This is a genomic window from Flavobacterium sp. GW821-FHT12A05 (assembly GCF_058807735.1).
The window spans coordinates 115,344-230,686 of sequence record NZ_JBXAQY010000009.1 but is presented as its reverse complement, the minus strand read 5'-3'; the positions used below and the strand labels follow the sequence as shown (position 1 = coordinate 230,686).

Genomic DNA, 115,343 nt, shown 5'->3' with positions numbered 1-115,343 from the left:
CGATATAAGCTCTGGACAATACAATTAATAATGTCAGAATGAGCAAAATTGCAAACCCAAGAATGAACGGAAATAAACTGATCTCAATCCTGAATGCAAAGTTTTCAAGCCATTTTGTTAATAGATAATATATCGGGAACAAAGCAATTAGAAACCCAATTATACAATACCAAACATATTGTTTAGATAACTCTTTCAGCAAAGTATTGGTTTCAGCACCCAGCGTTTTCCTGATCGCGATTTCTTTCATTCGTCTTTGTATAGAATAGGATGCGAGTGCAAATAAACCAAATAATGCAATTAGAATTACTATTATGTTAAGCAATGAAAACAAGTTCTTCTGTTTTACGTATGATTCGTATGTTCTCGCATATTGTTTGTCTACAAAATCGTATTTAAAAGGATATTCTTTGTCAACATTTACTGTCCAGAATTTCTGAATATCTGCAATGGTATTTTCAATCTTCTGCGATTTTAATTTTACATAAACGACATTCATGTTTTCCGCCAAATGCAGCGTTTCCATATGAAAAAAGGTCATTGGAGGAACTTTGACTTCGGGACTCAATAAATTGAAATCTTTTACAACGCCAACAATTTTTAATTTTTGATTTCTAATCAGAATTTCTTCTCCAATTGGCGTTTTCATATTCATTAACTTTACCGCTGTTTCATTAATCATAACAGAGTTTAAGGTATCGGATGCAAGTTTTTTGTCTAACCCTCTGCCTTTTGCCATTTTGATTTTCATCATCTCAAGCATTCCAAAATCTATTCCAACATGTTTTGCTTTAAAAAGCACATCATGATATAAAAGCGGCGCCAGCGAATTGTCTGCACCATCAAATGAGATAAGCCCGGTTGAAACGTTTTCAACACCTTCGATTTTGCTTAGCTCTTGTTTTATTGTATTGTATTTGTTGAAAATGTTTTTGCCAGCGTTTTCTCCTTCGTAATAAGAAGACGGTAGATTTAAGTCTATAGCAATCAGCTGATCTCCTTTAAAACCAAGATCTTTATCATTTAAATATTTTACCTGCTCATGTACAATGTTTGAACCAATAATAAAGAATGCTGCAATTGCAAATTGAAAAATCAGCATTCCGTTGCGCAGCCAAATACCATTTTTGCTTCTTGTAAAGTTGCCTTTTAAGACCTTTAACATTTCAAAATTAGAAACATAAACTGCTGGAAATATTCCTGCGGCCAAAATAGTAAAGACAAAAATTAGAATGAGCTGCAAATAAAACTGGCTTCCAATAATCATTAAATTTTTGTTTAAAAAATTATTGTAATATGGCAGAGTCAATTCTACAATTACTAAAGCAAGCAAGATTGAAAATAAACTAAGTAAGGTTGTTTCAAATATAAACTGAAATATAATATCGCTTTTTGATGCTCCGGCAATTTTGCGGACTCCCACTTCCTTAGCGCGTTTTATAGCATTGGCTGTGGCTAAATTTATATAATTTACTATCGATAAAATGACAATCAAAATTGACAGCCCCATCATAATTAACAAAAACTGATAACTGCCTCGGCCTTCAGGATAGCCATCTGTGATAGAATGTAATCTGGCTTTTGAAAGAGGTTCCATAAAAATGGCAAAATGTCCCACTTTCTTTTCCATTTCAGCAGGAGTAAAGCCAGCTTGTTTGCTTTCTTTTACAATGACTTCATCATAATAGGCTTTTTCAAGCATACTTCGTGTTTGCTCTACTTTTGATGGGTCTTTTAATTTCAAAAGTATTTTTATGGCAAATAGATTTCTGCTTTTATCCGGATCAACCAGATCTTTCATTTGGTTTACAACAACATTTGGAGCAATCGAAGATTTACCGGGAATATGATATACGGCACGAACTACAAACAAATTATCAAGACAATTAATTTGCTTGCCAATTGGGTTTTCATTACCAAAAACACGTTTGGCAAGATCATCGGAAATAGCAATACTTGTTCCGTCTTTTAATGCGCTGATGCCATTTCCCTGCGTAATCTTAAAAGGAAATAGAGAAAAGAAATCACTTTCGACATTGATTATTTTATCAACGAATTCTTTCTTACCCTTATAAATTATTTTGCTTTTTTGATACCAGGCATCCGCAAAAGTTATGTTTTCTACATTAGAATCTCTTTCTAAGTATGCTTTTAATCGTACCGGATGATCAGTGCCAACAGGAGTATCAGTTAATTGAACCAAAACCTGATAAACATTATCCTTCTCAGGATTCCACTTATTATAACTCTGTTCATCGTTCCAGTAAAGCAGGGCAAAAATAAGCCCTGCAATTCCTACTGATAATCCTAAAATATTTAATGATGAAAAAAGTTTATTGTGCTTTAACTGGTAAATAAAGGTATTGATATAGTTTAGTATCATAGTTTTGGTGGTGGGTTAGTTATAGACATCAAATTTTGTATGTCTATTCATATTTTAGGTATTTCAAGACATCAACTTTTGTTGCCTGATAAGCTCTGGTAAGTACCACTAATAGGGTTAACGTTAGTAAAGCAATAAACCCAACTAAAAACGGAATGATAGAAATCGTAATTCTGTAAGCAAAATTCTCCAGCCATTTGTTTAATAAAAAATAGGCAGGAAGCAGGGCTATCAAAAATCCGATTACGCTGAAAAGAACATATTGTTTGCAGAGTTCTTTTAATAACACATTAGTTTCTGCTCCCAGAGTTTTTCGAATTGCAATTTCTTTCATGCGTCTTTCGATAGAATAAGAAGCCAAAGCAAACAACCCGAAAAGCGCAATTACAATAACCACAATATTCAATAAAGAGAAAAGATTTTTTTGTTTTACATAACTGCTGTATGATCTTTTGTATTCTTTATCAACAAAGTCATATAAAAACGGATAATCCGGATCTACCTTTTTTATCCAAAGATTTTCAATACCCGCTATGGTTTGCTGCATGGTTTTAGGATCGGCTGTAACGTAAATATTGTTCAAATTTGCTGTAAACCAAGGCACAGTTTTAAAATGAAAAAAAGACATTGGAGGTATTGGTTCTCCGGGATTTCCTAGATTAAAATCTTTTACAACTCCAACAATAATAGCATCTTGTCCGTTCCAATTTATTTTTTGACCTATCGGATTTTTTTCATTTATTAATTTTAGAGCCGTTTCATTAATTAACATTGAAGAAACGGTATCCTGCGCAAATTTCGGATTTAAATAGCGTCCTTTTACGATTTTGATTTTCATCATTTCCAGCAATCCAAAATCGATTGGCATATTACTTCCGTCCACATTTTGGTCTTTATAATGATAAGAAATTACAGATCTTGCTCCGTTTCCTAAAACAAAGCCGCCAGCCGAAACCTGTTGAACTCCTTTTATATGCTGTAATTGGTTTTTAATAATAGTGTATCGTTCAAAACGGTCTTTATGGGTTATTCCTTCGCCATAGATATTTCGGTATGAAATATTTAGGATTTGTTTGCCGCTAAAACCCAAATCTTTTGAATTCATAAGTTCTATTTGCTCATACACAATATAAGATCCAACAATAAAGAAAGCCGCCACGGCAAATTGAAAAATAAGCATGCCGTTTCTAAGCCAGACCCCGCTTTTGCTTCTTCCAAAATTTCCTTTTAATACTTTTAGCGATTCAAAATTAGAAACATAAACTGCCGGAAATATCCCTGCCAATATTACGGTTGCAACAAATATACCCGCAAGCTGCAAGTAGAACTGACTGCTTTGCAATACGAGATTTTTTTCTAAAAAAGCATTGTAGTAAGGCAGAGAAAGCTCCACAATAACAAGCGATATTAAAATAGAAAGCAATGAAATTATCGCAGTTTCAAAAATAAATTGTTTGACAATAGCAGCTTTTGAAGCCCCAATAATTTTGCGAACCCCAACTTCTTTGGCTCTCTTTACTGCATTGGCCGTAGCCGAGTTGACGTAATTTACAATGGATAAGATTAGAATTAAAATAGACAATCCAACCATGATAAGTAGAAATTGATAATTACCTTTTCCTTCTACCAAGCCGCCAGTTTTGGTATGCAGACGAATAGACGACAACGATTCCAGGCATGGTTTTACTTCGCCGTATTTCTTAATAAAATCTTCCGTTGTAATACCTTGAAGTTTCGCATAACGAGCGGTCATATTTTCAAAGTACATTTTTTGAAGATTTTGAGTCACTCGTTTTTGTCCATCCGGATTTTTTAATTTTAATAACAGAACAAATTGAAAATTCCCCCAGGCTTGGTTGTTTCCATTTACTCTTTCATCCATAAAATTAACCACGCAGGACGGGTTGTAAGCTGATTTTTTATCGAGTTTATAAACACCTCTTACGATTAGGTTTTTACCCTGCAGTACAACTTGTCTGCCCAAAGCAGTTTCGTTCCCGAAAAGCTGCATAGCCAAATCCTTAGATAAACAAATACTGTTTACATCTGGTAACGCAGTTTTTGAATTTCCTTCAATAAATGGAAAGGGAAAATACTCAAAGAAGTTTTTTTGCGCCACAATTATTTTGTTTGACTGCACTTTTTTATTGTTAAAACGGATAATATCATTGTCGTAATCACCGCTTAAATAGCAATAAGATTCTACTTCAGGACTTACCTCTTTTATGGCCGCTCCAATTGGTCCCGAACTTGAAGACCAATACGTTGTCGCGTCCATTTGGTTAGCTAGTAAAAAGATATTGTCTTTATTGGGGTTCCATTGGTCGTAACTATGTTCGTCGTTCCAATATAAAATCGCAAAAATTAAACCTGCGATTCCGATACTCAAACCTAAAACATTCAAAGCTGTAAAAAGCTTGTTGTTTTTGATGTGGTATATAAATATGTTGATCCAGTTTTTTAGCATTTTACTCGTATTTTAAATATTTTAATATATCTACTTTTGTTGCCTGATATGTTTTTGACAACACTACGATTAGGGTTAAAGAAAGCAAAACCACAAAACCAATAAGAAATGGATAAATGCGGATTTCAATTCTAAAAACAAAATCTTCCAGCCATTTGCTTAATAAATAATAAGCAGGAAACACGGCAATCAGGAATCCGATAACACAAAAAAGAATGTACTGTTTAGAGAGTTCTTTTAACAAAGTATTGGTTTCGGCTCCCAGCGTTTTTTTAATTGCAATTTCCTTCATTCTGCTTTGTATTGAATACGAAGCCAAAGCAAAAAGTCCGAAAAGGGCAATAAGAATCACGATAATGTTTAATAGCGAAAACAAGTTTTTCTGATTGATATATTCCTTATAATTTCGGGCGTAAGCATTGTCTACAAAATCATATTTAAAAGGATAATCAGACGTTATATTTTTTTTCCAGAAATTTTCTAAACTTGGAAGCGTGTTTTTTAGCTCATTCGGATTTACTTTTACAAAAATGCGATTGACATTCAGATTCATCCAGTCGATAGTTTTGAGATGAAAAAATATCATAGGCGGAATTTCAGCTTTTGGTCCCCAGAGATTAAAATCTTTTACAATTCCAATTATTTTGAGTTTATGATCGTTCCAGTTTACAATTTTGCCAATCGGATTTTTTTCGTTCATTAACTTAACCGCCGTTTCATTTATCTGGACATTAGCAATAGTATCCGATGAAATTTGCTTGTCAAAATAACGTCCCTGAGTCAGCTTGATCTTTAACATTTCGAGCATTCCAAAATCAATGGCCATATTCTGCCCCTGAATATTTTTGTCATGATAAGTAAAAGTTGACGAACTGCCGCCTCCGCCAAAAGAAAACGCTCCAGTGCTTACCTGCGAAACACCTTTAATTTTCGAAATTTCCTGTTTTAAAGTTTCATATCGTGTAAATAATCCTGCCAGAGCTTTTGGGTCATTGGCATTAATTTCTGGTTTTCGATATCGGATTTCTAATACCTGATCGCCTTTAAAACCTAAATCTCTCTCGTTTAAAAACTCCACCTGTTTATACACGATGTAAGATCCGATGATAAAAAATGAAGCAATAGAAAATTGCAAAACAAGCATTCCGTTTCGTAACCAGATTCCGTTTTTACTTCTTGCAAAATTTCCTTTCAATACTTTTAAAGTCTCAAAATTCGAAATGTAAACAGCAGGAAATATTCCGGCTGTCATTACCGTAAGAACAAAAATGATGAGTAACTCAGAATAAAAAGAAGCGCCATTAATAGTTAGTTGTTTCTCTAAAAAATTATTGTAAAAAGGCAGTGATAACTCTACAATTACTAAGGATAATAAAATAGAAAACGAAGTGATAATGAAGGTTTCAAAAATAAACTGAAATACAATGTTACTTTTCGAAGCTCCCAGAATTTTTCTTACGCCTACTTCTTTTGCTCTTTTAATAGCGTTTGCCGTTGCCAGATTGATGTAATTAAAAAGCGATAAAACTAAAATCAAAACAGATAATCCTACCATAATCATCAAAAACTGATAATTGCCTTTTCCTTCAGCAAGTCCGTCAATTCGAGAATGCAAACGGGCATCTTTTAAAGGTTCTAAAAATATTTTCATATTATCGGCACCATTTTTTTTCTCCCATTCTGCAATAGTCAATCCTTCTTGTTTGGCCCAGCGAGCCGTACGATTTTGATAAAGAAGATTTTCCATTTTGGCAATCACTTTATCTTTATCGGCAGGATTTTTTAATTTTAGAAATAATCCATTATTAAAATTTCCCCATTCATCTTTTTCTGTTGGTAATCGCTCGTCGATAAGATTGGTAACTGCTTCCGGAGCCAAAGACGATTTCCCGGGAATAACATAAACTCCCGTTACGATTAATTTTTTGTCATAATACGTAATCGTTCTGCCTAATGCATCAATGGTTCCAAATAAGTTTAGCGCCGTTTGTTTTGAAATAGCAATACAGGTTTTATCTCTTAAAGCCGTTTTTACATTTCCTTTAATAAAATGAAAAGGAAACATTTCAAAAAAGGTCTTTTGAGAATCAATAATTTTAAAAATGCCTTTTTTGTCTTTGTACTGAAGGACTTTTTCGGCATACCAGGTATCGAGATAACAGTAACTTTCTATTTCTTTAAAATCGGTTTTAAAATAAGCTTCAAAATTAGATACATTCGTTGCCCAAATATTAGTTGGACTTACCTGACTTAGAGATTGAAAAACAACTTCTTTATTGGGATTCCAGTCGTTATAAGTCTGTTCATCATTATAATATAAAATGGCAAAAATTAAACCTGCGATTCCAATACTCAAACCCAAAACATTCAAAGCAGTAAAAAACTTATTGTTTTTGATGTGGTAAATAAATATGTTAATCCAGTTTTGTAACATGATTTAATTTTTTGCAGTTACTAAAACGTCAACATTTTTATGATTTAATTTTTCCGAAAGAATCATTCCGTCTTTCATTAAAATTGTTTTCTGCGAAAATGAAGCGTCATATTCAGAATGCGTCACCATTAAAATGGTAGCACCGCTGGCATGAAGATCTGTTAATAATTCCATTACTTCATTACCATTTTTACTGTCCAGATTTCCTGTAGGTTCATCGGCAAGGATAATTTTTGGACTAGTAATTAATGCCCTTGCAACGGCAACACGCTGCTGTTGTCCGCCTGATAGCTGCTGCGGAAAATGTTTTAAACGATGAGAAATACCTAATATGCCGGCAATTTCTTCAACCTTTCTCTTTCTTTCAAAAGAATGATATTTATTGTATAGCAATGGTAACTGAATATTATCATAAACAGATAATTCGTCAATTAAATTAAAATTCTGAAAAATAAACCCAATGTTCTGCTTTCGGGCTTTCGATTTTAAGTTTTCCTTTAAGCCAACCATTTCCTGGCCTAAAAGTTCATAACTTCCATCTGAAGCACTGTCTAATAATCCGATGATATTTAGCAAAGTCGATTTTCCGCTTCCGGATGGTCCCATGATCGATACAAAATCGCCTTCATTTATGGTTAATGAAATCTCGCTCAAAGCTTTGGTTTCTACTTCTTCGGTTCTAAAAATTTTTGAAAGATTTTTGATGTTAATCATAATTGATTTTTTTAAAATTTGATTGATGTTCGTTTTTTGATCTTCAGAAGTAAAAGAAACAGAGCCGAAAATTAAGATAATTAATAATGCGGCGGATAGCTATTTATTTTGTTATTTTTACCTCAAAAAGACTTTAAGAATTAATTGATTTACAAGTAGAAATGTGATTTTCGTGCCATAAAATTAAATTTTGTAACTGCTTAATTTTTAAAATTTTATTTTTTCGAATAAAAATAGAATGTCCATAATTGGACACTTTTTGTCCAAAACTGAACAATAATGAAAAAGACGAACGCTTCAATTTTAATCATAGACGATCAGGAAGATATTCTTTTTGCATCAAAAGTATACCTGAAAAAGTATTTTGAGAACATTCATACCCTTAATAATCCAAAAAAAATAGTAGAATTACTGTCTCAAAATAGTATTGATGTCGTTTTGCTCGACATGAATTACCGTATAGGTTTTGAAGATGGGAGAGAAGGTTTATATTTATTAAAAGAAATAAAAACACTTTCACCAAAAACGGTTGTGATTTTAATGACGGCTTTTGGAAAAGTAGAAACCGCAGTTGAAGGACTAAAATCTGGCGCTTTTGATTATATCCTGAAGCCTTGGGAAAACAAAAAATTGTTAGAATCTGTAAAACAAGCAGTAGACAAATCTCGTAAAGAACAAAAAAAGGACAAAGAGATTGAAAACGAAAATGATTTTTTTGCGGGAACTTCTGAGATTATAAAAAAAGCTTATTCGCTGGCTGATAAAGTGGCAAAAACCGATGCCAATGTTTTGATTTTGGGAGAAAACGGAACCGGAAAATTTGTTTTGGCGCATCATATTTACAAACAGTCCGAAAGAAAAAACAATCCGTTTATTGCCGTTGATTTAGGTTCTTTAAATTCGAATATTTTCGAAAGCGAATTGTTTGGTTATGCAAAAGGTGCATTTACCGATGCGAAAGTAGACACACCGGGACGTTTTGAAATGGCGCAGAACGGAACTATTTTTCTTGATGAAATAGGAAATGTGCCGCTGCATTTGCAATCTAAATTATTACAGGTTATTCAAACCAAAACCGTAACAAGATTAGGCGAAACAAAAGCAAGACCTTTAAACGTGCGAATCATTACGGCAACAAACTTGAATTTAAAACTGGAAGTTGCTGATAAAAATTTCAGGGAAGATTTGTATTACCGAATCAATACAATGGAAATTGTGCTGCCACCATTGCGCGAACGAATTGAAGATAAAATTCCGCTGGCAGAATATCTTCTGGAAAAAATGATTGAAAAATACGGAAGAAGTGAAATTACTTTCGACAAAAAAGTACTGGAACAAATAGAAAAACATGCATGGAACGGAAACATCCGCGAAATGGAAAATAAAATTGAACGCGCTGTTATTCTTTGCGAAAATGATAAAATCACGGTTTCAGATCTGGATTTAGAAACCATAACACCTTATGATGAAAACCCGGATGATATTCAGCTTTCGTCTGTAGAAAAAGCAACGATCGAAAAAGCACTCCTTAAGCACAGCAATAATATCAGTAAAACAGCCGAAGAGCTGGGCTTGTCCAGAGGTTCTTTGTACAGACGTTTAGAGAAATATAATATTAACATCAATTAGTATGTTTAAAACACTGCAAACCTATAAACTGCTTTTTTTTAGATTACTTGCCATTGTTGCAGGAATTGAATTTTCGATTTATTTCTTTAAAATCGGATTGCTTTTTACTGGTGTTTTTGGCCTTTTTATTGTTTTTCTGCTCATTCGCGAAATGTTTTTTTATGTGCGGAATTTTATTTTGCTGTATGATAAAACCATCGCATCGATTTTGCAGAACGATTTTACATCAGATTTTACAAAACACAAAATCAATAAAAGTTATGCCGATTTGTTTCAGCTTTACGACACTTTAAAAAGCAGACAGAACGAACAAATCTCAAAAGATATTATTTACCGTTCTATTTTAAATAATATCGAAAGCGGGATTATCATTTTGCAAAAACAAGATCAGGATTGGGATATATTTTTAATGAACGATTATTTTTCGAATCATTTTAATGTGCCTAAAGTTTCGAAATGGAAATATCTTAAAAATCAACTGCCATCGCTTTGCGAAATTATTGAAGCCGATGACTTTCATGAAATAAAAACGGCGGTAGAAATTAGTATAAACGAACAAAATAACCAGACTTTTGTTCTTCAAGCCTCAAGAACCGAGATTTTTGAGCGCGATTATTTTATTGTTTTACTCGATTCGATTCAAAATGTGGTCGAAAAGAAAGAGAAAGATGCCTGGGTTAATTTAATGAAAGTCATTTCGCATGAGCTTTTAAATTCGATAACGCCAATTCGTTCTATCTGCCAGAACCTGCAGGATTTGGTAGAGCAGGATTCTTTGTCGTCAGAAGATTTAGATGATATTAAACACAGCGTTGAAACGATGCTGAGAAGAAGTGATCATTTGCAGAAATTTGTAGAAGGTTATAGAAAACTAGCAATGCTGCCTTCTCCTAAAAAAGAAAAAATAGAATTGCAGGTTTTAGTCGATGATTGTCTTCAAATCATGAATCCGTTATTTAAAAAAGAGGAGATTGAAGTTGTAAATTCTATTTTGTTGAAACGATTGATTTATGTCGATGCACAGCAAATAGAGCAGGTTTTAATAAATCTGTTAACGAATTCGATTAATGCTTTAAAAAATACGAGTCCGAAACAAATTTTAATTTCGGCGGAAGCCAAAGAAAATAGAACTTATATTAAAATTACCGACACCGGAAATGGAGTTGAAAAAGAAATCGAAAGCAAAATTTTCCTTCCCTTTTTCACAACCCGAAACGAAGGCGCCGGAATTGGTTTAACGCTTTCTAAAAACATAATCGAAGCGCACGGCGGTTATATTTCGTTTAAAACAGAAGATGATAAAACTACTTTTGAGATTTGTCTGGTTGAAGGATAAAGTTTTTTGATGTTGATTTTAGTAAAGATATTTCTTATATATTAGCCAAATAAATACTTTTTGTTAGGAGATAAGAAAAGTAGATTAACAGCCAAAAACAAATTAACCACCATTTAAGAGCCACACAAACAGGATGAGGAACAGACTTTTACTCGCATTTTTATTTTTTACCGTTTTTTCATTTGGACAAAAAACAACTTTTAAAATTAAATATTCTGAACAACTAGCCGTTTTTACTTTTTTACAGAATCTTTCTGAAAATTATCCCGATAATGTTTTTAAAACCGAATTTCAGAAATCAAAATACAATACGGATACATACAAAAACATAATTTCAAAATTTGATAAATTAATTCTGGACTACAGCTGCAGGTTTGAAGAGTTTCCTTATGGCTCAAAAAAAACAATGCAGACTGAAGATATTTTGAAAAAAAATCTAATTGAAACTACTGATTTAATAAGTTTCAAAAATCGTTCAGTAGGGATTATTCCAAGTAAAACTTTGATTGATTTAGCCGAAAGTATTTCAGAGTTCACGCCAATTTACAATGAACTGATTTATAATCCGAACAAAGAAAAATTTGAAAAACAATTAGAAGAAATTACAAAGTATTCCAATGAACATCATATAGAAAACTTCTTTAATACCGGATTGATATTTTATAATTCAAGCTGGGATAATGCAATTCCTTTTGAAATTGCTTTTTATCCGCTGCCTAATTCCAAAGGGTTTACAGCACAGGCATTTTGCAATAATGCCATAAGTGCCATACAAACTGATCTCAAATCATACAAGGACTTGTTTAGTGTTATGATGCACGAGATTTATCACATTATTTATGATGAACAATCGCTGGAAGTAAAAACAGCAATTGATACCTATTTTAAAGAAAGTAAATCTAATTCCAGTAATTATGCTTATCAATTAATGAATGAAGTTCTGGCCACAGATCTGGGAAATGGTTACGTATATGAACAACTAGATGGAAAACCGGATACTTACGATTGGTACAATAGAAAATATATAAACCTTATGGCTAAGCAGATTTATCCAATGGTTAAAGAATATATTGAGCAGAAGAAACCAATAGATAAAAGTTTTATTGAGAATTACATCAGGCTTTACGAAGAGAATTTTCCAAACTGGATAAATGATCTTGATAATATTATGACGTATAGATATGTACTTTCAGAAAATGAAGAAGATTTTAGGGCAATAGGCAGAATGTTTCGTTATCGTTCCAGAACACAGTACGATTCTGAAATTACAGGAAATAGCATCGAAAAAATGAAAGAAACACCATTAACAAAAGTGGTAATCATTTCTAAAAATAATGCCGAAAAACTAAAATTGCTTAAAAGTAAATTTAAGGAATTAAGTAAATGGCAGTTTAAAGCTGATAAGGAATTTGCAGACAAAATTCTTCTGGATGACAAAAGCCAATTGATTATCATAAATCAGAAAAAATCAACTCTAGAATCTCTAATCAAATCAATAATATGAAAAAAACAAAAAGTTTTTTATTAGCAGTAGTTTGTGTTTGTTTATCATCAACAGTTTTTGCTCAATTAACGTCTCCAAAAATTGATTTATTGATGGAAGATGCTTTAGCCAAATTTAAAGTGGCCGGTGCATCAATTGCCGTGGTTAAAGACGGAAAAATAATTCACTTAAAAGGATATGGGGTTAGTTCTATTGAGACTAAAAAAGCCGTAAATGAAAATACAAATTTTCAAATTGCCTCAAACACTAAAGCATTTACAACGGCTGCGCTTTCTATTTTAGAAGATGAAGGAAAAATAAAATGGACAGATAAAGTAAAAGATTATCTGCCTGAATTTAAAATGTATAACGATTATGTAACCGAAAATTTTAACATACAGGATTTATTAACGCATCGCAGCGGATTAGGTTTGGGCGTGGGCGATTTGATGTTTTTTCCTGATGGTTCTAATTTTACCATTAAAGATGTTCTGACGAGTTTTCAGCACTTTAAACCAGTGTCGGCTTTTCGAACCAAATTTGATTATGATAATTTACTTTATATCGTAGCAGGAGAATTAATTGCAAGAGTGAGCGGTATGAGTTATGAAGAATTTGTACAAAAAAGAATCGTTGATCCTTTGCAAATGAACAATACTTTTGTGGGAAGCCGTTTGATAAAGGACAAATCTAATTTTGCAGTTTCACATTCATCGGAATCCGGAACGATAAAAACAATTGATGGTTTTGGAGATCAAATGAATGCTGCTGCGGGCGGCATCTTTTCTAATGCCGAAGATATGGCGAAATGGATGATAGTTCGGTTGAATAAAGGCCAATACGGACCAGATTTAAAAACGACGCTTTTTTCTTTGAAAAACCATAATGAAATGTGGAGAATACATACTGTTCAGGAATCACATGAAGATCCTAGATATAATTTCCATTTTAATGGCTATGGTCTAGGCTGGCAAATCTCTGATGAAAAAGGGAATTTAAAAGTTTCGCATACAGGAGGTTTACCAGGAATGCTTTCAATTGTAGCAATGTATCCGGATCTCAATTTAGGAATTGTAATTTTAACGAATACTGAAAATGGAGGCGGAGGACTTTTTTCAGCGGTTAGTAATACGATTTCCGACAGTTATTTAGGTTTAGACGATTTTGGCTGGACAGATAAATTAGTGGGATGGATGAATGAGGACAGAAATGCAGGTGATGATGTGACCAAAAAAGTTTGGGAAAAAGTAAAACAGTCAAAAAACATTAAAATAAAGAATGAAGATTTTATAGGTGTTTATGCCGACAAATGGTTTGGCGAAATTGAAGTGTTCGAAAAGAACAAACAATTATGGTTTAAATCGTATCGTTCGCCTAAATTAAATGGGCCAATGGCTTTTTACAATGCTAATACATTTGCCATAAAATGGGAATATCAAGCCATGAATTGCGATGCATTGACGATGTTTTCTCTCGATGAAAACGGCAAAGCCCAATCTATTAAAATGAAAGGTATCTCGCCAAACATTGATTTTAGTTTTGATTTTCAGGATTTAGATTTAATAAGAGTAAAATAAATTTGAATAATTTGGTGAATCGATAGAAAACAAAAGCTCTAAAGTCATACGATTTTGGAGCTTTTTTTACTATTTAATGTGTTTATGCCTTCTTCTTTTTCTTGATTATTTTATCTGCTGCATAACAAAGAACGACAAATATTAGAAAATGTACTAAATAAGATTTAGGTTCGCTATTTCCGTTAACTACAGAAAAAACACGATTCCATCTTACCTTATTTATGCCTTTTCCGTCTTTATTCCAGCTAAACCAAATAAAGACAGGTTTGCCTATTACGTGATCAAAAGGAACATATCCCCAAAATCTGGCATCCAAAGAATTCTGACGATTGTCTCCCATCATCCAGTAATAATCTTGTTTAAAAGTATAAGTGTTGCTTACTTTTCCGTTTATTACAATCTCATTGTCATTAATTTTTAGCGTATTATGTTCATATTCTTCTATAATGCGTTTATAAAACGGAAGCGTTTTTAAATCCAGTTTTATAGTCTGCCCTTTTTTAGGAATATAAATTGGTCCATAATTGTCGATATTCCATCCTAAAGAAGCAACATGAGGAAAAACATCTTCATTTTGTCCTTTTGGCGCTAAATGTTTTGTAACGCTTTTTACAACAGGATTATAAGTCATTAATTTAGCTTCTTCATCGGTTAAAGTCAAAAAGTATTGTCCTTTGTCTGTCAATGCAAAATTTCCGTCGTTATATTTTAAGCCTTCTCTCGCACCATACGTATTTACAAGAGCATCTTGGCTGATCGCCTGACCTTGCGTATCGATAAGGAAATTATATTGCGCTTTTGCACTTCCAGGCAATTTAGATATTTTTCCGTTGATGTAAATATCTCCATTACGAATTTCTAGAGTATCTCCCGGCATTCCGACACATCGTTTTACCAGATTTGTTTTTTTATCAATTGGTTTGTAATAGTTTCGATCCGGATGAAAATTATCCATATCACGCAAAGTATCTGCGGGTTGATTAAAAACTACAATTTCATTTCGCTCAATTTTTTCTATGGCAGGAAATCTAAAATAAGGCAGCTGCAGTTTGTTTAACCATGAGGTTTGTTTCTTTGTAACATCATCATTAAATAAATATGATTTTACGCCGGTAAGAGGAATAGAATCATGAACCATAGGCAAAGCAACCGAAGTCATAGGAGTTCTTGCACCATAATTAAGCTTGCTTACAAATAAAAAATCTCCAATTAACAGTGTCTTTTCTAATGATGAAGAAGGAATGGTAAAAGGCTGTATAACATAAGTATGAACCAATGTCGCAATAATAACTGCAAATAAAAGAGAACTTACGGTATCTTCTGTTTTTGTTTTGGGTTGTAAATCCCTGTTCTCAATATAAATTAGGTTTTCTGATCTGTAATTTAAAAAAGTAATATAAAATCCTAATGTTAGTAAAACCAATGCAGTGTCTTGTCTGGAGTTTTTCCCAAAACTTCTTATAGTTTCGATCCAAACCACCGGAATCATTAAAAGATTAATAATAGGGATAAAAAGCAAAATTACCCACCAGCGCGGACGATTTATAATTTTCATTAAAACAACTAAGTTATAAATCGGGATAAATGATTCTAGAGGTTTTCTTCCTGCTTTTTTATAAAGTTTCCAAGTCGAAATTCCGTGAACAATCATCAGGATTAAAATAAAAAAAAGCCATTCTGTTACATTCATATTTTTGATTTTTATAGGGTTTTTTACAAATTATAGTATAATTGATGTAGTAGAATTTGTGTTTTGATATAGAATAAGTAGTGATTTACTTAATTTGTTACATGTGCATAAAAAAACTCCTTAATTGCTTAAGGAGTTTTTTGGAGATTTTTACAAAACCGATGATTACATCAAATGGTTATTTGTACTTTTTCGTTATCGGATTATTTTTAGAAATGCACTGTAAACATTGTCTTTAAGAGAAGTTCTCATATAATATAAGTCTTCGTCTTTGGTGCTTAAGTCGAATTTAATTAAACCCGCATCGCAATAATAAAATATAGTATCATCAACCGGAAATTCAATATTTGAAATAGGCTGCGTTGTTAATTTTATTTCGAATGCAATTTCGCCATTTGTTATATCCAGCTGAAAAAGTTTTCCTTTTTTGGTATATCCCCAAATATTATCACTGTCTTCTGTTATGTATTCGACATTATCACCTGGAAAATCTCTTTTCCAAATTTGAGTTCCAGTTTTTGAATCTACAGCATATATAGAAGAAACGGTTTCGCCTTGTGCAGCAAAATATAATTTTTTGTCTTTGCTAAAAATGCGTTCCTTGACATTATATTGATTTTCGTCTAATTTAAATTGCCATAAAACATCAAGTTTATCCGGAGTTAAAGCAAAAAGCATGTTTTTTTCATTTGCTATAAAAATATTTTCGCCATCAGTTACAGGTTTACTCTGCATGCCTTCTTCAAAAGTTTTTTGAGTCAGCACTTTTCCTGTATTGGCATCAAAACTATACAAGTTAGATGCACTTGGAGCAAAAACTTTATTATTGAAAAAAAGTACCGGAATATCATTAATTGGAGTATCCAGTTTGTAAGTCCATGCTAAACTGCCATCTTTGGTATCAAGAGCATAAAGATTACTGCTTCCGTTTTGGTTTTGAGCCGTTATATACAGCTTTCCGTTGCTAACAATTGGAACCTGATCTTTTAAAACAATTTGATCGGTAATATTACCTAATCTTGATTTCCAGAATATCGTACCGCTTTGATTGTCTACTGCGTAAATTTCGCCATTAATAAACGGAACATAAACAACACCATTAGAAATCGTTACTTTATTGGCACACATTTCAGTATAAGAATCGGTGGCTTTTACAGTCCAGCCAATTTGTTCCGATTCTAAATCGTATGAAAAAAGAGCACCGTCGTAATCGTAAATTAAAATTGATGCTTCGTCTAACGGCACTTTTTTAAGCGCACTTATCGCTTTATTCGTCACCATTTCGCTGGGCGGTAAAGCTTTATTATTTGTATTAGTAACTTTTAATGCGGCTGGTGCTTGTCCAAACGTATTGATAACAGCAAATACAAATAAAAGAGTTATTAGTTTTGTTTTCATTTTTAAGATTTGGGTTTGATGATTTGGTTTTCTTATCAGCAAAAAAACTGCCAAACAAATCAATATCAACGTCAAATATAGTTAAAAATTGTTAGGAGATTTAGAAGTTGCACGGCCGCACGAATATCTATTGTAATGATTTTTTACTTAGTATAGATTCTATCGAATTACTGATTTCTTCTAAATTATTTTGTTTATTATTCGTCATTAAAATAATAGTCGAGTTGAGGTTGCTTATTAATAAAGCCTGATAATTAAAAGCAGCCCCGTCGTGTATATGGCTGGTTACTTTTCCGTTTTCTATAGTTCCGCCTCCAAGACCCGTTTGATTATCTTTAGAAAATGGTTCAAAAAGTTCTCGTGTCGATTCGGGATTAATAATTTTAAAAGAGTTAATGGCTTGCGACCATTTATAAAAATCCTTTAAGTTTAGAGCCGTCCAGCCAGAAATATTATATTTAAGAATATCCTGTTTTCCTTTACTGTTAAACGATTTAGCAAAAAGAGGTTCTTTTTCGTCTGGATCTACAACAGCATTTTTTATGCCTATAGGTTTTAGTATTTTATTGATAACAAACGAATTGAAACTCATATTTGTGATTTTTTCAATAATACGTCTTTGTAAAAACACATTGTTGTTATTGTAATCGTACTTCGTTCCCGGTTCGAAGTCAAGTGCCGAAGTTTTTTGCAGATGTGCCATATTATCTGAATCCTGATTGACTTCATTCCACTTTATTTGAGGAAGTCCGCTTGTATATTGAAGCAGATTGATAATTTTAATTTTATTAGCCCAAGACGGAAGTTCAGGAAGAAATTTAGAAACAGGATCATTAAGTTTAAGTTTTCCCTGTTCTTTCAGTATCATAATTCCCACCGCATTAAATTCTTTAGCAATAGAACCAATATGAAAACGATAATCTGTATTTAATTGAATGGTGTTGCTGGTATCCGCTTTTCCAAAAGCTTTTTCGTAGATTATTTTACCTTTTTCAGCAATTAAAATATTTCCGTTAAAGGTTTTTGATTGAAGTGCTTTTTGAAATAAAGAGTCCAGTTTTGTTGCTGCTTTATTTGCCTGCCCGTAAAAATTACAACAGGTTGTGAATGCAATAGCAAAAGCTGCAATTTTAATTTTTTTAATGATGTTATTCATTTTGTGAATTTTGATAAATATATAAAAAAAACTATGATAGCGTGGATTTGCAATCCGTGTGTGTAACAGTGATATATTTTTATTGATTCTCAAAAGCGAAAAAAAATCTTTGCGGGCACGGATTGCAAATCCGCGCTATCGGACGGATCGGAGTGACACTGAAAAATGAAGACATAAAAAAACTCCTTAATTTCTTAAGGAGTTTCTTGGTGGGCGATGAGGGGTTCGAACCCCCGACCCCCTCGGTGTAAACGAGGTGCTCTGAACCAGCTGAGCTAATCGCCCTATTTTACTAGGTTGCTATCGTTTGTGATTGCGAGTGCAAATATACGCTTGTTTTTGAGTTCTGCAAAGAAAATCGAAGAAAAAATAAAACTTTTTTTAAAATAAATCATATCTCGCTGTTTATGAATTTGTTAAAAAATGGTTTTTTTTAAACTTTTTTCTGAGTTGAGCATTGTCATTAGTCCAAAGGCAATTCGGCAACAACAAAAGTGCTTCCGCCAACATAGATAAAATCATTTTTTGAGGCATTTTGTTTGGCTTTCGCGAAAGCGCTCTCAACCGAATCGTACTTTTCTCCAATTAAATCGAAGCTTTTTGCTGCGTTTTGCAATGTTTCAGTCGGTAAACCGCGTGAAGAATTTGGACTGCAGAAATAATATTGGGCTTCTTTTGGGAAAAGCGGCAGAATAGAATCTAAATCTTTATCGTTTACAACTCCTAAAACAATATGCAGTTTTTCGAATTTTTCATTTTGAAGCTGATTCATCACAACCGATAATCCGTGTTTGTTATGTGCCGTATCGCAGACAATTTTTGGGTTTTCGCCCAGTTGCTGCCATCTTCCTTGTAACCCCGTATTTTTAACTGTATTCAATAATCCTGATTTTAGGCTTTCTTCAGAAATTTTGAAATCAGTTGTTTCGTTTATGATTTTAATAGTCTGCTGAACGGTCTTTTTATTGTGAAACTGATAATCGCCAATTAAGTCTGACGGAAAAACTTCTGAAATTAAATCAGAGGCAAAATAAATCGGCGCTTGGTTTGCCTCGGCTTTAGCCAAAAATACAGGCTGTGTTTCTGGAGTATATTCGCCAATTACAACCGGAACATTGGGTTTGATAATTCCTGCTTTTTCGCCCGCAATGGCTTCTAGCGTATTTCCTAAAAACTGAGTGTGGTCTAAACCAATATTAGTAATTACCGAAACCAAAGGCGTAATAATATTCGTTGCATCTAAGCGTCCGCCCAAACCAACTTCAATAATTGCGATATCTGTTTTTTCTGCTGCAAAATAATCAAAAGCCAATCCAACCGACATTTCGAAGAAACTCATATCATTGGCTTCAAAGAAATCTTTATGTTTTGCGACGAACTCACAAACAAAATCTTCTGAGATTTCCTGACCGTTTATTTTGATTCTTTCCCTAAAATCTTTTAAGTGCGGCGACGTGTACAAACCCACTTTATAACCCGCTTCCTGCAAAACCGAAGCCAGCATGTGCGATGTTGATCCTTTTCCGTTCGTTCCGGCAACGTGAATAGTTCGTAAACCTTTCTCCGGATTGCCAAGATGTTCTGCCAGTAACTTGATGTTTGTCAGGTCTTCTTTGTATGCCGAAGCACCCTGAAGCTGATACATTGGTAATTGATTAAACATCCAGTTTGTTGTTTCCTGATAGTTCATTTTATTTGGATAAAATAGTTGCTAATTGAAATAATTTCCAGTTTTTTTAGTTTAATATTACAATGAAAATTATCTTTATTGCAAAATTGAAATATTTTTTAGAATTAATTATTAAAAACCAGAATTAAAATATGTTTAGCTACATTCAATTACAAGCTGATACTATCGCAAACGCATCAAACGTAGTGATCGAAAAAATTGCACCAGAAACCGAAATCTCTGTTTTAGGCTTTATCTTAAAAGGAGGTTTTTTCCTTATACCAATCGCACTTTTATTGTTTTATACGATTTATGTAATTTTTGAGCGTTACTTATATATTAAAAAAGCCTCAAGAATCGATTCCAGATTAATACAAGATGTAGGAGATAAACTAAACGCAGGAAATATCGAATTAGCCAGAACTATTGTAGAAAGAAACGATACGGCTGTTGGGAATATTTTAAAAGAAGGTGTTTTGATTATTGGAAGACCAATTGCTGAAATCGAATCGAACATGGACCGTGCTGCCGATATTGAAATTGGTGAAATGGAAAGACGTTTAGGCCATTTAGGACTTATCGCTGGTATTGCGCCAACTCTTGGTTTTATTGGGACAATTTCTGGGGTAATTAAAATTTTCTACAGTATTTCGGTTACAGAAAATATTAGTATTGGGAACATCTCTGGAGGTTTATACGAAAAAATGATCAGTTCTGGTTCAGGACTTATCGTGGGAATTATTGCTTATAGCGCTTACCACTTACTGAACGGAAAAATTGATGATTTTGCTTTAAAAATTCAGAAACAGATATTAGAATTTGTAAACATAATTCAAAGATCATAAGGTATGTCAATTAAGAGAAAAAGAAGATTTCACGCTGAGGTTGCGACTTCATCTTTAAGTGACATTATGTTTTTCCTGTTGTTGTTTTTCCTTATTATCTCAACACTTGCAAATCCTAATGTAATTAAGATGACGCTTCCAAAAGCCAAATCAAATGAAAAAACGAACAAACAATTAATCAGTTTATCAGTTACAGAAGACAAGCAGTTCTATATCGACAAACAGCCTGTTGCTTTTGAAGAATTAGAAACCACTTTAATGAACAAAATAGGCGCCGATAAAACGCAGACAGTAGTAGTTAGAATTCCGTTTAATTTGCAGGTACAAGATTTAGTCGATGTATTACAAATAGGGGTAAAGAACAATTTGAAGTTTGTTATTGCTACGAGTCCGAAATAAATAAGACAATCTTAGTCATTGCGAGGAACGAAGCAACCTCACTTCTACAAGTAAGCATGAAGATATACACATCGTGATTGCTTCGTTCCTCGCAATGACATAAAAAAGGCTTTCTGAATCATCAGAAAGCCTTTTTTTATGAGAACAGATTCGTGTAAATCCCTGTAATTTATATTTTAATTCAAGCTGAAATTGTAAATAATCTTTCCAACTTGTTTGGCAGGCGCATCGCTGTCAGCGTCCCATTTTGTATTCATAGCGGCAATTTTTGCCTGGTCTAATAAACATCTTGCTGTGTTGGTTGTTCCTTTAATTCCCGGAGTTGCACTTATAGTTTTTCCGTTTTGATCTACTGTAATTTCAACCACAACTTTTCCTTCTTCGTTACACGTATATTTTGGTGCAGGTTTAGAAAGTGCTTTTCTGGTTCCTAAATTATAACCTGTCCCTCCGCCAGAACCGCCACCGCTTCCGGCACCGTATCCGCTTCCTGTGCCAATACCATTTCCGGTTCCGTTACCGCCTCCGGTTCCTCCACCTGATCCGCCAGATCCGTAATAACCGCTGGAGCCTAAACTACCGTTTGCTTTTCCTTTGTTTCCTGCGGCTTTATCATCGCCGTCTCCGCCTTTGTTAGATCCTTTCATGATACTTGCCAATGCGTCGTTTGTAGAGTTGGAAACTTTTGGTTTTTCAGGAACTACTTTAGTTTCGGGTTTTACAACAGGAGTGTTTTTTTTAGGTTTTTCTTTTGTTGGAATAACGACATCAGTTTCATCTGTCTCGGTATTTTCCTGAGAAAGAATAGATTCATCCGGAGTTGCTTTTGCCGGAGCTTGTTTGGCATTATTTTTTACATCCAGAACTTCACTTTTATAATTGGCTCCAGAACCTACGTCGCTGTCACCAAAATTTACGGTTACACCACCGCCGCCACCGCCTTCTGCAAGTGCCGAGTTGTTCTCTGGATTATAAGGAGGCCAAAAACGGATGAAAAACAGCAATAAAATAATTACCGCATATATCGCAGTAGTGAGTAGTAATGATTTCTTTTTATCTGAAGAAATGGTGAAACTCATTGTAATTCTGAATTTTGAAATTGTATTATTAAAAACGTTTAAAAGTAGTAAAAATTGTTTAGAAACTAAGAGAGAATTTAACCGCAGAGAACGCAAGGGGTTTCGCAAAGCCCGCTAGTTTACTTCTCGCAAAGACGCAGAGTCGCAAAGTTTTTCTTTTTAAGTTATTTTTGCGACTCTGCGTCTTTGCGAGATTAGAAAACAAATAGCTTAGCGAACTTTGTGTATATCTTTGCGTTCTCTGCGGTTAAATAAAAAAAACGAGCCAAATAGAAATTCGGCTCGTTTATATATAAAGTATAAAAACTAAGATTATACTAATTGTTTCAATGCAATTTCAAATGCTGTTGCGCTGATATTTGTTTTAGAAGAACTTAAAGCGTGAGCTTTAACGATCGCATTTTTTATAATTTCAGAAGTGTCATTAAAGATAGCCTCATCTGTCATTTGAACTTTTTTCTCCATGAAATAAGCAAAAACTCTTGCCATTCCACAGTTTGAAATAAAATCCGGAATCAAACTCACTTTACGATCTACTTCTTCCATAATAGAACCAAAGAAAATTTCTTTATCGGCAAAAGGAACATTCGCCCCGCAAGAGATTACTTCCAATCCGTTTGCGATTAAACTGTCGATTTGGTTTTGAGTAACCAATCTTGAAGCAGCGCATGGTGTGAAAATTTCGGCACCAATGGTCCAGATTTTAGAATTGATTTCCTCAAACGGAATCATATTGTCGGCCACTAATTTATTTCCATCTTTGTTTAAAAACAACGTTCTGATTTCTTCGAAAGAAAAACCATCTTCTTTAATCAATCCGCCGTCGCGATCGATAATCCCGATTACTTTTGCTCCCATTTCGGCTAAATAAAAAGCAGCTGCAGAACCTACGTTTCCAAAACCTTGTACAATGGCTTTTTTACCTTTAATATCGCCTCCATAAGTGGCGTAGAAATGACGAACAGCTTCAGCAACACCGTAACCGGTAATCATATCAGCAACCGTATATTTTCTGGTTACGTCTGGTGAGAATTTAGGGTTTTCAATTACCTTGATAACACCTTGGCGCAATTGCCCAATTCTATTAATTTTATCTGCTTCGGTTGGTTTAAAATGTCCGTTGAAAACACCTTCCTGCGGATGCCAAACACCACACTCCTCTGTCATTGGAATTACTTCGTGGATTTCATCAACATTTAAATCTCCTCCGGTTCCATAATAACTTTTTAATAAAGGAGAAACGGCTTTATACCAACGTTGTAAAACACCTTTTTTACGCGGATCGTTTGGGTCAAAATTAATTCCAGATTTAGCGCCGCCAATTGCAGGACCAGAAACGGAGAATTTTACTTCCATTGTTTTTGCCAGCGATAAAACTTCGTTCATATCAAGGCCTTTTCTCATTCTGGTTCCACCTCCGGCTGCTCCGCCGCGAAGTGAATTGATTACCGTCCATCCTTCGGCTTCTGTCTCAGAATCTTTCCAGTTAAAAACAATTTCAGGTGCTTTATTTTCAAATTGCTGTAATAAATCTTTCATTTTGTTGTGATATGTTTATTTTGCGTAAATGTATAAAATAGAATAATGCTAATAATGTATTTTGCATCAAATTTAATAAACAAAAAAGAAAAGCCGAAAACTATTAGGTTTTCGGCTTTTAGAATATTTAAAAAATTAAGAATTATATCCCTAATAAGTGTTTTTTCAAAGTCTCGTCAACTGGTTTATCTGAAAGCCAGATTCCGAATAATGCTTTTTTGAAATCAAATCCCTGAATTTTTCCTTTCAAAACTTCATTCTTATATACATTGATGGTTTGGTCAAGCGGATTATAAGCTAAAACGAATACATCTTTTTCTGTTATGGCGTCGCTTAAGTAACTTTTAAATTGTTCAATTCTTGGGCGAAGCTGCTCCAGATTGCTTCCTGCAGATTTCTCGAAACCGGCATTCATGGCTTTCGTTAATTTGTTTGATGAAACCATAGACGATGTAATTTCAATGCGAATTGCCATTTCGGTATCGCTGTCAATAATGAACTGCGGATCCTGGCTTAATTGTGATAAATACAAAGCTTGAACATAAACTTCTAACCACATTTTTGATCTTCCGCCTGCACCGTTTAATTGTAAAGTTTTGTTTTGAAAATCTATTTTTCTGGGAACAGTAACGCCGTTAACTTCTAAATGAGTTTGAGCAGAAACTGCAGAAAATTGTAAAGTTAAAAGGAGTGTAAGTACTAGTAAAATCTTTTTCATGTTCTATCAATTATTTATTTTTTGAGCAAAAATAATGTTAATTTATCAATATAATGACCTTTTTTTAGAAGTTTTTTTTCTGCCTTTTTTTATTTTTTTTAATCTATTCTTTTAATAATCAAATTAGTAAGACTAGTTTTACGTGCCATTATTCGTTTTGTGAATTGTTTAATCTTTTTGTGAGAAGAAATGGCTGTAAAATGGCTTTTTTTAGATGGTTTTCGGCCTGCGTTTTTAATCCGTAATTTTAGAAAAAACGCTGCAGGATTATCGTTTGAATAAAGCAAAATCTAAATTATTACGAAAACGTTATCGTTATTGTTGCTGATCTATTAAATTTATATGCATGCATTGTAAAATCCGCATTTAAAAATTATCTTTGAAAGCCTTTTAAATTAAATTGGCATTTCGAAAAAACAAAAAATAAAAAACCACATTAAACTGGATTCTAAATTCGGTTTAGAAAAAAACAATAAAATAAAACTATGGATTTTAATCTTACCGAAGAACATTTAATGATTCAGCAAGCTGCAAGAGATTTTGCTCAAAATGAATTATTACCAGGAGTTATTGAACGCGACGAAAAACAAATTTTTCCGACCGAACAAATAAAAAAAATGGGTGAACTAGGATTCATGGGAATGATGGTTGATCCAAAATACGGAGGAAGCGGACTTGACGCGATCTCGTATGTTATTGCCATGGAAGAAATTTCTAAAGTAGATGCTTCGGCTTCTGTAGTAATGTCTGTAAACAACTCTTTAGTTTGCTGGGGATTACAGGAATTTGGAACTGAAGAACAAAAACAAAAATATTTACCGGGTTTAGCTTCTGGTCAAATTCACGGAGCATTTTGTTTAAGTGAGCCGGAGGCAGGTAGTGATGCAACTTCGCAAAAAACAACTGCGATCGACATGGGCGATCATTACTTGGTAAACGGAACTAAAAACTGGATTACAAACGGAAACACAGCATCTGTATATTTAGTAATTGCACAAACGCATCCGGAGAAAAAACATAAAGGAATCAATGCATTAATCATGACTAAAGATATGCCTGGTTTTTCTATTGGTCCAAAAGAGCAAAAAATGGGAATCCGTGGTTCTGATACACACTCTTTAATGTTTAGTGATGTAAAAGTTCCTAAAGAAAACAGAATTGGAGAAGATGGTTTTGGATTTAAATTTGCGATGAAAACACTTGCCGGAGGTAGAATTGGTATTGCTTCTCAAGCGTTAGGAATTGCTTCCGGAGCTTATGAACTGGCTTTAAAATATTCTAAAGAGCGTAAAGCATTTGGAACAGAAATCTGCAATCATCAGGCAATTGCTTTTAAATTGGCAGATATGGCAGTTAATATCGAAGCGGCGCGTCATTTATGTATGAAAGCAGCTTGGGATAAAGACCAGCATAAAAATTACGATGTAAGCGGTGCAATGGCAAAATTATTTGCTTCGCAGGTTGCCATGGATACAGCAGTTGAAGCCGTTCAAATTCACGGTGGAAATGGTTATGTAAAAGAATACCACGTAGAGCGTTTTATGCGCGATGCAAAAATTACTCAAATTTATGAGGGAACTTCAGAAATTCAAAAAATTGTAATTTCAAGAGCCGTTATTGCTGGATAATCTTCTATAAAATAATTCATAAAAACCTTTTGAAGTTTAGGCTTTAAAAGGTTTTTTTTTGTCAGGCTGCACTATAATTTGAACACTGATGACGCGAATCTGTATAATCCGCTTGCTTAAAACTTATCAGAAAGATAATTACACGCAACGGCTAAATTAATTACATTTACACCAACAGATTTAATTTTTATGTACGAAGAGTTAAAATATTGGTACTTGCGGGATCATAAATTGTTTCGAACGCTTACTTATTCGCAAATCAAACAATTGTGCATTATTACCGGTTTTAAAAAAGCATCGAAGGGAGAAATTATTTATTTTTCGTCTTCAGATGTACCTCGAATTTTTTTACTTAAAAAAGGAAACATCAAAATTGTTGCTATTGATGATGATGGCAACGAAACCATAAAAGACATTATTCAAAAAGGAGATTTGTTTGGCGAATTAACTTTAGAAGCCGATAATAAAGTCGAAGAATATGCAAAAGTCCTTTCTGACGATGTTGCGATTTGCAGTTTTTTAATGTCGGATTTTGAAGATTTATTACTGAGAAATCCAACTTTAGCGCTTTCTTATACCAAATTTGTAGGTTTGAAAATGAAGCGTATCAAAAATAGTTATGCCAATTTAATTTCTAAAGATGCCAAAACCAGATTGTATCAGTTCCTTAAAGACTGGGCAGAACAGGAAGGAGTTAAAAACGGAAATACTGTGGTAATTGAAAACTATTTAACCCAAAATGATATTGCCCAGATTATTTGTACTTCCCGACAAACGGCCACACAATTGCTGAATGAAATGGAAACAAACAATCTTTTAAACTATAACAGAAAAGAAATTATCATTCCGGATATCAGCAAATTATAATTATTTTAGGCTAAGTGTAAATTAGCCGACATTTTGCTTTTTCATAGTACAATAATTTTGCATCATCAAAAAAGATGTAAATATTAAAACTATGAAAAAATTACTTTTTATGTTTTTAGTAACCCTCACTTCGGTTGCTAATGCGCAGAATATTATTGCCAAATCTGCGACTGATATTGCTCCTTTGTTAATAGGAGAAAAAATTCCAAGCATTACTTTAAAAACATCTGATAATGCAGATGTAAACATTTCAGACCTTCTTAAAAAGAAAAAAACAGTTTTGGTTTTTTATCGTGGAGGCTGGTGTCCGTATTGCAATACACATTTGCAGGCATTGGCTGAAGCCGAAAATCAAATTCTCGACTTAGGGTATCAGATTGTTGCCGTAAGTCCTGATGCTCCTCAAAATTTAAAAATTACCGAAGGGAAAGATAAAGTGAAATATACCTTGCTTTCTGACTCAAAAGGAGAATTAATAAAAGCAGCCGGAATTGCTTATGAAGCTCCTGCAAACTACAAAAGCGTAATTAACGTACATTCTAATGGAATCAATACGAGTTTTTTACCAGTTCCTTCTGTATTTGTTGTAAATCCGGAGAGCGATATACTTTTTGAATATGTTTCTCCTGATTTTAAACAGCGCATTACAACCGAATTACTTGTTTCAGTATTAAAAAACTTAAAATAAAATAAGATGAAAAAGCTAGTATTACTTTTATTGATTTTGGTTTCGGCAAGTTCATTTGCTCAAAATGATGCTAAACGAATCAGCCAGTATAATTTAGAAAATAAAACAGCCATTAAGGGCTACGATCCTGTTGGATACTTTAATCAGGGAAAAGCAGTTAAAGGGAAAAAAGAATTTTCGGTTTCTTATCAGGACGTTATATATCAATTTTCGTCAATTGAAAACAAGAATGCCTTTTTGAAAAATCCATCAAAATACGAACCTCAATATGGCGGATGGTGTGCTTATGCAATGGGAAGCGCCGGCGAAAAAGTCGAAATAAACCCTGAAACATTTAAGATTATCGACGGCAAATTGTTTCTCTTTTACAACGCGTATTTTAATAATACACTGAAAAGCTGGAACAAAGACGAGAACAATTTAAAATCTCAGGCGGATAACAATTGGAAAAAAATATATAAATAACGAGGCCATGAAAAAAGAAATTTTAATATGGATTCTCAGAATAACGGCTTCGGTAATTTTATTGCAAACCTTGTTTTTCAAATTTAGCGGAGCAGAAGAAAGTATTTATATTTTCTCGACTTTAGGAATCGAACCTTACGGAAGAATTGGTTCTGGAATAGTCGAATTGGCTGCAGCTATCTTGATCTTAATCCCCAAAACCACCTGGATTGGGGCTTTGGGCGCAAGCGGCGTTATGATGGGCGCTATTTTATCCCACTTATTTGTGCTGGGAATTGAAGTTGAAAATGATGGCGGATTGCTTTTTGTTTTGGCCGTTATTACGCTGTTGTGTTCTTTAGGATTGCTTTATTTCAACAAAAACAAATTGTCTAATCTTCTAAATTAAAAGTTATGTTACTAAAATCAATACACCAGAGTTTAGATGAGTTAACAAATCTATTAAGTCAATTATCAGATACTGATTATTCAAAATCTCACGAATCTTTAAGCGGTGCGACTATTGGCGAACATACAAGACATATTCTTGAAATGTTTCAATGTCTTGAAAAAAGCTATGATTCGGGCGTATTAAATTACGATGACCGCGAAAGAAACATTCAAATTCAAACCGAGACAAAATTTGCGAGACAATGCATCGAGAATATTAAAGACGGATTGAAAACAGAAAACAAATTAATTTACCTGGAATTGGTAATGAACCATTTGGGAATGAGGATTCAAAGTAATTATTATAGAGAACTGCTTTATAATCTGGAACATTGTGTTCATCATCAAGCGCTTATAAAAGTTGCGGTTTTGCAATGCGAAAATGTTTTAGTCGATGAAAACTTTGGCGTAGCGCGTTCCACAATAGAATATAGAAAACAATGTGCACAGTAAGTTTTATAAACAATAACGGAGTAGTGATAATGACTTCAAATCGGGATGAAAAAACAATTCGTCCAGAAGCTGCTGCGCCAAGAAATTATGTTCATAACGGAAAAAATATCATGTATCCAAAAGATGCTAAAGCTGGAGGAACATGGTTTGCCGTTGATGAAAACGGAATTGTTTTAGTATTACTAAATGGCGGTATTATAAAACATAACCCCGTTTTTTCTTATCGAAAAAGCCGCGGTTTAATTGCTTTGGATATTATAGCCCATGATTCGCCAAAGGATTTTTGGGAAACAATTCAGCTGGAAAATATCGAACCGTTTACTTTGGTTTTGTATCAGGAAAAGAAATTGTATGAACTGATTTGGGATGGTTTCCAAAAACGGATAACAAAATTAGATGGATCTCAAAATTACATTTGGTCATCGGTTACTTTATATCCGGATGAGGTTAGAAAAGAACGATCAGAATGGTTTTTTGATTTTCTGAAAGACAAAAATGAAATTACGGCAGCAGATATGCTGGAGTTTCATCGAAATACACATAGTGATGATCCTGAAAATGGATTAATCATTAATAGAGAAAATACGATGAAAACGCTGAGTGTAACGCAAACTGTTATCGAACAGAATAAAGGTGTGATGAAGTATTATGATTTAGTGAAAACAGAAGATTTTTCGACGGCATTTATTCGCATTTAAAAAACATCAAATGAAACTATTTATCCATAAAATAACCAATTGGGAGTATTGGCCGTTTCAGGTTTTGTATGTTCCTATTTATTTTCTTTGGGCTTATTATGCAATAAAAGCGAGATCTATTTTTTTCTTTAATGCGTCTAACCCCAAAATTAAAAACGGTGGCTTTATTATGGAAAGCAAAAAACAGATTTACAATCTGCTTCCTAAAGAGCATTATCCCAAAACCATTTTAATTAAGGAGAATACAGATTTAAAAGTAATACTGGATACGGTTGTAGAGAAACAGATTTATTTTCCGTTAATCGCAAAACCGGATATTGGTTTACGAGGTTCCGGGGTAAGAAAAATAAAAACGGTTTCGGAATTAAAAGACTATGCCGAAAAAGCAAATTTTGACTTTTTAATACAAAACCTGATTCCGTTTAAAAATGAAGTCGGCATTTTTTATGTTCGGCGTCCACATCAAAAAAACGGCAAAATTACCGGAATTGTTTCTAAAGAGTTTATGATTGTGGCGGGAGATGGAGAATCAACAATTGAAGATTTAATCAAAAAAACGCCAAGATTCCAGCTGCAATTTGAGGTTTTAAAAGAAGAATACGGCGATCAGTTATATCAAATCTTGCAGAAAGGGGAGACGCTAAATTTGGTTCCGTTTGGCAATCATGCCCGAGGTGCCAAGTTTCTGGATGGAAGCGATTGGATTACGCCAAAATTAACCAAGATGATTAATGAAATTGCGTCTCAAATTCCGGAATTTTATTTTGGGCGTTTTGATATCATGTACAATACTTTTGAAGAATTAGAGCGGGGAGAAAATTTTCAGATTGTCGAACTGAATGGTGCTGCGAGCGAACCTACACATATTTACGATCCTAAACATTCGGTTTGGTTTGCGTGGAAAGAACTGGCCAGACACATTACGTATATGTATGAAATTAGTGCCGAAAACCATAAAATGGGAGTTCCGTACTTAGATTACAAAGTGGGAATGCACGAATACAAATTGCATTTGGCACAAAACAGTAAAATCATCAATTTTTAAAAATGAAAAGAATAAAAAATATCTCGGTTGGATTTCTGGTGAGTTTTCTAGGGTCAATTCCGCTGGGATATTTAAACTTAGCAGGATTGGAAATTTACACAAAATCAGGACTTCATAATTTGGTTTTCTTTTTGTTCGGCGTTGTTTTTGTCGAAAGCTTTGTCATTTATTTCACCTTGATTTTTGCCAGACAACTTATAAAGAATAAAAAGTTAATGAAGATAATCGATTTGTTTTCAGTCCTATTTATGTTTGTGCTGGCGTATGTTTTTTATCTAAATTTCAATCAAACCACAAAATCACAGCATCATTTACAAGAATATTTCATGTATTCGCCTTTTGTAATAGGAGTGATTTTAAATGGGTTTAATTTTTTACAGCTGCCTTTCTGGACGAGTTGGAATCTATATTTACTTAACGGAAAGTATATCACCATCGAAAGAAAGTTAAAATATTATTATCTTGCAGGAACTTTGACAGGAGTTTTTTTGGGAATGTTTAGTCTGATTATGGTATTGCAGACTATTTTTCAAAAAACAAACCAATTTTCAAAGTTTATATTACCTGTTTTTATTCCGTTGTTTTTTATTGTTTTAGGAAGCATTCAGGTATTTAAAGTGTATAAAAAATATTTTAAATCGTCAGCTTTAGAAATATAGTTTTCAAAGAGTTGACTAAACCTCTCTTTATGAAAAAGCTTTACTTTCTTCTTCCATTTGTTTTAATTGCCTGCAAATCGAATACAACTGCTGTGGCCGAAAAGACCTCAAAGCCTGTTGAAATTAGTTATAAAGTACAAGAATCTGAAGTATCCGATTTTTTAAAATATCTTTCTTCAGATGAATTAGAAGGACGTGATACGGGAACAAAAGGAATTGAAAAAGCAGCTGTTTTTTTAGAAGATTTTTTTAAGAAGAATAACGTCAAACCTTATTTTGCAACTTATCGCGATACGCTGACAAATTTTAAACCTGCGGCTTATAATATCGTTGGTGTTTTAGAAGGAACAGATCCAGTACTTAAAAATGAATATGTGGTTTTAAGTGCACACTACGATCATATTGGAATTGAAACGAAACAACAGCCGGATGTAATTTATAACGGAGCTAATGACGATGCTTCGGGCGTTACCGCTGTTGCACAAATGGCAGAATATTTCAGTAAAACCAAATCGAATAAACGAAGCATTCTTTTTGTGTTTTTTGCCGGAGAAGAAAAAGGTCTTTTGGGTTCTAAAAGCATGGTGCAGAAACTTAAAGCAAAAAACTTTAATTTATATACCCAGCTGAATATCGAAATGATTGGCGTTCCTATGAAACGCGATTATTTGGCTTATATTACAGGTTTTGATAAATCGAACATGGCCGAAAAAATAAATGAATACACAGGAAAAAAGACCATTGGATTTTTGCCTAAAGAGGCAGAATATCAATTGTTCTACAGATCTGATAACCATTCTTTTTACGAAGTTTTCAAAAAGCCCTGCCAGTCTATAAGTACTTTCGATTTTGAAAATTTTGATTTTTATCACCATGTTTCAGATGAGTTTAAAGTAATGGATATTCCGCATATAACTGCATTTATACAAGAACTGCTTCCTGCCGTAACGCGAATGAGTACTTCGCCTACAGAAGAAATTGTAATGAATAAATAAGAGTTCTTTATTTTGCTTTTTCTTATTTTTGCCCTATGAAAAATATTATTGTTACCGGAACAAGTAGAGGTATAGGTTATGAGCTGGCTTTGCAGTTTGCAAATGCCGGAAATCAGGTTTTAGCGATTTCAAGAAAAATTCCAAAATCACTTTTAGAACATAAAAATGTAACGTGCTTGTCTGTTGATTTAGCCAATGAAACTGCTTTACATGAAGTTGAAAGTTTTCTTTCTTCATCTTGGAAAAAAGTAGATGCATTAGTTCACAATGCAGGCGCTTTATTATTGAAGCCTTTTGCTGAAACAACGCAAGCCGACTTTGAAAGTATTTATAAAGTCAATGTTTTTGCAGTTGCAAATCTTACCAGAATCTGTCTGCCTTATTTACAAAAAGGAAGCCATGTTGTAACCATTAGTTCGATTGGCGGTGTTCGCGGCAGTTTAAAATTTGCCGGCCTTGCTGCCTATAGCTCAAGTAAAGGCGCTGTAATTACTTTAACCGAATTATTAGCTGAAGAATATAAAGAACGCGGTATTTCATTCAATGTTCTGGCTTTAGGTTCCGTTCAGACCGAAATGCTGAATGAAGCTTTTCCGGGTTATCAGGCTCCAATTTCTGCTGAAGGAATGGCGACGTATATTTATGATTTTACCCTTAACGGAAATAAATATTTTAACGGAAAAGTACTTGAAGTTTCGTCAACTAATCCATAGTTTTTAAATTTCAATTTAAAAATTCCAAATTCCAAAAGATTGAAAAAAACTTCTAACTTTTTACAAATAACATCTAACTTAAATTGAGCGAAACATTAGCAAAATATATTCCGGAACATGCTGTAAAGCCTGTTTTTGATTTGATTGTGGCCAATCAGGTTCATTTGAAAATCGTAAATGAGCGTCAGACACGTCATGGTGATTATAGAAGGGGACCAAGCGGCAAGCATGAAATTACGGTTAATGCGAGTTTGAATAAATACAGGTTTATGATTACCCTGATTCATGAAATTGCACATTTAGTTGCTTTTGAAAAGTTTGGACGAAATATAAAACCGCATGGAAATGAATGGAAATATACTTTTCAGCGTTTGATGGTTCCGTTTATTCGGCCGGAAATATTTCCGAGCCAGATTTTGCCTTTATTGGCAAGGCATTTTAAGAATCCTTCGGCCAGCAGTGATACGGATACGACTTTATCTTTGGCCTTAAAACAATTCGATACAAATAACGATAAGAGTTATGTTTTTGAAATCCCTTTTGGAAGCATTTTTAAGATCAAAAACGGAAAAGTATTTAAGAAGTTAGCCGTTAGAACCAAACGTTTTGAATGCATCGAAATAAGCTCAGGAAAAACATATCTTTTTAATCCAAATGCAGAAGTGGAGCTAATGGATTAAAAGTTCCAATAAAAAAATCCCAAATTCCAATTTGAAAACAGTTTGGAATTTGGGATTTTTTATTTAGTCTTCCGGTAAAATTGGAATTTAAAACTTTTATCCTTTCAAATAAGCTTCTCTTACTTTTTTAAACAAGTTTGATGAGTATACGAATTTGACAATATCTTTATTATCGGTTCTAAAAATCTCCTCTTTTGTTCCCTGCCAGGCTTTTACACCTTTCTTTAGGAAAACAATATTTTCTCCAATTTCCATTACCGAGTTCATATCGTGCGTATTGATCACGGTTGTAATATTGTATTCTTCGGTAATTTCTTTAATCAAGTTATCGATCAAAGTTGAGGTGTTTGGATCTAAACCAGAGTTTGGTTCATCACAAAACAAATATTTCGGGTTGTTTACAATTGCGCGGGCAATCGCCACACGTTTTTGCATACCTCCGGAAATTTCAGAAGGTAATTTTTTATGTGCATCAACTAAATTCACACGCTCTAAAACAAAATCAACGCGTTCCTGAATTTTAGCTTTGTTATCGTTAGTGAACATTTTTAGAGGAAAAGCCACATTTTCTTCAACAGTCATCGAATCAAATAAAGCACTTCCCTGAAAAACCATTCCAATTTCAGTTCTTAGTTCCCTTTTTTCATCTGGATTTAATTCAGAATAAACTCTTCCGTCGAATTCAATAGTTCCTGAATCCGGAGCGTGAATTCCTAGTAAAGTTTTTAATAAAACAGTTTTTCCAGATCCACTCTGCCCAATAATTAGGTTGGTTTTTCCAGTTTCAAAAACGGTGGAAACACCTTTTAAAACCTTACTATCGCCAAATGATTTTTCTATGTTTTTTACTTCTATCATTATCCTAATAATAATTGAGTTAATATGTAATTAAAAAGAATGATACAAACAGATGTCCATACAAATGATACTGTACTTGCTTTACCAACTTCTAATGCTCCGCCTTTCATGTAATATCCGTGAAAAGATGGAATTGTTGCCAATAACATTGCAAAAATTAAAGTTTTAATAAAAGCATAGGTAATGTGAAACGGAATAAACTCCATCTGGGCACCTTGAATAAAGTCCTGACTGGTCGAAAATCCTCCGTATGCACAAGCAAGCCATCCTCCAAAAATACCAAGGAACATACTAATTCCAATTACAAAAGGATACATTAATAAAGCTATTATTTTTGGAAAAACAAGATAGTTTAATGAATTAACCCCCATAACTTCTAAAGCATCAATTTGCTCCGTAACACGCATTGTTCCGATACTCGATGTAATATAAGATCCCATTTTTCCGGCCATAATTACCGAAATAAAAGTAGGGGCAAACTCCAAAATTACAGATTGACGTGTAGCAAAACCAATTAAATATTTTGGAATTAAAGGATTAGTCAGGTTTAATGCCGTTTGAATGGCTACAACTCCTCCAATGAAAAAAGATATAAAACAAACAATTCCAAGAGAGTCAATTATTAAATCATCGATTTCTTTGAAAATTAAATTTTTCATAACAGGCCATTTGGTCTGTTTATTAAAAATTTCTTTAAGCATTAAAAAATATCTTCCTATTTGGGATAAATAACGAATTAGCATCATAAGTTTTACAAATATTGGCTAAATTAAGGATTAGTTTACAGTTTACCGTTTGAGTTTGCAGTTTTTTAAGTTTTTAAAAACTAGAAAAGCTTTTGTTTCATTTTTTGAAAACGGTAATTTCTAATAAATTTAGCTTGTTCCGGGGTAACTAATAAAGGGGTTTTGGCTCTTTTTGCTTTCCAAAAACCTCTAATATAATCAAAAAATAAGAAAGGCTTTTTCTTCATCATGGCCAGTTTAGCCGATGCAATTGCTGTAATCCAGAAACCGTATCCCAGCGTGAAGAAAGCTTCTCCTTGTTTATAACGTGCAGTTTTATTGTAATTTGCACCAGTTGGTTTTAAATGTTTTACATGCAGCGACTCGTCTGTAACGATTTTCCAACCGTAATATTTACAAAGCAATTCGTCTACAGTATCCCAGCCCATGGCAGGTCTTAAACCGCCAATTTGCTGATATGTTTCTTTTCTATACGCTTTCAATGCGCCGCGAATATGATCTTTATCCGTTAGGTTTTCTAAAACCCATTCGCCGTTTTTATCGATATGGCAAAATCCTCCGGCCATTCCAATCTTTGAGTCAGATTCGAAATGTTTAATGATAGTTTCAAAATAGTTAGGAGGAAAAATTAAATCACCGTCGATTTTTACAATAATGTCGTAATTAGAATCGAGTGTTTCAAAACCTTTCTGAAAAGCCTGAATTACTTTGCTCCCCGGTAAATGAATCGCATCAGAAGTTTTGTTTACAACAGAAATAAACGGATTTTCTTTTGCAAAACCCAACACGACTTCTTCTGTTTTATCAGTCGAATTATCATTTACAACTACAACTTTAGCTGGCAAAACAGTCTGAGAAACCAAAGATTGTAAAGTCAGGCCAATTAAATCTTGCTCGTTGTGTGCGGGAATGACGATGTAATATTTCATTTTAAGAATTTTAGATTTTAGATTTTAGATTTTAGATTGTGTGGAAATCATCTAAAAATCAAAAACCAAAAATCGTTAATCTGCAATCTTAGTTCTTAACTTTTTCAGCAACGACAATATAATATCTCGGAGTGAAATATCTTAATAAGGGTCTGAATCCAAACTTTTTTACCGGATGTGTAAATTGCAGACGATCTGTTATTTTCCATCCCGTTTTTTCTAAAAGCCAGTCTAACTGCCAATCTTCAAATTCATGGTAATGTCTGTCCCACATATCTGTTTTAGAACGATATGCCGGAGAAAACCATAAACGTAACGGAATTGAAATTAGCAATTTGTCACATTTTACGTTTTGTAAAATAGTGTATGGATTTAGCAAATGTTCGAAAATTTCAAATGCTGTAAAAACAGTATATTCTTCTGTTTGTAAAGCGGTTTGATCGTTGTCTAAATCTTCGCCTTTTGTGTTTTTTACGGTATATCCATTTTCTTCCATTATTTTGGAAAACGGATTTGGTACGCCAAAATCAAAAATGGTTTCTGATGTGCTAACGTGCTTTTGTAAAAACTCTAAGGTAAGTTTGAATCTTTTATTCGGAAACGTTTTTTCGTACATAGTTATTGCGAGGAACGAAACAAGCTCTCGTTCTTGATTTTAATTAGGTCGCAAATATACTAAAAAGTCCGCATTTTAAAATGCGGACTTTTTTTAAGTTTTCAGTATTCAGTCGCAGTTTTCAGTTGTCAAACTAATTACCGTGACTGTAAACTGCGACTGAATACTGCGACTGTAAACTGTGACTGAATACTAGTATCTGTAAACAAAAGCATTAATGTTCATTCCAGCTCCAACCGAAGCAAAAATAACTACATCGCCTTTGTTGATTTCGTGGTTTTCAATTTTTCCCTGAAGGATTAAATCAAATAAAGTGGGTACAGTTGCAACACTACTGTTTCCTAAATCGTGAATACTCATAGGCATAATAGCTGCAGGGGCCGTTTTATCGTATAATTTATAGAAACGTTCGATAATCGCTTCGTCCATTTTTTCGTTAGCCTGGTGAATTAAGATTTTTTTTACCTCGTCGATACCAATACCGCTTTGATCTAAACAGCTTTTCATAGCGCACGGAACATTGCTTAAAGCAAACTCGTAAATTTTACGTCCGTACATTTTGATGTATTTAATATCCGGATCTAAATCTGGATTGTATGATTTTCCGAAGAAAAGATAATTCGCTTCATCATTAGCATAAGTAGCACTTTCGTAAGATAAAAGACCCGATTCGTCAGTTGAAGCTTCTAAGATTGAAACTCCGGCTCCATCAGAATAAATCATCGAATCGCGATCGTGATCGTCAACCACTCTCGATAAAGTTTCGGCGCCAATTACCATTACTCTTTTTGCCATTCCTGACTTAATGAAGGCATTGGCCTGCAAAACTCCTTCAATCCAGCCCGGACATCCAAAAAGAATATCATAAGCAACACATTTAGGGTTTTTAATGCCTAATTTGTTTTTAACACGAGTTGCTAAACTTGGCAGGATATCCGTTTGATGTGTTCCTGTTTTTACATCACCAAAATTATGGGCGAAAATAATGTAGTCTAAAGTTTCAGCGTCGATTGCTGCGTTTGCGATTGCTTTTTCGGCTGCAAAAAAAGCTAAGTCTGATGCTGTGTATTGAGGTTCGGCATAACGACGATTTTCAATTCCTGTAATGCCCTTGAATTTTTTTATTACAACTTCATTCGGATAAGCAAATGGAGTACCATCTTCGTTTAAAAAAATATGCTTGTCAAAGTCTGTGTTTTTTACTTCTAAATTAGGAATGTAACTCCCAATACCAATAATTTTTATTTTCATTTTTCCCGTAAATTATCCGATAAATTTCATGCTAAAGTATAAATAAAAATATGATAACTATCATAAAAAATACTATGCATGCATATAATTATGAAATAACGATTTTTTGAATGATATATTGTTTATCTTCTAATGATTTTTTAATTTTTCCGAGATTTCAAACGTTTGAGATTGCATTTGCAGGATATTTTTATTTCACTAAAATATTTAACAATGTTACATAAAATCAATTTTTTTTTAAGAATGTTATAAAAAAACAAAACCCGATAACACAATCGTCATCGGGTCTGTTTTTATAGAGTAATCTAAGATTAATTTTCCATGTAAGCTTCTATAGGAGCACAGCTGCAAACTAAGTTTCTGTCACCATAAGCATCATCTACACGACGAACAGATGGCCAGAATTTATTGTCAGCAATATACTCTAATGGGTAAGCCGCTTTTTCTCTAGAATAAGGGAAATCCCAATTATCTGTAGTTAACATTGCCAATGTGTGCGGTGCATTTTTCAATACATTGTTTTTATCATCAGCAGTTGCAGCTTCAATTTCTTTTCTAATTGAAATAAGAGCATCACAAAAACGATCTAATTCAGCTAAATCTTCAGATTCTGTAGGTTCAATCATTAAAGTTCCTGCTACTGGGAAAGAAACCGTTGGAGCGTGGAAACCGTAATCCATTAAACGTTTTGCGATATCACCCACTTCAATTCCGTTTTCTTTAAATGCACGACAATCTAAAATCATTTCGTGAGCTGCTCTTCCGCATTCTCCAGTGTAAAGAATTGGGTAGTGTCCTTCGAAACGAGATTTCATATAGTTAGCATTCAAAATAGCGTGTTCTGTAGCACTTTTTAATCCGTCAGCTCCCATCATTGTAATGTAACCGTAAGAGATTAAACATACTAAAGCAGATCCGTAAGGCGCAGATGAAATAGCTGTAATTGCTTGCTCACCGCCTACTTTTAAGATTGGGTTTGTTGGTAAGAAAGGAACTAATTTTTCGTTTACACAAATTGGTCCAACACCAGGTCCGCCGCCGCCGTGAGGAATAGCGAATGTTTTGTGTAAGTTTAAGTGACAAACGTCAGCACCAATTGTAGCCGGATTTGTTAATCCAACTTGTGCGTTCATGTTTGCACCATCCATATATACTAATCCGCCATTGTCGTGGATTAATTTTGTGATTTCAATAATAGAAGATTCGAAAACTCCGTGAGTAGAAGGATACGTTACCATCAAGCAAGATAAATCATCTTTATGTTCGATCGCTTTTTCTCTTAAATCTTCTACATCAATATTTCCTTCTGGAGTTGTTTTAGTAACAATGATTTTCATTCCGGCCATAGCAGCAGAAGCAGGGTTGGTTCCGTGAGCCGATGAAGGAATTAAACATACATTACGGTGACCTTCGTTTCTTGATAAATGATAAGCACGAATCGCCATTAAACCTGCATATTCTCCCTGAGCTCCAGAATTTGGCTGTAATGTTGTTCCGGCAAATCCTGTAATTACATTTAATTGCTGCTCTAATTTTTTAAGCATCGTGATATAACCTTCAGCTTGCTCAACTGGTGCAAATGGGTGAATGCTGTTCCAGTTTGGCATTGATAAAGGAAGCATTTCTGAAGCAGCGTTTAATTTCATCGTACAAGAACCTAAAGAAATCATCGAATGATTCAAAGATAAATCTTTACGCTCTAATTTTTTGATGTAACGCATTAACTGACTTTCTGAATGATGATTGTTGAATACATCATGCGTTAAGAAAGAAGACGTTCTTTCTAATGAAGCAGGTAATTGACTTGCAGTTGCTAATTCAGCAACAGTGAAAGTTTCTTTTCCTAAAGCTTCAGCAAAAATCGTAATAATTTGGTTGATGTCGTTGATCGAAGTTGTTTCGTTGAACGAAATAGAAATCGTATCGGCATCAGGATAGAAGAAGTTTACTTCGTTTTTCTCTGCAATCGCTTTTACTTTTTGAGCATCAGCTTTAACCAAAATAGTATCAAAGTAAGCAGTGTTAGTTTGGAAAACTCCTAGTTTATTTAAAGCTTCAGCAGCAGTAACCGCCGATGCGTGAACTTTATTTGCAATATATTGTAAACCTTTTGGTCCGTGGTAAACCGCATACATTCCGGCCATAACCGCTAATAAAACCTGAGCAGTACAAATGTTAGAAGTTGCTTTTTCACGTTTAATGTGCTGCTCACGAGTTCCTAAAGCCATACGTAAAGCGCGGTTTCCGTTAACATCAATAGAAACTCCAATAATACGACCCGGCATAGATCGTTTATATTCTTCTTTAGTTGCAAAATATGCAGCGTGAGGACCACCATAACCCATTGGTACACCAAAACGTTGTGTAGTTCCAACTACTACTGCAGCGCCCATTTCTCCCGGAGAAGTTAAAGCAGCAAGAGATAAAATATCAGCAGCAAAGGCAACTTTAATTTCGTTTTCTTTTGCTTTAGCAACAAAAGCACTGTAGTCGTTTACCTGACCGTATTTACCTGGGTATTGTAAAATAGCTCCGAAAAATTCATTAGAAAAATCAAAGTTTTCGTGGTTACCAACAACTAATTCAATCCCGATAGGAGTTGAACGTGTTTGTAGGATCGATAAAGTTTGAGGTAAAATTTCTTCAGAAACGAAGAATTTGTTTGTATTGTTTTTCTTTTGGTCACGTGTACGAACGTCAAATAACAAAGCCATAGCTTCGGCAGCAGCAGTTCCTTCATCAAGTAAAGAAGCGTTTGCAATTTCCATTCCTGTTAATTCGATTACTGTAGTCTGGAAATTTAAAATGGCTTCAAGACGACCTTGAGCAATTTCTGCCTGATAAGGCGTATAAGCTGTATACCATCCTGGATTTTCGAAGATGTTTCTTTGAATTGGCGCCGGAACGATAGTAGGGTGATAACCCAAACCAATATACGATTTGAATACTTTGTTTCTCTTTCCTAATTCCTGAATATGATTTGCGAATTCGTATTCTGTCATGGCAGGATCCAAATTCAGAGGTGCTTTTAAACGAATATCATCCGGAAGGGTTTCGTAAACAAGTTGTTCGATCGATTCAACCCCAATGGTTTGTAACATGTGTTGAAGATCTGTTTCTCTTGGGCCAATGTGTCTTAAAGCAAAAGCATCTGTTTTCATTTGTAGCAGTCTATTTTTTAAAGATCAAAAGTAATATGCCGAGTGTTTTTATTCGATTTCACAAGGTTTATTACAATTTATAGTAAATGTGTTGTTTTTTTGTGGCGCAAAATTAAGTATTATTAATAATTTAATGGGTATTTTTAACTTCAATTTTTATCAAATTTCTAACTAAAGAGTTGATTTGTTACCAATTGATTAGATTTGAGGCATGAAACTTCTAAAACAAATTTTCGATTTTTATTTAAACAGCAGCATTCACGTGGCTTTATCGTGTTATGCTTTGGTCCGAATTACGTTTTACTTCTTTCATATTCAATATGATGAACCCATGACCTTGTTTGTTTTTTTTGGAACAATTGTAGGATATAATTTCGTAAAGTACGATGCCTTGGTTCGCGTCAAGAAAAAACCAATAGGAAATCAGCTCAAAATTATAGCAGTTTTTAGTTTCATTTCGCTGCTTTTGGTAGGGTATTATTTTTTCCATTTAAAACGAATTACACAAATTGTTTCTGTAGTAATATTTGCCATAACGGCGCTTTATACTTTACCGTTTTTTCCAAACAGAAAAAATGCCCGAAACTGGGCAGGAGTAAAAATTTATATTGTCGCACTTTGCTGGGTTGGCGCAACTTTGGTTTTACCTTATATAAATGCCGAAATTCCTTTTACAGGCAACTTTTTTATAAAATGCATGCAGCGTTTTGTCTTAGTTTTTGTGCTGATTTTGGTTTTCGAAATTCTGGATTTGGCCAACGACGATCCGCATTTGCAAACCGTTCCGCAGACTATTGGTGTAAAACGAACTAAGATTTTAGGATTTTCGCTTTTAGTTCCGTTTTGGGTTTTAGGAATTTTAACCTTTACACTTCATGATCTTATCATTAACCTCATTATGGTAGTAACCTTAATGTTGTTTATTTTCTTTGCCAACACCAAACGTTCCAGATATTATACTTCTTTCTGGGTCGAAGCCGTACCTATTTTTTGGTGGTTAATGATTGTATTTTCTAAATAATATTATTTGGGCGTGTTTCGCCGCGGCGAACCGGGCTTTCGGCTAAATCTTTTATTCCGCTCCGCCACATAAAAGGATACCGCCTCAATTCCTCACGCAAACCGTAAAATGAGAAAATTCATTTTCAAAGAAGATTTATTAATCTTTATGAATTGCCTCCAGCTTTAGCTGGAGGTAAAAAGAAGTATTGAATAAGGCTTTAGCCGAAAGATAAAGTTTGGCTAAAGCCTCCAACATTTGAACACATTTCACCTCCGGCTAAAGCTGGAGGCAATTGAAACTACTATTTTAAAATTTGCACAATCTGCTCCCGATAGCTATCGGGACTGCGAGAAACATTTTTTTTTTTTAATCTATTTTATTTTTTGTTCTGCCAAAGCTTTGTTTAAATCAGCTTTTGCTTCATTTAGTTTTTTTCTTTTTTTATCGATTTTTTCTTTGCTTTCATTATCTTTAATAGCTTCATTCAAATCGGCTGTTCTTTCATTTACTTTTTGCTGTTTCTCCCTAACCTTTTTGTCAAGATCTTTATTGACAGTTTTGGTAGTGCAATTTCTCTTAGTCTGTGCAATAGCATCTTCAACTCCCTTTATCTGGTTTTGATTTCCGGCTTTTTTCGCTGCCGCTAACTTGATGTTTAATTCACATAATTTTCTTTCGCATCCTTTTAATCCTGTGCAATTGCTTTGAGCAAATCCAATAAAAGAGATAACAAAAAGAGCAGTGGTTAATATCGTTTTTAATTTCATAAGACTATTTTTTTGATTTGTAATTTAATCTACCATAAAGACTAGTATTTTATAAAAGTAAGAAATTTATATTAATTGACTTTTTCTGAAACTTCTTTTAAGACTTTATTTCTCTAAAATGCATACAACTTTGTCAAAGTTCTTAACGCAGTAAATCTCGAAAAGCTTTGTCAACATTCCTAAACTTAAATTCAAATCCGTTTTCTAGAAGTCTTTTCGGAATTACGTTTCTGCTTTTTAAAACCAATTCCGGTTCTGTTCGAATAAAGAAAGATCCTATTTCCAGTAAGAATTTGCTCATCGGAATTCCGAAAGGAAAACCAACTGCTTTTCTAAGTTTTTGCGTAAAATCAGCATTTGGGATTGGTTCCGGAGAAACTATATTGATAACGCCCGTAATTTCTTTTTGAATAATAAAATCAACCGCATTCGCAAAATCTTCCTCGTGAATCCAGCTTACAAACTGATTGCCGCTTCCTTGTTTTCCTCCAAAGCCACATTTTGCCAAAGTCTTTAACGGAATAAAAGCGCCTCCATTTTTTCCTAAAACTATAGAAGTGCGCAAAGCTGTTTTTATTGTCTTTGGAGTTTCGGTTTTAAAGAATGCTTTTTCCCAAGAAAGCGCCACATTTATCGAAAAGTCATTGCCAATTTCGCCATCAACTTCGCCCATTTGTTTGTCTAATGAAAAGCGATAAATAGTTGCCGTAGATGAATTCAGCCAATGTTTCGGCGGATTTGTACAATTCAAAACTGCTTTGTTTAGAATCTTGGTGCTTTCAATTCGTGACCATAAAATTTCTTTTTTATTTTTTTTAGTATAACGGCAATCAACAGATTTTCCGGCAAGATTAATTAAAACCGACGCGTTTTCTAATTCATTTTCCCAACCCGAAAAAGTTCTGACATTCCAGTTTACGTATTTAATTCCGTTAATGGTTTGAGATTTTCCTCGGGTTAAAACCACTATTTCGTCAAATTTACTTTTGAAATGATGGATTAAAACTTGTCCTAAAAAACCGGTTCCGGCTGCGATTATAAGTTTCTTCATTGGTGTGATTTTTTTAGCCGCGAATTCACGAATTTTTAAATATTATAATTCGTGAATTCGCGGCAAATCTTTTACAGTAAATAATTAAGCTTTAAAAACCAATCTTTCTTCACGTTGAGCTTCTTTAGCTTTTCTTTTTCCTCTAAAAAAGAAATACAAATTAAAGAATAACATAATACCAAGGTAAATAGAAAATCCGCCAATTTTATAACTTAAATTTTCAATTAATTCCTGATAACTGTCTCGGCTTAATTGCAGTTCTAAAATCATTAAGGCAAAACCAATGTTTAAAAGGTAAAATCCGGTTTCAAAAAGTTTGTTGGTTGCCTGAGCAATATCTTCACGACCTTTAAATATATCGAGCATAAAGATTTTTCCGTTTCTAAAAAGCGTTTTAGAAACATAATAAGTAAGAAATAAAGCGACAGGTAAATAGATTCCGTAACCAATTAAGATTTTTGTAGTTTCCATGATATTTGAATTTTAGTTGTTATTTGATTAATTTATGAATGTACTTGGTTAAAATTATAATGTTGAAATAATGCAAACCTGATATGATAAAGATTATAATGGCCGTTTTTGTACCAATAGTTTCGATTAATTGAGTCGTAGAAACGATTTTCTGCCAGGAAATTAAAGTCATGGCGCAATACCCAATATTTAAAAGGTAATATCCTAAAAGGAGAACCTGATTGATTTTTTGGCAAATGTCGGCATGATTCGGAATCAGTTCTGCGACATAAATATTTCCGTTCTTATAGCAGATTTTACCCACTTTTAAAATGATCAAAGCCGTGATGCCGAGGTAAATAAAATATCCAATAATATTTAGATTCATAACTCTTGTTTTTAAATTTTTAAACTTTCAGAAAAAAATGAAACTTATGATTAAATTTTTTTATTTGAGTAATTTGATGACCATACGACCCAGCCAGTTTTCATTCATTTCTGTTACTTTATCCAGCATATTATCTACTTTTAAAACGAAATCGTATAGTTTTTCAGTTTGATCAACGAAGTGTTTTTCTTCTACAGAATCTTTAGTTTCAATTGTCGAAACTTCTTTTAAGATTTTAAGTGCAGGTTTGATTTCACGCTTGCTTCTTTCTCTGGAGATTTTTACAGCCAGCTCGTCTAAATCTTTTTCGGCAGTAAAAAACTCTTTTCTTTCTCCGGCTTTATACTCTTTGTATACAATTCCCCAATCCATTAAAGCTCTTAGGTTCATACTGGCGTTTCCACGGGAAATCTGTAATTCTTCCATAATGTCTTCCATAGAAACAGCTTCGTTCGAAACCATTAATAAAGCGTGGATCTGTGCCATCGTTTTATTGATTCCCCATTGAGAACCTAATGCTCCCCAGGTTTGTACAAACTTATTTTTTGCTTCTTTGAATTCCATAGATCAAATGTAGGTAAAAGTTTTTAAACTTTCAAAAATAATTGAAAGTTTATTTTATGACTGTTTTTTATTTACACCGCAGGTGTTTTTACGCAGGATATTTTCTCATGTCATTCTTTATTCGATTCGTGCCAAAGAATAAGCACTTCATGTCATTTTTTTACTTATGTCTACTTATCTGATATAGTTTTGAATAGAAATAAACCAAGAACGTTATTTAACAGGTTTGTCGAGAACTATTAAGTAATAAACACAACAATCAAATAAGTGGAGCAGAACCCACGAGAAAAAACGAGGCGGTACCGAAAAGCCATACGAGTAGGAAAACCTAAATCGAAAAGTTATGTCAGATTTATTAGCAGGTGCTTATTTAGCAAAAGGCACAATCGGAAATGTTGGAACACCAGGTGCTCCAATTGCAACATTTAGTTTAGTTGTTGTACCATCACAACATTCTGTTTCTGGTACAGTAGTAATTACTCAGGCTGTAAATGGTCCTGATGGTCATATTGTTGTTCCTGTAACAGGTAAAATTTACTCAACAGGATTTGGACAATTTACACAAGTTGTAAGCTTACAAGGGCAATACGTTCACTCTTTCCCTCCTCCGGCAATTGGTGCTTTTTTAGCCAATTTTGATGCTCACTTAGCTATCGATGGTGCATGGAATGGTACTGGAGGTTTTTCATATTATCAACATAATATCGAAAACGTACCAGTTAAAGCTGTAAAAAATTTACAAGAAGAGTTGGCATAAAAAAAGACCCCCAATTTTTACAACTCGGATCAAGAGAAAATTAGGATTTAATAAGTTCCTGATTTGGTTACTGTTTTGATCAAAGGGCCGTCTAAACTAGACGGCCTTTTTTATTACCAAAAAAAAAATAAATCACAAAAACAAAATGAAAAGAAAACCTATTATCATTACCCTGCTGGTTATTTTTATAATAGCAGCGATCTCATTATTTTTTCTGAATAAAGAAAAAATGATGGAAAAATTTGGAGTTTCTTCCGGTTATGCAGCATCTGCATCTCAACCTTGTGACTGTGAAACCAGCTGGTTTCCGCACGAACAAACTCCTGCCCCAAAAGAAGGCGACGGAAGCCCATTTGACAATGAAAGCACTACAAATTGTGATTTCCATCAATGGTCCTGGCAAAAGTTTTTATGGGTTACAAAACCCCTGCCAAGCGGTAATCCGTTTTTTTTAGACTCTCTGGATTTGGTAAGCCCGGAAATGGAAAGTGTTGTACCGCAGTTAGGCATAAAACTAACATTGAGCTCTATTAATCAGGCAGGTTTTAAAGGGGTTTTACAATCTAATCCTAAATTTAATAATAAAGCAGATACGGTATATTATTCTATACACGTAAATCGTTTATTGAGAGATAAAGCGATTTCGATGGCTTCCTTAATTAATAGCGGAAAATTGCCGGTTTCTAATTTAGAAACATTCCCTGTTGGAGCATTAGAATTAAAAGTATCCTGGATTAGTATAGATGCAATTCCAAAAGCGCAGCAGGCCAATTATTTTACGACTAAAGCCGCTGTTCAAAACAGTAATAAAGTTTATGTTGAAAAAACGATGGCATTACTGGGAATGCACGTAGTAGGTGTTGTAAAAAATCATCCTGAATTTATCTGGGCTACTTTTGAGCATAAAGACATGGCGCCTGTTTACGATAAGAAAACAAATTCAGTTACAGCTGTGAACGAAATGTTATTGTATGAAAAAGGAACGACTTCCGGCTTAAATGGTATTAAATGGGTTAAAAATGCAACGGCACCTGTTTTGCCTAACAAAGCCTTCATTCTTTATGAGTATGGAGTGCCAAGAGATTTAGGGACAGGAAACTTTATGAAAACAAGTCAGGCAGAACCGGCTAATTTTAATAATATAGAGAATATTAATAAATGTGTAGCGTCTAATTTGAAAGATGTTTTCAAAAACTACTTTTATAATGGTTCGGTTTGGTTAGATTTTGATGGAGTTTCTCCAGAAAATCAGGCAAAAGCAATTGTAAAAAGAGATATTTCGAGCGTATTGCCGGATTCATTAGCAAGAGGATCTTCTAATTTAGCCAATATTACGATGGAAACCTACACGCAGACTTTTGTCGATGATATTCATAAGATCAACAATACAAACTTGGTAAACTGTTTTGACTGTCATCAAGCAGAAAATTTTGATAAACAGCGTCCAGGTAAATCTCCTTTGTTCTTAAGCCATTTATTTGGAGATTATTTATTGCTTACAAAAACGGCCTCTACTGCTAAAAACGCTAATAGTTCTAAAGCTAAACGTATTGAAGATATAGAAGCTCAAAAATTCGAACAATTTGAAAGATTCACTAAAAAGAATCAATAAACGTAAGATCCTGATTTAAAAAGTTTCTTCCAGAATTTATAAAGATGTTTTTTAAAGTAAAACATCAAACCATATTCCAATCCTGATAAACGGAGTTTCTTACTTGTAACAATTGGTTACAGTAGAAGCTCCGTTTTGTTTTTTATTTAATAGATATTCTATTTTATCTTTTTTCGATCTTCTTTATAAACCTTCAAACTAGAAATCTATATCTCAGGTTTTTAGAAAAATATTCCTTTCAGTCTCATTAATAAAATGTAAATAAAACCTTATCTAAAGTATTTGTGTTTTTTAAGAATAATCTTATGACTTGTTTTTTCTGTTTTATGACAAAGAATATTCTTTTCGTAACATTTTTGGTGTAAATGTCTGTATATCAGAATTAATTTTAATCCATAAAATAAAAGCAGCCGGCAGATTTTATTTTATGAATTATTTCTATTTGATTTTTTAAGAACAGCTCTTTTTATACCATAAACAAGAATCGCTTCTTCAATATTCATTTTGAAATTATACTAGCAGTGGAGCAGAACTCACTTTAAAAAACGAACTGTTTCGCACAGGAAAAAGCGAAGGCGGAGCTGAAAAGCCTTATGAGTAAGACCCAAAATTTTATTATTATGCAACCTATACCTAGAAAAGTTAAAAATGTAAATGTGTATCCGTATATAGACTGGAAAGGCGGAGGCGTTGGCCCTGTTATTCTTCCTGTTATAGAAGGAGCCAGCGGAACCTATGCTGTTGGTACACTTATTACATCTGTATTTTACAATCTTGATCTTAAATCGGCTACTCAAAAATCTAAATTGGGAGTACATCAAAGATATGTAGCAATAGGAGAAACAGAAGACGGAAGTTCTTTTACAACTCCATGGATGTACTGCACAAATGCAGGAACTGATCCGGAATTTGGAAGAACTATTCATCTTCTTAAACCAGAGTTAGACGCTATTAATACAGATGTTTTACCAGAATATATAACACTGGGACCACTTACTGATATTACTGTAACGCAATCATTTCCTCCTCCGGCAATTGGAGAAATTCTATTAATCGAAAACGGAAAAGGAAACATTATCGCCACTAGAACGGGTACTCCTCATGAAATGGGAATTGAAGTAATTGGCGGCAATCGCGTCGGACAATTAAGAACAGGATTGAAAAACATCATGATTACCGGAAAAAACAAAGATGGTAAAACGGTTACGACGGGTAATTTAACTTGTTTAAATCCAAATGATCCTGCCATTTTTCTACATCAGTTTGGAGGTTAATAATTCTTAAAATAAACAGCTATGGGAATAATGATGCCTTACGGTGTTGCAGTCAGAGAAGCGATAGCTTCTAATGATTTAGCAAAAATGGAGTCTATTGCAGAACAAGCAAAACAAGTAGTAAAAGAACAAGGAGACTTGAGTGTCGCTTTGTTAGAATTACAGGAAGCAATAGAGGCTCTAAAAAACAAAAAATAAAAACAGAAATAAGCTGACTTGTTCAGTATAACAAGGGTGAATCCGAAAAACCTCAAGAGTAGGAATAACTAAAAAACAAAAATGTTATGGGAGTAGTAATGCTTTACGCAGCAGGAATCAGAGAAGCGATAGCTTCTAATGATTTAGAAAAAATGAAAGCAGTAGCTGAACAAGCTAAGCAAACCGTTAGAGAACAGGGAGACCTGAGCGCTGCTTTGGTAGAATTGCTGGAGGCTATTGAAAGCTTAAGAAAGTAATCTAAAAAAGAACGGTTTAATAAGCCTTGCTTTTTAAACCGTTCTTTAAAATAAATCAACAAATCCCTAAATCTATTAAGATGGACAAGACTTCTATACGATACAGAGTACGAGATGATTATAAAACAGCAACCCCAGTTCATGTTGTTTGGGAAATTACTCTCGCCTGTAATTTGAAATGCTCGCACTGCGGCTCCAGAGCCGGAAAGGTGAGACCTGGTGAACTAACTACCGAACAATGTTTTGAGGTTATTGATAGTCTTAAACGTCTTGGTACAAGAGAAATCACAATTATTGGCGGTGAAGCTTTTTTAAGAAAAGACTGGCTTGATATAATTGAAAAAATTCACCAAAGCGGCATTGAATGTTCTATGCAGTCTGGCGCTTATAATTTAAACGAAGAGCGAATTAGTAACGCAAAAAAAGCAGGAATACGAAATATTGGTGTTTCTATTGATGGGTTACCGGAGACTCACAATAAAATAAGAGGAAGAAGAGATTCTTTTGATCATGTAATTCATTGTCTGCAATTACTAAAAGAGTACGATATACCTTCTAGCGTAAATACTGTAATTACAAAATTAAATCAAAATGAGCTGAGCGAACTTCTGGATGTTTTGATCGAAAACGGCGTAAGAAACTGGCAGATACAATTGGCAGTTGCTATGGGAAATGCCGTTGACCACTCCGAAGAATTAATTCTGCAACCTTATGAGTTAATCGACTTTTATGAAAAACTTATTGTTATCTATAGAAAAGCACTGGCACATAATGTTTTAATCCAGGCCGGAAACAACATTGGTTACTTTGGACCTTATGAACATATCTGGCGACAAGGCAATGAAAAATATTATACAGGATGTTCTGCAGGACATACCGGAATTGGTATTGAAGCTGATGGAAAAATAAAAGGTTGTCCGTCGTTACCCACGACCGAATATACAGGAGGTAATGTAAAAGACATGAAGCTGGAAGATATTTGGAGATACAGCGAAGAAATGGTTTTTTCCAGATATAGAAATAAAGAAGAATTATGGGGAGGATGCAAAGGCTGTTATTACGAATCTTCTTGTCTGGCTGGTTGTACCTGGACTAGTCATGTTTTATTTGGAAAAAGAGGCAATAACCCTTTTTGTCATTACCGTGCCTTAGAATTAAAAAAGAAAGGACTTCACGAACGAATAAGAAAAATAAAAGAAGCACCCGGATTATCTTTCGATATTGGTTTGTTTGAGATCATCGTAGAAAATGAAAAAGGAGAAGTAGTCGAAGTACAATCACCTCATAATTCACCTCTGGTTCCAGTATCGAATACAGAAAGAGTTCCAAGAATTCCAAAAGCACTTAAACTATGCAATGGCTGTGATAATTATGTTTATGAAGAAGAAACGACCTGTACTTTTTGCAGTGCCGATATTCAGAAAGTAAACGATGAATATGCCGTTAAAATGGAAAAAGCCAAACGTTCACTGGAAAAATTAGAACTATTAATGATGAAATAATATGGAACTGCTAAAAAAGATTCAATCAGAAATTGACCAATATTCAAACACTATTGAGGAAAACTTAAGTCTTTCTGAAATTACAATTAAATATGGTCTCAACTCGTATCGATATGGTTCTTCCAGTTTTTTATCTGATCTTTTTGATCCTATCGAAATAACAACCGAAACCGTATTTTATGATTTAGGTTCCGGTTATGGAAACATAATTTTATATGGAGCCGTAAAATATCCAAATGCAAAATTTATAGGAATTGAAATTCTGAAAGAACGACATCAAGTCTGCGCAGATTTAATCAAAAAAGAACAAATAAAAAACGCCGTTGCCATTTGCGATGATATTTTAAAAACCGATGTTTCTGATGGAACTATTTTTTATTTGTACAATCCTCTTTACGATTTTCAATATGCCGAATTATTAAAGAAACTGCATCAGATTTCATTACATAAACCCATTATCGTAATTGCCGAATCACGTTGTAATTTTTTTGACGAAGCCGGCTGGCTGGAACAATATCACCTTAAAGATATTGATGTGGTTAGAAAAATTAAATACTATCGCTCTAAATCTGCCAAAACTTCTTAGTCTAAAAAATGCGCAGTTAAGATTTTTAAGACTATCCTAACCAATAGACATTATTACTTTTTGTTGCAGAGATTAACCGCCTCATACCCGATATTAATGTGTTTATGACATTTTTTAAAACCTGTGAATATTTAAGAAATAAGTTTATAGTAAATAATACGCACCAAAAACAAATCTAGAATTAATCAAAAATAAACCCTTTAACCCCAGAAACCATGACAAATCTAAGTTCAATTATTCTTCCGGTTCTTAATGATATGGAAGAATCGTATTTAAAAGATCAATTATTAAAGTTCCTTCCTAATCAAGAGGAATCATTTTCAAAAATCGAAAAAAGCTTCAAACAATTAACCTCAAAAGTTCAGGATAAGGAACGTTTACAGCTTTTTTTCCACAGTTGGAGCCAAACCAATAACAGCGCCATGACAGTTGCAGGAATCAGCAACCGTATGACAATGCTGGTTCATAAAAATCAGCCTATTGCAGACAGAGAAGCACTTTTGCAGTCTATTACAAGTTTAAACAGAATTGTAGACGAAGACCTGGCAGTTGTGGGCAGAGTTTTACACTCTCAATTGTTTTATACCATGGCGACTAATATTTGTACAGACGATGATTGGCTTTCGCGTAAATATTTAAACCAAAGTGCTTACGAGTTTAAATCTTGGAAAGATCAAAATTCACTACGAAATAAAGACATCATGATCGCATTATTGACAACTTTAATTCATGAAATTTATACGCATGGTGAAGTAGAATATATTCTTCCAAAATTTGAATCATGGCTTACAAACGATTACGGTTTTTCAGATGAAGAACGTGACAAAACATTAGCCTGGATAAGTGTTCACTGCGGTCCAACCGAAAAAAATCATTTCTTTTTTGCTGTAAGTTCAATTTTCCATTATGCTAAAGCTATGAATGTTGATCTTGAAACCTACGACCTGGAAACCATCATTAAAGATTATTTGGCTAAAAAATCGGCTGTAATGGAAGACGTTATGGAAATTGAAGAACTTAGTTTATAATTCCTTTTTCATACATGATTACAAAGAAAGAACCAAAAGCGCAGCTCATTGCCCCTAAAATAAGTCTGCAGCAAAATCAGCCTGAAAAACAAAAAAAATGGGAGGAATTATTTTCTGAATATTTTGAAAAAGAGACAGGTTTGGGTAGTCATTTTTTTGCAAATTCTTCGGTAAAATTACCTTTAGGATATGATAAAGAAATGAATCGTTTGTGTTCTATTTTAAATGATGCCTGTAAAGCAATTGTCCAGAATTATTTTGAAGACGAGAGGATTCGAAATTATTATCAGCTGGACAAAGACCTTGAAGCTTTATTAAAAAAAAGCAGCAGCAGAATATATAATCAGGGCTTTTATCGCCCTGATTTTTTATATGATAGAAACAATCAGGCAAAAATTTGTGAGATAGGCGCTCGTTATCCGTTAAACGGCTGGATGATTAGTTATTATTTAAGATTGATGAACGATGAATTGAAGGAAACTGAAGATTGGCTGCGTTTTAAAGATGTTGATTTAAAAAATCTGATCGACGATTTATATTATCAGTTTGTTCCAAATAAAAAAGCGGCACTTGTTCACGACGACGAAAAAGGAACCGAGATTTTTTATGTTCAAAAAGAACTGGCAAAATTGGGAGTAGAATTAATCTCGGTAAAACCTCAGGATTTAATCGTTTCAAACGATTCTATTTATGTAAATGGAGAACCAGTTTCTCAGTTTATATTAGAAATGGATCGGGAAGAACTGAAAAAGATAAAACCAGATGTGCTTGATAAACTGATTGAGCAAAACTGTTATTTTAATGATATCAGGACCTTAATCTTAATTCATGACAAAAGAGTTTTAGCCGTAATGTACGATGCCGACATAATGTATGATTATTTAAGCGAAGAAGATTATGATTTTTTAAAACAATATCTAATTCCAAGTTATGTAATTGTCGATCCCTCCGAATGTAATGCTTTTATAGCGAGCGATCAGAACCTTATTTTAAAATTAAATAGCGGCGGAAGAGGAATTGGAGCTTACGTAAAAAGCGATTGTACGGCTCAGGAATGGGATACGATTATTAGAGAAAACTGGAGTAAATATCTCATTCAGCATTTTGTAGAACAGAAAGAATTTAAAGATATTGAAAACAATCGTGAGATTCATTTGGTAGGAATGCTGTTGTGCAAAGACAACAAAAACTATGGTCCGGGTTTGTTTCGCGGTTCAGATGAATCAGTTGTAAATGTACATCAGGGCAGAGCTTTAATTTATCCAATAGAAGAGTAAAAATCATGAAACATACAGTTGTAATTCCTCTTTATAATAAAGAAGCGTTCATATACGATACGATTCGATCGCTGGCTTTTCAGGAAAAAAAAGCATCGCAAATTATTATTGTTGATGACTTTAGTACAGATCAAAGTATGTTTTTGCTAAAAGATGCCTTGTCATTTTTTGCACCGCAATTTTTACGAACTGAAGTTGAGGTTATTGAATTAAAAGAAAATAAAGGTCCGGGTCATGCCAGAAATATCGGAATGGAACTCGCAACAGGAGATCTTATCAGTTTTTTGGATGCCGATGATTGTTATACTTCTTCTTGCTTAAAAGAAGTTGACCAAATTATGGAACAAGAAAATATAGATGTTTTGGTACTCGGTATTTTATTAATTCCGTCAGACTATTATCTGCCCAATATTCAATCCTTTAAAAAAGAAATGATTTCGCTTTCAAATGAATTGTTTTTGATTCCTAATCTCTTGCATACCATTAGTTCTCCAGATTTTATTATGGGCGTTGGCAGTAATGTTGTAATCAGAAAAAAGCATTTAGAAACTATTCGATACGAAACCAATGTATCCTTAAACGAAGGAATTGATTTTTGGTATCGTGTTCTAAAGAGTTTAAAAGATAAACCTAAAACAGCATTACTAAACAAAGTCTGTATAGAAGTAAGAGAAGTTGAGGGAAGTTTGTCGAGAATTAAGTATTCTAATTGGAAAGAATTAAAAACTCCCATCAGCATAGAGCGATATCGCAAAAGTACTGACCAATACGATCAGCAGCTTATGGGAATGTTATCGCAGCGATGGCTGGAACATGCCATGGAACGATTGCCGTACGTTAATCAAAAAATATTATTTCTGGTAAACCATTCCAGAAGCTTGATTAGGAATTGGTATTATTTCAAAAAAAGACCAAATTAAAATAAAAACTATGTCCCCAGATATTCCAAAAACAGAAAAAACAGAATTGCAGGATTATTTTGAATTGGCAAAAAAAAATCCTTTGTACATTGAGTTTTATAAAGAACATGATTGTGCAGAAAAAGCTCCGATGCTTAGTAAGAAAGAATTGATGCCTATTTTAAAAAGCAATTTTAAGTTACAAGAAGAAAAAACAGGAGTATACTTGGTACGCTCCGGCGGCAGTACTCAAAATCCTTTGGTTTTTCCGGTAGACATACAAGAAAATCAAAAGCAGCGTTTTGCAATGGCAAAGGAATTAACAGAGAATGATTTTTTTACCTCTAAAACAATTGCTTTAAATATTTTTGGGTATTCTGACATGTACCGCACTGCAGCGATAATGGATGATATTTTAGAAAAATGTCAGGCAACAACATTAGCGCTGAGTGCCCACGCCAGTTATCAAGATATGGAAGATGTCGCAGCTTATTTTAAACCAGATTTTATAATGGGAACGCCTTCAAAACTATTATGCTTTGCACAGTTTTTACAAGAGAGAAACCAAAAACTACAAATCAAAAATTTATTATATGCTGGTGAGTTCTTAAGACCCGAAGTTCAAAAGCTTTTAGAAAAAGTATTTAATCTTCAGCAAGTTTATTCCATGTACGGCTCAGCCGAAACCGGAATTTGGGCTTGGTCAGATTTTACTAGAAATCCCTCTTTGTTTTCGGTTATTGAAGGCATTATAATCGAAATCATTAATCCGGATAATGACGGATATGGTACAATTGCCGTTACCAATACTTTCCGAAAAAGATTTCCCGTTTTTAGATACGCTATTGGCGATTTAGGACGATGGGTTAAGGTAGATGGAAAAGCTTTTCTGGAGTTAAAATCAAGAGAAACGAAATCTTTTATACTCTCGGAGCAGCATTATGATTTAGATGAATTTAATTTTCTTACCAATTCTGCTGCTGCTTTTCAGATTCAATTATCCAGTAAAGATTTTAGAGAAGTCGTAAAAATGCTGTTGGTACAAAATGTTCCTCAAAACCAAAAAGCGGCGTTTATTTCAGAAAAAACTAAAGCCTTAAAAAAGCGTTTAGATTATAACGAACGTTTTATGGAAGTTGAGGTTTTACTGGTTTCACCTGCTGATTTATACACAGATCCCAATACAACCAAAACGCCTCAATTATTAGATTTGAGATAAGAAAACTTAAAATATTTTAAACAAACAAAAGGAGTTGTCTGCATTTAATACAGCTCCTTTTATGGTTTTTAGAATTATAAAGTTATGTTAATTCAAGTCCCGAAATTTTTGATTAAATAATGAGAAAGATATTTTTGTAAAAATCACTTTTATGGAATTATACTACACTTTTTCAATACTAATCGTATTGGCCTCTTTCTTCGCCTATTTAAATTTAAGATTTTTAAAACTTCCGGGAACTATCGGAATCATGATTATTGCCATGCTGGTTTCAGTAGGAATTCGTCTTTTAGGAGATTCTTATTTTCCCGCAACTACAAGACATTTTTTTGATTTGATAAAAGAATTCGATTTCAACGAAATCTTAATGGGCGCAATGCTAAACTTTCTTTTGTTCGCAGGTGCACTGCACGTAAACATGTCAGATTTAAAAGAACAAAAAGTTCCCATTATGATCTATTCTACAGTAAGCGTTGTGCTTTCGGCATTAATCATTTCTATGCTGTTATACTATATAGCACCGTTTTTGGGCATAAAAATACCGTATATATTTTGCTTGGTTTTTGGAACATTAATCTCTCCAACCGATCCAATTGTGGTTTTGGGAGTTTTAAAGGAAGCTAAAGTTCCTAAAAGAATCGAAACTAAAATTGTGGGTGAATCCTTGTTTAATGATGGAGTAGCGGTAGTAATGTTTGCTGTTGTTCTTAAAATGGCAACCGACCCAACATTTGATGTAAGTTTTGGTTCTATTGCCTGGTTATTTGCCAAAGAAGGAATTGGTGGACTTCTGTTAGGAGTTGTTTTTGGATTTACCGCATCAAAGGTTATGAAGAAAATTGACGATTATAAAGTTTCTGTTTTAATAACACTTTCTATTGTAATGGGAGGATTTCTAATTGCGCAAAGTTTACACGTTTCGAGTCCGTTAGCGATGGTAGTTGCCGGATTAATTATTGGTAATTACGGTAAAAAAGTTGCTATGAGCGAAGTTACCAAAGATTATCTAGGAAAGTTCTGGGAACTTATCGACGAAATTTTAAATGCAATATTGTTCTTATTCATTGGTTTTGAATTATTGTTATTACCAGATCTAAACAAACAATTGGTAACTGGTTTTGTCGCTATTTTTATAGTGCTGTTCTCCCGAATTGCATCTATGGTTCTGCCATGGAAATTCTTCGATTTATTCAAGTTTTTTGGTATTAAATCAGCTTACAACAAAGGTTCCTTGATGGTAATGGTTTGGGGAGGAATTCGCGGCGGTGTTTCTATCGCATTAGTGCTTTCTATGCCTGAAGGAGAATATAAGAACCTGCTATTGGAAGTAACTTATATTGTAGTGTTGTTTTCAATTGTAGTTCAAGGATTGACGGTAGGGAAATTGGCTAAACGAGTTTTAGAGAAAGAGTAGAGAAAGAATAGAGAACAAAGAGTAAAGATTTTATTTTTAGACTATTTGATGAAAAGATCTGCAAGAATATTTGCAGGTCTTTTTTTTATGATGTGTTTTTACTTAGATATTTTAACTTTTAGGGTATGTTTAAATTGAGAGATTTTTCTTATTTTTTATTCCTAGCTTAATCTGTAACTACAATTTAGTTGCAAATTAAAGATTTAATGATAAATTTGTATGAGTAAGATTGATAAACTTATCGAAAGGTTAAAATAAAAACCAAAAGATTTTTCTTGGGATGAAATGCTGAAAGTTCTAAACCATTTCGGTTATAAACAGATTTCGCAAGGAAAAACTGGTGGTTCAAGAAGGAAATTTGTGAATGAAAATAAACAGATTATAAGCCTGCATGAGCCACATCCGCAAAAAGTTTTGAAAGGATATCAACTTGATATTATTATTGAATACTTGGAATTGTAATATGAAAAACTATTTAGAATATAACGGATACATTGGTACATTAGAATTTTCTGCAGGCGATAAAATATTCTTTGGAAAAATTCAGGGTATAAACGATTTAATAACTTTTGAAGGTTCTTCGGTTACAGAATTGGAAGAATCTTTTAAAGAAGCTGTTGACGATTATTTAGAGACATGTAAATTATTGAATAAAGCTCCGGATAAAACTTATAAAGGTTCTTTTAATGTGAGAGTTTCACAGGAATTGCATCAAAAAATAGCTCTTTTAGCCTCAAGAAAAGGATTAAACTTAAATGAGATTGTAAAAGAAGCCTTGTCGTATATTGTCAAACATGAAGAAATTTTAAATTAAAAAATCCGAAACATTTCTGTTTCGGGTTTTTCTTTATCGTTTGTCTTCTTTAGAATAATTAGATTCTCCGTTAATATTAATTTCAGTTCCTAAAAAACGAGGTTCACGATTTCTCAAAACATCAAAAAAGGATTTAAAAATAGAACCATATTCTCTAAACGTTACATATTTGTAGCCAAGATATTCTCCTTGATTTGCAGAATAACCAACGGATTTTACACCTAACTCATTGCCAATATAAATAGCACGGTTTAAGTGGTATTCCTGAGAAATTAGAGTGGCTCTTTTAATCTTGAAAATATGCTTGGCGCGATACATGGTCGAATATGTATCAAAACCAGCATAATCAATAAATATTTTGGTTGTATCAACACCGTGATTAAAACAGTAGTTTTTCATTACTGTTAATTCGTCGTATTCGTCACGGCCGTTATCTCCAGAAAGTAAAATTTTATTGATTCGTTTTGCTTTCCAAAGCATAATTCCGGCATCTAAACGATCTTTTAAATATTTGCTTGGTTGATCGCCGTTAATTCCTGCACCAAAAATAATTCCCACATCGTTTTTAGGAAATCTTTTAATCGAATAATAAATGTTCTTTTTGGTTGAAGATTTTACGTAGTAATTTACAGAAACAATAGCAATTAATCCGATAATTACTAGGTAAAGGAATATTTTTAGATATTTTTTCAATTTTGAATTAGGTAATTAATCTTTAATATCCACAGCGTTTATGGTCTGAATTTTTCCATCAGCATAAACGACAATTTTTCCATTGATTTTCTTTTTGTTTTCAATCATTTTTTTTGACGAAACTTTAAGTCCTTCAACTATTTTATTTTGTAATTCTTTGATTTTATCTTTTGTCATTAACTAAAAATGATTTGCTACTTGAATAATCTTATCTCGAAATATTTTCAAAATATATTTTGTAAGATTAATATTTAAAAGACGAAGATAACAAAATTTATATTCAGAAAAAACCAAATAAAAAAACCGAAGTATTTCTACTTCGGTTTAATATAAAATTTATTACTGATTGAAATTGAAAATCTAAAATCTACAATCAGAAATCTACAATTATAGAAGCCCCGCTCTTTTCAACAAAGCTTCAGGTTTAGGTTCTTGTCCTCTAAAACGTTTGTACAAAGTCATTGGGTGTTCTGTTCCTCCTTTAGAAAGAACATTGTCTTTGAATTTCTTTGCAATTTCTTCGTTAAAGATTCCATTTTCATGGAAATATTCAAAAGCATCTGCATCCAGAACTTCTGCCCATTTGTAGCTGTAATATCCAGAAGAATAGCCGCCTTGAAAAATATGAGAGAATGCTGTACTCATTGCATTTTCTTTTACATCTGGATACAATTGCGTGTTAGCAAATTGTTCCGTTTCAAAAGCTTTTAGATCTGTAATAGAAGTTGGATCTTGTCCGTGCCAAGCCATGTCTAATAATCCAAAACTCAACTGACGCAAAGTTGCTAAACCTTCCTGGAAACTGGCACTTTCTTTAATTTTTTGTACATATTCAATCGGAATGATTTCTCCCGTTTCGTAGTGATTGGCAAACAAAGCCAAAGCTTCTGGTTCGTAACACCAGTTTTCCATAATCTGACTTGGTAATTCTACGAAATCCCAGTAAACAGAAGTTCCGGATAAACTTGGGTAAACTGTATCAGCCAGCATTCCGTGTAAACCGTGACCGAATTCGTGGAATAAAGTCGTTACTTCATTAAAAGTTAATAATGAAGGTTTTGTTTCTGTTGGTTTTGTAAAGTTACAAACGTTCGAAATATGTGGTCTTTCGTTTACGCCGTCTTTTACATATTGAGATTTAAATGAAGTCATCCAGGCACCGTTTCTTTTTCCTTTTCTTGGGAAGAAATCAGCGTAGAAAATCGAAACCAAATTGTTATTAGCGTCTTTTACTTCATAAGTGGTAACTTCTTCGTGATATTTATCGATATCAAAAACTTCAGTAAAAGTTAAACCGTATAATTTTTTGGCAACCGTAAAGGCACCATTCAAAACTTTTTCTAACTGAAAATAAGGTTTCAGCTTTTCATCATCTAAATTAAAAAGCTGCTGCTTTAATTTTTCAGAATAATAAGCACCGTCCCATTTTTCTAACTGCTCGATTCCGTCCAGTTCTTTTGCGAAAGCAGTTAATTCTGCAAATTCTTTTTGAGCAGCCGGTTTTGCTTTTGCCAATAAATCATTCAAGAAAGAGAAAACTTTCTCCGGGCTTTCAGCCATTCTTTCTTCCAGCACAAAATGTGCGTGTGTTTTATAACCTAATAAATTGGCTCTTTCAAAACGAAGTTTGGCAATTTTTAAAACATTTTCCTGATTGTCGAATTCGTTATTTTGAAATGCTTTTGCTCCAAAAGCAATTGCCATTTTTTTACGTAGTTCGCGATTGTTAGCATAAGTTAAAAACGGAATATAACTTGGATGGTCTAAAGTGAAAATCCATCCCTCTTTTTCCTGATTTTTTGCTAGTAATCTTGCTGCTTCGATCGTTCCTTCCGGCAAACCAGATAAGTCCTTTTCATCGGTTAAATGCAATTCGAAGTTGTTGGTTTCTGCCAAAACGTTTTCGCCAAACTGTAAACTCAATTTCGATAATTCTTTGTCGATTTCTCTTAATTGATCTTTTTTGTCTTCGGGTAAATTGGCTCCGTTTCTTGAAAAGCTTTTGTATTTTTTATCTAATAAAGTCGTTTGTTCCGGGTTGAGGTTCAAGCTTTCTTTTTGATCGTAAACGGCTTTTATTTTAGCAAATAAAGCTGCATTCAGCGTAATATCATTTCCAAATTCTGAAAGTAAAGGTGAAACTTCCTGAGCAATTTTCTGCATTTCGTCATTCGTTTCAGCAGAATTTAAATTGAAGAAAATACTAGAAAGACGATCCAAAACATCACCTGAAAAATCCATCGCTACAACCGTATTTTCAAAAGTAGGCGCATCCGGATTATTTACAATCGCATCAATTTCGGCTTTAGCCAAAGCAATTCCTTCGTTGAAAGCAGGAACATAATCTTCGATTTTAATTTGCGAAAAAGGCGCGGTGTTATGTTTGGTGTTGAAATATTGTGTTAAAACGCTCATATTTTTTAGTTTTCAGTCTCAGTCTCAGTTTTTCAGTGTCAACCGGGACTTAAGAGTTATTTTTTTAGTTTTCAGCGGCAGTCTCAGTTTTCAGTGTATACTGCGACTGAAAACTAGACTGGGACTTGAAAACTATTTAAGACTTTCAGCTGCTTTATTAACCGCTGCTTTCAATTCTTCTTTATAAGAAATAATAGTATCTAAAACTTTTTTGTCGTGGCTTCCGATGATTTGTGCTGCTAAAATTCCGGCATTTTTTGCTCCGTTTAATGCGACAGTTGCCACAGGAACACCGCCTGGCATTTGCAGAATCGATAAAACCGAATCCCATCCATCGATAGAATTGCTTGATTTTACAGGAACTCCAATTACAGGAAGCGGAGACATTGAAGCCACCATTCCAGGTAAATGCGCCGCACCGCCCGCACCGGCAATAATTACCGAAATACCGCGAGTATGTGCATTTTTACTGAAATCGAATAATTTCTCCGGTGTTCTGTGTGCCGAAACGATATCTACTTCAACTTCTACATTAAATTGTTTTAATATGTCGATTGCATCCTGCATAACTGGCATGTCGGAGATGCTTCCCATTATAATGGCTACTTTGCTCATGAGTTTTTTGTTTGTTTTGTTTCAGGTTTAAAGTTGTTGGAAACTGAAAACACTGTTTATTTATTTTTAACTGAATACTGCGACAGAATACTGCGACTAAAAACTGATCACTTTAATAGTATTCTTCACGTCCTCGGCAATTCGTCTAGCTTCTGCCATGTTTTCGTTTACGATTGTTACGTGGCCCATTTTTCTAAAAGGGCGAGTTTGCTTTTTACCGTAAATGTGTGGTGTCACGCCATCCCATCCTAAAATAGTTTCAATGTTTTCATACACTACATCTCCAGAGAAACCTTCGGCACCCACTAAATTTACCATAATTCCGGCAACCTTGCTGTCAGTGTTTCCTAACGGAAGATCTAAAATAGCGCGTAAATGATTTTCAAATTGTGATGTATAACTGGCTTCAATTGAATAATGTCCTGAATTATGCGGACGCGGCGCTACTTCATTCACTAAAATCTCATCTTCATTGGTTTGAAACATTTCAACTGCCAAAAGTCCAACATGATTGAATTTTTCTGAAACATTCAAGGCAATTGCTCTGGCTTTTTCGGCTACTTTTTCGTCGATTCTGGCAGGGCAGATTACGTATTCAACCTGATTAGCTTCTGGATGAAATTCCATTTCTACAACCGGATAAGTTTTAATTTCTCCCGATGGATTTCTAACCACAATTACGGCCAATTCATTTTTGAACGGAACCATTGTTTCGGCAATACATTCTACATTTGGAAGATTATCTAAATCAGAAATCTGGCGAATTACTTTTACGCCATTTCCGTCGTAACCAAACTCGGTGCATTTCCACACAAAAGGCAATTTTAGATCGTTGATTTTAGATTTTAGATTGTCTAAATTTTCAAATCTTTCGAATGGTGCAGTTGGGATATTATTTTTAGCGTAAAATTCTTTTTGAACGCCTTTATTCTGAATTCCTTTTAAGGTTTTTGGAGATGGATATATTTTTAGTCCTTCGTTTTCTAGTTGTGTTAAAGCTTCAAGATTTACCAATTCGATTTCGAAAGTCAAAACATCGACTTGTTTCCCAAAGTTGTAAACCGTTTCATAATCCATTAAATCGCCTTGAAAGAATTTGTTGCAGGCAATTTTACTCGGCGCTTCATCACTAGGATCCAGAACGTAAGTTTGTATATCAAATTTTCTAGTGTCAGACAAAAGCATTTTACCTAATTGTCCGCCGCCTAATATTCCTAATTTAAAATCAGAAGAAAAATAATTCATTTTGTGTTGTGTTTTTGCAAAGATACCTTTTAATCTTTTTTCAGCCAAAATTTAGTTTTTCAGCCACTAATTACACCAATTTACACGAATTTTATTTTTATAGTTTAGCCACAGATTAAAAGGATTAAAATGATTTTCTTTTGTTGAATTTCAAATAAAATAATTCGTGAAAATTCGCGTAATTCGTGGCAAACAAAAAAATCTAAATAATTCTTTTAATCTTTTAATCTGTGGCAAAAAACTACTCAATTTTCTTCAATACTTCTCGTGCAACGGCTTTATAGGCGGCTGAATGATCTCCGTAATCTTTATTCAGGATAATTTGAAGTTCGGGGTGAATCCAGTCGTAATGATTTCCCAGAACATGCAAAGTTCTTATAGAATACGCTTTTGTCGCCACTTTTACATCGTTTATAAGCCAGTCGAAACTCGCTTCGATGCAATCCTGAAGATTTGCTTCGGATAAAGAAATGCTGTTTTCGTTTTTCTTATAATGTGATTTTACCAAAAGCTGAACCACTTTTGCAATTGGTCTAATCGAACTTTCGTCTTTTAAAACCTTTAGATTCGAACAGAAAAAATCAAGATGAGGCTGGAGCCAGATTAATTCTTCATACGATACAAATTCTAGAATCCAACAGGCTTTATGATTGTTTTTATCTTTGGGAGAAAAACAAATAGAAACTAATTCTTCAAATAAATGAGGATTTTCGAGAACATCTTGTGCACACTTTAAACGATTTTCCCGATAAGCACTTACATAACTCAGTTTTTCCTGTAATTCAGAAGACATTTTTTTGGGTTTTGATTTGATTTGAGGCATCTAAAATAAATAATTTAATGAAATAGTTCCGTAATAATTTATTGGAAGTCCGGGATAATAATAGCGTGGTGATGCATTGCCGGCTGCAACGGCATTTGGCAGAATTAAAGAAGCGTATTTTTCGTTTGTCAGATTGTTTATTCCTGCAGCAAAATTGGTGCTTAAACCTTGCAGAATTTCAAATCGATAACCCGCTTTTAGATTGACAATATTATAAGAATCTGAAAAAGCAGTATTGGCATCATTCATAGGGATTTCATCTACAAATTGATAATCGGCATTGAGATACATTCCAAGATTGGTGTTTAGAATAATTCCGGCATTGATTTTATTGGCGGCAACTCCGGTTAATTTGCTGCCTGAATAATCATTTCCATTATCGACAAATTCTTTAAACTCGTATTTTCCTAAAGATCCAGCTAAATAAGAATTCAGAGAAAAGAAACGATTGATCTGCCAATTATGATTTAAAGTAATCTCTATTCCTTCATGAAATGTTTTTCCGGCATTTAAACCGACATATTGATCGTCGCCAACTCTTTTGGCAACCAGCAAATCTTTAATTTCCATTCGATAAACTGCAATTTCGGTATACAGATTTTTATTGAAGAAATAGAACTTGCCGCCCACTTCAAAATTATAACCGTTTTCAGGTTTTATATTGGTATTAATTGTGCCTTCGCTCGTTAGCGTTTCTTCTGTTGCGGGTAAGGAAAATCCCCGACTTATAGAAAAATATAAAGTCTGCTGTTTGGATGGCTTGAATAATAAAGAAAGTTGTGGAGAAAAAATTCCGTCATAACTATATTTCTGATTCGTATTTTCGGAATAATTATCAAGACTGAATTTGGTTTTGTTATAATTTAAACCTGCCTGAATTTCAAATTGACTAGAAAGTAAAGTTCTAAGCTGCGAGAAGATATTATAGAAATGTCTTTTCTGGCCTGTTTCGGTAAGTTGATCGCCCTGCAGACTTCCCAAGCCATTATTCTGCTGATAGAGATTTTGGAAAGTGTTTCCTTTGTAAGTATCTGTAAAATATTCAATTCCGGTGATAAAATTATTCTCGATTTTTCCAATTTTAAACTTTCCGGAAAATTGTGTTCTTGCGCCTGTTGCAAAAGTATATTGGCGTAAAATATCAAAAGGCCGTGGTTCGTTGCTGTCTTTGTAATTGATAAAAATCGAAGTCGAATTGTTTAAGTTTTCATTAATTTTAAAATCATAAGACAACCCGCCCAAAGTCGATTTGTATTCTTTATACCCTTTTGAAGCCACCCAGGTTGGAGCGCCAGATTTCGGATTGTTTTCAAAAGCCGTTTTATTTATCGAACTTGGAATAAAAGCGTTTAAATAAGTATAGTTTGAAAAGTAAGTCAGTTTGCTGTTTTTCTTTCTAAATAATTCTCCGGCAAGCGTAATTCCTTCACGTTTATAGGCACTGTTTTCGCGCCAGCCGTCGGTTTTTAAGTTGTGATAATTTAGGTTTAAGCTTCCTTCTTTTTCATCTAAACTATAATTTATGCTGTTTTTTAATAAGCCAAAAGAACCGAAAACTGAACTAATTCCGGCACTTTGCCCGTTGTTTTTAGAAAGCTGAGGCGAAATCAAAATCGCGCCGCCCAAACCCGCGCCGTATACACTCGAAAGTGGTCCTTTTATAATTTCGATTTGATTAATATTTTCGAGGTCAATATCGTCAATAACCGTTTCGCTGTTTCCGGAAGTCAGCGGAATACTTCCATAAAAAGCCCTAATTTTATTGGTTCCGTAAGTAGTTCTCGCGCCAATACCACGAATCGAAATTCGGGTTGTAGTAAAATTAGACGATTGCATAAAAACACCCGGAATAGTATTAATTACGGTTGTAATATCGGTAGTGTTATTTTGCAGTAAATCTTTTTTTGAAAGAATACCAATCGAAGCCGGAGTATTTAATAAATTGTTATTAATATGAAGCGGACTTATAACAACTTCTTTCAGTTTTTCGGTTTTTAGAGAATCAATATTGCTGCCTTCTTTTTTCTGCGCTTTAGTGTTTTGAAAAACAAAAAGCACAAAAAGAAAAAGACAATATTTTTTTGAGATCATAAATGATTCGAATTAATGGCGTAGTTTTTTAAAACATAGAAACATAGAATTCATTGAGGCAAAAAAGGCGTTTCGTTTATTTAACAACTTCTTTTTAAACAAAATTCTATGTTTCTATAGATTTAAATTATCTTTAAATGTGTCCCGTTAATTGTAGGGATTGGAATTTGGAATTTTTTATTTTGGAATTTAAAGGTTTTACTTCGCTGTAACTTTCCAAATTGTATTCCCGCTGTCATCATTTACTAAAAGCGATCCGTCGTTCATAACCGTAACAGCAACCGGACGTCCGTAGACTTCGGCTTTATTTTCATCAGAAATAAATCCGGTTAAAAAATCTTCTGGTTTTCCTGAAGGTTTTCCATCTTTAAAAGGAACGAAAATAACTTTATAACCTGATATTTTAGCGCGGTTCCAAGAACCATGCTGCCCAACAAAAGCACCATTTTTGTATTTCGCCGGAAAAGCATCTTTGGTATAAAATGCTAAACCTAACGAAGCCGTGTGAGCGCCAACGGGAACATCAGGAACAATTGCTTTTTCGACTAAATCTTTGTGTTCGCCTTTCAATCTTGGATCAGGAATGCTTCCAAAATAAGAATACGGCCATCCGTAGAAACCATCTTTTTTAACACTCGTAATATAATCCGGAACTAAATCGTCGCCCAATTCGTCGCGTTCATTTACTGCCGTCCAAAGTTCTTTATTTACAGGATTCCAGTCCATTCCAACTGGATTTCGAATTCCTGATGCAAATATCTTTTCTCCTGTTCCATCAGGGTTAATTTCCAAAATAGCGGCGCGGCGAACCTCTTTGTCCATTCCGTTTTCGCCAACATTGCTTCCGGAACCTACCGAAACATAAATTTTGGAACCATCCGGACTTGCCAATAAATTTCTTGTCCAGTGATTGTTATAACCGCCGGCAGGAAGCTCTAGGATTTTTTCGCCTTTTGTTTCTAATTTCAGTGGATTGTTTTTATAAGGATAACGATATAATCCGTCTGTATTTGCAATGTAGAAAAAGTCTTTTAAAACGAGCATTCCAAAAGGTTTGTTTAGGTTTTTAATAAAAACTTCGCGGGTTTCAAATTTTCCGTCTTTGTCTTTATCACGTAGAACCGTAATTTGGTTTTTACTGGTGCGAGTACCGCTTTCGACAACAAAAATATCTTGGTTTGGTGCCATATAAGTCCAGCGCGGATTTTCGAAACCATCTGCAAATTTCGTAACGATAAAGCCTTCCTGCGCTTTTGGTGTTTTGTCTTTTGGCCAGCCAATTACTTTACTATTGTTCGTTTTCGATTCGGTAGCATAAGGAGGAGGCAGTGTAATATCGCCAATAGCGGTTTTTACAACATTTCCGGGTTGTTTTGCCAAGGCTTCTTTTTCTTCTTTTTTAACTTGCCCATGGCAGGCTGTCATCAAAATTAATAAAGAGATAGAAAAAAGTGGTATGGATTTTTTCATTGGTATTTTTGGGTTAAATGATTATTCAACAACAATTTAGTGATTTTAAAAGTTCCTGATAGAAACAATTTGTAATTATTAACTGATATTTAACATTCACAAAAAAGTAGACTTTCGATTCTATTTTGATGTGGACAGATTGGTTGTAATTCTGTATCTTTGTCCATTATTTTAAAATTAAAAATAATGATACAACTTCACGATAAACAATTTGTTCCGTTTATTTCGGCTAAGGAAATTGATTTTGCTTTAACCAAATTAGCTGCGCAAGTGCAAGATGATTTTGGAGATGATACTCCAATTTTTATTGGAGTTTTGAATGGCGCATTTATGGTTGTTGCCGATTTTCTGAAAAAATACAAAAGCCAATGCGAGGTTTCATTTATCAAAATGGCATCTTATGAAGGTACTGAAACAACAAATTCTGTTAAAGAATTAATTGGAATTAATCAGGATTTAACCGGAAGAACCGTTGTAATAATCGAAGATATTATCGATACCGGAAATACGCTGGAAGAATTAAAACATTTATTTAAAGCACAAAATGTAAAACACTTTAAAGTGGCAACTTTGTTCTTTAAACCAGAAGCTTACAAAAAAGACATTAAAATAGATTATATCGGAATCAGAATTCCGAATAAATTTATTGTCGGCTACGGATTAGACTATGATGGTCTGGGAAGAAACCTGACAGAAGTATATAAATTAGCAGAATAACATTAAACAAAACACAACTATATATTCATTTTAAACTTCTTTAAAAAATAAGAAGTCACACAACTCAAACGTATTATGATTAACATTGTTTTATTTGGAAAGCCAGGAGCAGGAAAAGGAACTCAGGCAGAATTTTTAAAAGAAAAATACAATTTAACGCACCTTTCAACAGGAGATATTTTCCGTTTTAATTTAAAAAATGATACTGAACTAGGTAAAAAAGCCAGAGTTTTTATGGACAACGGCGAGTTAGTTCCTTGCGAGGTTACCACTGCAATGTTAATTGATGAAGTAAAAAAACACCCTGATACTGCAGGATTTTTGTTCGACGGATATCCAAGAACTTTAGATCAGGCGGAGGCTTTAGATAAATTTTTGCCAACAATTGGTTCTAGCGTAACGGCTACAATCGCATTAGAGGCTGATGATGAAATTTTAGTAGCGCGTTTACTTGAAAGAGGAAAAACAAGCGGAAGAGCTGATGATCAGGACGAAGAGAAAATTCGTGTAAGATATCAGGAATATAATGAAAAAACAGCTCCGTTAATTGGATATTATAAAGAGCAGGGTAAGTTTCATGCCGTAAACGGTATAGGAACTATCGAAGAAATTACAGAGCGCTTAACGTCAGTTATAGATAATTTGTAGAAGCTTTCCAGCTGTACGTTACATCCCGATAGTTTTCGGGACGCTAAAAGAACTATTTTTCTGTCCATAAAATGAACATCTTCCGAGGTTTTGGGAGTGAACTGTTTTTTGGTAAGAAAAATTAGTTTTTTTAGGTGCGTGCTTTCTCTCATCCTATATTGGGAGTCAATTAAAAGAACAAAAAAGAAGTAATACACAATAACGAACCAAACAAATAACGAATCTACTAAACATTGGAAATACTAATAATATTTTTTCTAATACTATTAAACGGAGTTTTCTCAATGTCAGAAATTGCATTGATTTCGGCACGAAAAAATAGACTGGAAACAGCAGCAAAAAAAGGAAACAAAAGCGCCAAAACAGCGCTCGATCTGGCTAATTCTCCAAACAAATTTTTATCAACCGTACAAATCGGAATTACCTTAATTGGAATTTTGACAGGTATTTATTCTGGTGATAAAATTACAATGGACGTAGAATTGTTTGTTGCCGGATTTGCCGCTTTAAAACCCTACGCACATTCTGTTGCGGTTGGAATTGTGGTAGTTGTTTTAACTTTTTTCTCTTTGGTTTTAGGAGAATTACTCCCAAAACGTATTGGATTAAATTACCCTGAATCGATCGCAAAAATGGTGGCAATGCCAATGAAAATAATTTCGATTATTACGGCGCCTTTCATTTGGCTGTTAACAACTTCGACAGATTTTTTATTGAATGTTCTGCAGATAAAACCAACGGCTGACGGAAAAGTTACCGAGGAAGAAATTAAAGCGATAATAAAAGAAGGAACAGAAGTAGGGGAAGTTCAGGAAATTGAACAAGATATTGTGGAGCGTGTTTTTCATATTGGAGACAGAAAAGTAAGCTCGCTTATGACGCACCGAAAATCAGTAGATATGCTGCCGCTAACTGCTGACCGAATTAAAATAAAAGAATTAGTTGTTCAGGATTTGCACGCTGTATATCCGGTTTACAATGAAAATTACGATGATATTGTAGGTGTTGTAACACTTAAAAATATATTTGCCAGTATAGAAAACGACAATTTCGATTTGTCGTCTATCATGACAGATGCTCCTTATTTGATGGAACAAACTACGGCTTATAAAGCTTTAGAAAATTTCAAAAAAACTGGCGTACATTATGCATTAGTTTCAGATGAATACGGAGTTTTTCAGGGAATGATCACTTTAAATGATATTCTGGAAGCTTTAGTTGGAGATGCGTCTGAATTTTATAAAGATGAATTTCAGCTTATAGAAAGAGAAGACGGATCATGGCTGGTTGACGGACATTACTCACTGCACGATTTCTTAACGTATTTTGAGCTGGATGAATTAACAAACGATTACGAAGTAAATACCGTAAGTGGTATGATTATGACGGAGCTTTCGCATATTCCAAAAGAAGGTGAAAAGCTGGTTTGGCAAAAATTCGTTTTAGAAGTCATCGACATGGATGGAGTAAAGATTGATAAAGTGCTTGTGAAAGCGCTTAAAGAATAAATAAAATAGTTTTCGGTCTCAGTTTTCAGTCTCAGTGTACTGAAAACTGAGACTGTGACTGAATACTAAAAAAAATGACAGAAGGAAATTTTGTAGATTACGTTAAGATATATGTTTCGTCCGGAAAAGGAGGAAAAGGATCTACGCATTTACATAGAGAGAAATTTATTGAAAAAGGCGGGCCTGACGGAGGAGATGGAGGCCGTGGCGGACATGTGTATTTAGTTGGAAATAAAGGACTCTGGACATTATTTCATTTAAAATTTGCGCGTCACATTAAAGCCGGACACGGCGGCGATGGTGGAGGAGACCGCAGTACAGGTGCAGATGGAGATGATAAATTTATTGAAGTGCCTCTGGGAACTGTTGTAAAAGACAAAGAAACTGGAGAAACACTTTTTGAAATTACAGAAGACGGCGAAAAAAGAATTCTTGCAAAAGGAGGAAAAGGAGGTTTGGGAAACTGGCATTTTAGAAGCTCAACAAATCAAACGCCGCGTTATGCGCAGCCAGGTTTACCAGGTTTAGAAATGGATGTTATTCTGGAACTTAAAGTTCTGGCCGATGTAGGATTGGTTGGTTTTCCTAATGCTGGGAAATCTACATTATTGTCTGTATTGACTTCTGCAAAACCAAAAATTGCCGATTATCCTTTTACAACTTTAAAACCCAATTTAGGAATTGTAGCTTACAGAGATTTCCAGTCTTTTGTAATTGCTGATATTCCCGGAATTATTGAAGGTGCAGCCGAAGGAAAAGGTTTAGGACATTATTTCCTGCGTCATATTGAGCGTAACTCGACTTTATTGTTTTTAGTTCCGGTTGATACACCGGATATTAAAGCAGAATATGATATTTTGGTTAATGAATTAACCAAATATAATCCTGAAATGCTGGATAAAGAACGTCTTTTGGTGATATCAAAATGTGATATGCTGGATGATGAACTTAAAGCTGAATTGAAAGCAGAACTAGATGTTTCTTTTAAAGATGTTCCTTATATGTTTATTTCGTCTGTTGCACAGCAAGGTCTGACAGATTTAAAAGATAAGCTTTGGAAAATGCTTAACGAATAAAATAGTCTATCTATATAATTTAAAAACCCGACAATAGCATTGTCGGGTTTTTTGCTTTTTGGCGAAAAAACAAAAAGCATAAAGCGGATTACTTTTTAACTTCAATCCTTTGTTTTTTGATGATGGACAAATTTAAAGCTATTTATTAATGTAAGAAATGGTTTATAGTGTTTATTTTGTACTGCACGTTTATTATTATAAATAACCTACCTTTTTAATTTTATCTATCTTTTAATTTTAATGTTTTAATTCTTTTTTGGCTTTTTATCTCATTAATTAACGCTAACGATTGCCTTATTCAAATTGTGAATTTCGCAAAATCATCTTTAGATTTGTTTGATATGTTTTGTTTTTGCCTCGAAAGTTTATTTTTTTTGCGAAAATGAGTTATATTCGCAGGACTTAAACAAAATAACATGAAAAAAATAGTTTTATTCTTGACCATGTGTCTTATGGCTTTTCCTGTAAGAGCAGATGAAGGTATGTGGTTTTTGATGTTTATCGAAAGATTGAACCATAGAGATATGGAGAAAATGGGCTTGCAATTAACAGCCGAAGAAATTTACAGTATCAACCACCATAGTTTGAAAGATGCCATTGTACAATTTAACGGAGGATGTACAGCCGAAATCGTTTCTAAAGAAGGATTGGTTTTAACCAATCACCACTGCGGATATAATGCAATTGCTGAACTTTCTACAGCTGAGCAAAACTATTTAAAAGATGGTTTTTGGGCTAAACAAAGAAGTGCCGAAATGAAACCAAAATCTTTATACGTTCGTTTCTTTGTTCGTATGGATGATGTTTCTAAAAGAATCTTGTCTAAAGTAAATGATACTATGACAGAAACCGAAAGAAACAAAGTTATTCAACAAGAAATTGCTTTGATTGAAAAAGAAAATAACGAAGGCGGAAAATATACGGTTTCTGTTCGTCCTTTCTTTCAAGGAAATGAATATTACTATTTCGTTTATCAAGATTATACAGACGTTCGTTTAGTGGGTACACCACCGGAAAGCGTTGGTAAATTTGGAGGTGATACTGATAACTGGGAGTGGCCTCGTCAAACAGGAGATTTCTCAATGTTTAGAGTTTATGCTGATAAAGACGGAAATCCTGCAGCTTACTCTAAAGACAATGTGCCTTTAAAACCAAAACACTATTTACCTGTTAGTATTAAAGGTGTAAAAGAAAATGATTTTGCTATGATTCTTGGTTACCCAGGAAGAACAAACCGTTGGATGCCAGCTGGTGGAATTGAGCAAAACATTAAGTTTGCTTACCCTGCTTGGGTTGAAGGTGCTAAAACCGGAATGGACGTAATGAAAAAGTATATGGATAAGGATGCAACAGTTCGTTTGCAATACGCTTCTAAATACGCTTCGACAGCTAACTACTGGAAAAACCGTCAAGGTATGATCGATGCTTTAACAAAAGCAGGAACAGTAGATACTAAAACAGCTCAGGAAGATAAATTCTACGAGTGGGCAACTAAACCGGCTAATAGAGAGAAATACGAAAATGTAATTCCAACTATTAACGACTATTACAGAGAAACAAACTTAAAAGCACGTCACGATAATTACTTAACACAGCTTTTACGTACTTCTAGTTATGCAACTGGACCTTCAAATTTAGGTAATGCGTTAATTGCTTACTTTAATGAAAATGACGCTAAGAAAGCAGAAATGCTTCCTAAAATTAATGCCATGATCGAAAACATTTATGGTGAATTTTATGCTCCATTAGAAAAAGATGTTTTAACTGCGCAATTAAATTTATACGCTTCTAAAGCTGCTGAATATGGTTTAGCTCCACAAGTTGCTAAAATGAAATCAGAAAATAATGGTGATTTTACTGCAGATGTAGCAAAAGCGACAGAAGTAAGTTATTTTACTACTAAAGAAAAAGTATTGGCATTTATGGCTGATCCAAAACCATTAGCAATTGTACACGATCCGTTGTATATTATCTCTAATGATTTATTGACTAAATACCGTTCTAAAACAGATGATCAGGCTAAAGCCGATGATGGTTTTGCAACTGCTTACCGCGAATTGGTTGAAGGTTTAAGAGAGTCAAAATTGAATACAATTCAGTATCCAGATGCTAACTCTACATTGAGATTGACTTACGGAAAAGTTCGTGCTTTACCTGCAGATCCTCGTAACGATGCTAAAATCAACAATTATACTACTATGGAAAGCATGGTGAAAAAGTATAAAGCAGGAGATCAGGAATTTGATTTGCCAAAACGTTTGTTAGAATTAAACAAAGCAAAAGATTTTGGGCAATATGCTGATAAAGCTGGTTATATGCCTGTAAACTTCTTAACTGATAATGATATTACAGGAGGAAACTCTGGTTCACCGGTTCTTAACGGAAAAGGAGAATTAATTGGTATTGCTTTTGACGGAAACATCGAAGCAATGGCTGGAGACGTTATTTTTGATTCTAAATTACAAAGAACTATCAATGTTGATATTCGTTATGTACTTTGGATTATCGACAAATACGCTGGAGCTAAAAACATTATTGACGAATTGACGATTGCTAAATAATCTTAAGTCATTTTATTATAAAAGTAAACCCGACAGATTTAAAATCTGTCGGGTTTTTTATTGTCTTTAATTTTGAAAGAGATGTCAGGCTGAGCGAAGTCGAAGCCCTTCGATGCGTGGCTTCGACTTCGCTCAGCCTGACAAAACATAGATTACATTTTTTTTTGGAATTTACTATTGAACTTTCACTCGAATTCCTTTAGTATGACTTGCAAACTCCGGTGCATACATACTTTGAATTGTGGTAATTCCGTTTGAGAATTCTCCGCTGTTGTTTACTCTTATATCATATTCAATAACATAAGTTCCTTTATTGATTTGGTCAAAGAAGAAATGTGTCGCAGCATCTTTCGTACTCATATAATAACCCAAACGCCCTTTGTACTGATATTCCGAAAGTACATTTACAGGTTCAAAACAAGAAGCGCGCATATCTTTTAAATGAATGTATTCTGTGTCTTCTTTTGCAGTAATGATTAATCGAACGGTAACTAAATCTCCGGTTTTTAAAGCATTTTTAGAAGTGATCTTTTCTAATTGATCTCCTTTTAAGGTGTTTTTCTTTAGATATAATTCTTTTGAAACCGATAGAACAGATCCCGAATTGTTTTTGATTTTATCCAAGTCTTCAAAATACTGCCAGTAAGCGCCGCCAAAACCAGGAACGTTAGATTTATTTTGAATGCTTATCGAAGCCATTTCTTTTTTAATTTCATCCGCTTTCCAGTTTAGTTTGATGTAACCCGTTTCGGCTTCTTTTTCATTTTCTGCCAGCTTTTTAGTTATGATTTTTTCATCTCCTAATTTTATAACGGTATTATCTTTTACAGAAAGCCAGCTTGTGCCTTGCATAAGTAAAGCATAAACGGCTTCGGTAGTAGATTTTGTAGTTGGCCAATTTTTGGTTTGCTTGTTTTTTAACAGCCAGACTTTCATCGCATCAACAGATTTGGTATCGCTGCTCACTTCGGCGAAAGCCTCAATTAATAAAGTCTGAGTTTCTATTGGCGCCTGATACCAATACCAGCCTGCTTTATTGGCGATCCAGTACATTCCTAAATCTTCATTGTTTGATGCTGTTTCTTTAAGGCTTTCTATGATTTTTTTAGCCGTTTCTTTTTCTCCAAAACGATTTAAAGTTAAAGCAGCTAATCCTTTTTCGTAAATAGAATAGTTTAACCAATCTTTTTTAGCTGTTTCCAGATACAGTTTTGTTGCTTTTTTCAAAGTATCTGAAAGGGGATATTTCTCCACATAAAAACTTCTGGTATACAAATAATGAAGTTCAGAATACGGATTGATCCAGATTAATTTCTCCGCAGGTTTTAGACCTTTGTTTTTGCTTTTATAGTATTCTAAAAATTTAGTATCTAAAAACGGAATTCCTGTTTTTGCGATTTGGTCTATTTTGTTGATATCGTTAGTTTTAGTCAGTTTTGATAAATGACCCAAACCTGCCAGAATATGTCTGGTAATATATTCGCTTTCATAACCGCCTTCAAACCACGAGAATCCTCCTGAAGCATTTTGTTTTTGTTTTAACTTTTCGAAAGCAGCGTCCTGCGAAGTTTTCATTTTATCCAAATCAAATAACAGCGCCAGATTCTTTTTCTTTTGGTCTTCGGATTGAGCATCATTCAACCAAGGCGTTTCGGCTAGAATGATGGATTTTAATTCTTCGTTTTCTTCTAATTTAGAAATTGGTTTTCCGTTCTTTCTCCAATTTTCAAAAACGGCTTCAATCTTCGGATTATTTGAAATGATTTCCGAAGCCAAGGCATTAGCATAAAAACGTGCAAAAGTCTGCTCGGCACATTCGTGTTCGTATTTCATTAAATAGGGTAAAGACTCAATGGCAAGCCAGGTTGGGTTTGAAGTGTATTCAAACGTAAATTGATGATTTTTTAAGGTTGATGAAGTATTGTTTTTTAAATTTTCAAACGTGTATTCTTTTTTAGAATTCTCACGAACCCAAATTGGGATACTTTCTGTTACAAGCATGTTGTTGGTCAGAACGGGAAGAATGTTTTCTTCTCCGTCAGAAAAACTGCCTGATTTGGCCACAATTTTATATTGAACACCTTGCAGACCTTCAGGAATAGAAATTGTCCAGTTTACAGAAGTATTGCCACGAGACGGAATGGTGAAATTTCGAATATTTTTAGTGTTTAACATTTTAGCATCAATTGGCTCCATAGTTACTGCATCAAAAAACTGTAAAGAAGCAATTCCTGTTTTGGCCTGATCCGTCATATTCGAAATTTTTGCATTGATCACAATTTCATCCTTTTCTCTAAAGAAGCGAGGGAAATTAGGCGTCACCATTAATTCCTTTTGAGTAATAATGTTTTTCTCTAAATAACCGGAAACAGCATCTTTATTATGTGCCAATAAACGAAGTTTCCAAGACGTTAATGCTTCTGGAGAAGTAAAGTTAAAACTTACTTTTCCTTTCGAATCGGTTTTTAGATTAGGGAAAAAGAAAGCAGTTTCAGATAAATTTTTTCTGGCTTTTACCTGAGATAATTCTGCCAGTGCTTTTTTGGTTGTAACGATAATTACTCCGTTTGCAGCTTTGCTTCCGTAAAGAGCTGTTGCTTTTTCAGGATCTAATGTTTCCATTGAAAGAATATCTTTTGGGTCGATATCTTTAATGTTGGTTGTAATTTCGCCATCAACAATATACATAGGTTCTTTTCCTGCGATATTACCATTTCCTCTTATTCGAGTGACAGGAACAGTTTTATTTGCTTTAAGAGTTCCTCCTGCAAAATTACTTTCTTCGTTCATAACAGCAGGTGCAGCAAGAGCACTTACCATGCGAAGAGAATCAGTTGATTCTGCAAGTACTTCAACTCCAACTTTTTTATCTTTAAGGTCAGAAACGATAATACCTGCAGTACCATATCGACTGTTGTAAAAATCAAAGCCAAACCAGTTTAGTTTTATTTCATCAAAATGAAAATTAACTTGAGGGAATTTCTCGTTTAAGTTTTCTAATGATAAATAGGTGATATCAAAACCTAATACAGATCTTGTATTAACCGGGTTATAATAGTATGGATCAAGTTTTAAAAGATTCCAGTCTTTTTTAGTAAATTGATCTAATGAGCTGTCGTACATGGAAGCTAAAACCTCGGCTTCAATTTTTGCATTTACACCATTTAATTTAAATGACCAGTTTTCGGCACTTCCGGGTTGTATTTTATTTCTAAAAGTTTCAACTATCCATTCTAGTTTTTGTTCTTGGGTTTTAAGGTCTATTGTTATGGCGTCATTAAAATTTGCATTGTCGAAAATACTTTCAAATCCTATTTTTATCTGTTTTTCAAATTCGTTTTTAAGCGGAATTTTAATTGTAGTTTCATGATTTTGTAAATGAAAAGTATCTTCAAAATAGACTTTATTTTGATAATTTCCATTTGCAGTAATATAAAGCTCAGGAATTACCGAAGACAATTTTACAAGTACAAAACCATCTTTTTTGGGATCAGTATTTATTTGCTCTGCTGAGAACAAACGATCTGAGTGAAATTTATCTTTGCTTTGTTTGATTTTGAAGTTTGTTGTGGTTTCAATTGCATTTTCGAAACTGTCTTTGGCAGTAAATACAATTTTATAATTTCCGGATTTATAATTTGAAATGAAATCAAGAATAATTTTTTTGTCTTTTCGGGTATCTACTTTCTTCGAAAACAATAGAACTTCCGGAGCTTTCTCTGCAAATGGATTTTCGTTAATTTCATACGGAAATAAAGCCTCAAATTCTTTAGCCGAAATAGTTTCAATTTCTGGTCTGTTAAAGATTCTTGGTTTGAATTTATCCGAAAACGGACTCACAAAATACAATTTGATTTCGCCTTTGGCAGCCAGAAATTCTCCATTTAAGTTGGTACTGTTTAAAATGATTTCGTTTTTTTCTTTTGTTTCGATAGTATTTGGAACAAAAGCGTCAATAATTAAATCATGGTAACCCACTTTTATGGTTGTCACTGCCGAATGGGTTTCGCCGTTTATATCTGTAATTGAAGCATTAATTTCATAATTGAAAACAGGTCTTTGTTCCTTCGAATTATTATTTGAAGGTAAGGCTGTAAAGTCGATTATGAATTTTCCTGAAGCATCGGTTTTTGTTTCGCCAACAGCTAAAGTTTCATTTTCTTCGCGTCCGTAATAATTTCTGAAGTAGGTTGTATATCGGTTTACGCTGTATTTAACAACCGCGTCAGAAATACTGCTTCCTGCAAAAGCAGTTGCTGTTCCTTTTACTTTAACCGATTCGTTAAGTTTAAAGCTTTCTTTTTTGGCATCGAAAGTAACTTCAAATTTTGGACGTTTGTATTCTTCGACACTAAAATAAATCGCCGAATTATTAAAATTAACATTATTCCAAAATGTAACTGCTGTTTCCTTTTTTGTATAATCATCGGGTCTTTGTACACCGATATGAAAATTACCTGTCAAACCATTTTTAGGCAGAATAAATTCACCCGAAAATGAACCAAACTCATTGGTTGTTAATTCAAACTCCTTTATTTTTTGATAATTAACATCGTTTACCACAATCTTAAAAGGTGTATTAGGTACAACAGCTGTTTTGTTTTTGCTTTTTTGAAAAGCAATACCTTTAAAATATACAGTTTGTCCTGGTCTGTAAATGGCTCTGTCTAAATAAAATTCGACTTTGGCATTTGGTTTTTCATTTTCAGACAAGGTATAATCAGAAACATATCTGAGATAGTTTTTGTGAATTAAAATACTGTCATTTCCTATCGAAAATTCAACGGGTTCGTAATTGTAACTTTGGTCTTTCAGCTTTAATATTGCGATTCCTTTTGAGTCCGTTTTGGCAGTTGAAGCTGAAGATTTTACGGTTACATTTTCTAGAGGTTTTCCTGTTTTTCTGTCTAAAACCTGATAATTTTCAATTTTATCTTGTCTCGTTGCCAGAACAGAAATATTCGAAACTGTAATAACTTCATACGCATACGCTTTCTGGTTTTTAACATCAGAATCACTTTCAAAATAAACCAAATAATTTCCGATAGTTAATTTCGGAAGCAGCACTTCGGTATTGTATTCAAAATAATCGTTCTTGTTTTTTAGATCATAATTCTCTGAAATTACAGGGCTTTGGTTTTTTATTGTTGAATTATACAAGCTGTCTCTTACAATCTCAGATTGGTTCTGCAATTTTTTTACTTGAGATAAATTGATTTTGTAATAAGAAACCTTTAAACCATTCAGGTTTTTATAGCTTATAAGAGCTCTCGTGTTTTCATTGTCGTAAATATATTTTTCAAGTTGAATGGAAACTGATTTTGCAGTAAGCTCTCTTTTTCTGTATAAAGCTAAATTGGCAGTATTGGTTTTTTTATTGATTTGAATAATCTCATCCAGTATTTTGAGCGCTTCGATATTATTGTTTGGGTACAATTCTTTCGAGGCTTTATTTGCTAAAAGTTCTACTTTTTCGAGTTTTATTTTTTGCAGAAGATCTTCATTTTTAGCTGTTTTTTCGGTTTGGTCTAAATATTGACTAAAGGCTTCATCAGAATGAATTAATAAGTTATTGCAGAATTTTACACGCTCAAATTGATTTTCTAATGATGGATTGTCTTTTTCTTTTTTCTGGTATAACTCCAGCGTTTTCTTTAAATACTCGTCTTTTATAAAATCAAGATTTAGGGCTGAAAAAGCGTCAGAGCTGCCTAATAATTTATCTTGATGAACTAAAAAGTCTGAATAGGTAATTTTCCAGCTTTCGATTTTTTCTTGATAAAAACGTATATTTTCATCTAATAAATAATCATACAGGCTTGAAGTTTTGAATTTATCTGTACTGAACTCAAAAATTGCAGCATAATTATTTAAAGGTGTGTTTTTTAGAATGGTTTCGTTTTCTAAAGTTTTATTATAAAGGGCTATAATATTTTTTTCGGATGTTAAATATATGGAAGAATCATCATGGGCTATTCCATCCACCGCCGATGTATCAATTGTTGATGCGGCTTGGTCAATTAAAGATGCTTCGTCATCAACAACGGCTGCAGCGCTGTCTACTACAACTGCATATTGATCATAATTTGAATAATGATTTAAACATTTTGCGTAAATCAATGTCAGTATGGCTTTTGACGGAATCGAAACACGATTGATATCGGTTTTAAGATTGTCCAGAATTTTGGTTTTTGCATTTTCATCTACAACCTGTAAATATTTGGCTTGATAAAAAAAGCATTTTATCATTTGAACTTCATCCTTTTTTGCTGTTGCTTTTTTGTAAATCTTTGCAACTAATTCATTTGCCGATTTAATTTTTCCCTCATTTTCAAATGCAATAACTTTTCCCCATTTTTTGTCATTTTGCTGGGCAAATAGTGCAGAAGAAATCAAGGTAAACAGAAATATCATATTTTTCATAAAGTAGTTTTTTAGTATATAGAGACCTTTTTATATAAAATGGTTGGGATGAACGAAAAATAATTTTTGTACAAATTACTAATTTATCTCCAAAAGCAAATTAAGCATTCTATATTTCCTTATTTTTGAAACATGAAAAAACAGCTTTTCTTTTTTTTATTAATGCCCATTTTAGGATGGACACAATTGAATTTTGAAAAAGGAGAAAAGTTATTTCAGGCAAAAAAATATGACGAAGCGCAAATTGTTTTTGAAGGAATTCTGAAAACAAAACCTTTAGATATAAAGACACTCGATTATTTGGGGGAGATAGAAGCGCATCAAAAATCATGGGTAAAAGGGGCTGCATATTTCAAAAAGCTTAAGGAATTGAAACCTACCGAAGCCGATTATTTTTTTAAATATGGAGGCTGTTTGGCGATGAGAGCTATGGAAGTGAATAAAATAAAAGCTTTTACGATGGTTGATGACATGAAAGAAGCTTTTGAAAAAGCAATTGTCCTGAATCCAAAACATGTTCAAGCGAGATGGGCATTGATCGAAATATATTTGCAATTACCCGGAATTTTAGGTGGGAGTGAGTCAAAAGCCATTTCATATTCAAACGAACTGGCACAATTTTCTCCTGTTGACGGCTATTTGTCAAGAGGAAGAATTGACGATTATTTCAAAAGATACACATCGGCAGAAAAAAATTATATAAAGGCAAATGAAATTGGTAAATCAAAAGTTACATTTCAAAAATTATATAATTTATATTTGAATAAATTAAAAGACCCTAAAAAGGCACAGGATTTAAAAAGAAAATTTGACGCACAATAATCAAATCTCATAACCAAATTTTAATTTTAAGATTGGAATTTGGAATTTAAAAAATTGGAATTTATAATGAAAACACATTTCATCGCCATTGGCGGGAGCGCGATGCACAATCTTGCATTAGCATTACATAATAAAGGATATCAGGTTACAGGAAGTGATGATGCTATTTTTGAGCCTTCAAAATCCAGATTAGAAAAAAAAGGAATTCTTCCTGCTGAAATGGGTTGGTTTCCGGAGAAAATAACGTCTGATATTGATGCTATCATTTTAGGAATGCATGCTAAAGCAGATAATCCGGAATTATTAAAAGCTCAGGAATTAGGGCTTAAAATTTATTCGTATCCAGAGTTTTTATACGAACAATCCAAGAATAAAACTCGTGTTGTTATTGGTGGTTCTCACGGAAAAACAACCATTACTTCGATGATTTTGCACGTAATGCATTATCATAACATTGAAGTAGATTATATGGTAGGTGCACAATTAGAAGGTTTTGACACGATGGTGCATTTAACAGAAGAAAACGACTTTATGGTTTTAGAAGGTGATGAATATTTATCATCACCAATAGACCGCCGTCCGAAATTTCATTTGTATCAGCCTAATATTGCTTTGATTTCCGGAATTGCCTGGGATCATATTAATGTTTTTCCAACGTATGAAAACTATGTAGAGCAGTTTGAGATTTTTATTTCGAAAATTACAAATGGAGGTATTTTAGTTTACAATGAAAACGATCCAGAGGTAAAACGCGTTTCTGAAGCAGCAACGAATCCAATTCGTAAATTGCCTTATCATACTCCTGAATATTCTGTTGCTGATGGTGTAACACTTTTGAAAACGCCGGAAGGCGATATGCCAATTGAAGTTTTTGGAGCGCATAACTTAAATAATTTGGCCGGAGCAAAATGGATCTGCCAAAATATGGGTGTTGATGAAGCTGATTTCTACGAAGCGATTGCAAGTTTTAAAGGAGCTTCTAAACGTTTGGAGAAAATCGCCGAAGGAAAAGGAAAAGTTGCTTATAAAGATTTTGCCCATTCGCCAAGTAAAGTGGCTGCAACTACAAAAGCGGTAAAAGAACAATATCCAAACAGAACTTTGGTTGCTTGTCTAGAATTGCATACGTACAGCAGTTTAAATGCTGCATTTTTGAAAGAATATGAAGGTGCATTAGAATATGCTGATGTTGCTGTTGTTTTCTATTCTCCTGATGCTGTAAAAATTAAACAGCTTGAAGAGGTTACTTATGAGCAAATTGCGACTGCATTTAATAGAAAAGATTTAATTATTTATACCAATCCTGCTGAATTTAAAGAATATTTATTCAACTTAAATCTTGATAATTCTGCACTTTTATTAATGAGTTCAGGAAATTATGGAGGTTTAAATTTTGATGAAGTAAAAGGTTTGATTAATTAGGAAATTAGTCAATTTGAAAATTAGATAATTAGCCGGCTTTTTTACAGCTGGCTTTTTTTTGGAATCATTTTAAAAAATCAATATTTATTATTTGAAAGATTTTTCTTCTTTTTTTAATATCTTCGCCTTTCGAAAAATAGCTGATTTAATTTTTTCGGATAAATGAAAAGATACTGCTTTATATGAATTCAAATAATTTACCAATTTCAGACTGGTCAGAAGACGATCGTCCTCGAGAAAAATTAATGCTAAAAGGGATTGATGCTTTAAGCGATGCCGAATTAATTGCCATTTTAATTGGTTCGGGTAATCGAAATGAATCTGCTGTTGATTTAAGTAAGCGTATTTTAGCCAGCGTAGGTAATCTAAATTCTTTAGGGAAAATATCTATTTCAAAGCTAATGAGTTTTAAAGGAATAGGGGAAGCTAAAGCAATTTCAATTGTTTCTGCTATAGAATTAGGTCGGAGACAAAGAAGCTTGGATGCATTGCAGTTCAAAAACAAGGTAACATCTAGTAAAGTAGTTTTTGAAATCATGCAGCCCATTATCGGTGAACTGGCGCACGAGGAATTTTGGGTGCTTTTTCTTAATAATTCTAATAAGATAATTTCTAAAGTACAATTAAGTAAAGGAGGAATAACAGCAACTGTTGTTGATACGCGTTTGGTTTTTCATTATGCATTTGAAACTAAAGCTACAAGCTTGATTTTGTGTCACAATCACCCTTCGGGTTCGTTAATTCCAAGTGAGGCCGACAAGCAAATTACAAAAAAAATAAAATTGGCAGGAGACAGCTTAGATGTTAAAGTTTTAGATCATATAATCATTACTGAGACAAAATATTATAGTTTTGTAGATGAAGGAATTTTTTAATTTATGAATACCAACATTACAGACATTTTTTTTGATTTAGATCATACATTGTGGGACTTTGATAAAAACTCGCAAATGGCTTTTGATCGTATTTTTAAGAATAATTTTGGAGAAATTAAAATCGAGGATTTTATCGAAAAATACATTCCAATAAATCAGGAATGCTGGAGATTATATCAAAATGATCAAATTACGCATCAGGAATTACGTTACAATAGGTTAAAGCTTTCTTTTGATGCTTTAAATTATTCTATGTCTGATGAAAATATCAATCAGATTGCCAGCGATTACATTGAATTTTTAACAGACAATAATTACCTTTTTGATGGTGCAATTGAAGTTCTGGAATATTTAAAACCAAAGTATAAACTTCATATCATTACCAATGGTTTTGCCAATGTTCAGGACAAGAAAATTAACAATGCGGCGCTTGGAAATTATTTTACAACCATTACAAATTCTGAATTAGCTGGTGTCAAAAAGCCAAATAGTATTATCTTTGATTATGCTGTTAATCTGGCTCAGGCATCAAAAGAGAATAGTATCATGATTGGAGATGATCTTGATGCCGATGTAAACGGAGCATTAAATGCGGGGTTAGATGCTATTTTTTTTAATGTAAGAAACATCGAAGCTCCTAAAAACTATAAACAAATTAATCATTTATTAGAACTTAAAAAATATTTATAATTATGAAACTAAAAGTTTTATTTGCTTTACTACTTTGTTCAGTCCTTGGATTTTCGCAATCTATTAATGACTATAAAGCTGTAATTATACCATTAAAGTACGAGTTTATGAAAACGGATAACCAGTACAGAATGGCTACCGTTACTAAATCTAATTTACTTAAAGCTGGTTTTAAAGCTTATTATGCTAATGAAGAAATACCATCAGGTTTAGGTGACAGATGTGAGTTACTTTATATTGATGTTAAAAGAGACAATGCTTTTTTAGTTACTAAGCTTTTTGTTGAATTTAAAGATTGCTACGGAAAAGTAATTTATACTTCTGAAACAGGAAAAAGCAGAGAAAAAGATTATGAAGTAGCGTATAAAGAAAGTCTTGATAATGCTTTTGTATCTGTTATTGCTCAGCATTATGCTTATAACGGAAAAACGATATCTTCTAAACAAGTTCCAACTACGGCAGCAGCTGCAGCAGTTGTCTCTACAAATTTAGTTTCTGCAGTGCCTGCGGCAGATGTATCAGATCCTAATTTATTGTATGCACAGCCAACAGAAAACGGTTATCAATTAATTGATAAAACACCAAAAGTTGTGATGAAGTTACTTAAAACATCACGCCCGGATTCTTTTATCGCTATTAAAGATGGAGTACAAGGTTCTTTAAATGCAAAAGATAATGGCTGGTATTATGAATATTACCAAAACGACAAATTAGTTTCAGAAAAGATTTCTGTAAAATTCTAAAATAAAGTATGGATTAATATCCATATTTATCTTTCCAACGGTTCTTTAAAAATTCACGGTTGCTGTTCTCTCTAGAATTGCTTCCTGGATTGTAAAGAACCGTTTCTTTTATAGCGTCGGGTAAAAACTCTTGTTCGGCAAAATTATTGGCATAGTCATGCGAATATTTGTAATCTTCGCCATAACCTAATTCTTTCATTAGTTTTGTTGGAGCATTTCTTAAATGAATTGGCACGGGCAAATCGCCGGTTTGTTTTACCAATTGCTGTGCGTTTCCAATTGCCATATATGATGCATTGCTTTTTGGAGATGTTGCCAAATAAATAGCGCATTGACTTAGTATAATACGGCTTTCCGGATATCCAATTGTAGAAACGGCCTGAAAAGTATTGTTGGCCATGATAAATGCAGTAGGATTTGCGTTTCCAATATCTTCACTCGATAAAATGAGCATTCTTCTGGCAATAAATTTTACATCTTCGCCTCCTTCAATCATTCTTGCCAGCCAGTAAACGGCTCCATTTGGATCACTTCCTCTTATCGATTTTATAAAAGCGGAAACAATGTCATAGTGCTGTTCTCCGGTTTTATCATATAAAACAGTATTTTGCTGTACTAATTCAAAAACACGATCGTTTGTTATGACAATTTCGTTGCTTGGAGAAGCATTTACAACAAGTTCGAATATGTTGAGCAGCTTTCTTCCGTCACCGCCAGAAAGTCGTAATAATGCTTCGGTTTCTTTTAGAATTATGTTTTTTGAAGAAAGGTCTGTGTCGATTTTCATCGCACGATATAATAGAGCCTCTAAATCATCTTTTGTAAACGCATTTAGTATATAGACCTGACTTCGCGATAATAATGCGGGAATTACTTCAAAACTCGGGTTTTCGGTTGTGGCGCCAATAAGTGTTATCCAGCCTTTTTCTACCGCTGCCAAAAGTGAATCTTGCTGCGACTTGCTAAAGCGATGAATCTCATCAATAAACAAAATAGGATTTTTGGCTGTAAAAAGGCCGCCGCTTTGTTTCGCTTTTTCTATTACATCCCTAATATCTTTAACTCCAGAATTTATGGCACTCAAAACATAAAACGGACGTTTCGATTCCTGAGCAATAATTTGTGCCAAAGTGGTTTTTCCAGTTCCCGGAGGTCCCCAAAAAATTAAGGAAGGAATTATTCCTTTTGAAATTTGCTGTGTCAAAGAACCATTTGGGCCAACCAAATGACTTTGACTTATGTAATCTTCTAGTTTCTGTGGGCGAATTCGCTCGGCTAACGGTGCTTCCATTTTGTAAAATTACTATTTTCAGAATTAAATTTATTGGTTAGAAAAAGATATACCTGTTCAATTGTAAACATTTAACATAAATGTGTGCAGCTGACAAATTATCAGTAAATTTCGTTTGGATAGTTTTTTGATGTCTTAAGTCTGAAAATTAGAACTAAAATTTATGAATGATAACCACTTTAGATTCACAAATTCCGTTGTCGGACTTCCGTTACTTTCTGTCCTTTTATTATGGATTATTTATTGGGTTCAAATTCGCTTCGATTTTGATTTTTATCAAAACGGAATTTATCCTAGAGATTTTTCTGGTCTGCAGGGTGTTCTTTTTAGTCCTTTTATTCATGAAAATTTAGAGCATTTATATAATAATTCTATTCCGCTTTTAGTATTATTGGCCGCTTTGCAATATTTCTATCCAAAACAATGTGTCGCTGTTATTGGTTATGGAATTTTGTTTTCGGGATTAATAACCTGGATTATTGGTCGTGAAAATTTTCATATTGGAGCCAGTGGGTTAATCTATGTTTTGGTAAGTTTCATTTTCTTTAAAGGAATTCAAACTAAATATTATCGTTTAGTTGCTCTTTCCTTGTCTGTAATATTGCTTTATGGCGGTATGATCTGGTATGTTTTTCCGGACGTTGATAATGCCATTTCATGGGAAGGCCACTTGGCCGGATTCATAACAGGATTTGGACTTTCGTTATATTACAAAACTCCCGAATATGCAAAACCGATAGTTTACGATTGGCAGAAACCGGATTTTGATCCCGCAGAAGATCCATTTATGAAGCATTTTGATGAAGATGGAAATTTTGTTAATACAGAAGTGGTTGAGGAAGAAGGCGAGGAGCCAGCTTCTTTTTTTAATTCAAATATTGTGGTGAATTATATTGTAACTAAATCTGAATCAATTGATAAAGAATAAAAAGCAAATGCTTCTTGATTAAATTGTTTAATTTTGTTAAGGAATCATTTTAATTTCATTTGCTGATATTATGAGAAAACTTCTTTTTACGGTTGTGATTTTATTGATTTTAGGTCATGCCAAAACTTACGCGCAATGTGATATAAAAAATAAGATGCTTGCAGATGGATCGATGATTTATTATTTTGATCCTGCGGTTTTCTATACCACAAAAACAAAATCTTTGAAGATTAATATTGTAACCGATAAAGAGAATTATTATGTAGCCTTACAGCCAACGCCATTTCCTGAAAAAAAAGAAGGTAAAAAAATTACTGATGACTTAATTATTCGCCTGGCCGATAATAATGATTATAAACTGGTTCATTATGATACGCAGTATATAAAAAATGATTCGGTTATGCAGGTTTTGTATTTAATAGATAAAAAAGACATTAAAGCTTTTTCGAAATTTGAAGCCTTGGTTGCTGCTATTAATATGAAAGGAACGGAGTTTGTTCGTGATTACAATTTTAAGCTGCATAAAAGCGCTATTATAAAACAACTGGCTTGCTTTTTAAAAGAAGAGGAGCAGTAATTTACTCATCATGTGTTTCTTCTGTTTTGTGAAGTAATTTTTTATTCAGAGTTTTAAAAAGGTTGTTAAATGTGAGTGTCAGCGATGCCGCATTTACAATTTGATTTTTGTCGTCTCTAGGCAGATACTCATTGGCGTAAGTAACCTCGACTTGTATGTCGTCTGTAAATAAGTATCCAGCTCCAACATTTAATCGGTTTCTGTCAAAAAAACTAAGACCCGTAACTTTCGTTTCTGATTTGAGGAAAATTTCATCGGAGGCAATGGCGTAAACGACACCTCCGCGCAGAAATTTACTATTGATAGGTTTTAAATATTTTATTTGCTGCCGATAACGTATTACGTTTTCATACGTGTCATCGTCATTTTTCATATGACGAAGTTCCGTTCGCATTCTGGTACTTAATGTATAACCCGTTTTATTGAAGTAATAAATTCCCTGTAAAGCGAATCTCCATTCGGGAGATTCGTATTGCCCAATTTCCGGAACATCTTTATTGCTAAAATAACCTATGAATGAAGATAATTTCCATCGTGGAGACAAATAATAATGTCCCCATGCTCTAAATGATTTTTGCGTGTTATTTTCGAATATGTTTGAAGATGATGCTGTACTGCTGTAACTGCTGGCTAAATCAAGTTCTGCAGACCATTTTTCGTTTATGGTTCTGTTAAACTGCATTTCACCCCAATATTGGTTGTACCTTGTTGTCTGCCCATAACAGATGGTTGTAATTAGAAAAATTACAAGGAGATACAGCTTTTTTTTTCGGACTATGTTATACGCAAATTTTGAAGACATTTAATAATTATTAAGTTGTCATTCTATTTTGTATGCTTTAACTTCTTTGACGAACTGCTTCGTATAAAAATGCGCCGCAAGCGACAGAAACGTTAAGTGATCCTATTGAACCAAACATTGGTAATTTTGCTTTTTCATCTACAATTTTAAGAACAGACGGATTTATTCCTCTATCTTCTGATCCCATTATAATGGCCAAAGGCTCATTTAGTGATAGATCGTAAATATTTTGATCTGTTTTTTCAGTAGCAGCTACAGTTTTGATTCCTGATCCCTGCAAATAAAATATGGCATCTTTAATGTGTTCTACTTTACAAATTGGAACATTAAAAACTGCTCCTGCTGATGTTTTTACTGTATCGCCATTTACCGGTGCCGAGCCTGCTTTTTGAACAATGATTCCGTTAACTCCGGTACATTCTGCTGTTCTAATAATGGCGCCAAAATTTCTGGCATCAGAGATTTGATCTAGAATTAAAAATAATGGTTTTGAACCCGAAGCAATAGTTGATTCTACAAGATGTTCGATATCAATAAAACCAATTGGCGAAATTGTAGCAACTGCACCCTGATGATTGTTAGGTGTTAATCTGTTCAGTTTTTCAACGGGAACATAAGAGAAATTAATGTTGGCACGTTTCATTACCTTCATTAAATCTTTCATTAATTCACCAGAAATTTCTTTTTGTATAAAAACTTTGTCAACTTCCTGGCCTGCTTGTATTGCTTCTATAATGGCTCTAATGCCAAATATTTGATGTTCTTTTTCCATGGAGCAAATATAGGTATTATGTTTATATAAAAAAACCGCTCTGAATTAACAGAGCGGTTTAAAATATTCGAAAAGAATTTTATTTCTAGTATTCGTCTTCTTTGAAACCAGTTCTTTTGTGTCCTACGTAAAGGATGTCGTAACCAGCAGCATCATAACTAAAGTGAGCTCTAAAAGATATTTTGTCAACTGTGTGGCCACCTTTAGAAGTAGCAGCTCCTTTTTCTATTTTACCATCAGTAATTGTAACTGTACCTGAATCAATGATATTAGGTGCATTTACTGCAGAAAAAGTTCCAGTTTTAGTATCAACAGTTACTTTACATTTGATAGCATAACCATGCTTAGCATCGTCAATCCACATAGTATTGTCGTTTGCAGCTGTGTTATAAGTAAAGTGTAACGCATTAGAAACTACAGTATGTCCGTCAGTATCAGTAAGTGTTATGTACCAATCTCCAGCCATTGACTCAACAGATGTTCCTCCTGGATCAGTATTTCCAACTTCATCACAAGATACAAATGAAGTTGCAACAAGTACTGCCACAAGTATACGTGTTATATTTTGTTTTAATTTTTTCATTTTAATAATTTTAAAGTTGTACTTGATTTAATGTTGATACAAAAGTATAAGTAGTCGCTGGATCAGCAACCCAAACAGTTGTAAGTACAAGTGTTTTAGTAGCAGGATCAACAGTTAAACCTGTGATATTAGCAGATCCTCCAAATTGTTTGTTTGATAATGGGTTACCTGGAAAAGTAAACGTGTTAGTTGGAATACTTCCAGCAATTGTTCCTCCAAGAGTAGCTGAATTAATTCCTATACTTCTACCAAGATCATACCATCCTCCAAATGCATCAGAAACACCATAAGTACCGTCAGCATTTTTCCAGATATAAACATATTTCATGTTTTGAGAACTTCCTTGAGATGCACTCATAAAAACTCCGTTTCTTTTTACCGTAGAAATGTAAACACCTTCAATACTGTTTACTAAATCTCCAGTTTTGTAAACAATGATTTTTCTTGCTTTAGTAGCTTTAAAACCATCTTGATTTACTGCGCTATAGTTTTGAGTATACTCATCTATTTTGTTAACATCTAGAGTTGTACCTCCTCTGTATTTTCCTCCAGTAAGAGCTGATGCGGTTGGGATTACAGCACCACCTTCTGTAGAAACAGCACCTGGATCTGTATAAGCTTGACCAAGTGGTAAAAAGTATGGGTTATCACCTTTAACAGTAATAAGAGCATAATTCGTTACTTTTGAAACGTGGTCAGTATCTGTTGAGCATGATGTAAGTAGCAAACCGCTAAACACCATTAATTGTATAAATATTTTTTTCATCAGTTAGTTTTTTAGTTAACATCCCACCATACTGGAATAGTTATTGCTTTTAAGGCTGGAGCATTTGGATTTCTTGATTTTACTTGATTTGGTAATACAATTCTTTTTGGGAAGTTTTTACCAATTACACTTCTTACAGATACAGCAAAATGTCCAGGTACGTACAATTCACTTGTTTGAGGAATAGTAGTAGATGCTACTGGGTAACCAGTTCTGTTTTGCTCAATGAATGATTCGTAACCATTTCCAGGGAAACTTGCGATCCATTTTTGAGTAATGATAGCTTCGATTTGAGCAGCAGTAGTTCCTGTAGAAGGGAATTCATATGCACCTCCAGCCGCTAATAAAGAAGTAGAACTAAGGTTGTATTTTTTGAAATTCGCTGCAACCCCTAGATCATAAGCGGCTTTAGCACCAGTACCACCATAATATCTTGTAAGAGCTTCTGCTTGTAAGAAATAGCTTTCTTCTGCGCTGATGAAATATACAGGAGTAATTGGAGCTAAGATTACTGTAGAAAGACCAGTAGCATTGTTTAAGAAATCACCTTGATTATTAGCTTTTCCTGCTGGAGTTCCACCATCTTCATAATATTTAGCGATACGAGGGTCAGCTTTTTGGCTTAAGTAAGAGTACATTGTTGTACTAGCTTTAAGGTTTAAAGTAGTATTTAATTGTCTTCTGTCTGATTCAAACAAAGGATTACTTTTACTATCTGCATCTTCGAAGTTGTGCATTGAAGCATCAACATCCAAAAATTGAGCACCAGAATTGATCAAAGCTCTAACTCCAGATTCAGCAAGAGTTGGGTTTACTTCAGTTAATCTTAAGTGTAATTTTAATAATAAAGTATTAGCATATTTTGTCCATTTTGTCATGTCTCCATTAAAAATGAAATCATCTTTAGCCGGAACGTCTCCTTTTGATGCATTTAAGTTTTGTGATAAGGCAAATTTTAAATCAGCGATCATTAAGTCATAAGCTTCTTTTCCTGTATTGAATTTTGGCTGTAATATTAATGGATTGTTTGATTCAGCGTAAGGAATATCATCATATAAATCTGTAAGTACTTGTGAAGCTTGTACTTCAAGTACTGTAGTAATTAAGAAATATTTTGTATTACCTTCAGCTAATGCTCTTGCTTTGATATTTTTAATATCGTTTAAAGCATCGTACATAGCGCTCCATCCAGTTTGATAATCATTTGTTCCAATGCTGTATTGGTCTACGTCTTTGTATTGGTTTGAAGTCGTATTTTGTGTCCAAAATTGTGACCAAAACCCTCCTATGATCGCATAGTAAGATCCTTGGGCTCCTGCAACCCCTGCGATACCAGCAGGAAGTATAGTTGCGTAAGCTTGTCCCGGAGGTAAAAAGTCCGGGTCTCTATTAATGTCAAATGTTTCGTCACATGACACTAATAAGAAAAGAGCGGTTATTAATGTTGCTATTTTTTTCATTTTTCTATATTTTATTTTAGAATGATAATTTTAAAACTCCACCAATTGATCTTTGTGAAGGGTTAGATCCGAATTCTCCAAAATCTGAAATCGAACGTGATGCTCCGTAAGTAGATACCTCTGGGTCAACATAAGGGTTTGCTCCAGGTGTCCACATGAAAAGGTTTCTTGCGTAAACTCCAAGTGTGATTTTGTTTAATCCCATGTTTTTGCTTAATGCAGAAGGGAAATCATAGTTAAAGTTAACCTCTCTTAGTCTAACAAAAGTTTTGTCGATTACGTGGTTGTTTTCGTAAGCAGGGTTATCCTGAGTGTTATAGAAAGATGATACGTTTTCAAAAGTAACAGGAGTTGTATTTTCTACATAAGTTGTTACACCATTTACTACAACTGCATTAACTGAGTTTGGTACGATGAATGTATTTCTGTTGTTATATGTAGTTTCAATACCATTTCCTACGAAATGTGCAAGTCTTTTAGTATAAGAATACATTTCTCCACCTTCTTTCCAGTCTAATGAAAATCCTAAGTTAAAGTTTTTGTATTTAAATGTATTTTGTAAACCCATTACGAAATCACGTTGTGAATTTCCAACACGTTGAATGTTGTCGCTAAGTTCGTACATTCCAGAGTTTGGATTTACAATAATTTGTCCAGCATCATTTGTTTTTGGAACATAAGCATAATATGTACCAATTGGTTGTCCTTTAGTTGCTCTATATGTTACAGCATAACCATTTGTTAAATCGATATTTTCAAAACCGTCAGCCGTTTTTGTAACTTCGTTTAAGTTCTTAGTGAAAGTGTAAGTAATGTTCCAAGTAAAATCTTTGTTCTTAATAGGGCTTCCAGTAAGAGACAACTCGATACCTTTGTTTACAATTTCAGCAGCGTTGATGTATTTACTTGTAAATCCTGTTGATGGATCTAAAGGTAAGTTTACAATTAAGTCAGAAGTTGTTTTGTGATATAAAGCAATATCATAGCTAATTCTATTTTTCAAGAATGAACCTTCAGCTCCAACTTCATATTCAACTGTAGTTTCTGGTTTTAATTGAGAGTTTCCAAGTCTAGCAGATGCTTCGTAGTAACTGATACCTCCAATTGGAGAAGTGATAACACCAAAGTTTGCTGCAGCAGATCCAGGTACGTATGCATTTTCTGTAGCATATGGTTCTGTATCGTTTGCAATTTTAGAAGCAGCTCCTCTTAATTTTAAGAATGTACTACCGTTGTCAATAACAATTGCACCAAGAGATAATGCAGGGTAAAAATATGAATTATTACCAATTGGTAAAGTAGAAGTCATATCTTGTCTTCCTGTAAGTGTAGCAAAGTATCTGTTTTTGAAAGCAAATTCAGCAGAAGCATAAACTGCGCCAGTTTTTCTTACTAAATTGTTTTGTGTAATTACCGGTCTTGCAGCTGAGTTAGAAAGCTCATAGTAATTTTTAATTCCTAAACCAGTAACTGTGTTAAACAATTCGTCAGTCTCTCTTTTGTTGTAGTTAACACCACCTAAAAGGTTTAATGTCCAATCTTCACTTAAGTTTGTATTGTAGTTTAAGTTAAAGAATGTATCAAATTCGCTGTATTCTGATCTTCCTTCTGTAACTCCACCAACTACTTTATTCTTTTTACCATCTTGTGGGCTTCCTGGCTCATAATCTACAATAGCTCCGTAACTTTTGTATCTTTCAGATCTTACGTTACCACCAACTTGCCATGAAGCAGTAATTTTATCAGTAATTTTATAGCTTAAGTTTACGTTTCCAAAAAGGTTGTTTCCGTAAATTTTTGTACTGTTTTCGTTTATAGCAAAATATGGGTTTCCAGCATAAGGAGTAAAGTAGTAGCTATTATTATTAAACGGATTGTTTTTGTAATCAGCTAAATCAACGATACTAATATCTCTAGGAATTTGTAATAATTCTTGTTGTAATGTTGAACCTTGACCAGCATCATCACCTTGTCCTGTGTTAACAACATTTTGATCTTTGTAGATGTAGTTTAAAGATGTTCTAAGTGTGAATTTGTTTGATTTTAAACCACCATTGAATCCTAAAGATTGTTTTTTGTATAAATCAGCATCTGTAGGTACAACTCCATCACTATTTACGTTAGAGAATACTAAAGAGAAATCTGAAGTGTCTCCACCACCGCTTAAAGTTACAGATTGTGTAGCTAATGTTCCAGTCGTGTAAAAATCTCTTACGTTATTTTTTAATCCTACATAAGGTTTGATTTGTTGACTGTTATTGTATATAGTTCCCCAAGGTCTAACTTCACCGTTGAAAGCAGGTCCCCAAGAACCATTTTCGTTACTGTAAGAATTAGCTCCTGAAAATCCAAGACCATTCCATCCTTGTCCAAATTCATTTTGTAAGTGAGGAACTCTTGCAACTTCACTAAACTCAGTTGATGCTAACATATCAACTTTGATTCCTGAATTTGCTTTTCCTTTTTTAGTTGTGATGATAATTACACCACCCCCAGCTCTTGAACCATATAATGCAGATGCAGCAGCTCCTTTAAGTACTGTCATGCTCTCAATATTGTTAGGGTCAAGGTCACTAATACCGTTACCAGCATCATAAGATCTTGTAGAAGTACCAACACCATCATTACCAGTACCTGATGCAGTATTGTTGATTGGAGATCCATCAACTACGTAAAGAGGTCCTGTGTTTCCTGTAATAGTGTTTAAACCACGAATAATTACTTTAGTAGAAGCTCCTGGTTGAGAAGGTGCAGTAATATCAACCCCAGCGATTTTTCCTGATAATGTTTCAAAAGGGTTAGTGTTTACTACAGCTGTAAGTGCATCTGCTTTTAAAGTAGTCGTCGCGTAACCAAGAGATTTTTTCTCTCTTTTAATACCAAAAGCAGTTACAACTACGCCTTCAAGTTCTTGTGCTCCTGCATCTGATAATTTTACATTTACAGTAGAAGAACTTGCCGCTACTTCTTGAGTTTTCATCCCGATGTAGCTAAATACCAAAACTTGGCTTGAAGATGCTTTGATAGAGAATTTACCATCAAAGTCAGTTTGTGTTCCTGTTTTTGTTCCTTTAACTAATACACTCACACCCGGTAAAGGCATTCCTGCATTATCAGAAACTGTTCCAGAAACAGCTCTTTCTTGCGCAAAAGATAATTGCGCAACTAGTACTAATAAAAGCACTAAGAATCCATTGAACTTTAGTTTCATTTTTAAATATTTTGAATTAGTTCGACAAAAATCTTAATAATTTGTTAATCTACCTAATATAAAATGCTTTTTTTTTCGTTAAATTATGATTTTACTATAAGATATTGTTTTTTTAGCGTTAAAAAACAGTTATAGTTTTGATATTCGCAATAAGAAAGGCGGAATTTGATAATAATTAAAAATATTGTTATTAAGGGAAATGTTAAATTTAAGAAAAAGCATTGAATAATTGTTTTTTCTGTAACTTTTAAACAGAAAAACCACCTCTTTTTGAGGTGGTTTTTGTTAATATTGAGATAAGACAATAATTATTTATCCCAAAATATTTTTGTGTTTAGTTTATCTCCTCCTATTGAGGCAGCTGCGGCATTATAATTTGTCGCATTTAATGTTTGCTCTCTAATTGGGTATGCCATTCTGGAAGGAACTTCTCCGCCAGCAGCAGCATCTCCGTTTGCTGGAGGGGTTAAAACTGGGAAATTTAATCTTCTTGTAGATGTCCATCCTTCGAAACCTCTATTGAATAAGGCATACCATGCTTGTTCTCCAACTTTTTGCTGCCAAGTACCAGTTGCTGTGGCGTATGCAACGGCAGGTTGTGCTAAGTAAGCATCAGCGTCTGCTGTTGAAACTCCCCAGTCTTCCATAGATGCGCGGATTGCTGCTTCATAATGTGAAGCAATAGTTCCTCCAACAGCTACTCCTCTTCCTGTTGCTTCTGCAAGTAAAAATTCTACTTCGGCATAATCTAATAAAGTACCGCTAAAATCAGGAGCTTTAATTTTGTCGCTTGCGTGAGTATATCTAGATTGTGAGTTTTTAGATCCCACGATTCCTCCTCTATAACCTGTAATTGTTATTAGATCTCCAGTAACTGGGTCAGTATCCTTATAAGTAGGTCTGAAATATGGAGTTTTTCTCGGATCATTTAATGTAACTAATGCGTCTACAAAAGGTTTTGCGACAACAAAGTCATTTCTTCCTGAGAACACCATATCTACATAAAGTGGATTTGTGTTAGGAAGATTTAGCATATAAGGCAGTTTTGCATTATCTGCATTAGACGTAAACCCGCCAGCAGCTCCTGAAATAATCGCTGCATCTGCAATTGTACTTTCTAAGCCAGATGCTTTTAGGTTAACACCTAATTTTAATTTAATGCTGTTTGCAAATTTAATCCAAGCATCTAAATCGTCTTTATAGATAACTTCTGCATCTCCAAATCCTGGTTTTGAAGTGTCTAGATTAGCAATGTCTTTGTCTAAACGTACGATTAAGTCTTTATAAATGTCTATCGCTTTATCATATTTAGGAAGATAGTCAGCAGATCCTTTTAAAGATTCTGTATAAGGAACATCTCCAAAAGTATCAACTAATATTTGATAACAGAAAACCATTAAAATATCAATTTGAATTAATTGATTCTTTTTGGTAATAGTTTTTTGGGCAAATTCTGGATCTGAAGCTAAAATTTCTTCTCTCTCTAAAAAAGTTTTTGCTTGGGATAAATCAGCTAGTGCTCCGGCATAAAATCTGTCCCAGTGATTGTCAGATATTTTTCGAGTAACCCAGTTATAAATAGATTCGTCTAGATATGTAGTCTCTGTCCATTGTTGGTTTACCAGTCTAAATATGTTTCTGTTTACGTTGGTGTTAACAAGTTGTTCTGTTAGTCCTTTTTCTGCATTTGTAAATAAAGTATTTGCAGGAACTACAGAAGGGTTTTTAACATCTACATTTAAGTCTGTTAGGCTACTATCGTCACATGATACTGTTAAGATCATGATTCCTAAAGCATATATTAATTTTTTCATTTTCTGTTGTATTAAAATTTGAATGTTAAGTTAAATCCAATATCTCTGGTTGTTGGAAGCGATCCAACAGAGTAACCTCTTGAGCTATTTCCAGAAGACAACCCACTTTCTGGATCGGCATAAGGTAGATTTTTACTGATGATCCATAGATTTGAACCTAAAAGACTTACCGAAGCAGCATTGATAAATGTGTTTTCGAACATTTTTTTAGGGAAATTGTAAGTAATAGATACTTCTCTTAATTTTACAAAAGAGGCATCATATATAAAAGCTTTATTAGGAGCGGCTTGGTAACCCATACTTGTAGCAATTGTTCCGCCTTTTGTTCTTACTGTATTAGGAGATCCATTTGGCGCTACACCTTCATGTAAAACCCCATTTTCTCTAATATCACCAACAGCAGTTTCTTTGTATAATCCAGAAGCAAGTCCATAATACATATCTAATGAATAGATGTCGCCCCCTTTTTGTGTATCAATTAAAAAGCCGAAGCTTAAATTTTTGTAGTTAAATTTGTTTCTAACACCACCAATCCAGTCTGGAGTAATATTTCCGATTGTGTTGCTTGAAGATGTAGTTATCATATATTTTCCAGTAGCTTGATCAATAGTTGGCTGCCCGTTTGTGTAAACGTAGTCTGTTCCTTTAAGTGCACCATAAGCTTCACCCGGAGCGGCGTTTACTGTAACTCCTCCTTGGAAAGCTCCTAGTTGAAGATTGTCTAACCCATTTGGTAACGAAATAACTTTACTTTTATTGTTTGACCAGTTTACGATAATTTCCCAGCTAAAGTCTTTTGTTCTTATCGGAGTTCCATATAATTGAATTTCCAGACCTCTATTTTCAATATTTCCACCGTTAACAAGTCCGTTAGTAAAACTAGAAGCTGAAGAAACAGCAGCAGATACGATTTGATCTACAGAGTTTGTTTTGTAATAAGTAATATCAAAACCTAATCTTCTGTCAAACATATTTGTTTCTAAACCAACCTCAAAAGATTTTGTTCTTTCTGGTTTAAGTTCTGGGTTTTTGTTGATACTGCGGAATGGAAGTAATAATGCATTCGTATAAAGAGGTTGTCCTTGGAAGTTTGAAACCCTAGTGTAGGTGTTATTTAATTGTAATGCATCAGCATCATTTCCTACTTCAGCATAGTTGATTCTGAATTTACCCAGGTTTAACCAAGTTGCTTTAACTACATTTGAAAACAGGAAAGTTCCCGAAACGGCTGGATAAACGTATGAATTGTTGTCGTCTGGTAATGTAGATGAAACGTCTCTTCTGATAGAGGCATCTAAGAAGTAAGTATCCAGATACCCAACAGAACCTTGTGCGTAAATACCATTAACGCCTGATGATATTTTTGCTTCTTTAGGGAATGGCAGGTCTAAACGAGAATTAGATAATGCATAGATTCCTGGTACAACTAAACCTCCAACAGTTGAAGATAACACGTTGTCTCTTTTGTTTCTTCTAATATTGGTTCCTATAACTCCATTGATGCTAATGTCGTCTCCGAATTTTTTGTTGAAGTTTAACATGAAATCGTAATTGATTTCTTGAAAATTGATGTCATTTCTTTGGTATCCTGATGATTCATCGACAGGAGAAAGTCCAAATCCTGAAGCGATAGATCCTACTGCTCTTCTTTCTTCTTGAAGTTGTTTGTAAGTGTCTAACGAAACTCGACCAAGGGCACTTAACCATGGAGCGATTTCATAATTAAGAGATGCATAGCTGAATAAACGTGTTCTATCGTCTGAAGAATAATTTTGATAGCGAGTAAAGTATGGGTTGTCCCAGTATGCAGGGACTAAACCTGATGGATCTGTAGGGTCGGCCCAGTTCCAGGTTATGTTTTGTCCGCCAGATGCAAAATAAACATCTTTTTGAGCTTGAACGTCAGTATTAGTTTGCCACCATTGTCTGAAGTTACCTAAAATATTATCGTTATACCCGGTAGAGTTTCTACCTATTGTGCTTTGTAATGTAACCGAAGCATAAGCATTAGCAGTAAGTTTATCTGTTACTTTTTGGCTAAATCTTGCACTTATCTGGTTTTTTTTCAATTCACTGTTTGGTAAAATACCAGTTTGGTTTGTGTTAACATAAGTCATAGATAAACTTGATCTGTCTGTTGACTTTTCAAGAGAGACACTATTTACAAATGTTTGTGCATCTCTAAAAAATGTTATTGGTCCATTTTTGGCAGCTGCCCATGGTGTTGCTTTACCAAAATTTGGAGAAAAAGGAGTAAAGGCATCCCATTGATATACCAATTGATTATTGAATGCATCTCCATCGGATGCATCGTTTGAAGTATCAACAGTATCTGGTGTTCCGGTTCCTAAAAATGAAGTTCCAAAACCATATCCTGATCCGTATCTGTTTTGGTATTCAGGGAAAGTTGATTTGTCTACACTTCCGTTAGTAAAACCACTTGAGAAAGTAAAGCCGATTTTATTATCTGATTTTCCTTTTTTTGTTGTTACCATAACAACACCGTTTGCAGCTCTTGATCCGTATAATGCTGTTGCAGCGGCTCCTTTAAGGATGTTGATGCTTTCAATATCTTCTTGGTTAATGTCGGATGCGTTGTTACCGTAATCGTAACCGCCGCCACCAACTTGTTGAGAAGATGCATTTGAATTTGAGTTATCAATAGGCACTCCGTCAATTACCCAAAGAGCCTGATTGTTACCTGTAAGAGATTTGTTTCCTCTAATTACTACGTTTGTCGATCCTCCAAAGTTAGTGTTTCTTTGAACTTCGACCCCTGCGGCTTTACCGGCTAAAAGATTGGAGACGTTTGTGCTTCCCGCTCCACCATTAATATCTTTGCCTGAAATTTGTTGAGAAGCGTATCCTAAAGACTTCTTTTCTCTTTTAATACCCATTGCAGTTGTTACTACTACTCCTTCTAATTGTTGGGCTGTCCCTGTTAACTTCACGTTAACATTTGTAGAAGCTGCTTGTACTTGTTGTGATGTCATGCCGATGTAGCTAAATATTAGCACTTGACTTGGGGATGCTTTGATGGAATATTTACCATCGAAATCGGTTTGTGTTCCAGTGCTTGTTCCTTTTAACAAGACACTTACACCAGGTAGGGGCAGGCCTGACTCATCCGTTACAGTACCTGAAACAATTCTTTCTTGCGCGAAGGTTAGCTGCGCAATTAGTACTACTATTAGTACTAAAAACTTGTTGCATTTTAGTTTCATATTTAACAATTATTTTGAATTAGTTTAACTAAAGTCATAATAATTTGTTAATAAACCAAATCTTTTGGTAATGATTTATTTACAAATGTCAAAATTTAACATTATAACATATATTTACTATAGTGTTATATAATTTTAATTCTGCAGTTTTTTCTGCACCATTTGTTAGATTTATGTTTATGATTCCGTTGGGTGTTTGTATTGCTGTGCCTACTCCCAAGCCGATTAATTTTCTTATTTTTTGAGGATTAACTAGGCTGGTTAAATCTTGATAAAGGCCATAATCTAAGATCGAATTTATGTAAAGATTGGATGAAACTACATATCTGTATTCTGTAAGAATTGATGTGGTAAAATTTGCCTGAAGACTATTTTCTAAAAATCCTCGAATTGACTTTGTCCCTCCAAAACGAAATAATTCATTTGAGATGTAGTTTTTGCTTTTGAGATAAAAAGTTTGTGAATTTAAATTGATGTAATTTTTACTATTGATTTCGAAATTGTATAAGGCGTTTAAGTTTATTTGAAACTGTTTACTGGTGCCAGCTGTCTCAGGATCGTTGTTTGTATTTCTTTTTCCATAACCAATTAAAGAGTAAAGGAAAGCTTTTTTAGGCATTAGATTATTTTCGTAATCTACTCTTCTGTATTCATAAGAGCTTGTAAGGTATGAATTTTTGAAATCACTTATAAGTGAGTTGTTTGTGTTTTGAATATCGCTAGATTCTGTAGATTGATAGCCAAGATAAATTTTAGAATTATAGTTTAAATAATACCCTAAATCAATAGCAGTTTTAGTGTTTTGAAATGTGCTGTCTTGTTTAAAGATGTTCAATTGTGCTTTGATTCCTAATGACGAATTGAAAATATATGGAATTTCAAGCTTAGTGTTAAAGGTTTTTTGTTGATTTCCGTCGCTTTTCCAATACAATGAAAATTGCTCTCCGGCATGAAGAGTGTTAACTAATGAAACATCAAGATAACCGTTTAGTGTTACTTTCTTATTTTCATCATTAGAAAAACCAATAAAACCGTCAAAGGTATTTGCTTTTCTTTTTTCTATATAAGTATAGATTTTTGTAGAGTCGTTTGTAAAAAGTATTTCAGGATACTTTGTTTGGGTGACAAATTCAAAACTGTTGATGTCTTCGTAAAGCTGTTTTGTAATTTCTTGATTAAAAGTCTTGTTTAAATATTTTTTATTGAGTTGTTTTAAATGTCCTTTTGGAAAAAAGCTGCTTGAAGAGCTATTGGTATAATTTAGAATAATAGAATTTACACTGCGTTTTTTTTCGGATTTAAAGTTTAAGTCGGCATAAATTATTAAATTCTTTCTTTGAATATTTTCAAGTTTAATTTTACTTAGTGCAAAACCAGCTTTTTCTGCGTTGACTATTTTTTCATTTAGATAGTTTTCAATCTCGTCGTACGGAATAATTATGGTGTCATTTTGTCTTTTTTTGGGATTTAAAAAAAGATTATTTGTACCTATATATATATGTATGTTTTTTATTCTGTTTTTTAGGTCAAAAAGTGAAATGTATGTGCTGTCATTTATCTGTTTAGTTTCTAGTATTTTGTTATCTAGAAAGCCTTTTTTTGAGAGCTTTTCAGAAGTGATTTTAATCTCATTAAAGAGTGATTTTATATTTGGATGTTTTGTGGAATAATTTACAGAATCAATGATTTTGTTTTCCGTAATGTTTGATCCGCTTATTTTTAAATAAAAATTTTGGCTGTAAGCCGAAAAGCTTATAAGAAAAAACAATGCTTGGAAAAACTGTTTCAAGTGTGAGAATTTTGTTTAGTTAAATGTATTGCAAATATCTATTGTTTGTTTGTAAAAACATACATTAAATAATGTTGTTGAAAATTAATAGATTAACGTTTGTATAGTGAAAATTATTTTATACATTTGCAACCCCGTAAAAAGCGGGAATTTAATAAACATAATAATTTTTAGTATTAATTATGCCAACAATTCAACAATTAGTAAGAACAGGAAGAACTCAGATAACTAAGAAGAGTAAATCGGTTGCTTTAGATTCTTGTCCTCAAAGAAGAGGGGTTTGTACGCGTGTTTACACTACTACACCAAAAAAACCAAACTCTGCAATGCGTAAAGTTGCGCGTGTACGTTTGACAAATGGTAATGAGGTGAATGCTTACATTCCTGGAGAAGGACACAATCTACAAGAGCACTCGATAGTATTAGTTAGAGGCGGAAGGGTAAAAGATTTACCAGGTGTTAGATATCATATCGTTCGTGGAGCGCTTGACACGTCAGGAGTTGCAGGAAGAACGCAAAGAAGATCTAAGTACGGTGCTAAACGCCCAAAAGAAGCAAAAAAGTAATTTAAAAACTTTTAAGAAAAAGACATGAGAAAAAGAGCGGCAAAGAAAAGACCACTTTTACCAGATCCAAGGTTTAACGACCAATTAGTAACGCGTTTTGTGAACAACTTAATGTGGGATGGTAAGAAATCTACAGCTTTTAAAGTATTTTATGATGCCATTGATATCATTGAAACTAAAAAGCAAAATGATGAGAAAACTTCATTAGAGATCTGGAAAGATGCTTTAACAAACGTTATGCCTCACGTAGAAGTACGTAGTCGTAGAGTTGGTGGAGCTACATTCCAAATTCCAATGCAGATTCGTCCAGACAGAAAAATCTCTATGGCAATGAAGTGGTTAATACTTTATTCTAGAAGAAGAAATGAAAAATCTATGGCACAACGTTTAGCGTCAGAATGTTTAGCTGCTGCTAAAGAAGAAGGTGCTGCGGTTAAGAAAAGAATGGATACTCACAAAATGGCAGAAGCTAACAAAGCATTCTCTCACTTTAGATTTTAATTCGTAAGAAATGGCTAGAGATTTAAAATATACAAGAAATATCGGAATTGCTGCTCACATTGATGCTGGTAAAACAACAACTACTGAGCGTATTCTTTTTTATACTGGAAAGTCACACAAAATTGGTGAGGTGCACGATGGTGCTGCAACAATGGACTGGATGGCGCAAGAGCAGGAAAGAGGTATTACAATTACTTCTGCTGCTACAACTTGTACTTGGAATTTTCCAACGGAGCAAGGTAAAGTTATTCCACAATCATTACCTTACCACTTTAATATTATTGATACTCCTGGACACGTTGACTTTACTGTAGAGGTAAACCGTTCTTTACGTGTACTTGATGGTTTAGTTTTCTTGTTTAGTGCTGTTGATGGTGTTGAGCCTCAATCAGAAACTAACTGGAGACTTGCTGATCAATATAGAGTTCCTCGTATGGGATTCGTAAATAAAATGGACCGTCAAGGTGCTAACTTTTTAGCTGTATGCGGACAGGTTAAAGATATGTTGAAATCGAATGCGGTTGCAATTACTTTGCCTATTGGAGACGAAGCTGATTTTAAAGGTATTGTTGACTTAGTGAAAAATCAAGCTATTGTATGGCATGATGAAACACAAGGAGCTACTTTTGATATCGTTGATATTCCAGCTGATATGGTTGATGAAGTAAAACAATATCGTTCTATTCTTATCGAAGAGATTGCAACTTATGATGAAAATCTTTTGGATAAATACATGGAAGATGAAAACTCTATTACAGAGGAAGAAATCAACAATGCATTAAGAGCGGCTACTATTGATATGGCAATCATTCCAATGCTTGCAGGTTCTTCTTTCAAAAACAAAGGTGTTCAATTTATGTTGGATGCAGTTTGTAAGTATTTACCATCTCCTTTAGATAAAGAAGGTATTGAGGGAATTCACCCTGATGATGCTGATTTATTAGAAGAAGATCAAACGAAAATTTTACGTAAGCCAGATGTTAAAGAGCCATTCGCTGCTTTAGCATTTAAAATCGCTACTGACCCATTCGTAGGTCGTTTGGCTTTCTTCCGTGCATATTCTGGACGTTTAGATGCTGGTTCTTATGTTTTAAATACTCGTTCTGGTAATAAAGAAAGAATTTCTCGTATTTACCAAATGCACGCTAATAAACAAAATCCAATCGAATTTATTGAGGCTGGAGATATTGGTGCTGCTGTTGGATTTAAAGATATTAAAACAGGAGATACTCTTTGTGATGAAAAGAATCCAATTGTATTGGAGTCTATGAAATTCCCTGATCCGGTAATTGGTATTGCTATTGAGCCAAAAACAAAAGCTGACGTTGATAAAATGGGTATGGCTTTAGCTAAATTAGCTGAAGAAGATCCAACATTTACAGTTAGAACTGATGAGGCTTCTGGTCAAACTATTATTTCAGGTATGGGTGAGCTTCACTTAGATATCTTAGTAGATCGTATGAAACGTGAATTTAAAGTTGAAGTGAACCAAGGTGAGCCTCAAGTTGAGTACAAAGAAGCGTTTACAAGATCTGCAACACATAGAGAGACTTACAAGAAACAATCTGGAGGTCGTGGTAAATTTGGTGATATCGTATTTACAATCGAGCCTGCTGATGAAGTTGATGGTAAGGTTCCAGTTGGATTACAATTTATCAATGCTGTAAAAGGTGGTAACGTTCCTAAAGAATATATCCCTGCTGTTGAAAAAGGATTTAGAGAGGCTATGAAAACTGGTCCATTGGCAGGATATGCTGTGGATAGTTTAAAAGTAACTTTAACTGATGGATCTTTCCACCCTGTGGATTCTGATGCATTGTCTTTTGAATTAGCTGCAAGAATGGGTTATAAAGAATCAGGACGTGCTGCTGGAGCTGTTATTCTTGAGCCAATCATGAAAATCGAAGTTATTACTCCAGAAGAAAACATGGGTGATATCGTAGGTGACTTGAACCGTCGTAGAGGTCAGGTTAATGATATGGGTGATAGAAATGGTGCTAAAACTATTAAGGCTGATGTGCCTTTATCAGAAATGTTTGGATATGTAACTACATTAAGAACATTATCTTCTGGTAGAGCTACTTCAACAATGGAGTTTTCTCACTATGCAGAAACACCTTCTAATATTTCAGAAGAGGTAATCAAAAAAGCAAAAGGTAACGCTTAATTTTAAGAAAATGAGTCAAAAAATCAGAATAAAACTAAAATCTTACGATCACATGTTGGTAGATAAATCTGCTGAAAAGATCGTAAAAACAGTAAAAACTACTGGAGCAGTTGTAACAGGTCCAATTCCGTTGCCAACTCACAAAAAACTTTTCACTGTGTTGCGTTCTCCGCACGTTAACAAAAAAGCGAGAGAGCAATTTGAAGTAATGTCATACAAGAGATTGATTGATATTTATTCATCTTCATCAAAAACTATTGATGCTTTAATGAAACTTGAATTGCCAAGTGGGGTTGAAGTAGAGATAAAAGTATAATTTTTATTATATTTATATATAAAAGCGAGACAGAAATGTCTCGCTTTTTTTTGTTGTTTCTATTTTGATTTTGTTGTTAAGTTTTTATAGTTTTTGTTTTAATTGAATGTTAGGTTTTTTTATTGAAATGCCTTTTATTTAGGTACTTGCCGATGGTTTTGCTTTGATTTTTAGATGTCTTTTTGTTGATAACTTTATTTTGTTTTTGTGTTGTGGGATTTATTTTTTGAATCAAATTATGGTCTATTGTTGTTGAGTTGAATCCTTGAATTTTGATAATGAGCGATTTAATTTTTCTAACTGTTTGGTATATTCGATTTTAATGTATACTTTTGCACTCCCTGTTTGGAAATTTCTGTTATTTTCAAATTGAAGGGAATTTTAGTAATTAATAATTAATATTTATGTCTGGGTTAATTGGTAAAAAAATCGGCATGACTAGTATTTTCGACGAAAACGGGAAAAACATTCCTTGTACAGTAATCGAGGCTGGGCCGTGTGTTGTTACCCAAGTCAGAACCAAAGGTGTTGACGGGTACGAAGCGTTGCAACTTGGTTTCGATGACAAAAACGAGAAACATTCTACTAAAGCGGCTTTAGGTCACTTTAAAAAAGCTGGAACTGTTGCTAAGAAAAAAGTCGTTGAATTCCAAGATTTCGCAACTGAGCAAAAATTAGGAGATCTTATTGATGTTTCTATTTTTGAAGAAGGAGAATTTGTAGATGTACAAGGTGTATCTAAAGGTAAAGGTTTCCAAGGTGTTGTTAAACGTCACGGTTTTGGTGGTGTTGGACAAGCTACTCATGGTCAGCATAACCGTTTAAGAGCGCCAGGTTCTGTGGGAGCTTCTTCTTATCCATCTAGAGTATTCAAAGGAATGCGTATGGCTGGAAGAATGGGAGGAGATAATGTAAAAGTACAAAACCTTAGAGTTTTAAAAGTAGTTGCTGAAAAGAACTTACTTGTTATTAAAGGATGTGTTCCTGGACATAAAAACTCTTACGTAATCATTCAGAAGTAATGGAAGTAAAAGTATTAGATTTCAACGGAAAAGATACTGGTAGAAAAGTTCAACTTTCTGATTCAGTATTCGCAATTGAACCAAACAATCACGCTGTATATCTTGATGTTAAGCAATATCTTGCTAATCAAAGACAAGGTACTCACAAAGCTAAGGAAAGAGCTGAAGTAACTGGAAGTACACGTAAGATTAAAAAACAAAAAGGAACAGGTACGGCTCGTGCGGGTAGTATCAAAAATCCATTGTTTAAAGGTGGTGGAACAATTTTCGGACCAAGACCAAGAAGTTATTCATTTAAATTGAATAAAGGCTTAAAAAGATTGGCAAGAAAATCAGCTTTCTCAATCAAAGCAAAAGAGTCGAACATTATCGTTCTTGAAGACTTTAATTTTGAGGCGCCAAACACTAAAAATTTCATTAACGTTTTGAAAGCTTTAGGGTTAGAAAATAAAAAATCTCTATTTGTGTTGGGAGAGTCAAATAAAAATGTATATTTGTCGTCACGCAATTTAAAGGCTTCTAATGTCGTAACTAGCTCAGAGTTAAGCACTTACGCTATTTTAAACACTAATAATTTAGTGCTTTTAGAAGGTTCTTTGGAGTTAATCGAAGAAAATTTAAGCAAATAATAGGAGTATGAGTATCATAATTAGACCTATAGTAACAGAAAAAGTAACCAAAGAAAGTGAAGTTCTAAACCGCTTCGGATTCGTTGTTGACAAAAAAGCAAACAAAGTTCAAATTAAGAAAGCTGTTGAGGCTGCTTATGGAGTAACTATCGTTTCAGTTAACACAATGAATGTGAGACCAGATAGATCTACTAAATACACTAAAAGTGGTTTAATCAGTGGAAAGACAAATGCAATCAAAAAAGCAATTGTTCAAGTACAAGAAGGAGAAACAATTGATTTTTACAACAATATCTAAGATAGAAAAATGTCAGTAAGAAAATTAAAACCTATTACCCCAGGTCAGCGATTTAGAGTTGTGAATGGTTATGACGCCATTACAACTGATAAGCCGGAACGCTCTTTGATAGCGCCGATAAAAAACTCTGGAGGTAGAAATAGTCAAGGAAAGATGACCATGCGTTATACGGGTGGTGGTCACAAGCAGAGATATCGTATTATTGATTTCAAAAGAACTAAAGATGGAATTCCAGCTACAGTGAAATCAATCGAATACGATCCAAATCGTACTGCATTTATCGCTTTATTAGCTTATGCTGATGGAGAGAAAACTTATGTAATTGCTCAAAACGGATTGAAAGTTGGTCAGAAATTAGTTTCTGGTCCAGAATCTCAACCTGAAATTGGTAATACATTGCCTTTAAGCAGAATTCCTCTTGGAACTGTTATATCTTGTATTGAGTTACGTCCAGGACAAGGAGCGGTTATTGCTCGTTCAGCTGGAACTTTTGCTCAGTTAATGGCAAGAGACGGGAAATATGCAACAATTAAAATGCCATCTGGTGAAACAAGATTAATCTTGTTAACTTGCTCGGCTACAATTGGAGCTGTTTCTAATTCTGACCACCAATTAGTTGTATCTGGAAAAGCAGGTAGAACAAGATGGTTAGGAAGAAGACCTAGAACTAGACCAGTAGCGATGAACCCAGTTGATCACCCTATGGGAGGTGGTGAAGGACGTTCTTCTGGAGGGCACCCACGTTCAAGAAACGGATTGCCAGCTAAAGGTTACAGAACTCGTTCTAAGAAAAACCCGAGTAACAAGTATATCGTAGAACGTAGAAAGAAATAATAAGATATGGCACGTTCATTAAAAAAAGGACCTTTCGTTCATTATAAATTAGACAAGAAAGTTCAGGAAAACGTAGAAAGTGGTAAAAATGCAGTTGTAAAGACTTGGTCTAGAGCTTCAATGATTACTCCGGATTTCGTTGGACAAACTATCGCAGTTCATAACGGTCGTCAATTTGTACCAGTTTACGTAACAGAAAACATGGTAGGTCACAAATTAGGAGAGTTTTCACCAACTAGATCTTTTAGAGGTCATGCTGGAGCAAAAAATAAAGGTAAAAAATAAGAAGCAATGGGAGTTCGTAAAAGAGAAACAGCAGATGCGAGAAAAGAGGCTAATAAGTCTATTGCTTTCGCAAAATTGAATAACTGCCCTACTTCACCTAGAAAAATGCGCTTAGTAGCGGACTTGGTAAGAGGTCAGAAGGTAGAAAGAGCACTTAACATTTTAAGATTCAGTTCTAAAGAAGCTTCAAGAAAATTAGAAAAACTATTATTATCTGCAATCAACAACTGGGAGCAAAAAAATAGTGAAGGTAATTTAGAAGAGGCTGGATTATTTGTTAAAGAGATCAGAGTAGATGGTGGAATGATGTTAAAAAGACTTCGTCCAGCTCCACAAGGTCGTGCACACAGAATAAGAAAACGTTCTAACCACGTTACAATCGTGCTTGGAGCTATCAATAACACACAAAGCAATTCTTAAGCAGCATGGGACAAAAGACAAATCCAATTGGAAATAGACTTGGTATCATCAGAGGGTGGGACTCAAACTGGTATGGTGGAAATGATTACGGTGATAAACTTGCCGAAGATCACAAAATCAGAAAGTACATCCACGCTCGTTTATCAAAAGCTAGTGTATCAAAAGTAATCATCGAGAGAACTTTGAAACTTGTAACCGTTACTATCACTACTGCTAGACCTGGTATCATTATCGGAAAAGGTGGACAAGAGGTAGACAAGTTAAAAGAAGAACTTAAGAAAGTTACTGACAAAGAGGTTCAAATTAACATCTTTGAAATTAAAAGACCTGAGTTAGATGCTTATCTTGTGGCGACTAGCATCGCTCGTCAAATCGAAAGCCGTATCTCTTACAGACGTGCAATTAAGATGGCTATTGCAGCTTCTATGCGTATGAATGCAGAAGGTATTAAAGTTTTGATTTCTGGTCGTTTGAATGGAGCTGAAATGGCACGTTCAGAAGGTTTCAAAGAAGGTAGAATTCCTCTATCAACTTTCAGAGCTGATATTGATTATGCTTTGGCTGAAGCTCACACTACTTACGGTAGAATGGGTATCAAAGTATGGATCATGAAAGGTGAAGTTTATGGAAAGAGAGATCTTTCTCCACTTGCTGGAATGGATAAAAAACAATCTGGTACTGGCGGTGGTAAAGGTGGAGATGCCCCTAGAGGTAAATCTAACTTTAATAAAGGTGGAAAACCAGACGCTCGTAAAAGAAAGTAAATTTTTAAACTAAAGAAAAATGTTACAGCCTAAAAGAACAAAATACCGTAAGGTACAAAAAGGTAAAATGAAAGGTAACTCTCAAAGAGGGCATGAACTTTCTAATGGAATGTTTGGTATTAAATCTGTACATGAAGATGGAATGTTCTTAACTTCTCGTCAAATCGAAGCTGCACGTATTGCTGCAACTCGTTACATGAAGAGAGAGGGACAATTATGGATTAAAATATTTCCAGATAAACCTATTACTAAGAAACCTCTTGAAGTACGTATGGGTAAAGGTAAAGGAGCAGTTGAGTATTGGGCTGCTGTTGTTAAACCAGGAAGAATTATGTTTGAAGTTGGAGGAGTTCCATTGTCAGTTGCAAAAGAGGCTTTACGTCTTGCAGCTCAAAAACTTCCAGTAAAAACTAAGTTCGTCGTTGCTAGAGATTTCGAAGCATAATTAATATTTATTATGAAACAATCAGAAATAAAAGATCTTTCTGCAGCGGAGTTGCAAGAAAAACTTAGTCAAACTAAGAAAGTATATGCTGACCTAAAAATGGCTCACGCTATTTCTCCAATTGCTAACCCACTTCAAATTAGAAGCGTTAGAAGAACAGTTGCAAGATTGGCTACAGAGTTAACTAAAAGAGAGTTACAATAATTGTATTCTGCTGAAAGATGGAAGAAAAAAGAAATTTAAGAAAAGAAAGAATAGGTGTTGTTACTTCAAATAAAATGGATAAATCTATTGTTATTGCTGAAGTAAGAAAAGTAAAACACCCATTATACGGTAAGTTCGTGTTGAAAACTAAGAAATATGTTGCACACGACGAAACAAACGACTGTAACATTGGAGATACTGTAAGAATTAGCGAAACGCGTCCTTTAAGTAAAACAAAATGTTGGAGATTAGTTGAAATCTTAGAAAGAGCTAAATAATTATGGTACAACAGGAATCAAGACTAAAAGTAGCAGATAACACGGGAGCAAAAGAAGTTTTAACTATCCGTGTTTTAGGAGGTACCAAAAGAAGGTATGCCTCTGTTGGTGACAAGATTGTAGTATCTATTAAAGATGCAACTCCAAACGGTAACGTGAAAAAAGGAGCTGTTTCAACTGCAGTTGTTGTGCGTACCAAAAAAGAAGTGAGAAGAGCTGATGGTTCTTATATCCGTTTCGATGACAATGCATGTGTTCTTTTGAACGCTGCAGGGGAAATGAGAGGAACTCGTGTTTTTGGTCCGGTAGCAAGAGAACTTCGTGAAAAACAATTCATGAAAATTGTATCATTAGCACCAGAAGTGCTTTAATTCGTTTTAAGATGATAAAGCTAAAAATAAAATCAGGAGATATCGTAAGAGTTATTGCTGGAGACCATAAAGGTGCTGAAGGTAAAGTTTTACGTGTTTACCGTGAGAAAAATAAAGCGATAGTTGAAGGTGTAAACCTGGTTTCAAAACATACAAAACCAAGTGCTAAAAACCCTCAAGGTGGTATCGTTAAGAAAGAGGCTTCTATTCAAATTTCTAACATTTCACTAATTGATCCTAAAACTAAGGAAACAACTAGAGTAGGTATTAGAGTAGAAGGAGATAAGAAAGTAAGATTTTCAAAAAAATCTAATCAAGTACTATAGTAATGGCATATACACCTAGACTAAAAGAAGAATATAAGAGTAGAGTAATCTCTGCTCTTAAAGAAGAGTTCGGATATACAAACGTTATGCAAGTTCCAAAACTTGAAAAAATCGTTTTGAGCCGTGGAGTTGGTGCAGCTGTATCTGATAAAAAACTTATTGACTATGCAGTTGATGAGTTAACAAAGATCACTGGACAAAAAGCAGTATCTACAATTTCAAAGAAAGACGTTGCGTCATTCAAATTGAGAAAAGGGATGCCTATTGGAGCAAAAGTTACTTTACGTGGAGAAAGAATGTATGAGTTTTTAGATAGACTTATTACTTCATCTTTGCCGCGTGTTAGAGATTTTAGTGGTATTAAAGCTACTGGTTTCGACGGAAGAGGTAACTACAATCTTGGAGTTTTAGAGCAAATCATTTTCCCAGAAATTGATATTGACAAAGTAAACAAAATTTCAGGAATGGATATTACATTTGTTACTACTGCAAAAACAGACAAGGAAGCAAAGTCATTATTGGCTGAATTAGGATTACCTTTTAAAAAGAATTAAGATATGGCTAAAGAATCAATGAAAGCCCGTGAGGTTAAAAGAGAGAAAACGGTAGCTAAGTACGCTGAAAAAAGAAAAGCTTTATTAGAAGCTGGAGATTATGAAGGCCTACAAAAATTACCTAAAAATGCTTCACCAGTTCGTTTACACAATCGTTGTAAATTAACAGGTAGACCTAGAGGTTATATCCGTCAATTCGGTATTTCACGTGTAACTTTCCGTGAAATGGCTAACAATGGATTAATTCCAGGTGTAAAAAAAGCCAGCTGGTAATTTAAAAAAGTTTATAAATTGATTAAAGGTTCAGGAGGCAAAGTGCTTCCTGAAAACCATAATCGCAATCAAATACATATGTATACAGATCCTATTGCAGATTATTTGACTAGAGTTCGTAACGCTGTGGCTGCAAACCACAAAGTTGTTGAAATTCCAGCTTCTAATCTTAAAAAAGAAATAACTAAGATCTTATTTGATCAAGGTTATATCTTAAGTTACAAATTTGAAACGAACACTGTTCAAGGTTCTATCAAAATTGCTTTAAAGTATGATAAAGATACTAAAGAGCCTGTAATTAAAGATATCCAAAGAATTAGTAAACCTGGTTTACGTAAGTACGCAGGTGCTGCCAAATTACCAAGAATCCTTAACGGATTAGGAATTGCTATTGTTTCTACTTCAAAAGGTCTTATGACCGGAAAACAAGCGAAACAATTAAATGTTGGTGGTGAAGTAATTTGTTACGTATACTAATTTTAAACACTAGATAAGATGTCAAGAATAGGTAAAAGCCCAATTGTAATCCCTGCTGGTGTAACTGTTGAAGTTAAAGAAGGTAATATTACAGTAAAAGGAAAAAAAGGTCAATTAGTTCAGGAGTTTTCGGACGTAAATGTAACTGTTGAAGGCGATCAAGTTTTAGTAGAAAGATCGTCTGATCATAAAGACCATAGAGCAAAACACGGATTATACAGATCATTAATCAATAACATGATTGTTGGTGTGAATGAAGGTTTTACAAAAGAACTAGAATTAGTTGGAGTTGGATATAGAGCTTCAAACCAAGGTCAAAAACTAGATTTAGCTCTTGGATATTCTCACAATATTGTTTTAGAAATTGCTCCAGAAGTATCTTTAGAAACAATATCTGAAAAAGGTAAGAACCCAATCGTAAAATTAACATCATTTGATAAACAACTTTTAGGTCAAGTTGCTGCGAAAATCAGAGGTTTCCGTAAGCCAGAGCCATACAAAGGTAAAGGTGTTAAATTTGTGGGTGAAGTATTAAGAAGAAAAGCAGGTAAATCAGCTTAAAAAATAAGATTATGTCATTAACAAAATCTGAAAGAAGACAGAGAATTAAATTCAGAATTAGAAAAACGATTAGTGGTTCTGCTGCTAAACCAAGACTATCTGTATTTAGAAGTAACAAAGAAATTTATGCTCAACTTATTGATGATGTAAATGGAGTTACTATATTAGCTGCATCTTCGAGAGAAAAAGAAATAGGAAAAGGTACTAACGTTGAAATCGCTGCTGCTGTTGGAAAATTAGTTGCAGAGAAAGCGTTAAAAGCTGGGATTGATACCATTACTTTTGATAGAGGTGGATATTTATATCACGGTCGTATTAAATCATTAGCAGAAGGCGCAAGAGCGGCTGGACTTAAATTCTAATATATTATGTCTAAATACAAAAATGTAGAATTGGTAAAACCAAGTGGTCTTGAACTTAAAGATCGTCTGGTAAGTGTTAATCGTGTTACTAAAGTTACAAAAGGTGGTAGAGCTTTCGGTTTTTCTGCTATTGTAGTTGTAGGTGATGAAAATGGAGTAGTTGGTCACGGATTAGGAAAATCTAAAGACGTTTCTGAAGCAATTGCGAAAGCAGTAGAAGATGCTAAGAAAAATTTAGTAAAAATTCCTTTGAATGGTCAATCAGTTCCTCACGAACAAAAAGGTAAATTTGGTGGTGCGCGTGTATTCTTAATTCCTGCTTCTCATGGTACAGGAGTTATTGCTGGTGGAGCTGTTCGTTCAGTTCTTGAATCAGTAGGTATTCACGATGTATTATCTAAATCTCAAGGATCATCAAATCCTCATAACGTAGTTAAAGCAACTTTTGATGCTTTATTACAAATGAGAAGCGCTCATACTGTTGCAAAACAAAGAGGTGTTTCTTTAGAAAAAGTTTTTAAAGGTTAATCAAGGAAATTATGGCTAAATTATTAGTAAAACAAGTAAGAAGCAAGATCAACTGCCCTCTTTCTCAAAAGAGAGGTTTAGAAGCTTTAGGTCTACGTAAAATGGGACAAGTTGTGGAGCATGAGTCAAATCCTGCTATCCTTGGGATGATAAACAAAGTTAAACACTTAGTTTCTGTTGAAGAAGCTAAATAACAAATACTGTTATGAATTTAAGTAACTTACAACCTGCTGAGGGATCAACGCACAATCAAAATAAAAGATTAGGTAGAGGAGAAGGTTCTGGAAAAGGTGGTACTTCTGCAAGAGGTCACAAAGGGGCAAAATCTCGTTCTGGTTATTCTAAAAAGATTGGTTTTGAGGGTGGACAAATGCCACTTCAAAGACGTGTTCCTAAGTTTGGTTTCAAAAACATCAATCGTAAAGAATACGAAGGTGTTAATTTAGATACGCTTCAATTATTAGTAGACAATGGTGTGATTACTGATTCTGTTTCAATGACAGATTTCGTAGCAAATCGTCTAGCTACCAAAAATGAAATCGTTAAGATTTTAGGTAGAGGAGAATTGAAAGCAAAATTAAAAGTAACTGCCCACAAATTTACTGCTACTGCAAAAGCTGCTATTGAAGCTGCTGGTGGAGAGGCTGTAAC

At 34.0% G+C, this 115,343-nt stretch carries 110 protein-coding genes and 1 tRNA gene (2 of these 111 cut by a window edge); 69 read left to right on the top strand and 42 right to left on the bottom strand.

Going from position 1 to position 115,343, the window contains the following annotated elements:
- The 4 genes in view from AC1RRQ_RS20890 to AC1RRQ_RS20875 are tightly spaced (at most 43 nt apart) and all read right to left on the bottom strand, a layout consistent with a single transcriptional unit that may run on beyond the window.
- Positions 1-2,383 carry the 5' portion of an ABC transporter permease gene (locus AC1RRQ_RS20890; protein WP_493024901.1) on the bottom strand. The gene continues 41 nt to the left of window position 1, outside the view, so 2,383 of the gene's 2,424 nt are visible here — the first part of the coding sequence; it begins with the start codon at positions 2,381-2,383; its stop codon lies off the left edge, out of view.
- Positions 2,384-2,426: 43 nt separating this feature from the next.
- Positions 2,427-4,850: an ABC transporter permease gene (locus AC1RRQ_RS20885; RefSeq protein WP_493024900.1), complete on the bottom strand. Its 2,424-nt coding sequence runs from the start codon at positions 4,848-4,850 to the stop codon at positions 2,427-2,429.
- 1 nt (position 4,851) lies between these two features.
- On the bottom strand, positions 4,852-7,284 hold the full coding sequence (locus tag AC1RRQ_RS20880; protein WP_493024899.1) for an ABC transporter permease: 2,433 nt from the start codon (positions 7,282-7,284) through the stop codon (positions 4,852-4,854).
- Between the two features lie 3 nt (positions 7,285-7,287).
- A complete protein-coding gene (locus AC1RRQ_RS20875) occupies positions 7,288-7,998 on the bottom strand; it encodes an ABC transporter ATP-binding protein (protein WP_493024898.1) in 711 nt (236 codons plus the stop codon).
- 279 nt (positions 7,999-8,277) lie between these two features.
- On the opposite strand from AC1RRQ_RS20875, the gene AC1RRQ_RS20870 reads away from it, so the two are divergent.
- The 4 genes from AC1RRQ_RS20870 (at position 8,278) to AC1RRQ_RS20855 (ending at position 14,023) form a co-directional block, all read left to right on the top strand.
- The gene (locus tag AC1RRQ_RS20870) at positions 8,278-9,627 is read left to right on the top strand and encodes a sigma-54-dependent transcriptional regulator (protein ID WP_493024897.1); all 1,350 of its coding nucleotides are present in this window, start codon (positions 8,278-8,280) and stop codon (positions 9,625-9,627) included.
- 1 nt (position 9,628) lies between these two features.
- The gene (locus AC1RRQ_RS20865) at positions 9,629-10,963 is read left to right on the top strand and encodes a sensor histidine kinase (RefSeq protein WP_493024896.1); all 1,335 of its coding nucleotides are present in this window, start codon (positions 9,629-9,631) and stop codon (positions 10,961-10,963) included.
- A gap of 133 nt (positions 10,964-11,096) precedes the next feature.
- Entirely contained in the window at positions 11,097-12,467 is a 1,371-nt protein-coding gene (locus AC1RRQ_RS20860; RefSeq protein ID WP_493024895.1) for a hypothetical protein, read from the top strand.
- Entirely contained in the window at positions 12,464-14,023 is a 1,560-nt protein-coding gene (locus AC1RRQ_RS20855) for a serine hydrolase (protein ID WP_493024894.1), read from the top strand. Before AC1RRQ_RS20860 ends, AC1RRQ_RS20855 begins: the two co-directional genes overlap by 4 nt.
- An 82-nt stretch (positions 14,024-14,105) precedes the next feature.
- Here the strand turns inward: AC1RRQ_RS20855 and lepB are convergent, their stop codons facing one another.
- The 5 genes from lepB to AC1RRQ_RS20830 form a co-directional block, all read right to left on the bottom strand.
- Positions 14,106-15,713, bottom strand: coding sequence for a signal peptidase I (gene lepB, locus AC1RRQ_RS20850; RefSeq protein WP_493024893.1), 1,608 nt, complete (start codon positions 15,711-15,713; stop codon positions 14,106-14,108).
- 195 nt (positions 15,714-15,908) lie between these two features.
- A complete protein-coding gene (locus tag AC1RRQ_RS20845) occupies positions 15,909-17,111 on the bottom strand; it encodes an outer membrane protein assembly factor BamB family protein (RefSeq protein ID WP_493024892.1) in 1,203 nt (400 codons plus the stop codon).
- Positions 17,112-17,238: 127 nt separating this feature from the next.
- Entirely contained in the window at positions 17,239-18,267 is a 1,029-nt protein-coding gene (locus AC1RRQ_RS20840; RefSeq protein ID WP_493024891.1) for a serine hydrolase domain-containing protein, read from the bottom strand.
- Positions 18,268-18,474: 207 nt separating this feature from the next.
- Positions 18,475-18,552, bottom strand: a tRNA-Val gene (locus AC1RRQ_RS20835).
- A gap of 178 nt (positions 18,553-18,730) precedes the next feature.
- Positions 18,731-19,957, bottom strand: a complete 1,227-nt coding sequence (locus AC1RRQ_RS20830; RefSeq protein ID WP_493024890.1) for a bifunctional folylpolyglutamate synthase/dihydrofolate synthase — start codon at positions 19,955-19,957, stop codon at positions 18,731-18,733.
- A 131-nt stretch (positions 19,958-20,088) separates the two neighbouring features.
- Between AC1RRQ_RS20830 and AC1RRQ_RS20825 the strand changes: the two genes are divergently transcribed.
- Both AC1RRQ_RS20825 and AC1RRQ_RS20820 read left to right on the top strand, forming a co-directional pair.
- Positions 20,089-20,781, top strand: a complete 693-nt coding sequence (locus tag AC1RRQ_RS20825; protein WP_493024889.1) for a MotA/TolQ/ExbB proton channel family protein — start codon at positions 20,089-20,091, stop codon at positions 20,779-20,781.
- A gap of 3 nt (positions 20,782-20,784) precedes the next feature.
- Entirely contained in the window at positions 20,785-21,180 is a 396-nt protein-coding gene (locus AC1RRQ_RS20820) for an ExbD/TolR family protein (RefSeq protein ID WP_071635281.1), read from the top strand.
- A gap of 176 nt (positions 21,181-21,356) precedes the next feature.
- Here the strand turns inward: AC1RRQ_RS20820 and AC1RRQ_RS20815 are convergent, their stop codons facing one another.
- The 3 genes from AC1RRQ_RS20815 to AC1RRQ_RS20805 form a co-directional block, all read right to left on the bottom strand.
- A complete protein-coding gene (locus tag AC1RRQ_RS20815) occupies positions 21,357-22,259 on the bottom strand; it encodes an energy transducer TonB (protein WP_493024888.1) in 903 nt (300 codons plus the stop codon).
- A 312-nt stretch (positions 22,260-22,571) separates the two neighbouring features.
- Positions 22,572-23,798, bottom strand: coding sequence for a Glu/Leu/Phe/Val dehydrogenase dimerization domain-containing protein (locus AC1RRQ_RS20810; RefSeq protein WP_073418228.1), 1,227 nt, complete (start codon positions 23,796-23,798; stop codon positions 22,572-22,574).
- A gap of 142 nt (positions 23,799-23,940) precedes the next feature.
- Positions 23,941-24,516 (bottom strand): chalcone isomerase family protein, encoded by a 576-nt coding sequence (locus AC1RRQ_RS20805; protein ID WP_493024887.1) that lies wholly within the window; start codon positions 24,514-24,516, stop codon positions 23,941-23,943.
- Between the two features lie 485 nt (positions 24,517-25,001).
- Between AC1RRQ_RS20805 and AC1RRQ_RS20800 the strand changes: the two genes are divergently transcribed.
- From AC1RRQ_RS20800 to AC1RRQ_RS20745, 12 genes are all read left to right on the top strand, one after another.
- Entirely contained in the window at positions 25,002-26,144 is a 1,143-nt protein-coding gene (locus tag AC1RRQ_RS20800) for an acyl-CoA dehydrogenase (protein WP_493024886.1), read from the top strand.
- A gap of 189 nt (positions 26,145-26,333) precedes the next feature.
- Positions 26,334-27,011 (top strand): Crp/Fnr family transcriptional regulator, encoded by a 678-nt coding sequence (locus AC1RRQ_RS20795; protein ID WP_493024885.1) that lies wholly within the window; start codon positions 26,334-26,336, stop codon positions 27,009-27,011.
- 91 nt (positions 27,012-27,102) lie between these two features.
- The gene (locus tag AC1RRQ_RS20790) at positions 27,103-27,699 is read left to right on the top strand and encodes a peroxiredoxin-like family protein (protein WP_493024884.1); all 597 of its coding nucleotides are present in this window, start codon (positions 27,103-27,105) and stop codon (positions 27,697-27,699) included.
- Between the two features lie 6 nt (positions 27,700-27,705).
- Positions 27,706-28,164, top strand: coding sequence for a YHS domain-containing (seleno)protein (locus AC1RRQ_RS20785; RefSeq protein WP_493024883.1), 459 nt, complete (start codon positions 27,706-27,708; stop codon positions 28,162-28,164).
- Between the two features lie 7 nt (positions 28,165-28,171).
- Positions 28,172-28,552 (top strand): DoxX family membrane protein, encoded by a 381-nt coding sequence (locus tag AC1RRQ_RS20780; protein WP_493024882.1) that lies wholly within the window; start codon positions 28,172-28,174, stop codon positions 28,550-28,552.
- Positions 28,553-28,557: 5 nt separating this feature from the next.
- Positions 28,558-29,046 carry a DinB family protein gene (locus AC1RRQ_RS20775; RefSeq protein ID WP_493024881.1) on the top strand — a complete coding sequence of 163 codons (489 nt, stop codon included), beginning with the start codon at positions 28,558-28,560 and terminating at the stop codon, positions 29,044-29,046.
- On the top strand, positions 29,034-29,744 hold the full coding sequence (locus AC1RRQ_RS20770) for an NRDE family protein (RefSeq protein ID WP_493024880.1): 711 nt from the start codon (positions 29,034-29,036) through the stop codon (positions 29,742-29,744). The genes AC1RRQ_RS20775 and AC1RRQ_RS20770 overlap by 13 nt, the downstream gene beginning before the upstream one ends.
- 10 nt (positions 29,745-29,754) lie before the next feature.
- On the top strand, positions 29,755-30,789 hold the full coding sequence (locus AC1RRQ_RS20765) for a D-alanine--D-alanine ligase (protein ID WP_493024879.1): 1,035 nt from the start codon (positions 29,755-29,757) through the stop codon (positions 30,787-30,789).
- A gap of 2 nt (positions 30,790-30,791) precedes the next feature.
- Complete coding sequence (locus AC1RRQ_RS20760) at positions 30,792-31,448, top strand: hypothetical protein (protein ID WP_493024878.1); 657 nt, start codon at positions 30,792-30,794, stop codon at positions 31,446-31,448.
- Positions 31,449-31,477: 29 nt separating this feature from the next.
- Positions 31,478-32,443 carry a M20/M25/M40 family metallo-hydrolase gene (locus AC1RRQ_RS20755; RefSeq protein WP_493024877.1) on the top strand — a complete coding sequence of 322 codons (966 nt, stop codon included), beginning with the start codon at positions 31,478-31,480 and terminating at the stop codon, positions 32,441-32,443.
- A gap of 35 nt (positions 32,444-32,478) precedes the next feature.
- Positions 32,479-33,156, top strand: a complete 678-nt coding sequence (locus AC1RRQ_RS20750; RefSeq protein ID WP_493024876.1) for an SDR family NAD(P)-dependent oxidoreductase — start codon at positions 32,479-32,481, stop codon at positions 33,154-33,156.
- Between the two features lie 83 nt (positions 33,157-33,239).
- Positions 33,240-33,836, top strand: a complete 597-nt coding sequence (locus tag AC1RRQ_RS20745) for a SprT-like domain-containing protein (RefSeq protein ID WP_493024875.1) — start codon at positions 33,240-33,242, stop codon at positions 33,834-33,836.
- A gap of 96 nt (positions 33,837-33,932) precedes the next feature.
- Here the strand turns inward: AC1RRQ_RS20745 and AC1RRQ_RS20740 are convergent, their stop codons facing one another.
- The 6 genes from AC1RRQ_RS20740 to gcvP form a co-directional block, all read right to left on the bottom strand.
- On the bottom strand, positions 33,933-34,694 hold the full coding sequence (locus AC1RRQ_RS20740) for an ABC transporter ATP-binding protein (RefSeq protein WP_493024874.1): 762 nt from the start codon (positions 34,692-34,694) through the stop codon (positions 33,933-33,935).
- Entirely contained in the window at positions 34,694-35,440 is a 747-nt protein-coding gene (locus AC1RRQ_RS20735; RefSeq protein ID WP_264553353.1) for an MlaE family ABC transporter permease, read from the bottom strand. Before AC1RRQ_RS20735 ends, AC1RRQ_RS20740 begins: the two co-directional genes overlap by 1 nt.
- 80 nt (positions 35,441-35,520) lie before the next feature.
- Positions 35,521-36,369, bottom strand: coding sequence for a glycosyltransferase family 2 protein (locus tag AC1RRQ_RS20730; RefSeq protein ID WP_493024873.1), 849 nt, complete (start codon positions 36,367-36,369; stop codon positions 35,521-35,523).
- 88 nt (positions 36,370-36,457) lie between these two features.
- Positions 36,458-36,985, bottom strand: coding sequence for a methyltransferase (locus tag AC1RRQ_RS20725; RefSeq protein WP_493024872.1), 528 nt, complete (start codon positions 36,983-36,985; stop codon positions 36,458-36,460).
- Positions 36,986-37,177: 192 nt separating this feature from the next.
- Positions 37,178-38,236, bottom strand: a complete 1,059-nt coding sequence (locus AC1RRQ_RS20720; protein ID WP_493024871.1) for a 3-oxoacyl-ACP synthase III family protein — start codon at positions 38,234-38,236, stop codon at positions 37,178-37,180.
- A gap of 311 nt (positions 38,237-38,547) precedes the next feature.
- A complete protein-coding gene (gene gcvP, locus AC1RRQ_RS20715; RefSeq protein ID WP_493024870.1) occupies positions 38,548-41,397 on the bottom strand; it encodes an aminomethyl-transferring glycine dehydrogenase in 2,850 nt (949 codons plus the stop codon).
- Positions 41,398-41,608: 211 nt separating this feature from the next.
- Here gcvP and AC1RRQ_RS20710 point away from each other — a divergent pair, with 211 nt between their 5' ends.
- Positions 41,609-42,418: a UbiA prenyltransferase family protein gene (locus AC1RRQ_RS20710; protein WP_493024869.1), complete on the top strand. Its 810-nt coding sequence runs from the start codon at positions 41,609-41,611 to the stop codon at positions 42,416-42,418.
- Between the two features lie 353 nt (positions 42,419-42,771).
- On the opposite strand, the gene AC1RRQ_RS20705 is transcribed toward AC1RRQ_RS20710, so the two are convergent.
- The 5 genes from AC1RRQ_RS20705 to AC1RRQ_RS20685 all read right to left on the bottom strand — a co-directional run bounded on the left by AC1RRQ_RS20705 (position 42,772) and on the right by AC1RRQ_RS20685 (position 45,620).
- Positions 42,772-43,167: a DUF1090 family protein gene (locus AC1RRQ_RS20705; RefSeq protein WP_493024868.1), complete on the bottom strand. Its 396-nt coding sequence runs from the start codon at positions 43,165-43,167 to the stop codon at positions 42,772-42,774.
- Positions 43,168-43,309: 142 nt separating this feature from the next.
- A complete protein-coding gene (locus AC1RRQ_RS20700; RefSeq protein WP_493024867.1) occupies positions 43,310-44,218 on the bottom strand; it encodes a TIGR01777 family oxidoreductase in 909 nt (302 codons plus the stop codon).
- Between the two features lie 84 nt (positions 44,219-44,302).
- Complete coding sequence (locus tag AC1RRQ_RS20695) at positions 44,303-44,689, bottom strand: hypothetical protein (RefSeq protein WP_493024866.1); 387 nt, start codon at positions 44,687-44,689, stop codon at positions 44,303-44,305.
- A 19-nt stretch (positions 44,690-44,708) separates the two neighbouring features.
- Entirely contained in the window at positions 44,709-45,056 is a 348-nt protein-coding gene (locus AC1RRQ_RS20690; RefSeq protein ID WP_493024865.1) for a hypothetical protein, read from the bottom strand.
- 60 nt (positions 45,057-45,116) lie between these two features.
- Entirely contained in the window at positions 45,117-45,620 is a 504-nt protein-coding gene (locus AC1RRQ_RS20685) for a GbsR/MarR family transcriptional regulator (protein WP_493024864.1), read from the bottom strand.
- Positions 45,621-45,963: 343 nt separating this feature from the next.
- Between AC1RRQ_RS20685 and AC1RRQ_RS20680 the strand changes: the two genes are divergently transcribed.
- The 14 genes from AC1RRQ_RS20680 (at position 45,964) to AC1RRQ_RS20615 (ending at position 58,457) form a co-directional block, all read left to right on the top strand.
- The gene (locus tag AC1RRQ_RS20680) at positions 45,964-46,377 is read left to right on the top strand and encodes a DUF1842 domain-containing protein (RefSeq protein WP_493024863.1); all 414 of its coding nucleotides are present in this window, start codon (positions 45,964-45,966) and stop codon (positions 46,375-46,377) included.
- Positions 46,378-46,522: 145 nt separating this feature from the next.
- Complete coding sequence (locus AC1RRQ_RS20675; RefSeq protein ID WP_493024862.1) at positions 46,523-47,989, top strand: hypothetical protein; 1,467 nt, start codon at positions 46,523-46,525, stop codon at positions 47,987-47,989.
- A gap of 620 nt (positions 47,990-48,609) precedes the next feature.
- Positions 48,610-49,263, top strand: coding sequence for a hypothetical protein (locus AC1RRQ_RS20670; RefSeq protein ID WP_493024861.1), 654 nt, complete (start codon positions 48,610-48,612; stop codon positions 49,261-49,263).
- Between the two features lie 21 nt (positions 49,264-49,284).
- Positions 49,285-49,461 (top strand): DUF1843 domain-containing protein, encoded by a 177-nt coding sequence (locus AC1RRQ_RS20665; protein ID WP_493024860.1) that lies wholly within the window; start codon positions 49,285-49,287, stop codon positions 49,459-49,461.
- Positions 49,462-49,547: 86 nt separating this feature from the next.
- Entirely contained in the window at positions 49,548-49,718 is a 171-nt protein-coding gene (locus tag AC1RRQ_RS20660) for a DUF1843 domain-containing protein (RefSeq protein WP_493024859.1), read from the top strand.
- 80 nt (positions 49,719-49,798) lie between these two features.
- Positions 49,799-51,220, top strand: coding sequence for a radical SAM protein (locus AC1RRQ_RS20655; RefSeq protein WP_493024858.1), 1,422 nt, complete (start codon positions 49,799-49,801; stop codon positions 51,218-51,220).
- Position 51,221: 1 nt separating this feature from the next.
- Positions 51,222-51,806 (top strand): hypothetical protein, encoded by a 585-nt coding sequence (locus AC1RRQ_RS20650; RefSeq protein WP_493024857.1) that lies wholly within the window; start codon positions 51,222-51,224, stop codon positions 51,804-51,806.
- Between the two features lie 215 nt (positions 51,807-52,021).
- Complete coding sequence (locus AC1RRQ_RS20645; protein WP_493024856.1) at positions 52,022-52,834, top strand: hypothetical protein; 813 nt, start codon at positions 52,022-52,024, stop codon at positions 52,832-52,834.
- Between the two features lie 14 nt (positions 52,835-52,848).
- Positions 52,849-54,111 (top strand): ATP-grasp domain-containing protein, encoded by a 1,263-nt coding sequence (locus AC1RRQ_RS20640; protein WP_493024855.1) that lies wholly within the window; start codon positions 52,849-52,851, stop codon positions 54,109-54,111.
- A gap of 5 nt (positions 54,112-54,116) precedes the next feature.
- Positions 54,117-55,031 carry a glycosyltransferase family 2 protein gene (locus AC1RRQ_RS20635; RefSeq protein WP_493024854.1) on the top strand — a complete coding sequence of 305 codons (915 nt, stop codon included), beginning with the start codon at positions 54,117-54,119 and terminating at the stop codon, positions 55,029-55,031.
- Between the two features lie 10 nt (positions 55,032-55,041).
- Positions 55,042-56,229: a phenylacetate--CoA ligase family protein gene (locus AC1RRQ_RS20630; protein ID WP_493024853.1), complete on the top strand. Its 1,188-nt coding sequence runs from the start codon at positions 55,042-55,044 to the stop codon at positions 56,227-56,229.
- Positions 56,230-56,380: 151 nt separating this feature from the next.
- Positions 56,381-57,643 carry a cation:proton antiporter gene (locus AC1RRQ_RS20625; protein ID WP_493024852.1) on the top strand — a complete coding sequence of 421 codons (1,263 nt, stop codon included), beginning with the start codon at positions 56,381-56,383 and terminating at the stop codon, positions 57,641-57,643.
- A gap of 285 nt (positions 57,644-57,928) precedes the next feature.
- Positions 57,929-58,105 carry a type II toxin-antitoxin system HicA family toxin gene (locus AC1RRQ_RS20620; RefSeq protein ID WP_493024851.1) on the top strand — a complete coding sequence of 59 codons (177 nt, stop codon included), beginning with the start codon at positions 57,929-57,931 and terminating at the stop codon, positions 58,103-58,105.
- A 1-nt stretch (position 58,106) separates the two neighbouring features.
- Complete coding sequence (locus AC1RRQ_RS20615; protein ID WP_493024850.1) at positions 58,107-58,457, top strand: type II toxin-antitoxin system HicB family antitoxin; 351 nt, start codon at positions 58,107-58,109, stop codon at positions 58,455-58,457.
- A 33-nt stretch (positions 58,458-58,490) separates the two neighbouring features.
- Here the strand turns inward: AC1RRQ_RS20615 and AC1RRQ_RS20610 are convergent, their stop codons facing one another.
- The 8 genes from AC1RRQ_RS20610 to AC1RRQ_RS20575 form a co-directional block, all read right to left on the bottom strand.
- Positions 58,491-59,150 (bottom strand): SanA/YdcF family protein, encoded by a 660-nt coding sequence (locus tag AC1RRQ_RS20610; RefSeq protein WP_493024849.1) that lies wholly within the window; start codon positions 59,148-59,150, stop codon positions 58,491-58,493.
- Between the two features lie 15 nt (positions 59,151-59,165).
- Entirely contained in the window at positions 59,166-59,327 is a 162-nt protein-coding gene (locus AC1RRQ_RS20605; RefSeq protein WP_154339901.1) for a DUF8506 family protein, read from the bottom strand.
- 210 nt (positions 59,328-59,537) lie between these two features.
- Positions 59,538-61,565: a M3 family metallopeptidase gene (locus AC1RRQ_RS20600; protein ID WP_493024848.1), complete on the bottom strand. Its 2,028-nt coding sequence runs from the start codon at positions 61,563-61,565 to the stop codon at positions 59,538-59,540.
- A 132-nt stretch (positions 61,566-61,697) separates the two neighbouring features.
- Positions 61,698-62,180, bottom strand: coding sequence for a 5-(carboxyamino)imidazole ribonucleotide mutase (gene purE, locus AC1RRQ_RS20595; RefSeq protein WP_111285019.1), 483 nt, complete (start codon positions 62,178-62,180; stop codon positions 61,698-61,700).
- Positions 62,181-62,276: 96 nt separating this feature from the next.
- The gene (locus AC1RRQ_RS20590; protein WP_493024847.1) at positions 62,277-63,425 is read right to left on the bottom strand and encodes a 5-(carboxyamino)imidazole ribonucleotide synthase; all 1,149 of its coding nucleotides are present in this window, start codon (positions 63,423-63,425) and stop codon (positions 62,277-62,279) included.
- A 241-nt stretch (positions 63,426-63,666) separates the two neighbouring features.
- On the bottom strand, positions 63,667-64,218 hold the full coding sequence (locus tag AC1RRQ_RS20585; RefSeq protein ID WP_493024846.1) for a HEAT-like fold family protein: 552 nt from the start codon (positions 64,216-64,218) through the stop codon (positions 63,667-63,669).
- Positions 64,219-64,248: 30 nt separating this feature from the next.
- Positions 64,249-66,339, bottom strand: coding sequence for a TonB-dependent receptor family protein (locus AC1RRQ_RS20580; protein WP_493024845.1), 2,091 nt, complete (start codon positions 66,337-66,339; stop codon positions 64,249-64,251).
- 198 nt (positions 66,340-66,537) lie between these two features.
- Entirely contained in the window at positions 66,538-67,809 is a 1,272-nt protein-coding gene (locus tag AC1RRQ_RS20575) for a PQQ-dependent sugar dehydrogenase (protein ID WP_493024844.1), read from the bottom strand.
- A gap of 186 nt (positions 67,810-67,995) precedes the next feature.
- On the opposite strand from AC1RRQ_RS20575, the gene hpt reads away from it, so the two are divergent.
- From hpt to AC1RRQ_RS20550, 5 genes are all read left to right on the top strand, one after another.
- Positions 67,996-68,526: a hypoxanthine phosphoribosyltransferase gene (hpt, locus tag AC1RRQ_RS20570; RefSeq protein WP_493024843.1), complete on the top strand. Its 531-nt coding sequence runs from the start codon at positions 67,996-67,998 to the stop codon at positions 68,524-68,526.
- A 75-nt stretch (positions 68,527-68,601) separates the two neighbouring features.
- Positions 68,602-69,174: an adenylate kinase gene (locus AC1RRQ_RS20565; protein WP_493024842.1), complete on the top strand. Its 573-nt coding sequence runs from the start codon at positions 68,602-68,604 to the stop codon at positions 69,172-69,174.
- Positions 69,175-69,407: 233 nt separating this feature from the next.
- Positions 69,408-70,682: a hemolysin family protein gene (locus tag AC1RRQ_RS20560; protein ID WP_493024841.1), complete on the top strand. Its 1,275-nt coding sequence runs from the start codon at positions 69,408-69,410 to the stop codon at positions 70,680-70,682.
- Between the two features lie 74 nt (positions 70,683-70,756).
- Entirely contained in the window at positions 70,757-71,758 is a 1,002-nt protein-coding gene (gene obgE / locus AC1RRQ_RS20555; RefSeq protein WP_071635250.1) for a GTPase ObgE, read from the top strand.
- Positions 71,759-72,174: 416 nt separating this feature from the next.
- Complete coding sequence (locus AC1RRQ_RS20550) at positions 72,175-74,319, top strand: S46 family peptidase (protein WP_493024840.1); 2,145 nt, start codon at positions 72,175-72,177, stop codon at positions 74,317-74,319.
- 174 nt (positions 74,320-74,493) lie between these two features.
- On the opposite strand, the gene AC1RRQ_RS20545 is transcribed toward AC1RRQ_RS20550, so the two are convergent.
- Positions 74,494-80,742, bottom strand: a complete 6,249-nt coding sequence (locus tag AC1RRQ_RS20545; protein ID WP_493024839.1) for an alpha-2-macroglobulin family protein — start codon at positions 80,740-80,742, stop codon at positions 74,494-74,496.
- 132 nt (positions 80,743-80,874) lie between these two features.
- Here AC1RRQ_RS20545 and AC1RRQ_RS20540 point away from each other — a divergent pair, with 132 nt between their 5' ends.
- From AC1RRQ_RS20540 to AC1RRQ_RS20520, 5 genes are all read left to right on the top strand, one after another.
- Complete coding sequence (locus AC1RRQ_RS20540; RefSeq protein ID WP_493024838.1) at positions 80,875-81,564, top strand: tetratricopeptide repeat protein; 690 nt, start codon at positions 80,875-80,877, stop codon at positions 81,562-81,564.
- A gap of 66 nt (positions 81,565-81,630) precedes the next feature.
- Positions 81,631-82,986: a UDP-N-acetylmuramate--L-alanine ligase gene (locus AC1RRQ_RS20535; RefSeq protein ID WP_493024837.1), complete on the top strand. Its 1,356-nt coding sequence runs from the start codon at positions 81,631-81,633 to the stop codon at positions 82,984-82,986.
- A 182-nt stretch (positions 82,987-83,168) separates the two neighbouring features.
- Entirely contained in the window at positions 83,169-83,861 is a 693-nt protein-coding gene (gene radC / locus AC1RRQ_RS20530) for a RadC family protein (RefSeq protein ID WP_493024836.1), read from the top strand.
- Between the two features lie 3 nt (positions 83,862-83,864).
- Complete coding sequence (locus AC1RRQ_RS20525; RefSeq protein ID WP_493024835.1) at positions 83,865-84,551, top strand: YjjG family noncanonical pyrimidine nucleotidase; 687 nt, start codon at positions 83,865-83,867, stop codon at positions 84,549-84,551.
- Positions 84,552-84,553: 2 nt separating this feature from the next.
- Positions 84,554-85,294: a hypothetical protein gene (locus AC1RRQ_RS20520; protein WP_493024834.1), complete on the top strand. Its 741-nt coding sequence runs from the start codon at positions 84,554-84,556 to the stop codon at positions 85,292-85,294.
- Positions 85,295-85,307: 13 nt separating this feature from the next.
- Here AC1RRQ_RS20520 and AC1RRQ_RS20515 read toward each other — a convergent pair whose 3' ends face one another.
- The gene (locus AC1RRQ_RS20515) at positions 85,308-86,585 is read right to left on the bottom strand and encodes a replication-associated recombination protein A (RefSeq protein ID WP_493024833.1); all 1,278 of its coding nucleotides are present in this window, start codon (positions 86,583-86,585) and stop codon (positions 85,308-85,310) included.
- A gap of 163 nt (positions 86,586-86,748) precedes the next feature.
- On the opposite strand from AC1RRQ_RS20515, the gene AC1RRQ_RS20510 reads away from it, so the two are divergent.
- Together AC1RRQ_RS20510 and AC1RRQ_RS20505 are read left to right on the top strand one after the other, a co-directional pair.
- Positions 86,749-87,513, top strand: coding sequence for a rhomboid family intramembrane serine protease (locus AC1RRQ_RS20510; protein WP_493024832.1), 765 nt, complete (start codon positions 86,749-86,751; stop codon positions 87,511-87,513).
- A gap of 70 nt (positions 87,514-87,583) precedes the next feature.
- Positions 87,584-88,090 carry a hypothetical protein gene (locus AC1RRQ_RS20505; protein WP_493024831.1) on the top strand — a complete coding sequence of 169 codons (507 nt, stop codon included), beginning with the start codon at positions 87,584-87,586 and terminating at the stop codon, positions 88,088-88,090.
- Position 88,091: 1 nt separating this feature from the next.
- Here AC1RRQ_RS20505 and AC1RRQ_RS20500 read toward each other — a convergent pair whose 3' ends face one another.
- From AC1RRQ_RS20500 to AC1RRQ_RS20460, 9 genes are all read right to left on the bottom strand, one after another.
- Complete coding sequence (locus AC1RRQ_RS20500; protein ID WP_493024830.1) at positions 88,092-88,892, bottom strand: DUF2490 domain-containing protein; 801 nt, start codon at positions 88,890-88,892, stop codon at positions 88,092-88,094.
- A 37-nt stretch (positions 88,893-88,929) separates the two neighbouring features.
- Complete coding sequence (rlmB, locus tag AC1RRQ_RS20495; protein WP_012022498.1) at positions 88,930-89,664, bottom strand: 23S rRNA (guanosine(2251)-2'-O)-methyltransferase RlmB; 735 nt, start codon at positions 89,662-89,664, stop codon at positions 88,930-88,932.
- A gap of 85 nt (positions 89,665-89,749) precedes the next feature.
- Positions 89,750-90,247: a lipid-binding protein gene (locus AC1RRQ_RS20490; RefSeq protein WP_493024829.1), complete on the bottom strand. Its 498-nt coding sequence runs from the start codon at positions 90,245-90,247 to the stop codon at positions 89,750-89,752.
- Between the two features lie 10 nt (positions 90,248-90,257).
- Positions 90,258-91,013, bottom strand: a complete 756-nt coding sequence (locus tag AC1RRQ_RS20485) for a BT_2262 family domain-containing protein (protein ID WP_493024828.1) — start codon at positions 91,011-91,013, stop codon at positions 90,258-90,260.
- 11 nt (positions 91,014-91,024) lie between these two features.
- Entirely contained in the window at positions 91,025-92,473 is a 1,449-nt protein-coding gene (locus tag AC1RRQ_RS20480; RefSeq protein WP_493024827.1) for a SusD/RagB family nutrient-binding outer membrane lipoprotein, read from the bottom strand.
- A gap of 16 nt (positions 92,474-92,489) precedes the next feature.
- Positions 92,490-95,684: a SusC/RagA family TonB-linked outer membrane protein gene (locus AC1RRQ_RS20475; protein WP_493024826.1), complete on the bottom strand. Its 3,195-nt coding sequence runs from the start codon at positions 95,682-95,684 to the stop codon at positions 92,490-92,492.
- A gap of 308 nt (positions 95,685-95,992) precedes the next feature.
- Positions 95,993-97,498, bottom strand: a complete 1,506-nt coding sequence (locus AC1RRQ_RS20470) for a SusD/RagB family nutrient-binding outer membrane lipoprotein (protein WP_493024825.1) — start codon at positions 97,496-97,498, stop codon at positions 95,993-95,995.
- Positions 97,499-97,509: 11 nt separating this feature from the next.
- Positions 97,510-100,722, bottom strand: a complete 3,213-nt coding sequence (locus AC1RRQ_RS20465) for a SusC/RagA family TonB-linked outer membrane protein (protein WP_493024824.1) — start codon at positions 100,720-100,722, stop codon at positions 97,510-97,512.
- A gap of 88 nt (positions 100,723-100,810) precedes the next feature.
- Complete coding sequence (locus AC1RRQ_RS20460) at positions 100,811-102,511, bottom strand: BamA/TamA family outer membrane protein (protein WP_493024823.1); 1,701 nt, start codon at positions 102,509-102,511, stop codon at positions 100,811-100,813.
- 182 nt (positions 102,512-102,693) lie between these two features.
- On the opposite strand from AC1RRQ_RS20460, the gene rpsL reads away from it, so the two are divergent.
- The 24 genes from rpsL to rplO form a co-directional block, all read left to right on the top strand.
- On the top strand, positions 102,694-103,077 hold the full coding sequence (rpsL, locus tag AC1RRQ_RS20455; protein WP_007136570.1) for a 30S ribosomal protein S12: 384 nt from the start codon (positions 102,694-102,696) through the stop codon (positions 103,075-103,077).
- Positions 103,078-103,101: 24 nt separating this feature from the next.
- A complete protein-coding gene (rpsG, locus tag AC1RRQ_RS20450) occupies positions 103,102-103,578 on the top strand; it encodes a 30S ribosomal protein S7 (RefSeq protein WP_026727879.1) in 477 nt (158 codons plus the stop codon).
- Between the two features lie 10 nt (positions 103,579-103,588).
- Complete coding sequence (gene fusA / locus AC1RRQ_RS20445; protein ID WP_493024822.1) at positions 103,589-105,745, top strand: elongation factor G; 2,157 nt, start codon at positions 103,589-103,591, stop codon at positions 105,743-105,745.
- A gap of 10 nt (positions 105,746-105,755) precedes the next feature.
- Complete coding sequence (gene rpsJ / locus AC1RRQ_RS20440; protein WP_007803605.1) at positions 105,756-106,061, top strand: 30S ribosomal protein S10; 306 nt, start codon at positions 105,756-105,758, stop codon at positions 106,059-106,061.
- 404 nt (positions 106,062-106,465) lie between these two features.
- Positions 106,466-107,083, top strand: coding sequence for a 50S ribosomal protein L3 (gene rplC, locus AC1RRQ_RS20435; protein WP_253791548.1), 618 nt, complete (start codon positions 106,466-106,468; stop codon positions 107,081-107,083).
- The gene (gene rplD / locus AC1RRQ_RS20430; RefSeq protein ID WP_089055327.1) at positions 107,083-107,712 is read left to right on the top strand and encodes a 50S ribosomal protein L4; all 630 of its coding nucleotides are present in this window, start codon (positions 107,083-107,085) and stop codon (positions 107,710-107,712) included. The genes rplC and rplD overlap by 1 nt, the downstream gene beginning before the upstream one ends.
- A gap of 7 nt (positions 107,713-107,719) precedes the next feature.
- Entirely contained in the window at positions 107,720-108,010 is a 291-nt protein-coding gene (gene rplW, locus AC1RRQ_RS20425; RefSeq protein WP_012022489.1) for a 50S ribosomal protein L23, read from the top strand.
- 9 nt (positions 108,011-108,019) lie between these two features.
- On the top strand, positions 108,020-108,844 hold the full coding sequence (gene rplB / locus AC1RRQ_RS20420; protein ID WP_035650459.1) for a 50S ribosomal protein L2: 825 nt from the start codon (positions 108,020-108,022) through the stop codon (positions 108,842-108,844).
- 6 nt (positions 108,845-108,850) lie between these two features.
- Positions 108,851-109,129 carry a 30S ribosomal protein S19 gene (rpsS, locus tag AC1RRQ_RS20415; RefSeq protein WP_008464288.1) on the top strand — a complete coding sequence of 93 codons (279 nt, stop codon included), beginning with the start codon at positions 108,851-108,853 and terminating at the stop codon, positions 109,127-109,129.
- Positions 109,130-109,135: 6 nt separating this feature from the next.
- Positions 109,136-109,549 (top strand): 50S ribosomal protein L22, encoded by a 414-nt coding sequence (gene rplV / locus AC1RRQ_RS20410; protein WP_007803631.1) that lies wholly within the window; start codon positions 109,136-109,138, stop codon positions 109,547-109,549.
- A gap of 5 nt (positions 109,550-109,554) precedes the next feature.
- The gene (rpsC, locus tag AC1RRQ_RS20405) at positions 109,555-110,313 is read left to right on the top strand and encodes a 30S ribosomal protein S3 (protein WP_012022487.1); all 759 of its coding nucleotides are present in this window, start codon (positions 109,555-109,557) and stop codon (positions 110,311-110,313) included.
- Positions 110,314-110,332: 19 nt separating this feature from the next.
- Positions 110,333-110,758, top strand: a complete 426-nt coding sequence (gene rplP, locus AC1RRQ_RS20400) for a 50S ribosomal protein L16 (RefSeq protein ID WP_017495016.1) — start codon at positions 110,333-110,335, stop codon at positions 110,756-110,758.
- Between the two features lie 12 nt (positions 110,759-110,770).
- A complete protein-coding gene (rpmC, locus tag AC1RRQ_RS20395) occupies positions 110,771-110,962 on the top strand; it encodes a 50S ribosomal protein L29 (protein WP_008464297.1) in 192 nt (63 codons plus the stop codon).
- Positions 110,963-110,979: 17 nt separating this feature from the next.
- Positions 110,980-111,240, top strand: a complete 261-nt coding sequence (rpsQ, locus tag AC1RRQ_RS20390) for a 30S ribosomal protein S17 (RefSeq protein WP_007803646.1) — start codon at positions 110,980-110,982, stop codon at positions 111,238-111,240.
- 2 nt (positions 111,241-111,242) lie between these two features.
- Positions 111,243-111,611, top strand: a complete 369-nt coding sequence (rplN, locus tag AC1RRQ_RS20385) for a 50S ribosomal protein L14 (protein ID WP_007803649.1) — start codon at positions 111,243-111,245, stop codon at positions 111,609-111,611.
- 11 nt (positions 111,612-111,622) lie between these two features.
- Positions 111,623-111,937: a 50S ribosomal protein L24 gene (gene rplX / locus AC1RRQ_RS20380; RefSeq protein WP_053470828.1), complete on the top strand. Its 315-nt coding sequence runs from the start codon at positions 111,623-111,625 to the stop codon at positions 111,935-111,937.
- Positions 111,938-111,939: 2 nt separating this feature from the next.
- On the top strand, positions 111,940-112,491 hold the full coding sequence (gene rplE, locus AC1RRQ_RS20375; RefSeq protein WP_111285049.1) for a 50S ribosomal protein L5: 552 nt from the start codon (positions 111,940-111,942) through the stop codon (positions 112,489-112,491).
- A gap of 3 nt (positions 112,492-112,494) precedes the next feature.
- Positions 112,495-112,764 carry a 30S ribosomal protein S14 gene (rpsN, locus tag AC1RRQ_RS20370; RefSeq protein ID WP_031456037.1) on the top strand — a complete coding sequence of 90 codons (270 nt, stop codon included), beginning with the start codon at positions 112,495-112,497 and terminating at the stop codon, positions 112,762-112,764.
- Positions 112,765-112,842: 78 nt separating this feature from the next.
- Positions 112,843-113,241, top strand: a complete 399-nt coding sequence (gene rpsH / locus AC1RRQ_RS20365; RefSeq protein ID WP_029272051.1) for a 30S ribosomal protein S8 — start codon at positions 112,843-112,845, stop codon at positions 113,239-113,241.
- Between the two features lie 18 nt (positions 113,242-113,259).
- Positions 113,260-113,802, top strand: a complete 543-nt coding sequence (gene rplF / locus AC1RRQ_RS20360; protein ID WP_493024821.1) for a 50S ribosomal protein L6 — start codon at positions 113,260-113,262, stop codon at positions 113,800-113,802.
- A gap of 11 nt (positions 113,803-113,813) precedes the next feature.
- Positions 113,814-114,164, top strand: coding sequence for a 50S ribosomal protein L18 (gene rplR / locus AC1RRQ_RS20355; RefSeq protein ID WP_083572173.1), 351 nt, complete (start codon positions 113,814-113,816; stop codon positions 114,162-114,164).
- A 3-nt stretch (positions 114,165-114,167) separates the two neighbouring features.
- On the top strand, positions 114,168-114,692 hold the full coding sequence (rpsE, locus tag AC1RRQ_RS20350; protein WP_085950926.1) for a 30S ribosomal protein S5: 525 nt from the start codon (positions 114,168-114,170) through the stop codon (positions 114,690-114,692).
- 11 nt (positions 114,693-114,703) lie between these two features.
- Positions 114,704-114,886, top strand: a complete 183-nt coding sequence (gene rpmD, locus AC1RRQ_RS20345) for a 50S ribosomal protein L30 (protein ID WP_056068811.1) — start codon at positions 114,704-114,706, stop codon at positions 114,884-114,886.
- 11 nt (positions 114,887-114,897) lie between these two features.
- Positions 114,898-115,343: the 5' portion of a 50S ribosomal protein L15 gene (gene rplO / locus AC1RRQ_RS20340; RefSeq protein ID WP_417939587.1), read on the top strand. 7 nt of this gene lie beyond the right edge of the window; 446 of the gene's 453 nt are visible here — the first part of the coding sequence; the start codon lies at positions 114,898-114,900; its stop codon lies beyond the right edge, outside the window.

What these genes read in the sequence shown, in the direction of transcription:
- AC1RRQ_RS20845 (WP_493024892.1), bottom strand. Translation starts at nt 17,111, where the DNA reads ATGAAAACAAAACTAATAACTCTTTTATTTGTATTTGCTGTTATCAAT.
- AC1RRQ_RS20585 (WP_493024846.1), bottom strand. Translation starts at nt 64,218, where the DNA reads ATGTCTTCTGAATTACAGGAAAAACTGAGTTATGTAAGTGCTTATCGG.
- rplF (WP_493024821.1), top strand. Translation starts at nt 113,260, where the DNA reads ATGTCAAGAATAGGTAAAAGCCCAATTGTAATCCCTGCTGGTGTAACT.
- rpsG (WP_026727879.1), top strand. Translation starts at nt 103,102, where the DNA reads ATGAGAAAAAGAGCGGCAAAGAAAAGACCACTTTTACCAGATCCAAGG.
- AC1RRQ_RS20635 (WP_493024854.1), top strand. Translation starts at nt 54,117, where the DNA reads ATGAAACATACAGTTGTAATTCCTCTTTATAATAAAGAAGCGTTCATA.
- AC1RRQ_RS20540 (WP_493024838.1), top strand. Translation starts at nt 80,875, where the DNA reads ATGAAAAAACAGCTTTTCTTTTTTTTATTAATGCCCATTTTAGGATGG.
- AC1RRQ_RS20815 (WP_493024888.1), bottom strand. Translation starts at nt 22,259, where the DNA reads ATGAGTTTCACCATTTCTTCAGATAAAAAGAAATCATTACTACTCACT.
- rplR (WP_083572173.1), top strand. Translation starts at nt 113,814, where the DNA reads ATGTCATTAACAAAATCTGAAAGAAGACAGAGAATTAAATTCAGAATT.
- AC1RRQ_RS20525 (WP_493024835.1), top strand. Translation starts at nt 83,865, where the DNA reads ATGAATACCAACATTACAGACATTTTTTTTGATTTAGATCATACATTG.
- AC1RRQ_RS20630 (WP_493024853.1), top strand. Translation starts at nt 55,042, where the DNA reads ATGTCCCCAGATATTCCAAAAACAGAAAAAACAGAATTGCAGGATTAT.
- rpsC (WP_012022487.1), top strand. Translation starts at nt 109,555, where the DNA reads ATGGGACAAAAGACAAATCCAATTGGAAATAGACTTGGTATCATCAGA.
- AC1RRQ_RS20720 (WP_493024871.1), bottom strand. Translation starts at nt 38,236, where the DNA reads ATGAAAATAAAAATTATTGGTATTGGGAGTTACATTCCTAATTTAGAA.
- rpsQ (WP_007803646.1), top strand. Translation starts at nt 110,980, where the DNA reads ATGGAAGAAAAAAGAAATTTAAGAAAAGAAAGAATAGGTGTTGTTACT.
- AC1RRQ_RS20770 (WP_493024880.1), top strand. Translation starts at nt 29,034, where the DNA reads ATGTGCACAGTAAGTTTTATAAACAATAACGGAGTAGTGATAATGACT.
- AC1RRQ_RS20510 (WP_493024832.1), top strand. Translation starts at nt 86,749, where the DNA reads ATGAATGATAACCACTTTAGATTCACAAATTCCGTTGTCGGACTTCCG.
- AC1RRQ_RS20490 (WP_493024829.1), bottom strand. Translation starts at nt 90,247, where the DNA reads ATGAAAAAATTAAAACAAAATATAACACGTATACTTGTGGCAGTACTT.
- AC1RRQ_RS20665 (WP_493024860.1), top strand. Translation starts at nt 49,285, where the DNA reads ATGGGAATAATGATGCCTTACGGTGTTGCAGTCAGAGAAGCGATAGCT.
- AC1RRQ_RS20505 (WP_493024831.1), top strand. Translation starts at nt 87,584, where the DNA reads ATGAGAAAACTTCTTTTTACGGTTGTGATTTTATTGATTTTAGGTCAT.
- AC1RRQ_RS20465 (WP_493024824.1), bottom strand. Translation starts at nt 100,722, where the DNA reads ATGAAACTAAAATGCAACAAGTTTTTAGTACTAATAGTAGTACTAATT.
- AC1RRQ_RS20705 (WP_493024868.1), bottom strand. Translation starts at nt 43,167, where the DNA reads ATGAAATTAAAAACGATATTAACCACTGCTCTTTTTGTTATCTCTTTT.
- AC1RRQ_RS20695 (WP_493024866.1), bottom strand. Translation starts at nt 44,689, where the DNA reads ATGGAAACTACAAAAATCTTAATTGGTTACGGAATCTATTTACCTGTC.
- AC1RRQ_RS20880 (WP_493024899.1), bottom strand. Translation starts at nt 7,284, where the DNA reads ATGTTACAAAACTGGATTAACATATTTATTTACCACATCAAAAACAAT.
- rplV (WP_007803631.1), top strand. Translation starts at nt 109,136, where the DNA reads ATGGGAGTTCGTAAAAGAGAAACAGCAGATGCGAGAAAAGAGGCTAAT.
- rpsS (WP_008464288.1), top strand. Translation starts at nt 108,851, where the DNA reads ATGGCACGTTCATTAAAAAAAGGACCTTTCGTTCATTATAAATTAGAC.
- rlmB (WP_012022498.1), bottom strand. Translation starts at nt 89,664, where the DNA reads ATGGAAAAAGAACATCAAATATTTGGCATTAGAGCCATTATAGAAGCA.
- rpsJ (WP_007803605.1), top strand. Translation starts at nt 105,756, where the DNA reads ATGAGTCAAAAAATCAGAATAAAACTAAAATCTTACGATCACATGTTG.
- AC1RRQ_RS20740 (WP_493024874.1), bottom strand. Translation starts at nt 34,694, where the DNA reads ATGATAGAAGTAAAAAACATAGAAAAATCATTTGGCGATAGTAAGGTT.
- AC1RRQ_RS20795 (WP_493024885.1), top strand. Translation starts at nt 26,334, where the DNA reads ATGTACGAAGAGTTAAAATATTGGTACTTGCGGGATCATAAATTGTTT.
- AC1RRQ_RS20535 (WP_493024837.1), top strand. Translation starts at nt 81,631, where the DNA reads ATGAAAACACATTTCATCGCCATTGGCGGGAGCGCGATGCACAATCTT.
- AC1RRQ_RS20885 (WP_493024900.1), bottom strand. Translation starts at nt 4,850, where the DNA reads ATGCTAAAAAACTGGATCAACATATTTATATACCACATCAAAAACAAC.
- AC1RRQ_RS20710 (WP_493024869.1), top strand. Translation starts at nt 41,609, where the DNA reads ATGAAACTTCTAAAACAAATTTTCGATTTTTATTTAAACAGCAGCATT.
- AC1RRQ_RS20675 (WP_493024862.1), top strand. Translation starts at nt 46,523, where the DNA reads ATGAAAAGAAAACCTATTATCATTACCCTGCTGGTTATTTTTATAATA.
- rpmD (WP_056068811.1), top strand. Translation starts at nt 114,704, where the DNA reads ATGGCTAAATTATTAGTAAAACAAGTAAGAAGCAAGATCAACTGCCCT.
- rplN (WP_007803649.1), top strand. Translation starts at nt 111,243, where the DNA reads ATGGTACAACAGGAATCAAGACTAAAAGTAGCAGATAACACGGGAGCA.
- radC (WP_493024836.1), top strand. Translation starts at nt 83,169, where the DNA reads ATGAATTCAAATAATTTACCAATTTCAGACTGGTCAGAAGACGATCGT.
- rplD (WP_089055327.1), top strand. Translation starts at nt 107,083, where the DNA reads ATGGAAGTAAAAGTATTAGATTTCAACGGAAAAGATACTGGTAGAAAA.
- AC1RRQ_RS20810 (WP_073418228.1), bottom strand. Translation starts at nt 23,798, where the DNA reads ATGAAAGATTTATTACAGCAATTTGAAAATAAAGCACCTGAAATTGTT.
- AC1RRQ_RS20500 (WP_493024830.1), bottom strand. Translation starts at nt 88,892, where the DNA reads ATGTCTTCAAAATTTGCGTATAACATAGTCCGAAAAAAAAAGCTGTAT.
- lepB (WP_493024893.1), bottom strand. Translation starts at nt 15,713, where the DNA reads ATGAATGTAACAGAATGGCTTTTTTTTATTTTAATCCTGATGATTGTT.
- AC1RRQ_RS20480 (WP_493024827.1), bottom strand. Translation starts at nt 92,473, where the DNA reads ATGAAAAAAATAGCAACATTAATAACCGCTCTTTTCTTATTAGTGTCA.
- AC1RRQ_RS20755 (WP_493024877.1), top strand. Translation starts at nt 31,478, where the DNA reads ATGAAAAAGCTTTACTTTCTTCTTCCATTTGTTTTAATTGCCTGCAAA.
- rplP (WP_017495016.1), top strand. Translation starts at nt 110,333, where the DNA reads ATGTTACAGCCTAAAAGAACAAAATACCGTAAGGTACAAAAAGGTAAA.
- AC1RRQ_RS20765 (WP_493024879.1), top strand. Translation starts at nt 29,755, where the DNA reads ATGAAACTATTTATCCATAAAATAACCAATTGGGAGTATTGGCCGTTT.
- AC1RRQ_RS20620 (WP_493024851.1), top strand. Translation starts at nt 57,929, where the DNA reads ATGCTGAAAGTTCTAAACCATTTCGGTTATAAACAGATTTCGCAAGGA.
- AC1RRQ_RS20520 (WP_493024834.1), top strand. Translation starts at nt 84,554, where the DNA reads ATGAAACTAAAAGTTTTATTTGCTTTACTACTTTGTTCAGTCCTTGGA.
- AC1RRQ_RS20860 (WP_493024895.1), top strand. Translation starts at nt 11,097, where the DNA reads ATGAGGAACAGACTTTTACTCGCATTTTTATTTTTTACCGTTTTTTCA.
- rplX (WP_053470828.1), top strand. Translation starts at nt 111,623, where the DNA reads ATGATAAAGCTAAAAATAAAATCAGGAGATATCGTAAGAGTTATTGCT.
- AC1RRQ_RS20600 (WP_493024848.1), bottom strand. Translation starts at nt 61,565, where the DNA reads ATGAGCGTTTTAACACAATATTTCAACACCAAACATAACACCGCGCCT.
- AC1RRQ_RS20680 (WP_493024863.1), top strand. Translation starts at nt 45,964, where the DNA reads ATGTCAGATTTATTAGCAGGTGCTTATTTAGCAAAAGGCACAATCGGA.
- rplW (WP_012022489.1), top strand. Translation starts at nt 107,720, where the DNA reads ATGAGTATCATAATTAGACCTATAGTAACAGAAAAAGTAACCAAAGAA.
- gcvP (WP_493024870.1), bottom strand. Translation starts at nt 41,397, where the DNA reads ATGAAAACAGATGCTTTTGCTTTAAGACACATTGGCCCAAGAGAAACA.
- AC1RRQ_RS20565 (WP_493024842.1), top strand. Translation starts at nt 68,602, where the DNA reads ATGATTAACATTGTTTTATTTGGAAAGCCAGGAGCAGGAAAAGGAACT.
- purE (WP_111285019.1), bottom strand. Translation starts at nt 62,180, where the DNA reads ATGAGCAAAGTAGCCATTATAATGGGAAGCATCTCCGACATGCCAGTT.
- rplB (WP_035650459.1), top strand. Translation starts at nt 108,020, where the DNA reads ATGTCAGTAAGAAAATTAAAACCTATTACCCCAGGTCAGCGATTTAGA.
- AC1RRQ_RS20615 (WP_493024850.1), top strand. Translation starts at nt 58,107, where the DNA reads ATGAAAAACTATTTAGAATATAACGGATACATTGGTACATTAGAATTT.
- AC1RRQ_RS20550 (WP_493024840.1), top strand. Translation starts at nt 72,175, where the DNA reads ATGAAAAAAATAGTTTTATTCTTGACCATGTGTCTTATGGCTTTTCCT.
- AC1RRQ_RS20645 (WP_493024856.1), top strand. Translation starts at nt 52,022, where the DNA reads ATGACAAATCTAAGTTCAATTATTCTTCCGGTTCTTAATGATATGGAA.
- AC1RRQ_RS20750 (WP_493024876.1), top strand. Translation starts at nt 32,479, where the DNA reads ATGAAAAATATTATTGTTACCGGAACAAGTAGAGGTATAGGTTATGAG.
- rpsL (WP_007136570.1), top strand. Translation starts at nt 102,694, where the DNA reads ATGCCAACAATTCAACAATTAGTAAGAACAGGAAGAACTCAGATAACT.
- AC1RRQ_RS20775 (WP_493024881.1), top strand. Translation starts at nt 28,558, where the DNA reads ATGTTACTAAAATCAATACACCAGAGTTTAGATGAGTTAACAAATCTA.
- AC1RRQ_RS20590 (WP_493024847.1), bottom strand. Translation starts at nt 63,425, where the DNA reads ATGAATTATTTTTCTTCTGATTTTAAATTAGGAATATTAGGCGGCGGA.
- rpsN (WP_031456037.1), top strand. Translation starts at nt 112,495, where the DNA reads ATGGCTAAAGAATCAATGAAAGCCCGTGAGGTTAAAAGAGAGAAAACG.
- rpsH (WP_029272051.1), top strand. Translation starts at nt 112,843, where the DNA reads ATGTATACAGATCCTATTGCAGATTATTTGACTAGAGTTCGTAACGCT.
- AC1RRQ_RS20735 (WP_264553353.1), bottom strand. Translation starts at nt 35,440, where the DNA reads ATGATGCTAATTCGTTATTTATCCCAAATAGGAAGATATTTTTTAATG.
- rpmC (WP_008464297.1), top strand. Translation starts at nt 110,771, where the DNA reads ATGAAACAATCAGAAATAAAAGATCTTTCTGCAGCGGAGTTGCAAGAA.
- AC1RRQ_RS20515 (WP_493024833.1), bottom strand. Translation starts at nt 86,585, where the DNA reads ATGGAAGCACCGTTAGCCGAGCGAATTCGCCCACAGAAACTAGAAGAT.
- AC1RRQ_RS20800 (WP_493024886.1), top strand. Translation starts at nt 25,002, where the DNA reads ATGGATTTTAATCTTACCGAAGAACATTTAATGATTCAGCAAGCTGCA.
- AC1RRQ_RS20760 (WP_493024878.1), top strand. Translation starts at nt 30,792, where the DNA reads ATGAAAAGAATAAAAAATATCTCGGTTGGATTTCTGGTGAGTTTTCTA.
- AC1RRQ_RS20700 (WP_493024867.1), bottom strand. Translation starts at nt 44,218, where the DNA reads ATGAAGAAACTTATAATCGCAGCCGGAACCGGTTTTTTAGGACAAGTT.
- AC1RRQ_RS20725 (WP_493024872.1), bottom strand. Translation starts at nt 36,985, where the DNA reads ATGTACGAAAAAACGTTTCCGAATAAAAGATTCAAACTTACCTTAGAG.
- AC1RRQ_RS20840 (WP_493024891.1), bottom strand. Translation starts at nt 18,267, where the DNA reads ATGAATAACATCATTAAAAAAATTAAAATTGCAGCTTTTGCTATTGCA.
- rplC (WP_253791548.1), top strand. Translation starts at nt 106,466, where the DNA reads ATGTCTGGGTTAATTGGTAAAAAAATCGGCATGACTAGTATTTTCGAC.
- AC1RRQ_RS20625 (WP_493024852.1), top strand. Translation starts at nt 56,381, where the DNA reads ATGGAATTATACTACACTTTTTCAATACTAATCGTATTGGCCTCTTTC.
- AC1RRQ_RS20470 (WP_493024825.1), bottom strand. Translation starts at nt 97,498, where the DNA reads ATGAAAAAATTAATATATGCTTTAGGAATCATGATCTTAACAGTATCA.
- AC1RRQ_RS20575 (WP_493024844.1), bottom strand. Translation starts at nt 67,809, where the DNA reads ATGAAAAAATCCATACCACTTTTTTCTATCTCTTTATTAATTTTGATG.
- AC1RRQ_RS20685 (WP_493024864.1), bottom strand. Translation starts at nt 45,620, where the DNA reads ATGGAATTCAAAGAAGCAAAAAATAAGTTTGTACAAACCTGGGGAGCA.
- AC1RRQ_RS20730 (WP_493024873.1), bottom strand. Translation starts at nt 36,369, where the DNA reads ATGAAATATTACATCGTCATTCCCGCACACAACGAGCAAGATTTAATT.
- AC1RRQ_RS20545 (WP_493024839.1), bottom strand. Translation starts at nt 80,742, where the DNA reads ATGAAAAATATGATATTTCTGTTTACCTTGATTTCTTCTGCACTATTT.
- hpt (WP_493024843.1), top strand. Translation starts at nt 67,996, where the DNA reads ATGATACAACTTCACGATAAACAATTTGTTCCGTTTATTTCGGCTAAG.
- AC1RRQ_RS20670 (WP_493024861.1), top strand. Translation starts at nt 48,610, where the DNA reads ATGCAACCTATACCTAGAAAAGTTAAAAATGTAAATGTGTATCCGTAT.
- AC1RRQ_RS20865 (WP_493024896.1), top strand. Translation starts at nt 9,629, where the DNA reads ATGTTTAAAACACTGCAAACCTATAAACTGCTTTTTTTTAGATTACTT.
- AC1RRQ_RS20830 (WP_493024890.1), bottom strand. Translation starts at nt 19,957, where the DNA reads ATGAACTATCAGGAAACAACAAACTGGATGTTTAATCAATTACCAATG.
- AC1RRQ_RS20870 (WP_493024897.1), top strand. Translation starts at nt 8,278, where the DNA reads ATGAAAAAGACGAACGCTTCAATTTTAATCATAGACGATCAGGAAGAT.
- AC1RRQ_RS20855 (WP_493024894.1), top strand. Translation starts at nt 12,464, where the DNA reads ATGAAAAAAACAAAAAGTTTTTTATTAGCAGTAGTTTGTGTTTGTTTA.
- AC1RRQ_RS20605 (WP_154339901.1), bottom strand. Translation starts at nt 59,327, where the DNA reads ATGACAAAAGATAAAATCAAAGAATTACAAAATAAAATAGTTGAAGGA.
- AC1RRQ_RS20640 (WP_493024855.1), top strand. Translation starts at nt 52,849, where the DNA reads ATGATTACAAAGAAAGAACCAAAAGCGCAGCTCATTGCCCCTAAAATA.
- rplE (WP_111285049.1), top strand. Translation starts at nt 111,940, where the DNA reads ATGGCATATACACCTAGACTAAAAGAAGAATATAAGAGTAGAGTAATC.
- AC1RRQ_RS20485 (WP_493024828.1), bottom strand. Translation starts at nt 91,013, where the DNA reads ATGAAAAAAATATTTATACAATTAATGGTGTTTAGCGGTTTGCTACTT.
- AC1RRQ_RS20580 (WP_493024845.1), bottom strand. Translation starts at nt 66,339, where the DNA reads ATGATCTCAAAAAAATATTGTCTTTTTCTTTTTGTGCTTTTTGTTTTT.
- AC1RRQ_RS20690 (WP_493024865.1), bottom strand. Translation starts at nt 45,056, where the DNA reads ATGAATCTAAATATTATTGGATATTTTATTTACCTCGGCATCACGGCT.
- AC1RRQ_RS20820 (WP_071635281.1), top strand. Translation starts at nt 20,785, where the DNA reads ATGTCAATTAAGAGAAAAAGAAGATTTCACGCTGAGGTTGCGACTTCA.
- AC1RRQ_RS20875 (WP_493024898.1), bottom strand. Translation starts at nt 7,998, where the DNA reads ATGATTAACATCAAAAATCTTTCAAAAATTTTTAGAACCGAAGAAGTA.
- AC1RRQ_RS20655 (WP_493024858.1), top strand. Translation starts at nt 49,799, where the DNA reads ATGGACAAGACTTCTATACGATACAGAGTACGAGATGATTATAAAACA.
- AC1RRQ_RS20650 (WP_493024857.1), top strand. Translation starts at nt 51,222, where the DNA reads ATGGAACTGCTAAAAAAGATTCAATCAGAAATTGACCAATATTCAAAC.
- fusA (WP_493024822.1), top strand. Translation starts at nt 103,589, where the DNA reads ATGGCTAGAGATTTAAAATATACAAGAAATATCGGAATTGCTGCTCAC.
- obgE (WP_071635250.1), top strand. Translation starts at nt 70,757, where the DNA reads ATGACAGAAGGAAATTTTGTAGATTACGTTAAGATATATGTTTCGTCC.
- AC1RRQ_RS20785 (WP_493024883.1), top strand. Translation starts at nt 27,706, where the DNA reads ATGAAAAAGCTAGTATTACTTTTATTGATTTTGGTTTCGGCAAGTTCA.
- AC1RRQ_RS20780 (WP_493024882.1), top strand. Translation starts at nt 28,172, where the DNA reads ATGAAAAAAGAAATTTTAATATGGATTCTCAGAATAACGGCTTCGGTA.
- AC1RRQ_RS20825 (WP_493024889.1), top strand. Translation starts at nt 20,089, where the DNA reads ATGTTTAGCTACATTCAATTACAAGCTGATACTATCGCAAACGCATCA.
- AC1RRQ_RS20805 (WP_493024887.1), bottom strand. Translation starts at nt 24,516, where the DNA reads ATGAAAAAGATTTTACTAGTACTTACACTCCTTTTAACTTTACAATTT.
- AC1RRQ_RS20790 (WP_493024884.1), top strand. Translation starts at nt 27,103, where the DNA reads ATGAAAAAATTACTTTTTATGTTTTTAGTAACCCTCACTTCGGTTGCT.
- AC1RRQ_RS20475 (WP_493024826.1), bottom strand. Translation starts at nt 95,684, where the DNA reads ATGAAACTAAAGTTCAATGGATTCTTAGTGCTTTTATTAGTACTAGTT.
- AC1RRQ_RS20660 (WP_493024859.1), top strand. Translation starts at nt 49,548, where the DNA reads ATGGGAGTAGTAATGCTTTACGCAGCAGGAATCAGAGAAGCGATAGCT.